Origin of the sequence: Chryseobacterium sp. MYb7 (assembly GCF_002979455.1) — a bacterium.
GTDB lineage: Bacteria > Bacteroidota > Bacteroidia > Flavobacteriales > Weeksellaceae > Chryseobacterium.
Genome location: NZ_PCOU01000011.1, coordinates 1 through 115,343, shown reverse-complemented (window position 1 = coordinate 115,343; position 115,343 = coordinate 1). Strand labels below are relative to the sequence as shown.

The 115,343-nt window shown below is 35.3% G+C and carries 107 protein-coding genes and 4 tRNA genes (1 of these 111 running past the window's edge); 53 read left to right on the top strand and 58 right to left on the bottom strand.

What is annotated here, in order from left to right:
* From CQ046_RS11075 to CQ046_RS11040, 8 genes are all read left to right on the top strand, one after another.
* On the top strand, positions 1 to 618 hold the 3' portion of the coding sequence (locus CQ046_RS11075; protein ID WP_105702331.1) for a GLPGLI family protein. Its footprint begins 279 nt before the window's first position; only the last 618 of its 897 coding nucleotides appear in the window; its start codon lies off the left edge, out of view; the stop codon is at positions 616 to 618.
* Between the two features lie 132 nt (positions 619 to 750).
* The gene (locus CQ046_RS11070; RefSeq protein WP_034693968.1) at positions 751 to 1,005 is read left to right on the top strand and encodes a ferrous iron transport protein A; all 255 of its coding nucleotides are present in this window, start codon (positions 751 to 753) and stop codon (positions 1,003 to 1,005) included.
* On the top strand, positions 1,005 to 3,038 hold the full coding sequence (feoB, locus tag CQ046_RS11065) for a ferrous iron transport protein B (RefSeq protein ID WP_105702295.1): 2,034 nt from the start codon (positions 1,005 to 1,007) through the stop codon (positions 3,036 to 3,038). The genes CQ046_RS11070 and feoB overlap by 1 nt, the downstream gene beginning before the upstream one ends.
* A 218-nt stretch (positions 3,039 to 3,256) precedes the next feature.
* Positions 3,257 to 4,273: a DUF4421 family protein gene (locus tag CQ046_RS11060; RefSeq protein WP_105702294.1), complete on the top strand. Its 1,017-nt coding sequence runs from the start codon at positions 3,257 to 3,259 to the stop codon at positions 4,271 to 4,273.
* A gap of 64 nt (positions 4,274 to 4,337) precedes the next feature.
* Positions 4,338 to 5,720: a phosphoglucosamine mutase gene (gene glmM / locus CQ046_RS11055; protein WP_105702293.1), complete on the top strand. Its 1,383-nt coding sequence runs from the start codon at positions 4,338 to 4,340 to the stop codon at positions 5,718 to 5,720.
* A gap of 47 nt (positions 5,721 to 5,767) precedes the next feature.
* The gene (locus tag CQ046_RS11050) at positions 5,768 to 6,346 is read left to right on the top strand and encodes a Crp/Fnr family transcriptional regulator (RefSeq protein WP_105702292.1); all 579 of its coding nucleotides are present in this window, start codon (positions 5,768 to 5,770) and stop codon (positions 6,344 to 6,346) included.
* Between the two features lie 103 nt (positions 6,347 to 6,449).
* Complete coding sequence (locus CQ046_RS11045) at positions 6,450 to 7,418, top strand: zinc-binding alcohol dehydrogenase family protein (protein WP_105702291.1); 969 nt, start codon at positions 6,450 to 6,452, stop codon at positions 7,416 to 7,418.
* Between the two features lie 207 nt (positions 7,419 to 7,625).
* Positions 7,626 to 9,008 carry a tetratricopeptide repeat protein gene (locus CQ046_RS11040; protein WP_105702290.1) on the top strand — a complete coding sequence of 461 codons (1,383 nt, stop codon included), beginning with the start codon at positions 7,626 to 7,628 and terminating at the stop codon, positions 9,006 to 9,008.
* A 45-nt stretch (positions 9,009 to 9,053) separates the two neighbouring features.
* Here CQ046_RS11040 and CQ046_RS11035 read toward each other — a convergent pair whose 3' ends face one another.
* Genes CQ046_RS11035 through CQ046_RS11020 form a run of 4 tightly spaced genes read right to left on the bottom strand, consistent with a single transcriptional unit; the run spans position 9,054 to position 11,921 of the window.
* A complete protein-coding gene (locus tag CQ046_RS11035) occupies positions 9,054 to 9,917 on the bottom strand; it encodes a hypothetical protein (RefSeq protein ID WP_105702289.1) in 864 nt (287 codons plus the stop codon).
* A gap of 47 nt (positions 9,918 to 9,964) precedes the next feature.
* Positions 9,965 to 10,843 (bottom strand): DMT family transporter, encoded by an 879-nt coding sequence (locus CQ046_RS11030; protein WP_105702288.1) that lies wholly within the window; start codon positions 10,841 to 10,843, stop codon positions 9,965 to 9,967.
* The gene (gene aat / locus CQ046_RS11025; RefSeq protein ID WP_105702287.1) at positions 10,830 to 11,483 is read right to left on the bottom strand and encodes a leucyl/phenylalanyl-tRNA--protein transferase; all 654 of its coding nucleotides are present in this window, start codon (positions 11,481 to 11,483) and stop codon (positions 10,830 to 10,832) included. Before aat ends, CQ046_RS11030 begins: the two co-directional genes overlap by 14 nt.
* A gap of 60 nt (positions 11,484 to 11,543) precedes the next feature.
* A complete protein-coding gene (locus tag CQ046_RS11020) occupies positions 11,544 to 11,921 on the bottom strand; it encodes a DUF3127 domain-containing protein (protein ID WP_105702330.1) in 378 nt (125 codons plus the stop codon).
* A gap of 179 nt (positions 11,922 to 12,100) precedes the next feature.
* On the opposite strand from CQ046_RS11020, the gene CQ046_RS11015 reads away from it, so the two are divergent.
* From CQ046_RS11015 to CQ046_RS10980, 8 genes are all read left to right on the top strand, one after another.
* Positions 12,101 to 12,182, top strand: a tRNA-Leu gene (locus CQ046_RS11015).
* Between the two features lie 77 nt (positions 12,183 to 12,259).
* Positions 12,260 to 12,343: transfer RNA gene (locus CQ046_RS11010), tRNA-Leu, on the top strand.
* Positions 12,344 to 12,464: 121 nt separating this feature from the next.
* A tRNA-Leu gene (locus tag CQ046_RS11005) sits at positions 12,465 to 12,546 on the top strand.
* A gap of 77 nt (positions 12,547 to 12,623) precedes the next feature.
* A tRNA-Leu gene (locus CQ046_RS11000) sits at positions 12,624 to 12,707 on the top strand.
* Positions 12,708 to 13,081: 374 nt separating this feature from the next.
* Positions 13,082 to 15,583 (top strand): hypothetical protein, encoded by a 2,502-nt coding sequence (locus tag CQ046_RS10995; RefSeq protein ID WP_105702286.1) that lies wholly within the window; start codon positions 13,082 to 13,084, stop codon positions 15,581 to 15,583.
* Between the two features lie 6 nt (positions 15,584 to 15,589).
* Positions 15,590 to 15,934: a YrhB domain-containing protein gene (locus tag CQ046_RS10990; protein WP_105702285.1), complete on the top strand. Its 345-nt coding sequence runs from the start codon at positions 15,590 to 15,592 to the stop codon at positions 15,932 to 15,934.
* A 78-nt stretch (positions 15,935 to 16,012) separates the two neighbouring features.
* On the top strand, positions 16,013 to 16,516 hold the full coding sequence (locus CQ046_RS10985; RefSeq protein ID WP_105702284.1) for a hypothetical protein: 504 nt from the start codon (positions 16,013 to 16,015) through the stop codon (positions 16,514 to 16,516).
* A gap of 100 nt (positions 16,517 to 16,616) precedes the next feature.
* Positions 16,617 to 16,961, top strand: a complete 345-nt coding sequence (locus CQ046_RS10980) for a YrhB domain-containing protein (RefSeq protein ID WP_105702283.1) — start codon at positions 16,617 to 16,619, stop codon at positions 16,959 to 16,961.
* Positions 16,962 to 17,605: 644 nt separating this feature from the next.
* Here the strand turns inward: CQ046_RS10980 and CQ046_RS10975 are convergent.
* On the bottom strand, positions 17,606 to 18,232 hold the full coding sequence (locus tag CQ046_RS10975) for a helix-turn-helix transcriptional regulator (RefSeq protein ID WP_105702282.1): 627 nt from the start codon (positions 18,230 to 18,232) through the stop codon (positions 17,606 to 17,608).
* Positions 18,233 to 18,293: 61 nt separating this feature from the next.
* Between CQ046_RS10975 and CQ046_RS10970 the strand changes: the two genes are divergently transcribed.
* The 10 genes from CQ046_RS10970 to CQ046_RS10925 all read left to right on the top strand — a co-directional run bounded on the left by CQ046_RS10970 (position 18,294) and on the right by CQ046_RS10925 (position 25,788).
* Positions 18,294 to 18,497 carry a hypothetical protein gene (locus CQ046_RS10970; RefSeq protein ID WP_105702281.1) on the top strand — a complete coding sequence of 68 codons (204 nt, stop codon included), beginning with the start codon at positions 18,294 to 18,296 and terminating at the stop codon, positions 18,495 to 18,497.
* Between the two features lie 153 nt (positions 18,498 to 18,650).
* Positions 18,651 to 20,723 (top strand): hypothetical protein, encoded by a 2,073-nt coding sequence (locus tag CQ046_RS10965; protein WP_105702280.1) that lies wholly within the window; start codon positions 18,651 to 18,653, stop codon positions 20,721 to 20,723.
* A gap of 67 nt (positions 20,724 to 20,790) precedes the next feature.
* Positions 20,791 to 21,669: an ATP-binding protein gene (locus tag CQ046_RS10960; protein WP_105702279.1), complete on the top strand. Its 879-nt coding sequence runs from the start codon at positions 20,791 to 20,793 to the stop codon at positions 21,667 to 21,669.
* A 35-nt stretch (positions 21,670 to 21,704) separates the two neighbouring features.
* Complete coding sequence (locus CQ046_RS10955) at positions 21,705 to 21,953, top strand: hypothetical protein (protein ID WP_105702278.1); 249 nt, start codon at positions 21,705 to 21,707, stop codon at positions 21,951 to 21,953.
* Complete coding sequence (locus tag CQ046_RS10950; RefSeq protein ID WP_105702277.1) at positions 21,946 to 22,296, top strand: hypothetical protein; 351 nt, start codon at positions 21,946 to 21,948, stop codon at positions 22,294 to 22,296. Before CQ046_RS10955 ends, CQ046_RS10950 begins: the two co-directional genes overlap by 8 nt.
* A 73-nt stretch (positions 22,297 to 22,369) precedes the next feature.
* Positions 22,370 to 22,984 (top strand): hypothetical protein, encoded by a 615-nt coding sequence (locus CQ046_RS10945; protein ID WP_123906607.1) that lies wholly within the window; start codon positions 22,370 to 22,372, stop codon positions 22,982 to 22,984.
* A gap of 93 nt (positions 22,985 to 23,077) precedes the next feature.
* Complete coding sequence (locus CQ046_RS10940; RefSeq protein WP_105702275.1) at positions 23,078 to 23,350, top strand: terminase gpP N-terminus-related DNA-binding protein; 273 nt, start codon at positions 23,078 to 23,080, stop codon at positions 23,348 to 23,350.
* A 21-nt stretch (positions 23,351 to 23,371) separates the two neighbouring features.
* Entirely contained in the window at positions 23,372 to 24,526 is a 1,155-nt protein-coding gene (locus CQ046_RS10935; protein WP_123906606.1) for a hypothetical protein, read from the top strand.
* Positions 24,523 to 25,098: a hypothetical protein gene (locus tag CQ046_RS10930; protein ID WP_105702273.1), complete on the top strand. Its 576-nt coding sequence runs from the start codon at positions 24,523 to 24,525 to the stop codon at positions 25,096 to 25,098. The genes CQ046_RS10935 and CQ046_RS10930 overlap by 4 nt, the downstream gene beginning before the upstream one ends.
* A gap of 105 nt (positions 25,099 to 25,203) precedes the next feature.
* Positions 25,204 to 25,788: a superinfection exclusion B family protein gene (locus CQ046_RS10925; RefSeq protein WP_105702272.1), complete on the top strand. Its 585-nt coding sequence runs from the start codon at positions 25,204 to 25,206 to the stop codon at positions 25,786 to 25,788.
* A 58-nt stretch (positions 25,789 to 25,846) separates the two neighbouring features.
* Here CQ046_RS10925 and CQ046_RS10920 read toward each other — a convergent pair whose 3' ends face one another.
* The 5 genes from CQ046_RS10920 to CQ046_RS10895 form a co-directional block, all read right to left on the bottom strand.
* Positions 25,847 to 26,077 carry a hypothetical protein gene (locus CQ046_RS10920; protein WP_105702271.1) on the bottom strand — a complete coding sequence of 77 codons (231 nt, stop codon included), beginning with the start codon at positions 26,075 to 26,077 and terminating at the stop codon, positions 25,847 to 25,849.
* Between the two features lie 368 nt (positions 26,078 to 26,445).
* Complete coding sequence (locus CQ046_RS10910; protein WP_105702269.1) at positions 26,446 to 27,216, bottom strand: DUF2971 domain-containing protein; 771 nt, start codon at positions 27,214 to 27,216, stop codon at positions 26,446 to 26,448.
* Positions 27,203 to 27,793 (bottom strand): NINE protein, encoded by a 591-nt coding sequence (locus tag CQ046_RS10905; RefSeq protein WP_105702329.1) that lies wholly within the window; start codon positions 27,791 to 27,793, stop codon positions 27,203 to 27,205. The genes CQ046_RS10910 and CQ046_RS10905 overlap by 14 nt, the downstream gene beginning before the upstream one ends.
* 87 nt (positions 27,794 to 27,880) lie before the next feature.
* On the bottom strand, positions 27,881 to 28,660 hold the full coding sequence (locus CQ046_RS10900) for a GLPGLI family protein (protein ID WP_105702268.1): 780 nt from the start codon (positions 28,658 to 28,660) through the stop codon (positions 27,881 to 27,883).
* A gap of 65 nt (positions 28,661 to 28,725) precedes the next feature.
* Positions 28,726 to 28,941, bottom strand: a complete 216-nt coding sequence (locus tag CQ046_RS10895; protein WP_047422716.1) for a hypothetical protein — start codon at positions 28,939 to 28,941, stop codon at positions 28,726 to 28,728.
* Positions 28,942 to 29,176: 235 nt separating this feature from the next.
* Between CQ046_RS10895 and CQ046_RS10890 the strand changes: the two genes are divergently transcribed.
* The 5 genes from CQ046_RS10890 (at position 29,177) to CQ046_RS10870 (ending at position 33,215) form a co-directional block, all read left to right on the top strand.
* Complete coding sequence (locus CQ046_RS10890) at positions 29,177 to 29,674, top strand: hypothetical protein (protein ID WP_105702267.1); 498 nt, start codon at positions 29,177 to 29,179, stop codon at positions 29,672 to 29,674.
* 299 nt (positions 29,675 to 29,973) lie between these two features.
* The gene (locus CQ046_RS10885) at positions 29,974 to 30,678 is read left to right on the top strand and encodes a hypothetical protein (protein WP_105702266.1); all 705 of its coding nucleotides are present in this window, start codon (positions 29,974 to 29,976) and stop codon (positions 30,676 to 30,678) included.
* Positions 30,679 to 30,889: 211 nt separating this feature from the next.
* A complete protein-coding gene (locus tag CQ046_RS10880) occupies positions 30,890 to 31,258 on the top strand; it encodes a hypothetical protein (RefSeq protein ID WP_105702265.1) in 369 nt (122 codons plus the stop codon).
* Positions 31,259 to 31,299: 41 nt separating this feature from the next.
* A complete protein-coding gene (locus tag CQ046_RS10875) occupies positions 31,300 to 32,715 on the top strand; it encodes a PLP-dependent aminotransferase family protein (RefSeq protein WP_105702264.1) in 1,416 nt (471 codons plus the stop codon).
* A gap of 14 nt (positions 32,716 to 32,729) precedes the next feature.
* Entirely contained in the window at positions 32,730 to 33,215 is a 486-nt protein-coding gene (locus CQ046_RS10870) for a GNAT family N-acetyltransferase (RefSeq protein ID WP_105702263.1), read from the top strand.
* A 74-nt stretch (positions 33,216 to 33,289) separates the two neighbouring features.
* Here CQ046_RS10870 and CQ046_RS10865 read toward each other — a convergent pair whose 3' ends face one another.
* The 6 genes from CQ046_RS10865 to CQ046_RS10840 all read right to left on the bottom strand — a co-directional run bounded on the left by CQ046_RS10865 (position 33,290) and on the right by CQ046_RS10840 (position 42,690).
* Complete coding sequence (locus tag CQ046_RS10865; protein WP_105702262.1) at positions 33,290 to 35,143, bottom strand: LamG-like jellyroll fold domain-containing protein; 1,854 nt, start codon at positions 35,141 to 35,143, stop codon at positions 33,290 to 33,292.
* Positions 35,144 to 35,555: 412 nt separating this feature from the next.
* Positions 35,556 to 36,224 (bottom strand): HAD-IA family hydrolase, encoded by a 669-nt coding sequence (locus tag CQ046_RS10860; protein WP_105702261.1) that lies wholly within the window; start codon positions 36,222 to 36,224, stop codon positions 35,556 to 35,558.
* Positions 36,225 to 36,230: 6 nt separating this feature from the next.
* Positions 36,231 to 37,385, bottom strand: a complete 1,155-nt coding sequence (locus tag CQ046_RS10855) for a TIGR03364 family FAD-dependent oxidoreductase (RefSeq protein ID WP_105702260.1) — start codon at positions 37,383 to 37,385, stop codon at positions 36,231 to 36,233.
* Between the two features lie 11 nt (positions 37,386 to 37,396).
* Complete coding sequence (locus CQ046_RS10850; protein ID WP_105702259.1) at positions 37,397 to 38,701, bottom strand: DUF5690 family protein; 1,305 nt, start codon at positions 38,699 to 38,701, stop codon at positions 37,397 to 37,399.
* A gap of 9 nt (positions 38,702 to 38,710) precedes the next feature.
* Entirely contained in the window at positions 38,711 to 41,536 is a 2,826-nt protein-coding gene (locus CQ046_RS10845; RefSeq protein WP_105702258.1) for a TonB-dependent receptor, read from the bottom strand.
* A 584-nt stretch (positions 41,537 to 42,120) separates the two neighbouring features.
* A complete protein-coding gene (locus CQ046_RS10840; RefSeq protein WP_105702257.1) occupies positions 42,121 to 42,690 on the bottom strand; it encodes a helix-turn-helix domain-containing protein in 570 nt (189 codons plus the stop codon).
* Between the two features lie 194 nt (positions 42,691 to 42,884).
* On the opposite strand from CQ046_RS10840, the gene CQ046_RS10835 reads away from it, so the two are divergent.
* The 10 genes from CQ046_RS10835 to CQ046_RS10790 all read left to right on the top strand — a co-directional run bounded on the left by CQ046_RS10835 (position 42,885) and on the right by CQ046_RS10790 (position 52,348).
* A complete protein-coding gene (locus CQ046_RS10835) occupies positions 42,885 to 43,592 on the top strand; it encodes a response regulator transcription factor (RefSeq protein ID WP_105702256.1) in 708 nt (235 codons plus the stop codon).
* 3 nt (positions 43,593 to 43,595) lie between these two features.
* Positions 43,596 to 45,008 (top strand): sensor histidine kinase, encoded by a 1,413-nt coding sequence (locus CQ046_RS10830; RefSeq protein ID WP_105702255.1) that lies wholly within the window; start codon positions 43,596 to 43,598, stop codon positions 45,006 to 45,008.
* Positions 45,009 to 45,257: 249 nt separating this feature from the next.
* Positions 45,258 to 45,752, top strand: coding sequence for a hypothetical protein (locus tag CQ046_RS10825; RefSeq protein ID WP_105702254.1), 495 nt, complete (start codon positions 45,258 to 45,260; stop codon positions 45,750 to 45,752).
* A 30-nt stretch (positions 45,753 to 45,782) separates the two neighbouring features.
* A complete protein-coding gene (locus CQ046_RS10820; protein WP_105702253.1) occupies positions 45,783 to 46,610 on the top strand; it encodes a YoaK family protein in 828 nt (275 codons plus the stop codon).
* Positions 46,611 to 46,926: 316 nt separating this feature from the next.
* Entirely contained in the window at positions 46,927 to 48,723 is a 1,797-nt protein-coding gene (gene mutL / locus CQ046_RS10815) for a DNA mismatch repair endonuclease MutL (protein ID WP_105702252.1), read from the top strand.
* Between the two features lie 5 nt (positions 48,724 to 48,728).
* Positions 48,729 to 49,484, top strand: a complete 756-nt coding sequence (locus CQ046_RS10810; RefSeq protein WP_105702251.1) for a rhomboid family intramembrane serine protease — start codon at positions 48,729 to 48,731, stop codon at positions 49,482 to 49,484.
* Between the two features lie 9 nt (positions 49,485 to 49,493).
* Entirely contained in the window at positions 49,494 to 50,486 is a 993-nt protein-coding gene (locus CQ046_RS10805; RefSeq protein WP_228406930.1) for an endonuclease/exonuclease/phosphatase family protein, read from the top strand.
* Positions 50,487 to 50,559: 73 nt separating this feature from the next.
* A complete protein-coding gene (locus tag CQ046_RS10800) occupies positions 50,560 to 51,531 on the top strand; it encodes an endonuclease/exonuclease/phosphatase family protein (RefSeq protein WP_165790505.1) in 972 nt (323 codons plus the stop codon).
* A 4-nt stretch (positions 51,532 to 51,535) separates the two neighbouring features.
* A complete protein-coding gene (locus CQ046_RS10795) occupies positions 51,536 to 51,898 on the top strand; it encodes a hypothetical protein (RefSeq protein WP_105702249.1) in 363 nt (120 codons plus the stop codon).
* Between the two features lie 27 nt (positions 51,899 to 51,925).
* The gene (locus tag CQ046_RS10790) at positions 51,926 to 52,348 is read left to right on the top strand and encodes a hypothetical protein (RefSeq protein WP_105702248.1); all 423 of its coding nucleotides are present in this window, start codon (positions 51,926 to 51,928) and stop codon (positions 52,346 to 52,348) included.
* Positions 52,349 to 52,584: 236 nt separating this feature from the next.
* Here the strand turns inward: CQ046_RS10790 and CQ046_RS10785 are convergent, their stop codons facing one another.
* The 16 genes from CQ046_RS10785 to mraZ form a co-directional block, all read right to left on the bottom strand.
* A complete protein-coding gene (locus CQ046_RS10785) occupies positions 52,585 to 54,099 on the bottom strand; it encodes a GH3 auxin-responsive promoter family protein (protein WP_105702247.1) in 1,515 nt (504 codons plus the stop codon).
* Between the two features lie 105 nt (positions 54,100 to 54,204).
* Positions 54,205 to 54,615 (bottom strand): BrxA/BrxB family bacilliredoxin, encoded by a 411-nt coding sequence (locus CQ046_RS10780; protein ID WP_105702246.1) that lies wholly within the window; start codon positions 54,613 to 54,615, stop codon positions 54,205 to 54,207.
* A 458-nt stretch (positions 54,616 to 55,073) separates the two neighbouring features.
* Positions 55,074 to 55,520 carry a GatB/YqeY domain-containing protein gene (locus CQ046_RS10775; protein WP_105702245.1) on the bottom strand — a complete coding sequence of 149 codons (447 nt, stop codon included), beginning with the start codon at positions 55,518 to 55,520 and terminating at the stop codon, positions 55,074 to 55,076.
* A 90-nt stretch (positions 55,521 to 55,610) separates the two neighbouring features.
* Positions 55,611 to 57,521, bottom strand: coding sequence for a cell division protein FtsZ (gene ftsZ / locus CQ046_RS10770; RefSeq protein WP_105702244.1), 1,911 nt, complete (start codon positions 57,519 to 57,521; stop codon positions 55,611 to 55,613).
* Between the two features lie 91 nt (positions 57,522 to 57,612).
* Positions 57,613 to 58,998, bottom strand: a complete 1,386-nt coding sequence (gene ftsA, locus CQ046_RS10765; protein WP_105702243.1) for a cell division protein FtsA — start codon at positions 58,996 to 58,998, stop codon at positions 57,613 to 57,615.
* 85 nt (positions 58,999 to 59,083) lie between these two features.
* Positions 59,084 to 60,049 carry a cell division protein FtsQ/DivIB gene (locus CQ046_RS10760; protein ID WP_105702242.1) on the bottom strand — a complete coding sequence of 322 codons (966 nt, stop codon included), beginning with the start codon at positions 60,047 to 60,049 and terminating at the stop codon, positions 59,084 to 59,086.
* 30 nt (positions 60,050 to 60,079) lie between these two features.
* A complete protein-coding gene (murC, locus tag CQ046_RS10755) occupies positions 60,080 to 61,438 on the bottom strand; it encodes a UDP-N-acetylmuramate--L-alanine ligase (RefSeq protein WP_105702241.1) in 1,359 nt (452 codons plus the stop codon).
* A gap of 4 nt (positions 61,439 to 61,442) precedes the next feature.
* On the bottom strand, positions 61,443 to 62,543 hold the full coding sequence (gene murG / locus CQ046_RS10750) for an undecaprenyldiphospho-muramoylpentapeptide beta-N-acetylglucosaminyltransferase (RefSeq protein WP_105702240.1): 1,101 nt from the start codon (positions 62,541 to 62,543) through the stop codon (positions 61,443 to 61,445).
* A 1-nt stretch (position 62,544) separates the two neighbouring features.
* Positions 62,545 to 63,783 carry an FtsW/RodA/SpoVE family cell cycle protein gene (locus CQ046_RS10745; protein WP_105702239.1) on the bottom strand — a complete coding sequence of 413 codons (1,239 nt, stop codon included), beginning with the start codon at positions 63,781 to 63,783 and terminating at the stop codon, positions 62,545 to 62,547.
* A gap of 8 nt (positions 63,784 to 63,791) precedes the next feature.
* Positions 63,792 to 65,138 carry a UDP-N-acetylmuramoyl-L-alanine--D-glutamate ligase gene (murD, locus tag CQ046_RS10740; RefSeq protein WP_105702238.1) on the bottom strand — a complete coding sequence of 449 codons (1,347 nt, stop codon included), beginning with the start codon at positions 65,136 to 65,138 and terminating at the stop codon, positions 63,792 to 63,794.
* Between the two features lie 62 nt (positions 65,139 to 65,200).
* Positions 65,201 to 66,442 carry a phospho-N-acetylmuramoyl-pentapeptide-transferase gene (gene mraY, locus CQ046_RS10735; RefSeq protein ID WP_105702237.1) on the bottom strand — a complete coding sequence of 414 codons (1,242 nt, stop codon included), beginning with the start codon at positions 66,440 to 66,442 and terminating at the stop codon, positions 65,201 to 65,203.
* 54 nt (positions 66,443 to 66,496) lie between these two features.
* Positions 66,497 to 67,957, bottom strand: coding sequence for a UDP-N-acetylmuramoyl-L-alanyl-D-glutamate--2,6-diaminopimelate ligase (locus tag CQ046_RS10730; protein WP_105702236.1), 1,461 nt, complete (start codon positions 67,955 to 67,957; stop codon positions 66,497 to 66,499).
* 57 nt (positions 67,958 to 68,014) lie between these two features.
* The gene (locus CQ046_RS10725; protein WP_105702235.1) at positions 68,015 to 70,006 is read right to left on the bottom strand and encodes a penicillin-binding transpeptidase domain-containing protein; all 1,992 of its coding nucleotides are present in this window, start codon (positions 70,004 to 70,006) and stop codon (positions 68,015 to 68,017) included.
* Positions 69,990 to 70,355: an FtsL-like putative cell division protein gene (locus CQ046_RS10720; RefSeq protein ID WP_105682842.1), complete on the bottom strand. Its 366-nt coding sequence runs from the start codon at positions 70,353 to 70,355 to the stop codon at positions 69,990 to 69,992. Before CQ046_RS10720 ends, CQ046_RS10725 begins: the two co-directional genes overlap by 17 nt.
* A 96-nt stretch (positions 70,356 to 70,451) precedes the next feature.
* Entirely contained in the window at positions 70,452 to 71,345 is an 894-nt protein-coding gene (gene rsmH, locus CQ046_RS10715; protein WP_105702234.1) for a 16S rRNA (cytosine(1402)-N(4))-methyltransferase RsmH, read from the bottom strand.
* Between the two features lie 49 nt (positions 71,346 to 71,394).
* Positions 71,395 to 71,853 carry a division/cell wall cluster transcriptional repressor MraZ gene (gene mraZ, locus CQ046_RS10710; protein WP_105702233.1) on the bottom strand — a complete coding sequence of 153 codons (459 nt, stop codon included), beginning with the start codon at positions 71,851 to 71,853 and terminating at the stop codon, positions 71,395 to 71,397.
* Between the two features lie 272 nt (positions 71,854 to 72,125).
* On the opposite strand from mraZ, the gene CQ046_RS10705 reads away from it, so the two are divergent.
* The 3 genes from CQ046_RS10705 (at position 72,126) to CQ046_RS10695 (ending at position 74,016) form a co-directional block, all read left to right on the top strand.
* Complete coding sequence (locus CQ046_RS10705) at positions 72,126 to 72,887, top strand: alpha/beta fold hydrolase (protein ID WP_105702232.1); 762 nt, start codon at positions 72,126 to 72,128, stop codon at positions 72,885 to 72,887.
* 63 nt (positions 72,888 to 72,950) lie between these two features.
* The gene (yihA, locus tag CQ046_RS10700) at positions 72,951 to 73,574 is read left to right on the top strand and encodes a ribosome biogenesis GTP-binding protein YihA/YsxC (protein ID WP_105702231.1); all 624 of its coding nucleotides are present in this window, start codon (positions 72,951 to 72,953) and stop codon (positions 73,572 to 73,574) included.
* Entirely contained in the window at positions 73,567 to 74,016 is a 450-nt protein-coding gene (locus CQ046_RS10695; protein ID WP_105702230.1) for a GNAT family N-acetyltransferase, read from the top strand. Before yihA ends, CQ046_RS10695 begins: the two co-directional genes overlap by 8 nt.
* A gap of 61 nt (positions 74,017 to 74,077) precedes the next feature.
* Here CQ046_RS10695 and CQ046_RS10690 read toward each other — a convergent pair whose 3' ends face one another.
* The 14 genes from CQ046_RS10690 to CQ046_RS10625 all read right to left on the bottom strand — a co-directional run bounded on the left by CQ046_RS10690 (position 74,078) and on the right by CQ046_RS10625 (position 83,660).
* On the bottom strand, positions 74,078 to 74,977 hold the full coding sequence (locus CQ046_RS10690; RefSeq protein ID WP_105702229.1) for a hypothetical protein: 900 nt from the start codon (positions 74,975 to 74,977) through the stop codon (positions 74,078 to 74,080).
* A 10-nt stretch (positions 74,978 to 74,987) separates the two neighbouring features.
* Positions 74,988 to 76,328: a beta-carotene 15,15'-monooxygenase gene (locus tag CQ046_RS10685; protein ID WP_105702228.1), complete on the bottom strand. Its 1,341-nt coding sequence runs from the start codon at positions 76,326 to 76,328 to the stop codon at positions 74,988 to 74,990.
* Between the two features lie 6 nt (positions 76,329 to 76,334).
* Entirely contained in the window at positions 76,335 to 76,742 is a 408-nt protein-coding gene (locus CQ046_RS10680) for a hypothetical protein (protein ID WP_105702227.1), read from the bottom strand.
* A 5-nt stretch (positions 76,743 to 76,747) separates the two neighbouring features.
* Complete coding sequence (locus CQ046_RS10675; protein WP_105702226.1) at positions 76,748 to 77,149, bottom strand: DUF6804 family protein; 402 nt, start codon at positions 77,147 to 77,149, stop codon at positions 76,748 to 76,750.
* 9 nt (positions 77,150 to 77,158) lie between these two features.
* Positions 77,159 to 77,374, bottom strand: coding sequence for a TM2 domain-containing protein (locus CQ046_RS10670; RefSeq protein WP_105702225.1), 216 nt, complete (start codon positions 77,372 to 77,374; stop codon positions 77,159 to 77,161).
* 3 nt (positions 77,375 to 77,377) lie between these two features.
* Complete coding sequence (locus CQ046_RS10665; protein ID WP_105702224.1) at positions 77,378 to 78,004, bottom strand: PH domain-containing protein; 627 nt, start codon at positions 78,002 to 78,004, stop codon at positions 77,378 to 77,380.
* A gap of 15 nt (positions 78,005 to 78,019) precedes the next feature.
* A complete protein-coding gene (locus tag CQ046_RS10660) occupies positions 78,020 to 78,547 on the bottom strand; it encodes an SH3 domain-containing protein (RefSeq protein ID WP_165790504.1) in 528 nt (175 codons plus the stop codon).
* Position 78,548: 1 nt separating this feature from the next.
* On the bottom strand, positions 78,549 to 79,619 hold the full coding sequence (locus CQ046_RS10655) for a type I restriction endonuclease (RefSeq protein WP_105702222.1): 1,071 nt from the start codon (positions 79,617 to 79,619) through the stop codon (positions 78,549 to 78,551).
* Between the two features lie 4 nt (positions 79,620 to 79,623).
* On the bottom strand, positions 79,624 to 79,962 hold the full coding sequence (locus CQ046_RS10650) for a YegP family protein (RefSeq protein ID WP_105702221.1): 339 nt from the start codon (positions 79,960 to 79,962) through the stop codon (positions 79,624 to 79,626).
* 10 nt (positions 79,963 to 79,972) lie between these two features.
* Positions 79,973 to 80,179 carry a hypothetical protein gene (locus CQ046_RS10645; protein ID WP_047426254.1) on the bottom strand — a complete coding sequence of 69 codons (207 nt, stop codon included), beginning with the start codon at positions 80,177 to 80,179 and terminating at the stop codon, positions 79,973 to 79,975.
* Between the two features lie 137 nt (positions 80,180 to 80,316).
* Positions 80,317 to 80,982 (bottom strand): response regulator, encoded by a 666-nt coding sequence (locus CQ046_RS10640; protein WP_105702220.1) that lies wholly within the window; start codon positions 80,980 to 80,982, stop codon positions 80,317 to 80,319.
* Between the two features lie 116 nt (positions 80,983 to 81,098).
* Positions 81,099 to 81,761 carry a response regulator gene (locus CQ046_RS10635; RefSeq protein WP_105702219.1) on the bottom strand — a complete coding sequence of 221 codons (663 nt, stop codon included), beginning with the start codon at positions 81,759 to 81,761 and terminating at the stop codon, positions 81,099 to 81,101.
* A 10-nt stretch (positions 81,762 to 81,771) separates the two neighbouring features.
* Positions 81,772 to 83,406, bottom strand: a complete 1,635-nt coding sequence (locus CQ046_RS10630) for a tetratricopeptide repeat-containing sensor histidine kinase (RefSeq protein WP_105702218.1) — start codon at positions 83,404 to 83,406, stop codon at positions 81,772 to 81,774.
* Between the two features lie 56 nt (positions 83,407 to 83,462).
* Entirely contained in the window at positions 83,463 to 83,660 is a 198-nt protein-coding gene (locus CQ046_RS10625) for a hypothetical protein (RefSeq protein WP_123906605.1), read from the bottom strand.
* A gap of 346 nt (positions 83,661 to 84,006) precedes the next feature.
* Here CQ046_RS10625 and CQ046_RS10620 point away from each other — a divergent pair, with 346 nt between their 5' ends.
* Complete coding sequence (locus CQ046_RS10620; protein ID WP_228406929.1) at positions 84,007 to 84,846, top strand: hypothetical protein; 840 nt, start codon at positions 84,007 to 84,009, stop codon at positions 84,844 to 84,846.
* 74 nt (positions 84,847 to 84,920) lie between these two features.
* Complete coding sequence (locus CQ046_RS10615; protein WP_105702215.1) at positions 84,921 to 86,711, top strand: metallophosphoesterase family protein; 1,791 nt, start codon at positions 84,921 to 84,923, stop codon at positions 86,709 to 86,711.
* A gap of 143 nt (positions 86,712 to 86,854) precedes the next feature.
* Here CQ046_RS10615 and CQ046_RS10610 read toward each other — a convergent pair whose 3' ends face one another.
* Positions 86,855 to 87,931, bottom strand: a complete 1,077-nt coding sequence (locus CQ046_RS10610; RefSeq protein WP_105702214.1) for a phosphatidylinositol-specific phospholipase C1-like protein — start codon at positions 87,929 to 87,931, stop codon at positions 86,855 to 86,857.
* Positions 87,932 to 88,324: 393 nt separating this feature from the next.
* On the opposite strand from CQ046_RS10610, the gene CQ046_RS23865 reads away from it, so the two are divergent.
* From CQ046_RS23865 to CQ046_RS10600, 3 genes are read left to right on the top strand one after another with little or no spacing between them, the layout of a single operon-like run.
* Positions 88,325 to 89,104 (top strand): TonB-dependent receptor plug domain-containing protein, encoded by a 780-nt coding sequence (locus tag CQ046_RS23865; RefSeq protein WP_228406928.1) that lies wholly within the window; start codon positions 88,325 to 88,327, stop codon positions 89,102 to 89,104.
* Positions 89,105 to 89,137: 33 nt separating this feature from the next.
* Positions 89,138 to 91,306, top strand: coding sequence for a SusC/RagA family TonB-linked outer membrane protein (locus CQ046_RS10605; protein WP_228406927.1), 2,169 nt, complete (start codon positions 89,138 to 89,140; stop codon positions 91,304 to 91,306).
* Positions 91,307 to 91,319: 13 nt separating this feature from the next.
* Positions 91,320 to 93,080 (top strand): RagB/SusD family nutrient uptake outer membrane protein, encoded by a 1,761-nt coding sequence (locus CQ046_RS10600; protein WP_105702213.1) that lies wholly within the window; start codon positions 91,320 to 91,322, stop codon positions 93,078 to 93,080.
* 251 nt (positions 93,081 to 93,331) lie between these two features.
* On the opposite strand, the gene msrA is transcribed toward CQ046_RS10600, so the two are convergent.
* The 10 genes from msrA to CQ046_RS10550 all read right to left on the bottom strand — a co-directional run bounded on the left by msrA (position 93,332) and on the right by CQ046_RS10550 (position 109,118).
* Positions 93,332 to 93,886 (bottom strand): peptide-methionine (S)-S-oxide reductase MsrA, encoded by a 555-nt coding sequence (msrA, locus tag CQ046_RS10595; RefSeq protein ID WP_105702212.1) that lies wholly within the window; start codon positions 93,884 to 93,886, stop codon positions 93,332 to 93,334.
* A gap of 399 nt (positions 93,887 to 94,285) precedes the next feature.
* Positions 94,286 to 95,254, bottom strand: coding sequence for an ROK family protein (locus CQ046_RS10590; RefSeq protein ID WP_105702211.1), 969 nt, complete (start codon positions 95,252 to 95,254; stop codon positions 94,286 to 94,288).
* A 79-nt stretch (positions 95,255 to 95,333) separates the two neighbouring features.
* Positions 95,334 to 96,542: a PepSY-associated TM helix domain-containing protein gene (locus CQ046_RS10585; protein WP_105702210.1), complete on the bottom strand. Its 1,209-nt coding sequence runs from the start codon at positions 96,540 to 96,542 to the stop codon at positions 95,334 to 95,336.
* A gap of 51 nt (positions 96,543 to 96,593) precedes the next feature.
* Complete coding sequence (locus tag CQ046_RS10580) at positions 96,594 to 98,708, bottom strand: TonB-dependent receptor (protein WP_105702327.1); 2,115 nt, start codon at positions 98,706 to 98,708, stop codon at positions 96,594 to 96,596.
* Entirely contained in the window at positions 98,708 to 99,907 is a 1,200-nt protein-coding gene (locus CQ046_RS10575) for a PepSY-associated TM helix domain-containing protein (protein WP_105702209.1), read from the bottom strand. The genes CQ046_RS10580 and CQ046_RS10575 overlap by 1 nt, the downstream gene beginning before the upstream one ends.
* A gap of 41 nt (positions 99,908 to 99,948) precedes the next feature.
* Entirely contained in the window at positions 99,949 to 102,159 is a 2,211-nt protein-coding gene (locus CQ046_RS10570; RefSeq protein ID WP_105702208.1) for a TonB-dependent siderophore receptor, read from the bottom strand.
* Positions 102,160 to 102,193: 34 nt separating this feature from the next.
* Positions 102,194 to 104,380: a TonB-dependent siderophore receptor gene (locus tag CQ046_RS10565; protein WP_105702207.1), complete on the bottom strand. Its 2,187-nt coding sequence runs from the start codon at positions 104,378 to 104,380 to the stop codon at positions 102,194 to 102,196.
* A gap of 150 nt (positions 104,381 to 104,530) precedes the next feature.
* Positions 104,531 to 107,605 carry a preprotein translocase subunit SecA gene (gene secA, locus CQ046_RS10560; protein ID WP_105702206.1) on the bottom strand — a complete coding sequence of 1,025 codons (3,075 nt, stop codon included), beginning with the start codon at positions 107,603 to 107,605 and terminating at the stop codon, positions 104,531 to 104,533.
* 126 nt (positions 107,606 to 107,731) lie between these two features.
* Entirely contained in the window at positions 107,732 to 107,953 is a 222-nt protein-coding gene (locus CQ046_RS10555; RefSeq protein WP_002662059.1) for a DUF2795 domain-containing protein, read from the bottom strand.
* 136 nt (positions 107,954 to 108,089) lie between these two features.
* The gene (locus CQ046_RS10550) at positions 108,090 to 109,118 is read right to left on the bottom strand and encodes a GDP-mannose 4,6-dehydratase (protein ID WP_105702205.1); all 1,029 of its coding nucleotides are present in this window, start codon (positions 109,116 to 109,118) and stop codon (positions 108,090 to 108,092) included.
* Positions 109,119 to 109,207: 89 nt separating this feature from the next.
* Here CQ046_RS10550 and CQ046_RS10545 point away from each other — a divergent pair, with 89 nt between their 5' ends.
* Together CQ046_RS10545 and CQ046_RS10540 are read left to right on the top strand one after the other, a co-directional pair.
* Entirely contained in the window at positions 109,208 to 110,005 is a 798-nt protein-coding gene (locus tag CQ046_RS10545; RefSeq protein ID WP_105702204.1) for a DUF2797 domain-containing protein, read from the top strand.
* A 31-nt stretch (positions 110,006 to 110,036) separates the two neighbouring features.
* Entirely contained in the window at positions 110,037 to 112,688 is a 2,652-nt protein-coding gene (locus tag CQ046_RS10540; RefSeq protein WP_105702203.1) for a hypothetical protein, read from the top strand.
* 97 nt (positions 112,689 to 112,785) lie between these two features.
* Here CQ046_RS10540 and CQ046_RS10535 read toward each other — a convergent pair whose 3' ends face one another.
* Positions 112,786 to 113,136, bottom strand: coding sequence for a hypothetical protein (locus CQ046_RS10535; protein ID WP_105702202.1), 351 nt, complete (start codon positions 113,134 to 113,136; stop codon positions 112,786 to 112,788).
* A 175-nt stretch (positions 113,137 to 113,311) separates the two neighbouring features.
* Here CQ046_RS10535 and CQ046_RS10530 point away from each other — a divergent pair, with 175 nt between their 5' ends.
* Both CQ046_RS10530 and CQ046_RS10525 read left to right on the top strand, forming a co-directional pair.
* Positions 113,312 to 113,506, top strand: a complete 195-nt coding sequence (locus CQ046_RS10530) for a hypothetical protein (protein ID WP_089693543.1) — start codon at positions 113,312 to 113,314, stop codon at positions 113,504 to 113,506.
* Positions 113,507 to 113,629: 123 nt separating this feature from the next.
* Complete coding sequence (locus CQ046_RS10525) at positions 113,630 to 114,676, top strand: PA0069 family radical SAM protein (RefSeq protein WP_105702201.1); 1,047 nt, start codon at positions 113,630 to 113,632, stop codon at positions 114,674 to 114,676.
* The last annotated feature ends 667 nt before the right edge of the window (positions 114,677 to 115,343 follow it).

Genomic DNA, 115,343 nt, shown 5'->3' with positions numbered 1-115,343 from the left:
CCTAAATTTTCATATAAGATTATTAAAACTTATCCTGAAATGAAGGAAAAGTATGTTGATAGAGTGAGTATGAATTTATTTGGTTATGATGATGATATTAAATTCAATTGGAACATTTTATCAGAAAAAGAAAAAGTAGGAGAATATAATACGCAAAAAGCAACTACAGAATTTGGAGGAAGAAAATGGATAGCATGGTTTAGTACAGATATTCCTTTTCAAGATGGGCCATACAAATTTTATGGACTTCCTGGGTTAATTGTTAAAATTGAAGACTCTGAGAAAAACTACTCTTGGAAACTAAGTGGAAATAAAAAGATTGAAAACTATGAAGAAATGTCCAATTCAGATAAGATCAATGCAAAATATGGAGTTCCTCAAACCGTAACTCCTACAACAAAAGATAAGTTTGAAAAGGCTTATGCTAGCTTTAAACAAGACCCTATGGCTGAATTTCGTCAAAAGATTACTCCGGAAATGATGAACATGAAAATGCCAGGATCTGATATAACAATTGGAGAAATGGCAAAAAAGCAAGAAAAAATGGCTAAAGATTTTTTTAATGCTAATGACAATCCAATAGAAAAAGAACAAGCTTCTGAAAAGAAGAAAAAATAAGCATTCATATCAACTAAATTATATTTTGAATCAACCCAGATACAGCAATGTATTTGGGTTGATTTCTTTTATTCCAAACGTTATTTAGATTAAATTTAAATAGCGTATATTTGCAGGACTAAAAATTAGGCTTTGAAAGAGAAAGGATTACATAAATTAAGTGGATTCCCTAAAAACAAAATGGGGAAGATATTGGGGTATGATAACGACCATCTTAAAATGCCCAATAAAATCATTGAAATGGGGCTTCTTCCGGAAACCACTTTCAGAATTTTGTATCAGGCGCCGTTCAATGGGCCTATGTATGTGGAGTTTGGAGCAGAAAAAAGCCGGATTGCTCTTCGTGAGGAAGAAGGAGATTACATCATTGTTGAAGAATTGAATTAATGCAGGAAAACAAGAAAAAACAGATACTTTTAGTCGGAAATCCTAATGTAGGAAAGTCAACGGTTTTTAATACGCTTTGCAACAAAAAGCAGAAGACCGGAAACTATGCCGGCGTTACCGTTGCAAGCCATTCGGGGAATTATTCTTATAAAAACGAAGAAGTGGAAGTAATTGACCTTCCAGGCTCTTACAGTGTATACCCGAGTTCAGAAGATGAGGCTATTTTTTCCAAATATCTTATCGATGAACAGAAAAACTACGCGGGAGTTGTTTACATTCTTGAAGCATTAAGTTTAAAAAGAGGACTGCTTTTGTTTCAGCAGATTCAGGATCTTGGTATTCCGATGATTCTGATTGTCAATCAGATTGATCAGGCAGAAAGAAGAGGAATCACCATAGATATTCAAAAGTTTTCTGAAGCATTAGGGATTAAAATTATTCAGACCAACGCCAAAGAACATATAGGAATTGACGAAGTAAGAGAAGCGGTTTACAATAACGAGTTTGTAAAAACAAATACCCTTTCTTTTGAAACGCCTAACGAACATAGAGATTTTATTCAAAAACTGGCGGCACACAAAGGTTTCGACAATGAATATAAAGCCTGGATGAGCCTTTCATTGGGCGGAGATCTGGGAAGGATAAGTTCTGTAATGGAACAGCTGAATGAACCGGATTCTAAAAGCTTGGTTCCAAAAAGATTACAGGTTCAGGAAACCGTTAGAAGATATCAGAACGTAGACAAAATACTGGCTGATGTCATTTCTAAAAAAGCTCAGTTCAAAGAATTGTTAACCGAAAAACTCGATAAAGTTTTAGTTCATAAATTCTGGGGATATATAGTCTTTTTACTTATCCTGCTGGTAATTTTCCAAAGTGTGTTCTTCCTTGCAGAATATCCAATGAATTGGATTGAAAGTTCCTTCTCATGGCTGGCAGCATTCACCAGCGAACACCTTCCCGAAGGACCAATTAATTCTTTGATTTCAAACGGAATCGTTCCCGGAATTGGAGGAATTGTAGTTTTCGCCCCTCAAATCGGAATCCTGTTGTATTTCCTTTATCTGTTGGAAGATTCAGGATATATGGCAAGGGTTGTATTTTTGATGGACAGATTGCTTCGTCCGTTCGGACTTAACGGGAAAAGTATTGTTCCGCTGGTATCAGGAACTGCCTGTGCTATCCCCGCAGTAATCTCTACAAGAAATATTGAAAACGTAAAAGAAAGACTGCTGACCATATTAGTAACACCTTTTATGACATGTTCTGCGAGACTTCCGGTATACAGTATTATCATCGGATTGATTATCTCAGAAGGAACATTTTTGGGAATAAAATATAAAGCACTGGTTTTGATGGGAATGTATCTCCTTGGCTTCCTTGTCGCTTTATTCTCAGCAGCTATCCTTAAAAGATTTATTAAAAGTAAAGGAAAAACATATCTGGTGATGGATCTCCCTGCCTATAAAAAACCACTTTTCGGATATGACCTTAAAATGGTTTTAGGAAAAGTCTGGGACTTCATTACCGGAGCCGGAAAAATAATTTTCATTGTAAGTATCATCATCTGGTTCCTGAGCTATTTCGGGCCAAGCCAGAAAACAAACGAATTTGTGGCTGCAGATGTTCACCTGGATCATTCTTACCTTGCTAAAATGGGTAAAGGAATAGAACCTGTAATCGCTCCCCTTGGTTACGACTGGAAAATGGGCGTAGGAATTCTTACAAGTTTCGTAGCGAGAGAAGTTTTTGTAGGTACAATGTCTACCCTTTACAGTTTGGAAGATGATGCTCCGGAAGTAAAAGTAATTGATAAAATGAGAAGAGATGTAAAACCCAACGGAGAAAAAGTCTTCAGTTTTGCAACAGGAATTTCTGTTCTTCTTTTCTATGCATTTGCAATGCAGTGTGTTTCTACACTTGCAGTAGTCTACAGAGAAACCAAAAGCTGGAAATGGACCGGCTTTCAGGTAGTCATGATGACAGGTTTGGCATATTTTGTGTCGATGATAGTATACCAGATTTTAAAGTAATGGACTCATCATTAATTATTCAGTACGTACTTATTGCATTAATTGTAGCATTCGCCTGTTACTCATTATTTAAAGTACTTAAAAAGAATTTCGCACCCAAGAAATTCAGCTCCAAAAGAACCAACTGCGACAAAGACTGCGGTTGTTCTTAATATTGTATTCATCGGATAATTGAAAAAAATGTAGTAATTTCATTTTTCTAATGTAAATTATTCGGTTTGAATTTTTTTAAAGCAGGATTAGCTGTATTATTTTCTTTATTTGTCTTTCAGGTAAAAGCACAGTCGGATACCATAAATACCAAGTCTTATGCAGACCAGGTAATGATTCGTGTGAATCTTGATACCAATATCGAGAGCTATGTCTTTACAGAGGGAGAAGGAAAGAATGCAAATCAAACCATCCTGTCCATCAACAATAAAACAAAAACATCCCTTTCGGTCGATTATAGAATCATAAGTGCAACACTGTCATTTGCTCCCAGGTTTTTAGAAGGAAATAATGATGACAATATGAAAGGGAAAAGTTCCTATACCGATTTCAGTTTCAGGTTTTTTCCTGGTAGAATCATCCAGAATCTATATTATAAAAATGTAAGAGGCTTTTATGTGGAAAATATGAAAGACCTTTTCCCGCAATGGGAGGAAGGAAGAGATCCGTACCTTCAGTTTCCTGATCTTAGAGTACAAAGTTTTGGAGGTTCTACCTCTTATATTCTTAACAAAAATTTTTCAGCAAGAACAGTCTACACTCAGGGTGAATGGCAAAAGAAAAGCAATGGCAGCTGGGTTCCTTTTGTAGATTATGATCTCACCATTTTCAGAAATACCATTGACGGAGTAAAAGACAAAGAAACCCAATACAATATTGGAGGTAATATCGGATATTTCTACAATTGGGTACTTGGGACAAAAGTAAATATCTCTCCCTACCTGGCTGTTGGAATTGGAGGAAAATTCTCCAGTTACAGGGATTTTGAAAATGGAGGAGTAAAAGAAAATGCGCAGTACGCTACTATAAGAATGCAGGGAGGTCTGCACGTAGGTTATAATACAGATCGCTTTTTATTCGGAGGAAAAATGAATTTTAATGCCAATTCCTACGATCAGAAAAACAACCAGACCGTAGAGAATAATAACCTCTATGGCCTTTTATACATAGGATATCGTTTTGCACCACCGAAAGTTGTGAAAAATACCTATGATAAAATCCAAAAAAAGATTCCCATTCTATAAGTTGAAAGGTCTTTTAAGTATCTTTGCTCTGGAAAACTTAGAAAAACTATAAATTAAAAACATAATGTCGTTAATAAAATCTATTTCCGGAATTCGCGGAACCATCGGTGGAAAAGTAAATGATAACTTAACACCACTGGATGTGGTAAAATTCGCATCCGCATTCGGAACCTGGCTTCAGAATAATAAAAATAAAAAAGACCTTACCCTTGTCATCGGAAGAGATGCCAGAATTTCTGGACAAATGGTTTCTTCCCTGGTAACAGCTACTTTACAGGGATTGGGAATCAATGTGGTAGACCTAGGGCTTTCTACAACACCAACAGTTGAAGTAATGGTTCCTGAGCTGAATGCAGACGGAGGAATCATCCTTACCGCTTCCCACAACCCAAAACAATGGAATGCCCTTAAGTTATTAAACGAAAAAGGAGAATTTATCACTGGTGAAAACGGTGCAGAGGTACTGGCTTTGGCAGAAAGTGAAGATTTCAACTATGCAGAAGTAGATGATCTTGGAAAATACGAAACAAGAGATGATGCTTTTGATATCCATATTCAGCAGATTCTGGATTTACCAATGGTAGATGTGGAAGCTATCAAAGCGAAAAACTTTAAAATCGTTCTTGATGCGGTAAATTCTACCGGAGGAATTGCGATTCCTATGCTTTTGGATAAATTAGGCTGTGAAACCATTAAATTATACTGTGAACCAACCGGTCACTTCCCACACAATCCTGAACCATTAAAAGAACATTTGGGAGATATCTGTGAATTGGTGAAGAAAGAAAACGCTGATTTAGGAGTTGTAGTAGATCCGGATGTGGACAGATTAGCTCTGATTGATGAAAAAGGGGAAATGTTTGGTGAAGAATACACACTTGTAGCCGTGGCTGATTACCTGTTGAAAAATAAAAAAGGAGCTGCAATTTCCAATCTGTCTTCAAGCCGAGCATTGAGAGATGTAGCAAATGCCCACGATTCAGAATACTTTGCAAGTGCTGTAGGAGAAGTAAACGTTGTTACTTTGATGAAAGAGAAAAATGCAGTGATCGGAGGAGAAGGAAACGGAGGAATTATCTATCCTGAATTGCATTACGGAAGAGACTCTTTAGTAGGAGTAGCCTTATTCTTAACTCATTTAGCCAAAGAAAACAAAACGGTTTCCGAATTAAGAGCAGGATATCCAAGCTATTTCATGGGTAAAAAGAAGATAGAACTTACACCGGAAATTGATGTAGATGCTATCTTAAGCAAAATGGAGCAGGAATATCAGAATGAAGAGGTTTCTACCGTAGACGGTGTTAAAATAGACTTTGAAAACAATTGGGTTCACCTTAGAAAATCCAATACAGAGCCGATTATCAGAATTTATACTGAAGCGAAATCTCAGGAAGAAGCAGATCAGTTAGGAGATGACATCATTGCTAAAATCAAGAGTTTAATCTAAAAATAGACGAAGAACGGACAATGTGTCCGTTCTTTTTTTTATCAGGAATGTTTGAACATATCAAAAAAAGATTTCCTTTCCCCAAAGAAAAATGGAGAAAATTTCTTGGCAGCTTCGAGCGCATGGAAGTTCCTGCCAAAACTTTACTTTTAAAAGAAGATGAGGTTTCCTATAATGCCTATTATATTGAAAAGGGCATCGTCAGAGCATGGTATAATAACGACGGAAAAGACGTAACCTTCCAGTTTTTTCTTGAAAATACAATGTTCTCTTCCCTTGAAAGTTTTAAAAAAGGATTGCCGAGTATGGTATCGTTTGAAACCATAGAACCATGTATCTTATACAAAATCAATAAACCTGATGTGGAAGCTTTCCTGGAAGAAGTTTATGAAAATCCGGAGCTCAGAAACCTTTTTATGGATGCTCTCTTCGAAAGGGTCTTCGACTATATGAAACACTTCTTTTCATTCATTAAAGACACGCCGCAGCAGCGATATCTGAATCTGGTTAAACAAAAACCGGAGATCATCAGAAGGGTTCCTCAGCATTATATTGCTTCCTATCTCGGGATTACTACAGTACATCTCAGCAGAATCAAAAGCAAAATATTGAAAGAAGGACTTTAATAACTCCCAGCCTCCCTCTTCCAGCTCCCCTTTCCAAAACTGATAACAAATGTTATCGCTCCAAATCCTTAATCCCTCATAATTTTGTATAAAAATTAAAAGAATGAAAGCAGCAATAGTATTTGAAAAAGGAAGTATTCCTCAATATGTAGATTTTCCGGATCCTGAAGTACAGGAAAATGAAGTTTTGGTTTCCGTAAAAGCAGCCTCAATTAAAAACCTGGATAGAGCCAGAGCCGGAGGAAACCATTATTCCACAGAAAATCAGGAACATCAGCCGACAATTATCGGAACAGATGGAGCAGGATATCTGGAAAATGGAGATAAAGTCTATTTTTTCAGTAAAAAAGGAACCGTATCCGAAAAAGCTGCAGCAGATAAGAAAATGATCATTCCAATCCCTGAAGAACTGGATTTTTCCTTAGCTGCTGCACTGCCCAATGCCGTTATGGGATCAGCAATGGCATTAAAATTCAAGGCAGGAATACAAAAAGGGAATACAGTTCTGATCAATGGAGCAACAGGAATTACAGGGAGAATTGCCGTTCAGGTAGCCAGATTATACGGAGCCCAAAAGATTATCGTTACCGGAAGAAATGAAGAATCTTTACAGTCTTTACTTGAGCTGGGGGCTGATGAGGCTGTTTCTCTAAAGATGACCGATCATGATTTTAAGCAAAAAATAAAAGATATTCATAAAGAACCCCCTATAGATATTGTTTTGGATTATATCTGGGGACATTCTGTAGAAATGATCTTGTCTGCTTTTAAAGGGGATGGTTCCTTTTCTCATAAAGCCAAACTGGTAAACATAGGAGGAATGAGCGGAGATACTATTCAGTTGTCTTCACAGATTCTCAGAGGTACGGATATTCAGATTTCAGGATCTGGGCTGGGAAGCTGGACGAAAGAAGAATTTGCACTTCTTTTTTCAGAAATCATTCCGGAAATGTTTCAGGCAGCCGTAGACGGAAAAATAAAAATGGAAACTCAGGACATTGATATAAAAAATATCGAAGCTGCGTGGAATAATGAGATACAAAGCGGAAAACGTCTTGTGATAAGAATTTAACCCCAATTTCCATTTTTTTATCCACAATCCTTTTATCGGGTTTCTTTTTTTACTATTTTTATAATAGAAATTAATGAAATGGAAAATTCAAAAAAAAGTTGCAACTTTGCATAAATATTTGAATATCAGTTTCAGATGTATTATTAACTAAACGTTTGCCGAGGTTTGTAAGTAAATTCAAGCGTTGGGCCGACAAAGAGGACACTATTGGAAGAGTATTTTGGAAATGAACTTGTAAAAAAGTTCGAGGAAATGATGGAAAACAATGACGAATTCTACTTCGATACCGAAGAGTTAGAAGACATCATCGTTTATTATTTGGAGCTGGGTGACTTTAATTACGCTGATATGGCGGTAAGTTATGGTCTGAAGCTTCATCCCAATTCGTTGGATATCAAGATCAAAAAACTTGAAATCCTTTTGGAGTGGGAAGAGTATAATACGGCGAAAGAACTTATTGACGAACTGAAAGGTGCTTCTATGGAGCATACAGACTTTTTGGTTTGCTATGCCAAGTATTATTCGAACTTAGGAAATCCCAGAAAATCCATTGAAATCTGCAAAAAGGCTTTGACATTAGAGGAAGAAGAAAACTTTCTCCACAACTTTATTGCGGATGAATATGTGAATCTCGGAGATCCTTTTAACGCTCTTAAACATTACAGAAAAGCACTGAAGGAAGATCCTACGGATGAATATTCGCTGGAAAACGCTATGGTGTGTTTCAGTGACCTGAATAAGAGTGAGGAGGCGATTGCCTTTCTTAATGAATATTTAGACGAATTCCCTTATTCTGAAACCGCTTGGTTTGAATACGGACAATTCTATTTCAACAGAAAAAATTATGATGAAGCCATAAGAGGGTACGATTATCTGTTAGCAATCAACTCAAACTCTGTGGGAGTATATGCTAATAAATCGGCTTGTTATGAAGCTTTGGGACAATACCAGAAGGCCATTGAGACTTATGAGGAAATGCTGGAGCTGGAATATACAAAAGCATTTACTTTTTATAAGATAGGATTGTGCAACAAGGCATTGAAACAGCCTATTTTAGCTTTAAATGCATTCCAGAAATCATTGAGAGAAGACCCTCAGTTTTATCTTGCCATGATGGAGCAGTCTTATCTTTACGAAGAAATGGGCGGAATGTCTGAAGCATTGCATTATGCCAAAGAAGCTACCCAGCTGAATGAAAACAACCTTGACTATCAGAAAAGGCTTGCGTTTTTATTCATTGATTCAGGGAAGTTTGAAGAAAGCCTTGCCTGTCTTAAAAAACTGGTAGATGCAGAGCCTTCAAGGTTCTACAACTGGTATGCCTATTCAGAAGTTTTGATGTTGGTAGGAGAGTACGAAGATGCGGTCACTGTTTTGAATAGTGCCCTGAAAAAACATCACCGAGCTGAGCTTTTTTATCAGTTGAGTAATTGTTTTTACAACCTGAAAGATCAGGATAAAGGAATGGAATCACTTCAAAAGGCATTAGAACTTGATCCGTCTTTAGCTAAGGATATGCAGAAAAAATATCCTTTCATTAAAGATGAGGTGAAAAAAGTAAAAGCCAGTAAAGTGAGGAAAAAGAACTAGAATCATCTAAAATAAAAGAAAAACCTGCTGAAACGCAGGTTTTTTTTATTGAAAATTGTATTCATAAACAAATTTATCCGGAGCGCTACTGGTTGGGTTCCCATTGATATCCAGCGTTTGTCTGTCCTCTACAGATGGGTAGCCGGCACTATTAAATGTGGTTGTGTATTTATGGGCACTCGTTCCGCTTCCGGTTCCTCCTCCGGCCGTAGTATTGGTGAACTCTCCCTTATAGGTGCTTAAGCTGTTCTTTATATTCGAAAATAACATGCTTACCCCATCACTTTCATTGCCATTGAATATGATTTTGTCAAAGCCTTTTACATTTTTAAAAGGATAGTTTTTATCCGTGTAAGTATAGGTTTCTTTTTCAGTGTAATTAACAGTATTTCCATTTACCGTTCCTGTTCCTGAACCTACATTGCTTACCATATTTCCATTGTTGTAGGTAAATACACTATTGATGGTAGATGTCCCTGCAGTTCCCGAATTCGTTAGTCTTTTTACACTGATCTCAGTCGTACTTGTGTAAGTATAGGTAAATGTAACTGTATTCTCTATTGCTCCGGTAGTAGAATATTCTTTCGTAACAGCTGTTGCCATACGGCCATTGTTATATCCGTATTCAACGGCGCTTTCAAGAACATTATTTTCGTAATTTTTAATACCGGTCACATAATCATCGGTATAAGTGAATTCAATTCTCTGCCCATGATTAATGTTGTTAATCATGCTGATGATTTTGGTTCCGTTATAATTGATCTTCATGACAATACCATCCTTTGTCATTTTTGTAGGAAGAATAACGTTTTGAGCAGATGGGTCACTGTTATCAAAAGGAGTGTCATCAGAACTGTAGCACGAAACTGCACATAAGGCTAAAATACCAAAAAGTAAAGTTTTTTTCATAGTTATAAGTTAAATCACCCAAATATAATTTAATTTATAATATGATTTTATTTTTTTGGATTTGTTCTTAAAAAGATAAGGCCTCCAATAATAATTCCTGCTCCTATAAATTGTAAATAAGTCAGCTTTTCACCATCTAAAATTCCCCAGATAATAGCTACTATAGGCATTATTAAAGTAACTGTGGAAGCGAAAAGAGGAGAGGAAACCTTCAGCAGACGATAATTCATTGTCATTGCCAGGCCGGTTCCGAAAACAGATAGGAGACTCACAAACATAAGCCCCATCAGGTTATCTTTTGAAAAGCTGAATTCCGAAAAGAATCCTGTACTTGTCAATGCTATAACGGACGGAAATAATAAAACAAATGAGAATACAAAAGCAGATAAGACTGTGGAGGAAACTTCCATAAGTTTTGATTTTACAGTGGTTGTGCTCATTGCGTAACATAGAGTAGCCAATAACAGCAGCAATATGGGAATCATTTTCAATTCTCCACTGTCACCATCACCAAAAGCCAGAATGCAGACTCCTGTGAAGCTTATTAACGTTCCTATAATCTGTTTTTTGGTCGTTTCGAATTTCCATACCAATCCACCTACAATAATCACGAAAATAGGCATCATTGAATTGATAATCCCTGCAATACTGCTGCTCACCTCAGTTTCCGCAATCGGGAACAGGAACATTGGGATAAAACTCCCTGTAAAAGCAGCCAAAATGAGCCACTTCAGATGTTTTTTAGGGAAAAGCTTATAATTGGAAATCGCAACCGGAAGTAAAATAATCCCGGCAATAAGAACCCTTAAAGAGCCTACCTGATACGGATTAAAATGCTCCAGGGATTTTTTAATCAGAATAAAAGATGATCCCCAGATAATACTCAGGATAATCAGAAGAACCCATTTTTCTTTATCTGCGTTCATTATTTTCGTGTAAGATTTTTAGAAACTCTTTTTTAGGAATCATTTTTGCACCCAGGCTTTCAAGATGCTCGGTATGTGATTGGCAGTCAATGAGTTCGAATTTGTCTTTGTTGCTTTCTACAAAATGAATAAATCCTGCTTTGGAAGCATTGCTTACCTTAGCAAACATACTTTCTCCACAAAAAACATTCCCGATTTGTAACCCATAAAAGCCACCTACAAGCTCTCCTTCTTTCCACACTTCAATGCTTTTGGCCAGACCATATTCATGAAGCTGGATAAAAGAATCCATCAGTTCATCAGAAAGCCATGTACCTGACTGTCCTTTTCTTGTTGCCTGCTGACAGTTTCTGATTACTTCCCTGAAATTTTGATTTTCTGAGAAAGTAAAAACATTTTTGTTCAGTATCTTTCTCATAGATTTTGAAACCTTTAATTCTTCCGGAATCAAAACAAACCTTGGATCCGGGCACCACCAGAGAATTTCTTCTCCAGGATTGTACCAGGGAAAAATACCCAATTGGTAGGCAAACCAAATACGTTCTACAGACAGGTCGCCCCCAAAAGCAACTACTCCCTCATGCCCCTCATGCAGCTCAGGGTCGGGAAATGAAATCTCGTTTTCGTCTAATCGAACCATTTTTTAGAAAAAAAATCCCACTTCAAAAAGCAGGATTTATATTTGATCTTTATTCTTTAATTAGAAAGGTAAATCATCATCATCGTCTCCGGCAAACGGATTTTCGTTAGAAACGGGAGATGCGGACTGCTGAGGCATAGCCTGAGTAGGTTCTGAAGCATTTTCAGAAACTTTCTCTACTCTCCATCCTGTAATAGAGTTAAAGTATTTCGTCTCACCCTGAGGAGAAACCCATTCTCTACCTCTGATATTGATTCCTACCTTTACGTTTTCTCCTTCTCTAAGGTTATCTAATAAACTGATTTTATCAGATAAAAATTCTATGTTTATCGGCTGTGGATACTGTTCTTGAGTTAAAATAACCATTTCTCTTTTTTGAAACCCGCTCGCAAATGTTTGAGCATCAAAAAGTTTCTTTACCGTTCCTTGTAATTCCATATCGTAAATATTAACGATGTAAAAGTAAGAAAATGAAATGTAATAAAAGGTGCCGTGAAAAAAAAATGTAGAAATTTTAATATTTTTTTCTGAAAAGTTTGGTGCTAAAGGAAATTGTCCTATATTTGCACTCACAAAAACGAAGCAAGCTCTTTAAAACTTACAGTATAAAAAAACCAGCGGATGTGGTGTAATTGGTAGCCACGCCAGACTTAGGATCTGGTGCCGTGAGGCGTGGGGGTTCGAGTCCCTTCATCCGCACTATTCTAAAAGAGTCTTTTAGAATCATTGAGAAGGTTGGAACCTCTGGTTCGAATCTTTTTTTTTACCCACACCATGCCCTGGTGGTGGAACTGGTAGACACGCAGGACTTAAAATCCTGTGTCCGCAAGGACGTACGGGTTCAAGTCCCGTCTGGGGTACAAGACCCTCTGTAATATCTTACGGAGGGTTTTTTGTTTTAATAGAGAGTGTTCTTTAAATAAAATATTTTATATTTGTAAGAAATATAGCCGGAATCTGTAAAAAGAGAATGGTAAATCTGCGGATGTGGTGTAATTGGTAGCCACGCCAGACTTAGGATCTGGTGCCGTGAGGCGTGGGGGTTCGAGTCCCTTCATCCGCACTATTCTAAAAGAGTCTTTTAGAATCATTGAGAAGGTTGGAACCTCTGGTTCGAATCTTTTTTTTTACCCACACCATGCCCTGGTGGTGGAACTGGTAGACACGCAGGACTTAAAATCCTGTGTCCGCAAGGACGTACGGGTTCAAGTCCCGTCTGGGGTACAAATCCCTCTGTAATCTGATTACGGAGGGATTTTTCGTTTCTAATAATCACAACTATATATTCAGACTTATTTATAAGATGTGTTTCAACCATAGCCACTTTGATTGATCTGTTTATAATATTAACTAAGATTTCAAAAATTAAGTAACGCTTGCCTTTAAATTTTAATACGTCAAGTTCTGTCGCTTTCCGCATTGATATTTGTAACAATAAAATACAAATATGAAATTCAATACCAAAGTAAGGAATATTCTGTGCCGGATGTTATATAGAATTTAAAATTAAAGATAATCCTGATCCGATATTTGAATTTTTTCCCTAAACTTTGTTTCGATTTTCATGCTGAATTTTTATTAACCTAAAATTTTAAGCAATGAACTATGACAATTATTTTAACGATTTTGACGACTTCGATGAAACGAGTAAAAGAACCCTGCAGTCTTTATCAAATCATTTGCTGTCCAGTGAATCTTTTTTTAGCAAAACATTAAAACAACCCACAGATTTACAAAAAGAAACCTCTTTACCACCAGCTTCGTCTTCGGTTTCAGATATTACAGACTGGCAGACGGATGAATATATTAACCTTGAACTTCTGGTTTCAAAAATTAAATATGCAAACAGCGGGATGCGGGATTATATGTTGGAATACAATCCGAATGAGTACCAATCCAATACTCAAAATAAAAGCATATCTCTTCCAGGCAAAAATTTCATCAGGCTGAAAGCTTATCTGAATTCAAAAGCAGAAAATGTATCTGTGAAATGGAATAAGACACAAATAACTCAGGAGATCGCTGTGAACAAGAAAAAAATCTATTACAGGATCAATTTTTTGTATGGTCAAAGCGCCGAAAAAGCAATTATTTTGGAAACCTGTTCTTATCAGGAATTCAGAGATTTAAATATAGTATTAGGCTATGGTGATATTGATAACTATGATGATGATTATAAATACTTTCTGAAAAACTTCGCAGATGCGCTCAAAAAGCATGAAAATTCTGAATCTCTGAAATTCATCTACGAAAACATTCCTGAAACTATTTTGTCTGGACTTTCTGAGCATATTGACAATCTGAGGCTTTTTAATCATCTTGAAATCCTTTCAAATGGTGATGATTCGGATATTTTCAAAGACAGCAGTTCGGCAGTGATACAGGTTTTCAAAGCCATTGGAGATCCGGTTCCTGTGCTCGCCTATTTCCGCGAAAATCCGGATAAACTGAACAGGATCTATTACAATTTAGACGGGAGCACGGAGTATGATGGTAAGATGCAAACCAACCGGATGATTCTGGCCAATATCATGATGCTGTTTTCAATGTTTGCCAATAATGACAAGCGGAAAAAAGAAGCAAAATCTTTTACCATTGGAAAAGGCTATACAATAAACAGTGATATTCTGGAAAGGGGCATTTTCCAGGGCAGTAATGATCAGTACAGGGATACTTTTTTCTTGCAGCAACAAAAAGAGGTACAGCGAAATGTGAAAATTGTCCCAAAAGAAGGTGATCCCAATGCAACGGAGAACGTTACAGAAGATCTGGATGAAGGGACACAGTTTCACCCTCTGGATATGGTGTATCTTACAGATATCAGCGGAGAGAAAGAAGAAACCTATCTGGTGCCTGCTATTTATCTGAAAGCACTGGCAGATGCAGAAGAATGGGCGGTTGTGCAGCAGAATATCCGTATTGCAGCTAATCTTGTGGCTATTGTAATTGGTGTTGCTACATTGGCCGCGACCGGAAACCCTTATTTTATTTTACTGGCTGCCGCCGATATTTCTTTGGCAGGAGCTGACCTTACCGTACAGGCATTTAAAGAAGAAATTGCTACATATGAAGGAGGAGCAGAATTTCTGGCAGTCTGGGAAGAGATTTATAGGGTGGGAGGTATTGCATTGGCAGGTTTAACTGTTGTAGGCGGTTTTTATAGCGGAGCAGCCAAACTGATCGCAAAAATGGCAGACGGAAGTGCTAAGAATTATCTTAAGACTTTGGTGTTAAAAGCTGTGCTGGAAACCAATATTTCTAACTTCCAAAGGAATACGATAAAAGTGTTGGAACCCAAGGAAATTTTTCTTGGTGCGGAATACAGAGCACTTGGTAACACCATGGCAGAAAATGGAGTCATTTTTTTATATGGACAAAGGGAAGGGAAATTTTTAAATGCTTATGCTCTTGTGTACAAAGGTGAAGTGATAGAAGAGTTTACCAAGGCAGAAATGCATATGTTCTACAAAAAATGGCGTAATTTACAGGGAGAAAAATTAGTAGAAGAGCTGGAGCATTTGGGTGGGCATGTGCCACCAGGTTTTTCTATTGTAGAAACAACCGTTGAAGCAGAGGTAAAAGCATTTATAGTAGGAAAAAAACAATTTTCAAATACCATAATTAAAAACCCTTTTGAAAAAATGAAAGAAGCAATGCCTTACTTTAACCATGAATTGGTAAATAATGTAATAAAGCAGGTTGGTTATGAGAATTGTGCTAATGTGGTAGAAGTTATAATAGGATTTCTTAAAACAGGTGAATTGCGGGTGGCTGAACCTTCAGGATTTCAACCGTTTGAAGACATAATAGCAAAATGTGGAGGAGGTCGCTTTGGTGAAACAACAATTCCTAGCTTAGCAAAAGAAGGTATATTAGTAGAAAATGAAATTGCTATCATTTATGGTGCTAAAAAATATTATCCAAGTGGAAAAGTTGATGGCCATTATTTTGTAGCAGTGAAAAAGGAAAAAAGGTTACATTTATTTGACGGTCAAACAGGAGAATATGTAATATTTGCTCAAACAAGAGAATATGGTAATTTTATCCAAAGGAATTATAAAAAGTTTATGTACACAAAAGCAGGTCAAATAAAACAATAGAATATTATGCTAACAGACAAAGAGACTCTAGTAATAGCAGAACGTTATTTACAAAGATTAAGCAAACGAGGTAAGGATATTGAGGTTATGATATACATAGATGAAATTATTAAAAAGCCTTATGGCAATATTTATTTTTATAATTCAAAAGAATATATATTAACCGGAAATTTTAATAAATCATTGGTAGGGAATGCTCCATTTTTAGTAGAAAAAAAAACGGGGAGAGTGGTTGGTTTCGGCACTGCAGGAAGGTTAGAAGATTATATAACATCTTATGAAAATGGAACATTACCAACAGCTTTAGACACATATTGGTATCCCGATGAAGATCGGTTTGATTACAAGTAAAATGAAAATAGAAACAGCAGTGAAATTACTGCTGTTTTTTATTATTTTTAATACTTCAAAATCACAAAACTGAAAAAAATGATGTTACCAATAAAATTATTAGAACTAAAAGATAAGGAGATTGTAGGATTTAATAAATATCCTGAATTTGTAAAAGCATTAAACAATATCTTATGTGAAACTGTCGAAGTCGTTTATGAACAAGATGAATCGTTTGATGGGTTTTATTTGCTTCCAATAGGAGCAATTTCATGTAGTAATTTTAGAAAGTCAATGATAAATGAAAAAACATTTTTATTAAGTGTCATTAATTCTAGCATATCCCAATATATCGTTAATTTTAAACCAGCAGGTATAACTAATTGGATGCTTTTTAGAAATGCAAGTACAGCGGTAATAGGTAAAACGAAAGTAATTGATAAAATACGTACTCAAAATGAAGTTGCTGACGAAATGTATGAAGATTATGGCTATGATGAATATGTACCTATTCCTTTTGATGGAACTTATGAAACCGTTGCCAAATCTATTTTAAGTTATTTAGAAACTTATGACAAATATTTGAAGAATAAAATCTTATAAATAAATTATATCCAATATGAAAATGAGAACAGCAGTAATTTTATTGCTGTTTTTATTATTTTCAACAACTTAAAAACAACAACACAAAATTGAAAAAATTATGTTAACAGACAAAGAATTACTACAAATAGCAGAGCGTTATTTAAAAAAAAGAGGAGGGGATGGTGATATTGAAGTAATAATATATCCAGAAAGTATTATCAAAAAACCATACGGTAATATTTACCGTTATAATTCAAAAGAATATATTTTAACAGGAGATTTTAATAAATCCTTAGTGGGTAATGCTCCATTTTTAGTAGAAAAAAAATCAGGAAGGGTAGTGTCTTTTGGTACTTCCGGTAATCTAGATGATTATATAAAATCTTATGAAAATGATACTCTAGGATTATGTTTGACTACTTATTGGTATCCAGACGAAGATCGGTTTGTATTAAGGGGATAGCTAATTGTAAAAAAATGTAATTGATATAAAAAAGCCCGAAAAAGCCCTGTAAATAAAGGATTCCTGTTGAAAAAAGCCTAAAAATTGGATTAATCAAAATGTGAAAATTATTACTGTTTAGTACAATTTTAGTACAATAAATGGACTTTCAAAAACTTCAAATAATTTGATACAGTAAGTATAGAACCTTGATGCACCATAATACTACAATAAACAGCCTGAAATCAGCCATTTCAGGCTTATTTTTTACAAAATCACAGACAATAAATTAGAAAAATTATAGCAAAAAATTTGCTTTAGTTTTCAATTTGTTTTTAGTTGGATTATCATTTGGATTGACAATTGCATTAACATTTGGATTAGCAGGACACAGCAAATATATACCTTCAAAAGTGATGCTAAATGCGAAAACAACCCTTAAATAGCAATAAAAAGCATCATAGAAATGTCTTAATTTAATTTTAGCAAAATTATTAAAGCGTTGTATTTATTTGATATTATGCATCTTACAGGTTTGTTTGTTTAGATGCTGATTTAAAAAGATATGTGAGATGCTATTTTGACATTTACATATTGTTTTTATACACGTAACAATAACAGTAACAATTGTTAGCAAATGCTATAAACAATAATAAAGAATTGTTTTAATTAGGCTTTAAAATTTCGTCAAAATCAAATGAGGTATTCATTTCCAATAATTCTTCGGCTCTGAACATCATTCCATTAATGAAACTGAATAAACTACTTTTTATAATTCTACTTAAATGTTCAAACTCATCATGTGTTATTTTTTCTTTTCCAGTTCTTATATTCATTAAAAGTCCATCTAAGCCTTCATAGAATTTTAATTCTCTTTTTTCCTTATTTGTAAATTTATAATTATACTTTTTCAAAATACTTGATATAAAATATAGCATTTTCATATTATCATCAAGTAACATCCCTAAATCTGCAAGTTTAAACGCATATTTATTTACGTTAAGATAATTATCAGCTATCTCAGTATCTTGATTTTTTAAAACTTCATTATTTTCATTGTTTGGATTATACAAAGTGTTACTTGTTTTGTTATTTAAATAACCATCTCTAAGCTCTAACTCTTCCAAATTTACATGGAAGACTTTTTTTATTTTGTATAGTAAATCGGTACTTAAATTATTGTTTCCAACCTCTATTTGAGCTATTGTAGCACGACTTACCCCAAGTTTGTCCGCAAAATCTTTTTGTGTTAACCCTATGTGTTTTCTAAAATTTTTTAAAATTTCATTCATAACATTTTGTTATTTAAATAACATTTTATAATATTGCAATGTTATTAAAGTATACAAATATATGAAAACAAAGGAAAACATTATTCAATTAGGTAGTAGTTTACCATTAGGATCAAAAAAGCTAATAGCCGAATCGTTAGGTATGAATTATAGAACTGTAGATAATATTTTAAAAGGTAAAGAAGCAAGAGTTACTAATGTTATGAAAGTTCTTAAAGAAGCAAAGAGAATTTTAAAAGAATATGAAGACATAACTAATTCTTAGCATACTTATTATGAAACCATTTTACACAAATTATACAAGAACCTATTTCAGGTTGTACAGCGATTATATTGAAGAAAGAACAAAACATTGTCTGTTTTGGGGATTAATGTCTTTTACAACAAAAAGAATTTACAGTAATAAAATTGTGTAACGATGCCAAAATTTTGGAATAATACAAATAAGATCGCTGTAATGGTAGATGAACTGGTTCCAAGATTTTGGAGTAGTCAAAACGTCCTTTCTACAGAGATTAGCAGAAACCGTAATAATCAATACGGAATAAAATCATTACAAAGGGGTTGTAGAAATAGAAAATTGTTAATTGATTTCGATTCATTGCCTGAAAACATTCAGGATGCTTTGGGAGATCCTCGTAAAGTTGAACATGAATTACAAAACTATTATAGAACTGATTCTGTCGCTGTAGATTTTTACACTATGTTCAGACGTCCGGACGGAAACGCATTGATACCTATAGAACAGAAGCGATATATTACAAATGCAAGTATATTAATTGCTTTAATACATCTTAGAGAACAATACATATCCGAAAGGATGAGTTTAGGAATGTCTTTAAAAGGAATAAATGGGATTTTATGTAATAGCAGTAATAGTTTTAATACTTACCTAGAAAGAAAAAAAATGCCTATTCATAACCTCCCAACACATCCTACTCGTTTTAAAGAGACTTTAAATCAGTTTGAAACAGAGTTTAAATACAATGGGAAAACTTTTGATTACAATTATCTATCAATAATAAAAGATGTCGAAGGTAAACGTAAAATCAATTCGTTAAAAGTTGATGAAAAGGTATTAAGCATTTTAACAGGTCTTTTTGCTACTCAACGACATAAACCTACAGCAACAGAAATACATCGGGCTTATGATGCTTTTTTAAAGGGATCTGCACAAGTCTACAACGAAATCACTGGTGAAATTTATGAACCTAAAGAATATCCAAGCCTTTCGGAAAGTACAGTAAAGATTTATTTAACAAAATGGGAAAATAAATCCGCAACATATAAATTGAGATCCGGTGACAGGCAAAAGTATATTAATAATTTCATTCCTCCTCACCAACTTGAAAGACCAAAATTTGCAGGTTCCTTGATTTCTATTGATGATAGAAATCCGCCTTTTAAAGATTTATCAGGTAAAAGAATTTGGTTTTATAATGGGATAGATCTTGGTAGTGAATGTTTTACAGTCTTCGTTTACGGCAAATCAAAAGAAGGAATTATCTTGGATTTTTATAGACAAATGATTAGGAATTATACAGAATGGGGCATCAATATTCCTGATGGATTAGAAGCGGAAAGCGCTTTAAACAGTAGTTTTACAAATACTTTTTTACAAGAGGGCTATATGTTCCAAAATGTGAGAATTGAGGCCAATAACGCAAGAGGTAAAAGGATTGAAAGGTATTTCAGATCATTACGATATGAATCCGAAAAACAACGTGAAGGATGGTTGGCAAGACCGTACTCATTAAGTGAATCAAACCAAAAAAGTACTAAAGAAGCTCCATTGTTACCATATGAAAGAATTGTTGAAGAGTGTATAAATGATATTTACGACTGGAATAATTCCCCGCACTCCGTTGATCCTTCAAAAACAAGATGGGAATATTTTTTAGAAATGCAGCACCCGGAATTAAAGCCGACAAACTGGAAAGCAATTTTACCACATTTAGGCTATCATCAAAAGACATCTTGTAACAGAGGATATATACAATTGCAAGGCAAAGCAAGGGCAATTGCAGAGAATGGAAAAATTAGTTTAGGCGAACATCTTATTAATGTAATGAAAATTATAGAAGGAAAAGAAATAGATGTGTATTGGCTCGATGATAACCGGGGAAATGTTTTAAAAGCTTTAGCTTATTATCAAGGACGTTTTATTTGTGAAGTACAGGAAATGCCAAAATACAACCGGGCTACTATAGAACAAACAGAAGAATGCAGAAAGTCAAGAGAACTACAAAGTTCATATGTTGCAAGTGTTGAAGGATTTATACGACGTCAGGAAAAAGCACTGCAAAGAATTAATATCATTCAACAACCAAAACCGCAACCTAAAAACCGATTTTTTATTCCTGGAATAGAACGCAGAACATTTGTTCCAGCAAATCCTATAATTACACAGACAATTGATATCCCTGATGATGATATCTATAATGTTCCGGCAGTAAGTACGGTTAATTGGCAGAACTCATTTTTTAAATAATCTTATTGATAGATAAGATTAAAACCAGCAAATACAGAATAAAATAACCAACACAAAACCAACAGCTATGCATTTAACAACAGAATACAAAAACGATGTTAGAAAGGCGCTTTTAAATCGTCGTCCAAACTTTGGTGGTACGAATGCACAATTTGCAAAGATTTACGGACTATCGGGCGCGATATACAGCCGTTTAGCCAATGGGGAAATAGATAGAATCATTTCAGATAGCCAATGGCTTCAAATAGGGCGTGAACTTGATATAAATATCCGTAAATCTAATTGGAAAATCGTAAAGACAAAAGTTTACGAAAACATTGAAAGTAGTATTAATTTCTGTAAACAATACAGCACTTCTATGATTTTGGTAGATGATTGTGGTATAGGAAAAACCTTCTGTGCAAGAAACATTATTAAATCACTAAAAAATGCCTTTTATATTGACTGTTCACAAGCAAAAAGCAAACAACAATTTATAAAGTTGTTTGCAAAAACACTTGGAATAGACAATAAAGGCAAGTATGTAGATGTAAAAGAAAATTTGAAGTATTATTTAAATCAGATGGATCATCCTGTAATAATTTTGGATGAAGCTGGCGACCTTGAATATACGGCATTTCTGGAACTAAAAGAGCTATGGAACGCAACAGATGGTTTTTGTGGATGGTTTATGATGGGGGCTGATGGTTTGAGATCTAAAATCGAAAAAGGTATCAATTCTAAAAAGGTTGGATTTGCTGAAATATTTAGCCGTTTCTCTGATGAATATATAAAACTTACACCTATAGGTGTAGCCGATAAAAAAGCATTTAAATACGAACTTCTATATCAAGTCGCTAAAATAAATCATACAGGTTCTATACCTGTAGAAACATTAGTGAAACAATGCCTTGATAAAGAGACCACTTTACGACATTTAGACACTTTAATAAAAATCAGCGCTTAATATTATCATAACAATAAAAATCAAAACTCTTAAATATGAAATCACACGCATTAAAATCTTTCAGCCCCGAAGCCATGCAAGAAATAAAAGATATGGCAGAATTTTGTGACAAAGGATTAATATTTTATTCTGATTCAATCATCAATTTATTTTACATGTATATCGCTAAAAGCTTACTTCATAAAGATGAGATAAGCCTTGAAAACAGTGATATATTCAGCTTTATGCAGGTCAAACGATTATTAGAATTACTACAAAACGAATTAAATAAAAATAATGGATAAAGAAAAACTCTTTTTTAATGCAAAAATTAATTTAAAAAATTCAACAATGAACAAAACAAATGCAACAGTAAGTAAAGCAAGGGATCTTTTTCAAAAGCTTCCTATTGAGACTCAAAAAAAAATAAAAAATGATGCACCTGAAACGTATCAAGCTATTTTTGGAAAAGAACTGATAATAGAAACTTCAATATTAGAAAATTTCTTTGATGAATACGAGCCACTAAATGAGAAAATTAAAACCTTTCAGGATTTGGAAAAACTACCATTAGAAAAACAGCTTTCATTTAAGGAAAATTTCCCAAAAGAATATGCAGAAATAATGAATACAGAATCTAAAAAATAAAGATCTCACCCAAATTAAAATATTGTAATCAATTGAAACCCCTTCAATGGGGTTTCTTTTAAAATTAATCAAAATGGAAAAACAATTATTATACACAGATCAGTCAAAAATAAACCAATCAAAAACAAAGATCACAAATGCAATTAATGCTTTTAAGCCTTTTTTTGAAGAATATAAACAGTTAAATATTGGTGATTTAAAAACAGAAGATCTAAAAACGTTTTTTATAAAGCCTAAAGAATTTTTTATGATGCTGTTAACCAAAGGTGAAAACTTAAAGGTTGGAGATCTAATGTTAGATCCTGAAAAACTTTACGAATTACTCCAAAAACCGGAAGGTGTAGAGGATTTAGTTAACAACATAGAAAAAACAATCCGTTTAGATGAATTTAGGCTAAACCATATCGGATATATTGATCACATAATAGTTTCAGAAGGTCAAATGCTTATAAATCCTGAATATATTAGAGAATTGACAGATAAATATACCTTCTATACTGAAACTTCTGATCAGTTAAAAGCCTTCGAGCTGGTAAAAAGAATAGCAGAAGATTTTTCAGAACTCAAAAATCTACTTAAAGAACCTGAATACGCTTATTATGATGATTTTAGAACCTTCATGATAAAAGAATCGAATGATGCCAAAAAGTATGATTCAAATATAGAAGCAATAGCGCGTTATTTTTAAATTTTGTTAAGTCTTATTGCTAGTCAATGACTTTAAAGTTTGTTTCATGGTAGTAGCTCCGTCAAAACGGAGTTACTTTTTAAATAAAGTCTAATGAAAAAAAAGTCATATACCGAATCTGAAAGGGATGCAGCTCGAAAATATTATATAATGGGTTTAAATTTATGTGAAGTTAGTAAACTTATTGATATTCCTAGAAGAACCCTTGAAAAATGGCATCAAAAAGAAAGTTGGAAAAAACAAAAAGAATCCGGCAATTTGAGAGCAAAAGCAATTGAACTTAGACAAAAAGGATACACAATAGAAAGTATATCCGAAATGCTAAAAATAAGCCGGACAACAATTTGGAGATATTGTAAAAAATAAATAGAGATTATTATGTTTCAAATGAATTTCATTGTAGAAGTTACCGACAGCAAGGGTAATTATGTTCCCAGTCCGCTAATAACAGACATTGTTATAGAAAAAAGTATTAAAAATCTTTCTGATAAAGCATCTTTAAGATGTGCTATATTTAATTTAAATAAACATATACTATTCTTAGAAAATTTTGATGATGAAGGGAACCCGGAAAATAAAATTTATAAACTCTATCAAAGAGGGCAAAAAATTAAAATCCATTTAGGATATAATGACGATTTAAAACTCGAATTTGTGGGATATATAAAGGAAGTAAAAACAGATGAAGAAGGGATGATCTTAGAATGTGAGGATGAATTATTCCAGTTCAGAAAAAAAGTTAAAAATAAATCATTTTCTGCCACATCGGTAAAAGAAATACTAAACTATGTAGTGAATGCAATCAATCCAAAAATAAAGATTATTTGTGATTATGACATGGCATACGAAAAATTCACAGTTTTTAAAGCTGATGCAATTGATGTTTTGCAACAATTACAGCAGGATACCGGAGCTGATGTTTATTTTAAATCTTATGACTCTTCAAATCTTGGCAAAAGTACTGATTTTACAACACTATACAACGGTAGTCTTATGGATACTATAATAGGTGTAAATGGTATTCCATCATTATATACTGATCTGTATAAAAAATCAACAGATAAAATGGTTACCGAGTTGCATTTTAAAATGCCATATATTGAAAAGAAAAATATAGATTCTAATTGTGATTATTCAATGCAACATAATATAGAAAGTTCAAATTTAGCTTATATAAACACTACAGATAGGAAAGTAAAAGTTAAAATTGTTACGACTTCTAAAAATGGAACTACAAATGAAGTGGAATATGGTAACACAGGAGGTGAAGAGTTTGAATTTAAAGTAAATAGAATTAGCAATGCAGAAATGAAAAAGAGAGCTAAATTAGAATTTGATCGTAAAATGGCTCCGGGTTATGAAGGCTCTTTTACAGCATGGCTTATTCCGTATGTCGAGCCAAATTATAGTATTGGAATATATGACGAAGATTTTCCCGAAAAGGATGGGATTTATAATGTTGAGAGTGTGACAACTAATTTCAATGAAAACGGAGGAGTAAGAACCATTACACCAGGAATAAAATTAAGTGCAAACAAATGAGTTATTATAAAACAAAAATTCCGGGAATAAGTATCAGTAAAACCGGATCCGTTAAAAATACAAAAAGAGATGAAATTCTAAAGGTAAGCAAACGTGGTTATTTTACCTTTAAAAATACGTCAATAAGTCTTCCTAAATTAATGATAGAGACATTTAAGAAGATCCCAATGAAAACAGGACAAATAAAATATATAGACGGAAATAATCAGAATTTCAATATTGAAAATTTAGAGTATAAGACCAAATTAGACAAAATAGATCCTCCATTAGAAAATGATATTATTGAAATTCTAAAATATTATTATGGATCCAAAGAAACTTTTAATTTAAAAGATGTCTTCAAATATCGTATGCACCTTAAAATTGTTTTAGATCAAAGAAATTTTTTTATTAAATATAAACATCTGCCAAATATTTCGATTTTTAGAGCTTATTTTTCTTTTAATATGCCGGGTTATCGAAATTTATCAATCCTTCATAATATTACGGTAAGAGACGCTCAAAGAACGGTTTATTTTTATCTAAATAAGTTAATAGAGGATTGTAAAGCCGATAGAATATTAAAGCAGTGATCAAAGTTGATCACTGCTTTTTTTATTCGTAATAACCCCAAAGTTATCTACAGAAATTTTATATTATTTCGTAAATTACATTTTTAAAAAAACGTATAAATAAACATGGAAAATTTAATAGGGAAGCTTTTTGATTGGGACAAAATACCAATGAAACTTATTTTTTTATTGTTCATTATTTCAGCTATTTTATTGTTTACACCCGAACAATATATACAGCATTTGAAACTTGAATCATTTATTTCAGAATACGGAAAATTTATTGGAATAACCTTTATTACATCAATAGGTTTCTTATTAGTGTCGTTAATATCATATATCATAAGAATTATTAGAGACAAAATCACTAATAAAAAAGTGAAAAAAGCAGTAATCAAAAACCTTCAAAGGTTAACAAATCATGAAATATTTGTATTAAGAGAGTTTTTTATTAATGGAAAATCAACACTTCAATTACCATTTTTAAATGAAACTGTTGTGAGCTTAGAAAATAAGATGATAATATATAAAGCTTCTAACACTGGAACCGCAACTATTACTGGTCAGTATTGGCCGTATTCTATATCAGAATATGCCCTACCTCTCATAAACGATCAATTACTAAAAATACCTACTGAACTTACAGAAGAAAACAGAACCAAAATTCAAAGTGAGAGACCGGAGTGGGCAAATTATGGATATAGAGGTTAAATTTTCACTAAACTACAATAAAAACACCATCAAAGTGATACTGTTTCTATTTTTATCATTAAAAAATATCTGGGTAGACCTTTTTATATATAGTGGCTAATTTACTTTGCAGATCACCAATATTATAATTTTCTGCAAATACTAACAATTCTAAAACTCTTAATTTATCACCTTTAATATTTTCGTCGGTAGAAATTAAAAGAGGGTTTAAGGTCGGATAAATTTTACTTAGGTCGTTTTGGGTTATTTTTGAAAGATCCCTACCATTGAATAATACTTCTTTTTTCATAAAACTGAATATACTAAATTTATAATTACATAAAGTATTTTATAAAATGGCTTCCAATATTCAAAAAAACACTTTAATACGCTATAAAAACATAAGGGATCTATATTTGAAATATAAGACCGAAGATATCCCCGATACCGTTATTTTAAGGAAATACATTTACCCAGTATATCCAATAAGTCGAACTACATTAAATACAATTTTGAACACCCCAATAGATAGAGAATTAAATAGAATTTATCCTAATGTAGAATGACAAAAATATTAAAAACGATAACAGTTGAGATAATTTAACAACAAAATTTTGACAGCTTAAAATAAATTATTTTAATTATTGGGTAATGGTGAAACACAAATTTTTGAACTGTTTAATTAAAAAGACTTTCAACGAATTTTTGACAATTGATTTTTCTATTTAAAGATTCAAGATCATAAGGAAGAAAGTAGAGTTCAAACTTATCTGAAAAAAGTTTTGCCTTATAAACCTTTGCTCCCTTAACAAAAGCTATAGAGCAAAGTAAAATTTCATCTATAAAATCACATTCAGATCCTAAATATATTGTTTTTAGACATCCATCATTATGAGTGTACAGTCCGGAATTATTACTTATAAAACGGTATTCTTTTTCGTAATTCCAACACTTACTTTTAAATCCAAAAATCATTTTATGATCACTATTTAAAATAGAAGTTTTAGGATAAGTATTTGAATAACTAACTTTTTTAAAGTTTACGTTTTTGGAGTTTATTTTTTTATTGTTGTAGCCTATAAAGTTTCCAGGTTCTAAATCAAATTCAAGGCAATAACCTTTTTGATTATTTGTGTAATGAGACCACATTAATAAATTTTGGTTGTCGGTGGTTAGTGATAAAATACCACATGTATCCTGCATCATTTTTATAACATCAATTTTAAGTTTCTCTACCTTTTTGATGTTAATATTTTTCTTAAACAATTTTATTGCTGAACTTGCGTAATTGTCTATTTGAAATACACCTTCAAAAGGATCATTCAAATATTTCAAAGATGAAAACCATAGCTGATTATTTAATAAACATCTACAATCTCTTAAAAATGATGTTGAATAGGTTTTATCTTCAGGAGCAAACTCGATTGATTTATATTTAAAAAGAATCATCGTCCGGTAAATAAGTATTAAAAAAATTAAAGTAGTTGATTTTAGGATCACCTAAAGAAATATTGATCTTATTAATTTCATCTTGTAATTTGTGAAAATCATTTCGGTAAAGATAAATTTGTGCAGGAGGTACATTGATCATCTTATCGTAGATATCCATCAGTTCTTTTATTAAACCATTGTAAGAACCTTCTTTAAAATCACCATTTTTAATTGCAATCAAATCAATATTTTTAATGTATCGGTAATATGTATCAATTTCATTTTGAATTTCTTTAAAATAGGTATTTCCATTATATCCATTATACTTATCATCGAATTTATCATCAGTGATTATAAGAAAATAAAAAAAGTCGAATACTATAATGCTAAACAATATTGCAAGTAAACTATAGTTCAGAATTAATGTAAATTTGGTATCGATATCAAAAAAATATCTTATTAAATATAATCCGATAATTGATATAGACAGGTATAGATATTTATATCCCTTTCTATCTTGATTTAAATAAAATCTATGCGCACCAATGCAACCAAAAAATAGAGCCAGTAAGGCTGTTGATAGTTTATTTTTCAATGTTTTAGAATTAGCTTTAAAATTAGTATTTAAAATAAAATTTAACAATACTCTTTAAATAAAAAAAAACATCTTTTAAAGATGTTTTTAGTATATACTTAATTCGATTGGATTTAAATTTTTTTCGGCTTCTATTGCATTCCGCCTGATCATTTCTAAATCATCTTTATTCTCTATAAACTCTTCATGAACCTGCATTCTGCCAGCAATCTTATTTTTTAGAAGCTCCCAAATTTTTTCTTTTGTTGTTTTCTTTGCATTAGTAGCAATATTAGCCGATTTACAAGTATATTTTCTTTTTCTAAAGGAATATATGGTGTAATGATAATCGTCTTTACTGTCATATAATTCAGTAATTAAGCCCGGAAGACCATTAAATTTATATGGTCCATATTGAAATGGTATATCAGTTGTAAACCAAGCCGTCCAGGTTCGTCCATATTTCGTTGTTTCAGCTTTTTGACATTTAAAACCTAATATAGTTTTAAATTCATTTTTTACTTTCCAGTTTATATTATTAGGTTCTTCATATGAATAATCAATATAATTTATCTCTGTTGTAATATATAATTTTGCAGATGTAGTACCAATTGTTTCTCGAAAATCCGTAACATACTTCATTGATTCATTTAAAGGTACGTCTACTTTTTCCACTTCTAAAGAATCTGCTATATACTTATTCATGTTTTTAAAAAAAGAAGCATCCTGATTTATCAAAAGGGCGAATGTTGTAGTTTTTTTATAATTACTAGCTTTATTAAGTTTGTAGTTTAATTTATAATCGGCTTCAAAAACTACATCAAATTTTTTCTGACAATAAAATAAGGTTACGATTAACAAATTTAGTAATAGTATAATCTTTTTCATTTTTGCTCATTATTAAAAAAAGACCGCCACACTTATGACGGTCTTATTAGTAATTTTTTTAATTATTAGTGGCTATAAATCACTGTTACTACAGTTGAGCCTGCATGTTGAGGGCATGTTTCACCGTTTAAGTCTGTAAGATAGCCAGCTAATTGATTTTGTGACATGTGATCAGCGATAGTTTGACTAACTTGAAGTACTTTTCCGCATGAGGTTCTAAAAGGAAATGCACTTACTACACCAGCGATTAATAAAGCGCCTAATAAAACTGTTTTTTTCATAATCGTTTTTTTAATGATTAGTTATTAATTTAAAAATGTATCTCAAAAATATAAAATAAATCAAATCAAGTGAGAATTATTTTTTTTATGTTAAATAGCTCTGATACTTGCTTTTGCATAGATAAAAAAAATTGCATTAAAAAAAATACGGTTTTCCGTAACAAGTGTAAAATATAATTTTTACTGCAACTATGTAAGAGAATAAATTATAAATTTGGAATATAAATAAATTTAAATGGCGGAATATACTAATCAGGAAATAATGGAAATTATGTCCTCTAATGCAGAAAAAATCAATTCAAATGTTCTTAAAGAAGAAAGAATAGCCAATGAGATTGAACAAGTTATAACACAACTTGAATATAAAATTGTAGAACTCAAAACCATGCAAATAGAGCCTGATTTAAGCTATCTAAATTCTTTTTACAAGGAAAGAACAGAAGAAAACATAGAACGTCTTAATTCGCGTTTAAAAGTGCCGAAACTAAGCCTTTATATTTGGTTATCTTCTTTTGCAATGTTAATTATTAGTTTCGGAGTTTTATTTTTTGTCTATTCCAAAGCTTCTGAAACCAAAGCCCTTACCCAAAAAGAATATAAAGAACAGCTTTTAAAAAATAATGTGATCATGTCTAAAGAAAATGCCGAACTTTTAAAAGATATGGATCTTTGGTTTAAAAGCGATCCACAATCAACACAAAAATTTATTCATTGGCGACATAATCAAAAATAAGAACTAATTAAATTTAATACGGACTGAAAGTATAAACTATAGACATATTAATTTTGAAAACAATAAAAGATCATTTTATAAATATTGGGGCTTTTAAATTTGTTTTAAAGCTTAATTAAAACACGTTTAAAAAACAGTAAATATTAAGTATTGATGCATAATACGTGTTTTTTTCCTTTACATTTAGTTCTGCGATTATTTACGGTTAGTTTTGCCGATTATATTTGATTACAAATAATTTTAAATTATTTAAAAATTGAAATGTCTTTTGCTACATTTGTTCCAGAAAAAATAAAACCATGAAATTATTCAATACCATTGTAGTCGTTAGCATGATAGCTGCGTCCAACCCATTATTCTCACAGACATCCAGCGAAAGCAAAGCCAAAGAAATTATAGAAAAAGCCATTCAGGCAGAAGGAGGGAAACAGCTTTTAAGCAGTATAAAAACACTTTATTCCAAATCAGAAACGGTAATGGACGGCCGGAATGTGCATTGGATTACCAAAGAAATGGTTCCTAATAAAGGCAGTTTTGAAATTGAATATCAGGGAAGGATTGTATACAGATCATGGTTTGATGGGAAAACTGGTTATGAGTTGGTCAATGGAGAGAGAAAATTGGCTGATCCTGCTGAGTTTAAAGATAAAGCTGACAGAAAGTACATTATTAATGAACTTGCCTATATAGATCCGAAATTATACAAAATTGAACTTATTGAAGAAAATCCAGATAAGATTTATTATAAAATAAAGGCGACCTATGTAACTGGCAAAGTGACTTATCTGTATTATGATGTAAAATCATTCTTTTTAAGTAAAGAAGAAACGGTGGAAAATGGAGAAAAGAATACTTTTTCGACGGTGTTACAAAGTGATTACAAGAAGTTCGGAGATCTTTGGTATGCTACTAAATCAACTTTTCTTTCTGAAAATGAAAGTCAGGAAGCAACCCTTGTAGATTTGTATTATAATAAAAACATTGAGGATAAAGATTTTAAATAAAATCGAAATTATAAAGCCTTTTAGCTAGTAAAAATCCCTGTGTATTTGATTACATAGGGATTTTTATGTACCAAATAATCTGCGAAAGCTGTTTAATCCGAGAGAGATAAAATTAATTAGATAAAAAATTCTGTACCCATAATATTCTAGAGTTCTGTATCTGTATCCAAAATTAAATAGTCCATAATTTTGTTTAGCTAAAGAAGAAAATATGGAAACAATAACTCAACATCAGAAACAGTTTCAATATGCTGAGGCTTATGTATCAGACATGTTGGTGCTGAAGAACATATTTCTGGAAACACAGAATCTGAAGAAAGCAGACCAAAACTTTGGTCTACCTTTTCTTTTGGCTAAAAATGGAAGGGAAACTATAGCTTTTGCAAGTCTTATCGTGAATGAAAATGATGAAATCTCTTTTAAAATTTATGATAAAAACAAAATGACAGAAGCCGAAAAGAGAAATTTCTTTTCCCGTGCTGAAAGATATTTTAAAAATAATAATACACCCAATTTCAAAGATCAAGAACAATTAAAAAGCAGTATCAGCAGTATGATCAGCTGGCTGAATCCTGAATAAAGAGAGGATAAAATTGTACATTTACGTAAAACACTGATTCTATGTCTAAAGATGTTCTGTACCTTAAAATAGCCAATTCTGTCACAGAGCAGATTAAAAGTGAAACCCTGCAGTTTGGAGAAAGGCTGCCTTCATTGAGAAGCGCCCAAAAGTTATATAATGTGAGTCTGAATACCATAAAACAGGCTTATATGGAACTGGAAAGCCGTTCTCTGGTAGAATCACGCCCTAAATATGGATACTATGTAAGCCAGACTTCAAAGCGAAAACTAGCGCTGCCTTCCGTAGCTCAGATGAAGGTTTCAGAAAAAAAGAATACACCGCAAGACCTTATTGATAAAGTATTTGGAGTGATTAGTGGAACAGATATTACACAGTTTGGATTGGGAATTCCGGGGAAAAGCCTTCTTCCGGTGGCCAAGATGAAGAAATGTATGATTGATGTGATCAAGAGAAAAAATGACAGTGGAACCAATTATGAGCCTGTACAGGGAAGTGAGGAACTTCGCCGGGAAATTGCCAAATGGTCGATGGTTATGGAAGGAAGGATTACAGAAGATGATCTGGTTATTACTTCCGGAGCGATGAATGCCGTTTACAATTGCTTAATGGCTGTGACACAACCGGGAGATTCCGTGGCGGTGGAAAGTCCTGTGTATTTTGGAATTCTTCAGGCGATTCAGTTATTGGGATTAAAGGCGGTAGAAATTCCTACCCATCCCATTACGGGAGTGGATCTGGATGCTTTAAAAAAGGTTCTCCCAAAGCTTTCTGCATGTTGTTTTGTGGTGAACTATAACAACCCCCTTGGGTTTCAGATGCCAGACGAAAACAAAAAAGAGCTGGTGAAAATGCTTACTGAGTATAACGTTCCTTTGGTTGAAGATGATGTGTATGGAAATATCTATTTCGGAGCAGGAAGACCAAAACCATGTAAGTTTTATGATGAAGCAGGAATTGTGATGTGGGTAGGTTCTGTTTCCAAAACATTGGCTCCGGGTTTTAGAGTAGGATGGGTGGCTCCGGGGAAATTTAAAGAAAAAATCATCCGCCAAAAATTGGTTCAGACGGTAAGTGGTCCTTCTTTGTTTTCAGATGTGATTACAGATTTCCTTGCTCACGGGCGCTATGATCATCATTTGAGAATGTTCAGAAAAAAATTGTACGCCAACTACCTTCAGATCCAAAAATCGGTGATTGAATATTTTCCGGATAATACCAAAATTTCGGAACCCAAAGGAGGTTTTATGCTCTGGCTGGAGCTGGATAAGAGAGTCTGTACAGAAGATCTTTATGATGCTGCCGTAAGCCAGAAAGTAAACTTTGCCCCCGGAAGAATGTTTTCACAATATAATCGGTATCAGAACTGTATGCGTCTGAATTATGCATTAGAATGGACAGACAGAGTGGAAAGTGACCTGGAAAAGTTGGGAAAAATGATAAAAAATAGAATTTAATAAACCTTATAGTGATGAATGATACTAAGAATGAAGTAAAAATTGTAGCCTACGAATCTCAGTATAAAGAAGCTTTCAAAGCTTTGAATGAAGAATGGATCAAAGCATTTTTTGTGATGGAAGCAGGGGATTATAAGCTGCTGGATAATCCTGAAGAACATATTTTAAATAAAGATGGACATATTGTCTTTGCTTTATTGGATGGAGAAGTCGTAGGAACCTGTGCATTAGTAAAAACGGAGGATAATCCTCTTACTTTTGAGCTATCAAAGATGGCGGTAAGCCCTAAAGCGCAAGGTAAAAAATTGGGCTATCTGCTGGGAAATGCATTGGTTGAAAAAGCTAAAGAACTCAATGCAGGAAAAGTCTTTTTAGTGACCAATTCAATACTGGTTCCTGCTATTAAACTTTATGAAAAGCTGGGCTTTATTCATACTCCTATCGGCCAGGCAGAGTATGACCGCGCGGATGTTCGAATGGAGTTGATATTTAACAAATAAGCAAAAAAATATTAGAACTCGGATAAGAATATCCTTGTTCTAATATTAAAATTAAATCTAATTGCTTTACTGTTTTATTTCTTGATAAAAGTCTTGGTCAGTGACTTTTTACTTCCGTTGATTTTAATGTAATATACGCCTGCCGGAAGATTTCCGATATTGATTTTTTCATCGTAATATCCTCTTGAAGACTGTAAATGTGACGTTGAAACAAGAGCTCCTTTACTGTCGATGATTTCTATTTTAATTTCCTTATCCTCAGACTTGTACTGAATTCCAATGAATGTTGAAACAGGATTTGGATATATTTTAAAATCATCAGAAATTACTTTCGTTTCTTTTGTGCCTAATGCTCCCTTTGAACATTCCGGAATTCTGTTGACACCATCAATTCCCCATGAAGATTGCACAGGAATACAAAGCCAGTTCAATACCGTTGGGAAGTGATCAGTTTCTCTTGTTGTAGAAGTATAATCATACACTTTAAAATTATTCACTGTACCAGCATTATAAGTCGGAGAACCTGTTACTGTCATATTATTAGCATTCGGACTGGAATCTGTCAAAATATTTCCTGAAATTTCGTTACATCTCCAATTAGCCAGTAATTGAGAATAATAGGGATGGGAAGATGTAATATCCTGATTAGCCCAATTCACGATGACATCATTTGGAAGAGCCGATTTCCAGATTCTTACATCTTTATAAGAAGCCGCCAGATTGATGCCGTAAGTATTCGTTCCATCCTGATTTAAGGTCAAAGGAAGTCCGGAGTCAATATTTCCGATGGTATTCATTTTAGCAAAAGTTACCGGAACGCCATCTTCATACAATGTTACAAGGCCATCTCTGTCGAAGCTTGCTGCAATATGTTTCCACTTATTGGTTTCCACTTTTCCGCCAACAAGGTCAATTCTGTTCGTTCCATCGCCAATATTCATCTTAAAAGTCTGCCCGGAATATCCTGAGAAAACAAATCCTTTATTTTTTCCGTTGGCCCAATTTTTATTACTGATCATCACCGGATCACTGGAATAGGATGCGTTAGGTTTTACCCAAAATTCAATGGTAAAATCCTGATTGGCTCCAAAGTTAAAAGGAGCCTGGTTAGCCGGCTTTGCATAAGTTCCTGCCGGAAAATTCAATTGATTAAATGTTTTATTGGATTCCAAAACCGTTTTGCTGATTTGCTGAGGGGTAAATCCGGGATTAGAATAGACCGTGAAAATATTTCTCTCCGTAAGATTTCCTCCTCCATGAGAGCTTTCGATTGCTCCGTGATCGGTCGTCAGAACTACTAACCAGTCTTCATTGTTATAAGAAGGTCTGTTTTTCATGGCTGTTACAATTTCTCCAATATAAGAATCCGTAGTCTGAATAGAAGAAACATACTGAGGAACCGTTGAGGCAAAGCCATAAGAATGTCCTGCATGGTCTACATCATCAAAATCTACAAAAAGAATATCAGGATTGTCGTTCTGTAAAGCATTTACAGCTGCATTTTTTACAGCAAGATCCGTCGCGAGATTCGTTTTTACATCTGCATTGTTCACAATTTTATCATTGATAGGCGCCCAGTGTGCAAGCGAAATTGTTCTCAGGTTTGGATTGTAAGTTTCGGCTCTTGTTAAAAAGTCAGGATAATTAACATAGTTCGGACTGGTAAAGTTATTGTCCTGAACATTATGCTTGGTATGCCATACACCGGTAAGCATGGTGCTCCATCCGTTTCCGCTCCAGGTGGTGGCGGCACAAAGTCCGTCCATAGAGTAAATCGACTGATTGATAAGGTTTTGGATGTTAGGAGTAGGGGTAGACATCATTACATCTGCACGACATCCGTCGATACCGATAAAAAGAACTTTTTTAGTCTGAGCTCCAAGGAAACAGCTCATGACAACAGCCATTGAGAATAGTTTTGTTTTCATAGGGAAAAAGAGTTTTTTGAAAGTAAAAAAATTACAAATAGTAATTTATTTTTAATTATTGTAAAATTAGTTTACTATTTGTAAACATTCGTGAACTGAAAGTTAATTAATTGATAATTAAAAAGTTCACTCAAAAAGCTTTTTAAAGTCTTCAAATGGATGCATTACATCGAGGCTGTTTCACAAGTGTCATTCTGAACGAAATGAAATGTAGTGAAGAATCTCATGTATTTGAAGATCAAGAAGATTTTTCCTTCGTCAGAATGACAAAAGCCAAATCATTTGACTTTTGTGAAAACCTCTGTCAAATTGAAAATTTGACGGGGTGGTAAAAACACAAACATTTCCAATGGATTACCATGAAAACATTTGTGTCAAGAAGTATTAAAAAAATATGATGAAAAAGAAGTGTTTAAAGGATACTTTCAGCTTCAGAAATCGTATTCAGAATATAATCTGGGGACGCTTTTTCAAGCTCTGATTGGGTCTGAGCTCCGGAAAGAACCGCTACTGTCAGTCCGCAGCCTGCATTTTTGCCCTCTTCAATATCAATCACAGAATCGCCTGCTTTTAAAACCTTGTTGGCTTCCGTAATATTGAATTTCTTCATCGCAAGATGGATCATTTCAGGGCTTGGACGGCTTTCCGAAACATCGTCTGCGGTAATCAAAGCATCAAAATGAATATTTTCTTTCCAGTTGAGTTTATCTAAAAGCTGTTGAGCGATTTCCGATGTATACCCTGTATTTAAAACAATTTTTTTATTTTGAGACTTCATGCTGAGCAGGAAATTTTCAGTTCCGTTGATGGGTTTTACGTCAAGGTTTTTATAGGATTCCTTTAGTTGGTCCGAAAAATTCTCAAAAATAGCAGGAGCGTCCTCTTCATTTCCATTAATTTCTTTTAAAAGACTTGTGATGGCTTCCAGTTTTTCCATTCCGGCACAGCTGGATAATACTTTTTCCAGGCTTACTTTGTAGCCATAATCATTCACGGCATTAGTAAGTGTTTTGTAGACTACATTATCCTCATCAATTGTTGTTCCGGCCATATCCAGAACTAGTAATTCTATATTTTTCATTTCAATTTATGCGTAAATTTTTTCAATATTAAATTTGGAAAAGCCACCGCTTCCCGTCATTCCTTTTCCTCCGATACCCGTTACAATATGAATATTGGCAGATGGGCTATGCTCAAAAATATCTTTTGTTTTGCACTGGGAATAGATCCCAAACCACCTTCTCTGAATTTCATACGTAGGAAGATCAATAATTTTTTTAGCCTCATGAATCATGAATTCATCAATCTCCATATTAAGATCATACCCCAAATCATCGGCATTTTTGGCATCCGCGTATTCATGGGAATCTCCTATGATTATAGAACCGTCAAGAGCCTGTTTGAATAAAATATGAACTCCATATTTCTTCTCAAACGAGTTAGGATCTTCTAAAGCTTTGATTTTCTGAAAAGAAGGACACTCACTAAAGGATTCATATCTTCTCACAGAAAGTCCTGTAAGAATATTTCCCTGAAGTGAATAGATTCCTTGCGGCTTGGTCTGAAGCATCTGAAGCTTGCTCACTTCCAGATCACTGTCATTGAATACTTTAGGATATAAAGTTTTGAATTCGTGCCCGCCACAGATAATGATTTTGGAAGCATTGAATTCCGTTCCGTCCGCAGCTACAGCTGTACATTTCTGATCATTTTCATGGGTTTCAAGAATCATTGTATTGTAAAAAATCTGCAATCCCATTTTTTCTTGAAGCAGCTTGTGAAGCTTTATAATCATCTCTGCAGAATCTACCGAAAGCTCTTGTGGGAAAAACAAACCACCTTTGCAATACTCGGAACGAAGACCGTCAAATTTCTTGATGCAGTCATTTTTTGATAATAACACAGATTCATAATCATTATTTCTGTTGATTTCATATAGCTCTTCAATCAATTGAAGTTCTTCATCATTAGAAGCAATATAGATGGAACCATTTTGTCTGATGGTAAGGTCTGCCTGATCATGAAGTTCATTGTATATGGCAAGGCTTTCTCTTCCGAAATTCTGCCATTTAAGATCCATTCCGGAAGGCACTACCTGTCCGAAATTCCTTACCGTGGCACCCTGAGGAACAGAATTTCTTTCCAGTAAAGCCACCTTAAGATTTTTCTTCAGCGCATGATAAGCATGGAATGTTCCTAAGATTCCACCTCCTACAACGAGTAAATCAAATTTTGTTGTCATTGTACTATAATTTATAAAATTTTCGACGTATCGAAATTGATGAATTGATTTGAATTTGAGTTTGATTTCGGCTTTGATTTCTTTCTGAAAGCCAGAAAAGCAATCACCGAAAGAATTAAAACCGTTATGGTGATGATATAATTTAAGTGGATATAAAAGTTTAACCACGAGGTTTGAGCTGAGCCAAAGTTTTTATACAATAGGATCAGAACACTTCCCAGATAACCAAAGGAATCCACAATGTAGATCAGAAAGCCTACATTTCCTTTGATTTCAAAAGCGGCAATCATCCGGTCAAAATAAATTCCGTTGAAAGGAATATAGCAGATGTACATTCCAAAGCCTGAAATGGTCATCCATAAAAAAGGAGAGAGAGAACCCTGCTGAAACAGATACGTAGAAAGTCCTACCGTAAGAATTCCCGCAAAAAGAATGTAATGATAATACGAAAATGCCTTTTTGTTGTTTTTTACTTTTACCATAAAGCTTAAAATCACGAGAACCATTACAGCAATAGGAATTTCAGTTAGGGTGAAAATAGAACTGTCAAAAGTAAAATGCAATCCGTCCCAGATTTCACGGTTAAAATTATCTCTGAAATCCCTTAAAACTGTTAAGCTGATATATAAAAAGATGATACAAACGATGGGTACAAAAAACTGTTGAATCAAAGCTTTTCTTTCTACACCATTCAACGGCTGTCTCTTGTTTTTAAGTAAAATATCTTCTTCCGAAGGTTTGGGAATTCTTTCAAGAAGCAGCCCGAAAAGAAGTAAAGGAATCACAAAAAGAAGTCCGGCTGAAAACGGCATCCAGGACTCGGAAATCGAGAACGTATCCATTAAAAATTTTCCTACCGACTTTGTAAACCCTGAAGAAACGACAAAGCTTGAACATAGAAAAAGGCCGATGATTTCTGTCGTTTTGCGTCCTTCAATATAGGAGAAAACAATTCCCCAGATCATTCCCAACGGAATCCCATTGATAAACATAAATAGAATATTGTAAGGAGCGGGAACAGCTGCAAATCCTAACAGGGCAAGCTCTGCAATAGCAATAAAAACAAACAGATAAGTAAGTCTTTTTTGTGGTTTCAGTTCAGAAATAAATTTGATCCCGATAAATTTTGAAATAAAATAGCCTACTGCGTGTGCAATAATAATCAGAATCTTATAATCTACTCCGAAATAGGAGAGTCCCTCGAAAGAAGCAACAGTAAAAGGTTTTCTGAAGCCGTACATGCAGAAGTAAACACCAAAAGCAGCGAAAGCAGCTTTTAGTGTTACCAGTGTTTTTTTGTTGATGGTTCTGGCCATAATAATGGGTTAGAAGTTCAGTTTTACTCCAAGATTAAATCGTACTCCATAGTATTCCACCTGCTCCGGACGGTCTTCATTTTTACCGAAATGATAGATCAGAGGTTTGTTCAGAATATTGTTTACATCCGCATACAAAGTCAGATATTTTGTAAATTGATAAGAACCTCCGAAGTCCAGATTGCTGTATTTGCCATAATAAGAATCATTGATATCCTCTTCGGCATATTCTACGGCATATTTTCCTTTGTAGTTGTAAGCCAATCTGGCATTGAATCCTTTTTTCTCAAAGAAAAGTTGTGCGTTATACAGTTCCTTTGCCTGGTAGGGCAGAGCTACCGTTCTTCCGCTTGGCTTTTCCATTTCGGAAGTCATGAATGTGGCGTTCAACTGTACTCCGAAATATTGAAGAAACCCTGGAAGGAAGTCAAATCTTTTGTTAATTCCCAACTCAATTCCTCCAAGCCATGCTGCTTTTCCATTATTAGGAGCTGTAAACTGCACACCTGTAATTCCATTATAGTTTCCGATAAATGAGTCCTGGAAAATAGGATCTGTAATGGATTTATAGAAAACTCCGCCACTAAGAATCCCTACATTGGAAAAATAATATTCTCCCATCAGATCAAAATTCAAAGAATACGTAGGATTAAGATTAGGGTTTCCTCCTTTGAACTCGTTGTCTGCTTCAATATAGGTTCCTCCTGGAGTTAAATCTCCAAAATTTGGTCTTGAGAACGTTCTTGTAGCAGCAAAACGAAGATTGGTTTTATCATTCAAAGTATATTTTAAATGGATCATCGGAAGGACAGCCAGATAGTTTTTTGTGTTTTCTACAGGCGTCAGCACATCATCGTTCACACTGTACCCCTTCACTTTTGTATTGGTATTCGATAATCTGATTCCTCCTAAAATGGTCATCTTATCATTCAGTTTATACGTTGCCATTCCATAAGCATCTGCATGTTTTTCAAATACATCAAAGTTTCTTCCTAATGCTTTATTATATTCAAGGGCCTCAGAATCAGTAGTATTTATTTTTAAATTTCCCTGGTTGTCATACCAAAACTGGTTCATTCCTTTGGTAGAAAGTACAGAACCAAATGTGTTGCCGATGTGGGCATTCATTTCACTTAAATATTTCGGACCGTTGGGCTGTGTCGTGATATATTGAGAAAAATCAGACAGAATAGGCGCTGTTCCGCTGCTCCAGTTGTAGAAAATATCAGAGAATCTTGCATTACGTTCCTTATCTCTGTATTTAAAACCATACTTTAAAGTCAGTTTATCAGAAGCATTAATTTCGTGGTTGAATGCTGCTACAATCTTATCCTTTTCCTCTACAAATACCTTATAGAATTCAAGATCTGTAAACCTCATCTGAGAAGCATCCATTTTAAAATTCGGATCACTGTAAAAACCGAATAAAGCATCTGGATTTTTATAATCTAACTTCCCGCCATCAGCTTTCCAGTAGGCTCTAGGACCATTTCCATGATTTGAAATATAATCAGGATTGATGCCTACGCCAGATTGAGTGTACTTGATGACATAATAAGAATTGTTCTGTTTATCAGGAATATTTCCATACTTGAATTTGTTGTCATAATACGATAAATCCCAGTCGATTTTTCCTTTGTTTAATTGATGAACAGCTCCCAGGGAAACAGAAGTAAGTTCCGTAATCAGTAAGTTGTGGATATTCTGAAGCTCTACTCTTGCTGTATTGTTGGCACTGCTGAATTTATCAAAACGTATTCTGTGTTTATAATGGGTCTCGTCATCTGATAATGTACCATACATTCCTTTTAAATAGAAGGTTGTTTTTGGAGACAATACATATTCAATAGCGGTATTGATTCCCGTTGTTTTTCTTACCCCGTTATAATCACGCAGTTCCAACCTGAAAACCCCTTCATCACCACTTCTTCTCGCCTCGAAATTATCTGTAGACCAGTTTCTTATGAAGTGGGCAAAATTGAATAAATATCCAAATTTTTTATCCTTCGTTCTTCCTCCATACAAGAATCCAAGGTTGTAAACTCCCTTATCAGACTTTGCATTATAACCGCTTCCTACAGTGGCTTTGAACTCTGTTTTCATCGGTGGCGTTTTGGTGATAAAATTGACACCACCACCTATTCCATCTGCTTCCATATCTGGGGTAAAAGACTTGTTTACATGTACATAGGAGATCAGTTCCGTAGGAAAGAAGTCGAATGCAGTAGCTCTGGAAGTTGTTTCTTCCTCGGCAGTGGGAAGTCTGTTTCCGTTGATGGTTGTGGATGCCCAGAACGGAGGAAGTCCTCTCAGAGAAACAAATCTTCCTTCTCCCTGGTCTCTTTCAATAGAAACTCCCTGTACTCGCTGTACCGTTTCTGCGGCATTTCTATCCGGTAGTTTCCCAATCCCATCCGAGGCGATTACATTGGTAATATTGATTGCATTTTTCTGAAGATTTAAAGCTCTTGCTTCCGTATTTTTCAGTGTTCCGGTAACCACGACTTCATCAATGTTTTTTCGTGGCTGTGAAAGTTTGATGATTCCTAAATCAACGGTTTGTTCTGTTTTCAGATCAACATTGATCTCTGAAGGTTCATATCCTATATAGTTTATTTGTAAAGTGTATTGGCCTTCTTTGATATCATTGATGGTGAATTTTCCTTCAATATCAGTCGTTACATTCTTAGATAAGCCTTTTATTTTGACTGTGGCTCCGGGGAGAGGCTGGCTGTCGTCAAGAACAGTTCCTATAATTAACTGCTTTTGTGCTGAAACAAAGACAATGAAACAGACAAAAACAAGGGTAAGTAATTTCTCTAAATTTGTTTTCATTTTTACATATATTAAATTTTTTATGCAAATCACGCTAATAATTTTAATATATATAAATATTTTGTATTAAGTATTGATTAACAAATGAGTCTGATTTGTTACGTCATTTTTACTTTAAAAAGAATAAAACCTGTTCTTTGAAAATTTGACAAAATGGGATTTGAAGTACCTGTTTCAACGTTTTTTGTAAATATTTCAAGGAAATAAAAGGAATAGAAACCTGCCGAAAATAGCTGTGTTTTTGTTCATATTTCGTTCATTTAGAAAGAAAATGGAAAAACAAAAGTTGCATATTTGTAAACTTTCGTGTGTGCTAGAATATCAAAAATTGAAGAATGATATAAAAATTGGAATATGATTTAAACGCAAAGTTTAATATTTATAACGCTAAATAATAAGTGTGCGATATTGTCGCTGATGAAGCGTGATTATTATAGGTATATTTATAGTGAATCTACACTACAATTGTTATTCTGAATGAAATGTAATGAAGAATCTCAAGTTATTGAATGCAAATAAGAGATTTTTCCTTCATCAGAATGACAAAAGTAAAATAGTAAAAAACTTTGCGTTAAAAAAAGTATTTAAGCCGTATAAAAATAAAGAACAAGCATGACGCAACTCTCATCACTAATGCTTACCGGAACGTGAGGAAACTTCCCATTGAAATAAAGTGAATCACCTTCTTTTAAGATGATTTCTTCATTATCAATTACATATTTCACTTCTCCTTTCAGTATATATTTGAATTCCCAGGCATCCGTAATAACCTTTTCCCTTTTAGAATTAGGTTCGAGAGTCAGCAATACAGCTTCAAAACCCAAAGAATGAAGACTTTTGCTGAAGATATGCACATACTTGAATCCTTCAGCTTCTACTTCCTTTTCGATGACTTGCTGGCTTTCTTTCGGAACATAGATAAATTTGGCATTGGATTTTTTCTCAACCCCTTCAAAGAAATAGCTGGCATCAATCTCAAGAGACTGAATCAGATCTAATAAAACGGGAAGCGAAGGAATCGTTCTTCCATTTTCAATCCTGGAAACAAGACCGTTGCTCACATTGGCTTTGAAAGCCAGTTCATTAATGGTTAAATTATTCTTTTTTCTAATATCCTTTAATCTCTTGCCGATACCTATTAAAAAGTCATTCATACTGTGTGTAATTTAACCTGAATTATTTTATCATCATTATATTGAAACAAAGGTAATATTATTCTATAGAGTTTGGATACAGGAGGGAATCAATTCATTGAAAATTATTATTTGCCTTCTTTGCTTTCTCAGATTCTTTCGCCTTTTCTCCCCAAGAAAATTTCCCTATTTTTGTAAAACTCCTTATTTCATCTATGAAAAAAATTATTCTTATCGAAGACGAAACCAGTGTAGTTTCCTTTATTAAAAAAGGACTTCAGGAAAATGGATATGAAATTTCTGTTGCTTTTGACGGACGTACAGGAGTGCAGCTGGTGCAGGCTAACGATTTCGATCTCGTAATTTTAGATATTATGCTTCCGGAAATGAATGGGCTGGATGTATGTAAAGAAATAAGAAAAACCAATCAGAGTGTTCCGATTTTATTTCTTACCGCTTTGGGAACTTCTGAAAATATCGTTCTCGGATTGGAAAGCGGTGGAGATGACTATCTGGTGAAACCTTTTAAATTCATTGAACTGGTAGCCCGTGTGAAGTCTTTGCTAAGAAGAAGCAATAATAACGGTCCCCAGGAAATCGCTGAACCGGAGCCGGATAATGAGCATGTATTTCAGTTTTCGGATCTGATGGTGAATGATTATACCAAGAAAGTAACCCGCGCCGGAGAAGATATTTCCCTCACATCAACAGAATATAAATTGCTGCTGTATTTTCTGAATAACCCGGAAAAAGTAATTTCAAGAGCAGAAATTCTGGATGCAGTCTGGGGCGTAAACTACGAGCTGGGAACCAATGTGGTAGATGTGTATGTAAATTATTTAAGGAAAAAACTGGACAATCACGACGATAATAAGCTGATTCATACCGTGATAGGAATGGGGTATGTATTGAAAAAGACATAACGAATGTTTAATAAAGTCATTACAAATCAGACCAAAGCGATGGTGCTTTTGATGTTGGTTTTTACCGCCATCATTTTGTTGTTCAGTGGTTTGGTATACTTTTCTATCGTTAATTTTTCACACCAGAGGTTTTATGAGCTATTGAAGATCAGAACGGCAACTATTGTTCAGATCGAAAAAAGCAAAGACCATCTCGACCTTCCGGAAAATTATGTTCTCAGCAGTTTAAATGACGAGGAGCTTCCGATGGAAAAAGATTATGTTTTTGCTGTTCCTACAGATTCCAATTTCAAAAAGATATCTCAGGAGGTTCATATCCCTTCATATTTCTTCAAAAACATTATCAAAGAAGGAGAATCTAATTATAATGACGAAGAATTCTATTATATAGGGCAGAGTTTCAGATATGATGATAAAGATTATATAGCCATTGCTTCTGCTAAAAACCACTATGTTGTTTATTATCTGGGCTTTTTAAAAAGAACACTGCTTACGTGTATTGTACTATCGCTTTTCTTTAGTATGATTTTCTCTTTTTATTTGTCTAAAACTTTATTCAGGCCCATCTTAAAAATTACCGGAAAAGTAAAGGAAATCAGTTCTGAAAATCTTCACTTAAGACTGGAATCTCAGCCTGATAATAAGGAACTTAATGAGCTGGTAGATACCTTTAATGATATGCTCAACCGCATTGAAACATCTTTCGAAACCCAGAATCACCTGATTGGAAATGTTTCCCACGAATTGAGAACTCCTCTTACCTCTATTATGGGGGAAGCTGATGTAGCGCTTTCTATCGGCAGAACGGCAGACGAATATAAAGAAACTCTTGGTATCATTCTGGATGAAGCCGAAAAGCTGGATAAAAAAATCAAAGCCTTGCTTATGATTGCCCAAACTGGATTCGATGGGAAGATCCAGAAAATGGATAAGGTAAGAATTGATCAGTTGCTTTGGGATGTTATTGAAACCCTCAGAAGAATAGATTCCCGAAACAATATCTATCTGGATATCAGTATGCTTCCCGATAACCCGGAAAAGCTCAAAGTACAAGGGAATGAGCAGTTACTGCATCTTGCAGTGGCCAATATCATCAGCAATGGCTGTAAATATTCTAATTTCCAACAGGTTAAAGTTTCTCTTGGTGCTACGAATACAGACGTTTATATCATTGTAAAAGATAATGGTATCGGAATTCCGGAAGTAGAAATGAATAAAATCTATGATCCGTTCTTCAGAGCCTCCAATACCAATAATTATGAAGGTTACGGAATAGGGCTTCCGCTGGCAAGAAACATCGTAAGAATGCATCACGGTGAACTGATCGTAAGCTCGCACGAGAACCAGGGAACAACCGTACAGATGCGCTTTCCTAATTTCTATAGTACGCAGAAAAATGAAGAGATAAATAAGTAAGAAACACTATTTTATCTTTATTTACTTGCCTTTTTTAGTCTGTTTTATTTTGACAGATAAGGGTGTTGTGTCATTAATTTCGATCCCTTTCGATTGGGCTTTATTCCCATATTAACTCCCCTTAACAATTTTCTAATCTCATTTTAATCTCTTTAATCACATTTTAATTCCATTCCAAAGATCTTCTAATTTGGTCGTTCTAGTTTTGTATCATCAAAAAAGATAAACACAATACAAAATAATAAGAACATGGCTAAAACAATTTTAATTGCAACAGATTACTCTCTTGAGTCATTGAATATATTGAAAAAAGTACTTAAAGAGAAAGATGCGGCAGAAGATCAGAACCAATATAATATCCTTCTGACTTCCGGGTATGATTCCGGAGATTCTATCAGAGATCTTTTGTTCAGTACCAAAACTTCTGTTTTTAATAAAATCAGACCAGCAGAATTCTGTGATGCCCTTGGAATTATCAGTAATAAATATCCTCATCTGGTTAATAAAACCATCTGCGACATTTTTACAGGAAGTTTCCAGAGAACATTCAACCAATATGTAAAAGCGGAAAATATTGAGGAGGCTTATTATTCTCCATCCATCAAAAGCAAAGGAAAAGGCAAATTCGATCTGATTCCTTTCATCAAAAAATGCAAAGAGTTGAAATCTCATGAAATTACAGTCGAAGTGAGAGAAAGACTTCCGGAAAGAGGAAGACTGGCAGAGATCTTTGTAGAGGTCTAAAAATTAAACACTATTTAAAAACGATTAAAAATGTTAAGAAATTATAGTAACAGCAGGACACTGGGAGACAATATCAGGTTGGGGACGCTGACTGCCTTTACGGCAGGTACTATAAACATTGCTTCCCTATTGATATTTCTCTCTTTTACGTCGAACGTAACGGGACACTATGCTATTTTAGCGGCTGAGATCAGTAAAGGAAACTGGACGCAGGTAGGAGTCGTAGGAGGATGGATCTTTTTATTCTTCTTCGGAAGCTTCCTATCCAACTTTATTGTCATCAATTTTAATAAGAAAAGTAAATATTTTGCCCATTCCATGCCCATTGTGCTGGAAATTATATGTCTGCTTTTTGTAGGAGTATACGGGCAGTTTTATTACCAGAAAACATTAGAAGAAACAGAATATTTGGTTGCATTGATGCTTTTTGCTACCGGACTTCAAAACGGATTAACGGCAAGTATCTCCAACTTCTCTGTGAAAACCACCCACCTTACCGGAACAACCACCGATTTAGGAATCCTGGCATCGATGTTTACACAGAAAAAATACAGAAGAAATGGAGAGTTGATTGGTAGAGCCAAACTTCTTATGAGTATTATGCTTGCATATGTAATGGGAGCAGTATTTTCTGGATTGACGTATTATTATCTGGAGTTCAGAGTGTTCTATGTGATCAGTATATGTTTGCTGATTGTCATCGGGTACGATGCTTATAAAATTCATATCCGTCACTTCAACACAAACTATAGATATAACAGGATTTACAGAAAGGCCAATATTTTTGCTTACCTGTATGAGAAAATCCATGGAACTCCTAAAAGAGAGAAGAAAAGAAAACTTGTCTTTGAGGATTAAAAATATAAAACACACTATTAATTTTTTGTATAAACTAGCTGTAAATGCCCTTATTTCATTATAGAATAGGGGTGTTTTTATTAAAAATTAAACTAAAATCTATAAATCTCTTATTTTTTATCTTGTTATTAATGGTTGTTAAAATGAAAATTTCCTGATCGAATCAATAAACTTGCTAAAGCCCTTCATTACAAACATTAAAAAAAACAGTTGGGGATAAATAAGCAAAAATGTTGATAATTAAATATTAAATCACGGTTTTGGTATTTTAATTCCCGTTTCCATTGACTATTTTTGTAAGTTGATTTACGTTTTTATGTCAGATATTATTCAGCTTTTACCGGATCATGTAGCCAACCAAATTGCAGCAGGAGAGGTGGTGCAGCGGCCTGCATCCATCGTGAAAGAACTTTTGGAAAATGCTATAGATGCCGATGCAACGAAGATTGAATTGATCATCAGGGATGCCGGAAAGAATCTTATTCAGGTAGTAGACGACGGGAAAGGAATGTCCGAAACAGATGCCCGCATGGCGTTTGAAAGGCATGCTACCTCCAAAATCAAAGGAACAGAAGATATCTTTAAGATTGCCACAAAAGGGTTCCGTGGTGAAGCTCTGGCTTCTATTGCTGCGGTTTCTCAGGTAGAATTGAGAACGAAACAAAATGATACCTCCATCGGCACCAATATTTATATAGAAGGCGGAGTTTTTCAGTTTCAGGACCCGATTCAAACTGCAGACGGATCAAATTTTTTAGTGAAAAATCTTTTCTATAACGTTCCTGCAAGAAGGAAGTTTTTGAAAAATAATAATGTTGAATTCAGACACGTTATTGATGAATTTCAGCGTGTTGCACTGGCTCATGAGAATCTGGAGTTTTCCCTGTTTCATGATGATGAAGCTGTTTTCAGACTGAGAAAAGGAAGTCAGATGCAGCGTATTGTTGATGTTTTTGGCAGAAAACTTCAGCCGCTTTTGATTCCCATTAAAGAAGATATTATCTGGTGTAAGCTTCATGGTTTCGTTGCCAAGCCGGAAGGGGCTAAAAAAGCAAGAGGAGAGCAGTTTCTTTTTGTGAACGGAAGATATTTCAGAAGTCCATACTTCAATAAGGCAGTACAGGAAGCTTTTGAAGGACTGCTTCAGCCGGGATATGTGCCTTCGTTTTTCCTTTTTCTGGAACTTGATCCGGAAAAGATAGATGTGAATATCCATCCGCAGAAAACAGAGGTGAAATTTGAGGACGAACACCTTATTTTTGCTTTGCTTCGTTCAACCATAAAAAGATCTTTAGGAATTTATAATGTTTCCCCAAGCCTGGATTTTGACAGAGATCCCGAATTGGATGAAATGATGAATAAGCCCATTCCAAGCAAAGGAAACGGAGGGGGAAGAAACGGAGGAATTATCAAAATGCCTGAGATCATTGTAGATAAAGACTATAATCCGTTTCTGGAAGAGAAAAATGTAGTACATCCGGAGGAAATTCAGAACCTTACGGAAATGTATCATCAGAATATTACAGCAGAACCATCAAAGATTAATTTATTTGAAGACGAAGACTTTGATGAAGATTTGATGAGACTCCCAAACGGCTACTGGCTTTTCAATAAAGGAGATGTTACATTAATGCTGGATCTTGGAAGGATGCACAGATTATTGGTTTCTGAAGGGAACAAATCTACCAGAAAATCAAGTACAAACAGCCATGCTCTTCTTTTCTCTCTGGAGTATCATATGAATGAAATCGAAAAGACAAAATACAATTCGATTAAAAAATATCTTCCGGAATTAGGGTTTGACATGAAAATTGCTCATGAAAGTGTACTTCGAATAGATTCTCTTCCCGAAGGACTGAAAGAAACACAGGCAATGAAGTTTCTGGAAAACCTTTTTGAGATCCTTGACTACAAGACAGAGGAAGAATTTTTGCAGTATTACCATAACCAATGGAACAAAATGCAGTCGAAGTCAAGATTTGACTTTATTTATAAAAAAGATGCGGAACAGCTTATCAAAGACTTTACAGCATTAGGCTTCCCGGAATTTTTACCGGACGGCAAAAGATGTTTTTATGAAGTTCCGTTTAATGACTTTAAAAACAAATTTTAAAAAATATGTTTAACAATATACCGCCGATTACAAGGAACATAATCATTATAAATGTTATAGTATACCTAATATCTAATTTTATTTTTAAAGGATTGTATGATTCTTTGGTAGGTTATTATCCTTTTTCTCCACTCTTCAAATCATGGCAAGTAATTACACACATGTTTATGCATGCTCCTCTTGATGAACCTGGAGGGATAATGCATATTTTATTTAATATGTTTACTTTGTTTAGTTTTGGACCTATTTTGGAGCAGACACTTGGGGATAAAAAGTATCTAATATTATACTTTGCAAGTGGTCTTGGTTCATTTTTCTTGTTCAATCTGTGGAATTTTGTTGAAATTCAACAGATTGTTTCTGGTTTGGAAAGCTTAGGAGTAAATGCTTCTGAAATTTATTCAAGGGTATCTCTTAATACTGCTGAATATTTAACATTCCATGCATCTAGCCAAGAAGCCCAGAATTTAGCAGATCAGCTTTATAGAGATTTAAGATCGCCAATGTTAGGTGCTTCCGGAGCAATTTTCGGAGTGGTAGCTGCTTTTGCAACTTTATATCCTGATTCTAAAATTGGTATTATGTTTATTCCGGTTCCGATTAAAGTAAAATACTTGTTGCCAATCATTGTGGTGATTTCTGTATATCTTGGCGTTTCTGGAAACGGAGGAGGTATTGCCCACCTTGCCCACGTAGGTGGAGCTTTAGTGGGATGGCTGCTGGCACGAATTTGGAAAAAGCATTTGTACAGATTCAATTAAAATAATTTTGTGAAGATTTTCCGACTCATACTATTCGTCCTGCATCTTGGAATTCTGTTTCTGCTGCTGGGTACATTACTGAATGCCTATATTCCACCTAAAATTTTTCCGTGGTTTAATTTACTTTCTCTAGGGTTTCCGGTGCTGATGATCTCTTATATCATTCTAACAATATTCTGGGTATTCAGCTGGAAAAAAAGAGCTTTTGTATTCATGTTTATAGGGCTGGCTTTTATCAACCCGGTAAAAAGATGGATCAATTATTCTTCACCGAAAAATCAGGATTTTGATATAAAAGTGGTTTCCTTCAATACCAGAGCAGGAGCAAGGGGAAATGAGGGTGTTGAGCCTTTTCTAAAATCTCAGAATGCGGATGTACTTCTTTTGCAGGAGGATGATGGTACGAGATATGAATTTGAAGGTTATCAGAAAGTAAACCCCGGAGCAGGATTAACGATTTTGACAAAACATAAAATCATTAGCCATAAAATCATAGATCCTCAGGATGAAAATATAAGAATTCCTGGTTTACAAGCTGATATAGAGATTAATGGGAGAGTATATAGGTTTATTGATACATACCTTAACCCGTTCCGTTTTGATAAGGATATGGTAAGGCTTAACGGAAATACCGATGCCAACGAACAAAAAATAAAAGATGTTGTCAAAAGACTGATTCCTACCTTTAAAAAGCATCAGGAACAAATTGGTTTGATTCGACAGGCTGTTGAAAATTCACCGTATCCTGTTATCCTTGCCGGAGATTTCAATTCTGTTCCTAATTCTTATGAATATTATCATTTGTCTGAAGGTCTTGAAGATGCATTTTCAACGGCAGGAAGAGGGAGTGCAACCAGTTTTCACGATTATAAATTTCCCATTAGAATCGATTATATTTTTTCTTCACCCGCACTAAAGGCAATATCTTATAAAGTTGACCGTTCTGTAAGTATTTCAGATCATTTTCCTGTCACTGCAAAGTTTTCTACGGAAAACAAATAATCATAAAAAGAGTTAAAATTATCTGCTTGGTAGGATTTTTGTTGAAAGAAATTCGTACCAAGACCGTTTTTTCATGAAGTCGAATCAGATATTGCTATTTATACATATCGTTGTTGCCGTTTTGTTGCTATGCACATTGGGGAATGCGTGGATTCCGCCTAATATTTTGGGCAATCTTAACCTTCTTTCCCTGGGGTTCCCATATCTGATATTGTCTCATATTATTCTGACGGTAATCTGGATCATTAAAAAACAAAAAATAGCAATCGCTTTTGCACTGGGTACACTTATTTTCTATAATCCCATCAGACGATGGATCAATTTTTCCCCCAAAACAGAAAATGGAAAAACAATACGGGATATTAAAGTATTGACATTTAATGTAAAATATGGAGAGTATGGTTGGGATAAAGTGAAAAATTATATCAAAGAACAGGATGCTGATATTATTCTTGTACAGGAAAAAGATACTAACCGCGCTATAAAGAGGGATCTTATAAAGTATCCTTCCGTTATACTGAAAACAAAACATAAAATTGTAAGACAGGCAGAACTGATTGATGAGAAAGCAAGAGGAAATTCATTCTACGCTGATATTGATATCAATGGAAAAGTAATCAGAATCATTAATGTTTATCTTGAACCTTTCAGGCTTCATAAATCTATGTTTACCAAACTGGACGGGTTGGGCTTGGGAAACGTTTCTACACTGCTGTCTCATATGACTCCAACATTTCAGGCGCATGAAGATCAGGTAAAAAGAATCAGAAAAATGGTAGATTTATCCCCATACCCGGTTATCCTGGCGGGAGATTTTAATTCTGTTCCTAATTCTTATGAATATTATAATCTTGGTAAGGATCTTCAGGATGCCTTTCTGGTAGCGGGAAAAGGAAGTGCAAGCAGTTTTCATGACTATAAAGTTCCTCTGAGAATTGATTATATCTTCAGTTCAAAATCCATTATTCCTCTTAGCTATAAAGTAGATCAGTCTGTGAAATTATCGGATCATTATCCCGTAATTGCAGAATTTCTGCTAAATTAGTTCCATGAAAAATATATTGTCTGCGATTTTCGTCTTTACACTCCTCTTTACTGCCTGCTCGAAGAAAGAATCTCCGGGATTTGGTGCAGAACAGGAAGTGATGATCAAGTATGATACAGCAGCTGTTGATTCCTTTTCCACAGGAGCTGTTTCAGTAGATATTGCCCGAAAGATAAGAATGTCTTCCCCTCAATATCTTGATTCAGTAAAGCAGGCTAAAAAGCTTCAGGAAGAAGAGAATAAGATAAAAGCAGAGCTGGAAAAAGAAAATAAAGCAAAACAGGAAGAGGAAAAGAAAAAGGCTGAGGCCGAAAAGAAACAGAAGGCTTCTGAAACCCCTTCAGCATCAGACACTAAAACACAATAAACCCGACATCATTAAACAATATACAATATGAAAAAACAAATCCTTGCAGCTGTAGTGATCTCAGTTTTCACTGTAGCATGCACAAAATCAACAACAAAAACAGAGCAGGTAGAAAATTCTGACGGATCCGTTACCACTACTACAACTACCGTTACAGAAACTCCAAACACAGTGGATACAGCAAAAATCAACGATGCCAAAGAAGATGTAAAGGCTAAAGTAGACGCAGCTGGTAATAAAATTGATGCTGCTGCTCAGAAGGCTAAAGATAAAATTGATGCAACTGCAGATAAAACGAAACAAGATCTTCATAAAGCCGGACAAGATATCAAAACTGAAGCTAATAAAGTAGGAAAAGATATTAAAACCGGAGCACAGGAAGCTGGAAAAGATGCTAAGGAAGCGGCCAAAAAAGGAGCTTCAAAAGTAAAAGAAGACTTAAGTAAATAAAGCAAAAGCCGTAATTCAATCAGAATTACGGCTTTTTTATTTTTCTTGCAAGATTATATTTTAAACGCAAAGTTTCTATTTTGATATCGTAATATTTTGAGGGAGCAAAGGTTGAATCTATAGATTGATTTTTATGAAGTGTGCGCACAGGCATTGCGCTTAATTAGCAGCCCTATTCTTAGCCTCCTAAAATAAAACATTCGAATTACTAATTTTTTGCGTTTAAGAAATACTCTTTATTTATTCATTTCCAGCAATGGGTCGATGTATTCTCTGTCATTGCTTAATCTAGGGACTTTATTTTGCCCGCCAAGCTTTCCTTTGCCTTCCAGCCAATGATAGAACAGATTGCTTTTAGCAATATGTACAATAGGTCTCTTAAGTGTTATATTATTGTATCTCTTTGCTTCGTAGTCTGAGTTGATGGTCTTTAAATGCTTATCAAAAGCATCAATAAAGCTGTCCAGGTTATCCGGATGCTGGCTGAATTCAAAGATCCATTCATGGGCACCGCCTTCATTTCCTTTCATGAAAACTGGGGCTCCTGTGAAATCCGTGATCTGTGCTCCTGTTAATTCGCAGGCTTTTGAAAGGGCTGATTCCACATTGGTAATCATCAGTTCTTCCCCAAAGGCATTGATATAATGTTTTGTTCTTCCTGTTATTTTTATTCTGAACGGGTTGGTAGATGTAAAGACAACGGTATCGCCAATCAGGTATCTCCAAAGGCCTCCATTGGTGGTAATCACCATCGCATAGTTTTTTCCAACTTCCACGTCTTCCAGGCTTACCACCTTTGGATTTGAAAAATGGAACTGATCCATAGGAATGAATTCGTAAAAAATACCATAATCCAGCATCAGAAGCATTTCATCACTATCTGATCTATCCTGTATGCCGAAGAAACCTTCAGAAGCATTGTAAATTTCGTAGTAATTGATGTTTTTTCCGATGATCTGTCTGAATTGTTCCTTGTAGGGCTTAAAACTAATTCCGCCGTGGAAAAATACCTCCAGATTAGGCCACAGCTCCGAAATACTTTCAATATTAGATTCCTTTACTACTCTTTGCAGAAGAACCATCATCCAGCTTGGTACCCCAAGGATACTTCCCACATCTTCATTTTTTACTTCAGAGGTGATTGCTTTCAGTTTGCTTTCCCATTCTCCCATTAAAGAAACCTTCTTGCTGGGAGTAGTGGTAATTTCTACCCAAAATGGAAGATTGTCAATTAAAATGGCCGATAAATCTCCAAATTTTGTATTGAAATCTGCATATAATTCTGAACTTCCCCCGAGGCGTAAATTTTTATAATTAAAAAGCTGATTTTCGGGGTGATTATTGGCATAAATGGAAACCATATCCTTTCCTGCCTTCATGTGGCAGTATTCAAGGCTTTCCGCAGAGATAGGGATAAATTTGCTCTTGGCATTGGTGGTTCCCGATGATTTGGCAAAATGTTTAATAAGTCCGGGCCAGCTTACATCCTTCTGCCCCTGTCTTGCTTTTTCAATATAGGGCTCCATTTCTTCATAGGTAACAATAGGAACCTTGTTTTTAAAATCCTGATAACTTGATATAGAATTGAATCCGTACAGCCTACCATATTCTGTGTCCTCCGCATGAAACAATTGAGAAAAGAGTATACCTTTCTGAGTTTCAATGGGATGATCCATGAAATTCTGTATCTGGTCTATCCTTTGTCGGATGAACCAGTTGACTACGGTGTTGAAAAGTGCTTTGGTTGCCATTCCAACAAATATAATGATATTTGAATTTTCAGAAAATTTTTTAAGTGATTAAATAAAAAAACCGTTACAAAATCTGTAACGGTTTGATATTTAGTTTATTGTTTACTAGCAATACTCATCGTATGCAGCCTGAAGGTTTGCTGCGATAGCTCCTGCAGGGTTTCCTTCGATGTGGTGTCTTTCCAGCATGTGAACCAATTCGCCATCTTTGAAAAGGGCTACACATGGAGAACTTGGAGGGAATGGAGCAAGGTGTTTTCTTGCTTCTACTACAGCCTCAGTATCAAATCCTGCAAATACAGTTGTTAAGTGATCAGGTTTCTTATCTCCTGTCAAAGAGTATACTACTCCTGGTCTTGCAGCTCCTGCAGCACAGCCACATACGGAATTGATGACCAATAAAGTAGTTCCTGACTGCTTCAAAGCTTCTTCTACCTGAGTTGGAGTTGTTAAATCCTGGAAACCTTTATCTGTAAGCTCTGCCTTCATAGGCATTACCAAATCTGTTGGATACATATATTATTGTTTTTTATCTCTACAAAGTTAAGCAATTCTTTGCTTTTCTTCAATATATAAAAACTATCAATCGTTTAGTCATAAAAAATTAATCAAATATTAATATTGTAATAATATTCTAAAAAACATGAATTAAAATTAGGAATAATAAAATATTATTGTTAAATTTGAAATGATTCTGAAAAACAAACGACCGTGAAAAAACATTTAAAAGCTTTCCCTCAAGCAATCAATCACTTAAATACTTTCTGAAATATGGTAGTATCTTAATTCTTTTTTTCAGTTTAGAATCAAACTGATTAACAAACTTTAATATCCAAACAAAGTGAAGCCCGGAACTGAAGAGTTCCGGGCTTCTAATCAAATCGATATGCAAAGGTTGTATATCCTTAGTTATGGAATGAGATGCATGTTTCCGGAATTTGAGATCAATCCCCAAAACCCGAAACCGGATCACATTATGAAAGGAGCTTTTTAGCCATCTCGGAAATGCTTTTTCCGTCTGATTTTCCGGCTAAAGCTTTTGAGGCAGCTCCCATTACCTTCCCTAAATCTTTGATAGATTCAGCTCCGGTTTCAGAAATAATATTTTTAATTTCTGTTTCTAATTCTTCAGAAGAAAGCTGTTGAGGTAAAAACTTTTCAATGACTTTACTTTGAGCTTCTTCTACTTCTGCAAGATCCTGTCTGCCCTGAGCGGTGAACTGCTCAAAAGAATCTTTACGCTGCTTGATCATTCTCTGCAGAATGGCAATTTCCTGCTCAGCAGAAACTTCAGCGCCTCTTGCTTCTGTTTTTAAAAGAAGAATTTGAGATTTTACAGCACGAAGAGAATCCAGAGCTACTCTGTCTTTTTCTCTCATGGCTGTTTTTATAGCTTCGCTTATTATATTTTCTAAACTCATGTTTATATGCTTTAGGCTTTAGGCAATAAGCAGTAAGCTTTTTGATCCGGCTGGGATAGCCTATGGCTTACTGCGTACTGCTTATAGCATTTAATCAACGTCTTTATTTAAAAATCTGTTTTCTCTGATCTGCATAGATCCATTGTTGTCAGACAGATACGTATTGATGTTCTGATCTGAGGCATTGTTTCCGTCAATCGAGATATTTTTTCTTTTGAAAGCAGGAATAGATTCAAACTCACTTGTGCTGTCAAAACTTTGGTAGCGTGAGTTGAATTCTTTTAATTTATTTCTTCTTTCAATGACTCTTTCCTGATCCATCGTTTTATTCACAAACGTGAATTCTGATTCTTCAGTTTTTGGAGTTTCAATTTCTGTTTTGTTTTCAAATGCAGGTTTTGTTTCTGCTTTTGGCTCTTCCTGCTTTTGGTAGAATGTTTCAATCTTTTGAGCAGGCTCTGCTACCGCAGCATTGGTAGGCGTATTAAACTCCGCTTTTGGCTGTCCGAAATCAGTATTAGGCTCATTTCTTACAGGCTCGTTTACAAAGAAACTGAATTCAACAGGTTTTTCCTCAGAAAAAGAGTTGTTGAAGGTAGTCCCGGATTGTGGCTCATCTTTTTTATCTTCAAAATCAAATGAAAAAGACTGGATTTCAAGATCATTTGGATCTTCATTCTCTTCATCAATTGAAAGCAAGCTGTATTCCTGTTCTTCTTCTTCATTTCTCCAGTTTTGTTCAGGAGTATTTACGGTATCTTCCTCTTTATCAAAGAATTTTATTTCAGTTCTTGGCTGCTCTTCTTCAATAATCATTTTTTTTTCCGTAGATGCTGTATTGAAGGGAGTGTTATGGTCCTCGTCATCTAGTCTGAAAAGGTTTTTACCGCCAAAATCATGTGTTGTTTCAGGAGCTGATTCTCTTTCCTCTCTTGTTTTGAAAGGAGAGTTTTTTTGAGCTTCAAAACTATCGTTAAGGCTGATTCTGATTTTTTCTGTGGGTCCTGCAAATTTCTTATTCTCGTTTGAGAATCCTGTAGCAATAACAAGAACGCTTACTGCATCCCCTAATTCTTCATCTGCACCTACCCCGAAGATAATATCTGCAGTGTTTCCTGCTTCTTTCTGGATGTGGTCCATAATGATACCGATTTCGTCCATCGTAACTTCTTCAGCACCACTTCTGATCAACAATAAAACGTTTTTAGCACCTGTAATCTTATTATCATTCAATAATGGGGAATCAAGGGCTTTTCTTACTGCTTCTTCAGCTTTATTTTCACCTGAAGCTGTTCCCGTAGACATCAATGCTGTACCAGAATTCTGAAGCACAGATTTAGCATCTCTAAAGTCAATGTTTACATCAAAGTATCCTGTAATAACTTCTGCCATACCTTTTGCCGCATTGGCTAGAACTTCATCAGCTTTTGAGAATCCCTGTTTGAATCCAAGGTTTCCAAATTGTTGTCTTAATTTATCATTATTGATAACAATTAATGAATCAACATTATTTTTTAGCTTGTCAAGACCATTTTCGGCCTGATCTAATCTTCTTTTACCTTCAAAGCTAAAAGGAACGGTAACAATACCTACCGTTAAAATTCCCATGTCTTTTGCTACTTTAGCAATGACTGGAGCAGCTCCGGTACCTGTACCACCACCCATTCCGGCAGTGATGAACACCATTTTGGTGTTTTGGCCCATAGCAGCCTTGATGTCTTCAATACTTTCTATTGCTGATTTTTCTCCCACTTCAGGATCAGCTCCAGCTCCTAGACCTTCGGTAATGGTAGTCCCCAATTGTACTTTATTGGCAACAGGGTTATTATCTAGAGTTTGAGCATCCGTATTACAGATCACGAAGTCTACTCCGTGAATTCCTTTCTCGTACATGTGCTTCAGAGCGTTGTTTCCACCGCCCCCTACACCGATTACTTTTATAATGGATGAATTTCCTTTTGGCAAATCAAATGAAAATCCTTGTGTACCTATATTTTCCATAACTATACTTTTAATAATTATAATTGATAATTGATCAATGATAATTGATAAGGAAAAGATCGTTTATCGCTTATCATTCATCATTTATAATTTACTCTACTTCTTCAAAGAATTTTTTTACTTTTTCCATAAGCGACTGCCCGAAGGTCAATTTCGCCTTTCTGTTCTCCTGTCTTTCATTTTCAAAAGACTGCTGCTCCTGAACAGGTGCTGCCTGCTGAACCGGTTGAACCGTTTCTGTCTGTACCGAAGTGGTTTCCGGCTTTGGCTGTTCTGCAACAACTTCTATGATTTCATCAGCATTCTGCTTTTTGTCTCTGATCTTTAAACTCTCCATCAGTAACCCGATAGACGTAGCAAATTCAGGGCCTTTCAGGTACTGATTTTTATCGTTGGCAATATATTCATTCGCAAAACCGATTCTGCTGTCAAAACCTGTAGTATAATTGGCCAGCTGACGAAGGTGTTTAAGGTTTGAACCACCACCGGTAAGGACGATTCCGGCAATCAATTTTTTCTTTTGTTCAAAAGCACCGTAAGCTTTCAGTTCTGTATTGACCATTTCCAAAACTTCTTCTACTCTCGCATTGATGATCTGTGCTAAAGTTTTTAAAGAAATCTCTTTGTCAGGTCTTCCGTGAAGCCCCGGAATAGTTACAAAAGTACTGTCTTTTTCTAATTCGGGAACAGCCGAACCGAATTTTACTTTCAGTTGTTCTGCATGTTTCTCGATAATAGAGCATCCTTCTTTGATATCTTCGGTAATAATTCCGCCTCCGTATGGGATCACACAGGTATGACGGATGATATTATCTTTAAATATAGCAATATCTGTAGTTCCACCACCAATGTCCACAATGGCTACACCAGCTTCTTTCTCTTCTTTTGTAAGAACAGCTTCTGAAGAGGCTAATGGCTCTAAAGTAAGAGCTTCCATTTCTAAACCGGCTTCACGAACGCATCTTGCAATATTTCTGATGCTGCCCATTTGGCCTACTACAACGTGGAAGTTAGCTTCTAAACGCTTTCCATGCATCCCAACGGGTTCTTGAATTTCCCCCTCGGAATCCACTTTATATTCTTGAGGAAGTACGTGGATAATTTCTTCTCCAGGAAGCATGACCAGCTTTTTTACCTGATCTTTTAATGCTTCGATGTCATCGTCTGTAATAAATTTATCAGGATGTTCACGCATAATATAATCGGAGTGCTGCAGAGAACGTATGTGTTTTCCTGCAATACCTACCGTGACTTTGCGGATAGGAACGCCAGCACTGGACTGTGCTTCGGATACTGCAGCCTTGATTGAATTGATGGTTTGTGAAATATTATTCACAATCCCTTTATGAACACCAAGACTTTTAGCTTTTCCTACACCGAGAACTTCTATCTTCCCGTGTGCATTCCTTCTTCCGACAATCGCGACTATCTTCGTTGTCCCGATGTCCAGACCTACTGAATACTCTTGATTTTCCATTTTTATATCGATTTGATTTTTTCTACTTATTTCCTTTTTTCTGTAAGGATATTATCCTATTTGTGTATTAAATGTCCTGAAGGACTTATTCTATTTTTACTTTTGCCTTGGGCTTGGGTTTTGCCGAGGCAGTGGATTTTTTCTCTGTTTTTTTCGTTTCCTTTGTATGTGTTTTTGTCTTTGTAGCCTCTTTCGGTTTGGCCGGTGTGGAACTTGCTTTTTTCGCTTCCGCTATTTTTGGTTTAGTTTCTGTTTTTTTAGCCGCTATTGTAGGGGCTTTTGCCAATTCCATTTTTCCTGCTTTTAAAATACTGTCATTTTCTTTAAAATATGGATTTAAAGTAGTGACAATCTGGTTCTGATATTTTACAGAAACCATGCTGTATTTCTGAGGGTCCTGATAGACCAGGTATTTTTCTACGAAAGTTTTAAATCCTTTTACTTTAAAATCAATATTGTCAAGATCTCCGATCTCTACTCTGTAGTTTCCTTCGCTTGTCAGAAGGCTGTAACTCTCTTTATTTTTTGAGATTCCGATAAAATATTTTTTACTGAAATCATCTTTATCAATTTTTTCTACCAGTTCTGCCAGTTTTTCATATTCATCCGGCTTTACATTTCCGGTTACCAGCATACACGGATGTGAATACGTTCTGGAGATAGGGAATTCAATTCCTTTTTCATCTACATAAAAGTCTTTTCCCTCTTTATTCAGCCTGAATATAGGAACTCTCTGCTTGATATCCAGATTCAGCTTTCCGTTCAGATTCAAGTAGACATTGGCACTGTCAACAGCCGGAAGAGAATTTATTCTTTTTTCTAAAGAAGGGATATTAAGGTCTCCTACTTTTCCTGATGGATTTTCTTTTTTTACTAGGTCCCTGATGTCTTTTTCATCCACGAAATAGACCGGAGTTTTCTCACTCATTTTTACAGAAATCTTATTGTCCGTAATCTGTTGGTGGCTGAATCTCTTCAATGAGAAACTCAGTAACAATCCAAGGATGATTACAGTGACAGCAATTTTTAATATTCTGTATTTATTTTTCATATTTTTTCTTCGCGAGCATTGCGTTTATACTCAAATTTTCTCAATCCATTCACAAATAGGATCATACAGGGTATCTATATTTCCTGCGCCTACTGTTAGAAGGATATCAAAATCTTTTTCTTTTATTTTTTCAAAAGCATCGGATAATGCTGATACTTCTTTTTTATCTAATGTTACTTTATCCAGCAGCCAGCTTGAAGTAATTCCTTCAAAATTCTCCTGAAGTTCTCTTGCAGGGTAAATATCTAGAAGGATAAGCTCATCTGCTTTGCTTAAACTTTCTGCAAATCCGTCTGCAAAATCTCTTGTTCTGCTGAAAAGGTGTGGCTGGAAGGCTACCAATAGTTTTTTATCAGGATAAAATGTTTTGATTGAGCCCATTACAGCATTGATTTCCGTAGGATGATGGGCGTAATCATCAATATAAATTTTACCGTTTTGATAAATATGTTTAGTATATCTTCTTTTAATTCCTTTAAAATTGGCAATTGCCTTTTTCAGCGTATCAAAATCTGCGCCTAAATTATGCAGAATAGCCAGTGCTACAGTGGCATTCTCGACATTATGGATCCCCGGAATTTCCCAGACAAAATCTTTAATCTTTTCAGTAGGGGTATGGAAGTCAAAATAAATTTTATCATGCTCCATTCTCAGATTGTCCGAATAATAATCTGCTGGTTCATTCACCGCATAAGTTTGATGGTTTCTGCCGATTTCCAGTCCTTTTCTTACAAAAAGCTGCTGATCATTGGGAACCAAAGCCGCAAACTGCCTGAATCCTTCTTCAATGTGGCTTTTATCTCCATAGATATCCAGATGGTCTGCATCGGTAGAAGTTACCACTGCCCAGTCCGGAGAGAGGTTCAGGAAGCTTCTGTCATATTCATCTGCCTCTACTACAGAATAAGTGGAACCATTGTACAGGAAGTTAGATTTAAAGTTTTCCGAAATTCCACCCAAAAAGCATGAGAAAGGAAGATCTGCTTCTTTGCATAAATGAGCCACAAGGGTAGACGTGGTGGTTTTTCCATGAGTTCCTGCAACAGCGATACAGTCTGTATTTTCAGTAATTAAGCCTAAAACTTTAGCACGTTTTAGTACTTCAAACTGATTTTGGTTGAAATAATCAAGGATTCCAAGCGTTTTGATCGCTGGAGTATAAATTACGAGAGTATCTTCTTTCTGAAGGGAGGTGATCCTTTCATCAACAAGGTCTTCAAAAACAATATCAATACCTTCATTCATTAGGTTCCGTGTCAATTTTGTATTGGTTTTATCGTAGCCCAATACTTTTTTCCCGGATGCATTGAAATAGCGTGCTAATGCACTCATTCCGATACCTCCGATTCCGACGAAGTAAAAAGTTTGATATGTTTGTAAATTACTCATTGATTTATTTTATTACTTTAAAAATCTCATCTACAATCTCTTTTGCAGCGTTTGGCTTGGCAAAATAGGTGAGATTGTCCGACATTTCTTTTCTTATGTTTTCATTTTCGCAGATTTCTGATAATGTGTTCCAGAATTTTTCCTGCATTTCAGAGTCTTTTACCATTCTGGCTGCATTTTTTTCAACCAGATTCATGGCATTTTTGGTTTGATGATCTTCCGCTGCAAAAGGGAAAGGTACCAAAAGCACTGGTTTTTGTGCTACAGCCAACTCTGAAATGGCAATAGCTCCGGCTCTGGAAACAATGATATCTGCTGCAGAATAAGCCAGTTCCATATCTTTGATAAATTCAAGGATCTGAATATTTCGGGTATCTGTATCTTTTGTTTCTTCTAAAATATCTTTATAATCAAGCTTTCCTGTCTGCCAGATCAGCTGATAATCTTTATCTACAATTTGTTTTAAATGAGATTTCCAGGCATTATTCAATGTTCTGGATCCTAAAGAGCCTCCTACAGACAGAATCGTAAGTTTGTCTTTATTTAATCCCATTTTTTCTTTTGCCTTAGCGGTATCCTGCATTCCTGAAACTATATTTTCACGAATCGGATTTCCCAGGAATTTTATTTTCTCTGCCGGAAAACCTTCTACCTTTGGATAGGCCGTGAAAACAGCTTTAGCTTTCTTACTTAAAATTTTATTCGTTACTCCTGCATGGGCATTCTGTTCCTGTATGAAAATCGGAATTCCCATTTTGCTTGCTTCATAAAGAGCAGGGCCACTAGCAAATCCTCCTGTTCCTACGGCAAAATCCGGAGCAAAGTTTTTGATAATCCTTTTAGATTTTGATAAACTTTTCAGGATCTTGAAAGGAAGTCCCAGGTTGGATAACAGATTCCCTCTGTCGATTCCTGCAATATCAATTCCTTCAATTTTATAGCCTGCCTGCGGAACTTTTTCCATTTCCATCTTTCCATTGGCACCAATGAACAAAAATTCTGCATCAGGAAATCTTTTTCTGATTTCATCAGCAATGGCAATGGCCGGGAAGATATGACCTCCTGTTCCGCCGCCTGATAATAATATTTTCAATTTTTTGTCCATTTTAAGCGATATCGTTTATTTCTGCTATACTTTGTTTTTTGCCCATTCCTTCTTCATCATAAATCTGGATTCTTGAGCTTATATTTAAAATAATGCCTAACTGCAAATAGGTAACCAGCATTGAGGTTCCTCCATAACTGATCAAAGGAAGTGGCTGCCCTGTTACCGGGATAAGATTCACGGCAACGGCTATGTTGACCGAAAGCTGGATGAAGATCATTACCCCGAGACTGAGCACGAGCAACGATCCGAAAAATGCCGGCATTTTACTGGCGATCATTACAATCCTTATCATCATGATCAGGTATAAACTGATCAGAAAAGCAGCTCCTATTACTCCGTATTCTTCTACAATAACCGCAAAAATAAAGTCGGAGGCAGATTGTGGCAGCATTTGTTTCAATGCACTTTTTCCTGGTCCCATTCCGGTAATTCCGCCATGTACAATAGCTGCTTTGGCCTGCATTACCTGATAGTTTTTTGCTTTTATACTTTCATCATCTACATCGGCTGATTTTGCTTTGCTCGAGGTAAATGTTTCTACACGGCTCATCCATGTATGCACACGGTTTCCACCAATCATGTTCGTATTCAGGGCTATTAATAAAAATAACACAATGGCTACAAATGAAGCAGAAATAAATCCTGCAATGTATTTCCAGTGAAGCTGTCCAATGATAAGAACCACTACGGAAACCATTAAAATCATTAATGCTGTAGACCCGTTATCTTTGGCTACCAATACAAAAACAAGCAGGATTGGCCCGAAAATGTACATGATATTCTCTATCGGAAGCCTTTCTCTGGTGATCTTTTTGGTCAAATATCTGCACAGATAGATGATAAGCATTAAAAAAGCAAATGATGAAGGCTGGAAGGAGATGGGTGTTCCCGGGATTTTCAGCCATCTGGAAGCACTGGCTCCATCAATGGTTTGTCCGGTAAACATGGTAACAATCAACAGAACAATCATAAGGCCGAGCAGGATGCTGCTGAGCTTTCCGATGTATTCATATTTTATGGTTCCTACCAGTCTCATAATTGCTAATCCCAAGACTACAAAGAACATATGTTTGATAACGTGACCTGTTGTGGTCCCGTTATTAACAATGTATTCGAGATTTGAACTGGCAGAGTATACAGGGAAAATAGAGAAAATGGAGATCACAAGGATGACCATCCAAAGTACTTTATCGCCCTTTAGAAATTCAAATCTGCTTTCTGTGTTCTGTTCGTCCATATTTAATGCTATTCTGGCTGATGGCCATTGGCTTTTAATACCTGTTTTTTAAACTGGCGTCCTCTGTCTTCATAGCTTTTGAATAAATCAAAGCTTGCGCAGCATGGAGATAATAAGACGGTATCACCTTTTTTAGCCAGTGATTTTGAAACTCTCACGGCTTCTTCCATGCTTGAAGTATCATAGATAAGTTCTTTTTTATCTTTAAAGAAATCGATGATCTTCTTGTTATCTACTCCAAGGCAAACAATTGCCTTTACTTTTCTTTTGACTAAATCTTCAATTTCGGTATAGTCATTTCCTTTATCTAATCCACCAACAATCCATACGGTGGGTGTTTTCATACTTTCTAAAGCATAGTAAGTAGCATTTACATTGGTTGCTTTACTGTCGTTGATGTATTTTACGTTATCAATTTCAGTCACAAATTCCAATCTGTGCTCTACTGCCTGGAAGGTCATCAATGAATGTCTGATGCTTTCATTGTTGATTTTTAATATCTTACCGGCAATGGATGCCGCCAGGCTGTTGGCTACATTGTGATTTCCCAATAGAGACAATTCATCCACTTTCATCGCGAATTGGTCTTTCATTTTTACCACAATTTCATCTTCATTGATGAAACCTCCTTCAGGTAGCTTCTCTTTTATTGAGAAAGGAATCATTTTAGCCTTTATTTCAAGCTTTTCAAGAAGACTTTTACTCATTTCATCATCTTTGTTGTAGATGAAGAAGTTGTCATTCTCCTGATTTTCAGTGATTCTGAATTTTGCCAACGCATATTCTTCATAGTTGTAGTTGTATTGATCCAGATGGTCCTGAGACAGATTCAACAATAAAGAAATATAAGGTCTGAAATTCTGAATATCATCCAGCTGGAAAGAGCTTACTTCCAGTACATAATATTCATGGTTTTCATCTGCAACCTGCTTGGCAAAGCTGTATCCGATATTTCCTCCCAAGCCTACATTCAATCCGTCATTTTTCAGGATATAATAGATCAGGGAAGTGGTGGTGGTTTTTCCGTTGCTTCCGGTAATGGCAATGATCTTGGCGTCTGTAAACTCAGAAGCAAATTCAATTTCAGAGGAAAGTCTGATTCCTTTTTGATGAATTTTATTAATAATGTCTGCCTTTTTCGGAATTCCCGGACTTTTTACAATCCAGTCAGCATTTAAAATCCTTTCTTCATTGTGGTTTCCTTCTTCAAATTCAATCTCATTATCGGTAAGAAACTGCTTATAGTTATCTTTAATGGCTCCTTTATCTGAAAGAAAAACTTCCAGACCTTTCTTTTTAGCCAAATAAGCAGCTCCGCATCCGCTTTCTCCACCTCCTAAAACAACTATTTTCATATTATAAAAGCTTTATGCTGTAGGCTTTAAGCTTTACGCTTATTGCTTACAGCTTTTAATTTTTATCTCATTTTTAATGTGATCAGACATACAATAGCCAGTATTACCCCGATGATGATCATTCTGTTTACGATTTTACTTTCGTGAAATCCTTCTTTCTGATAATGGTGGTGTAATGGTGACATTTTGAATAGTCTATTGTTTTGGGCGTATTCCAACCCGAATTTTCTTTTTCTGTATTTGAAAACTACGACCTGAAGCATTACAGATACGTTTTCAATCAAGAAGATTCCGCATAATACAGGAATCAGCAATTCTTTTCTTAAAATAATGGCTAAAACGGCAATCACCCCTCCAAGCATCAAACTTCCGGTATCACCCATGAAAACTTGTGCAGGATAGGTATTGTACCAGAAGAATCCGATCACGGCACCTACCATTGCCACGGCAAAAATGGTGGTTTCTCCCATATTTGGAAGGAACATGATATTGAGATAATCTGCAAAGATGATATTCCCTGAAAGATAAGCGAAAAGAGCCAGCGTGAGGAGTATAATGGCACTCGTTCCTGCTGCCAGACCGTCAATTCCGTCTGTGATATTGGCTCCGTTTGAAACGGCAGTTACAATGAAGATCACAATAGGAATAAATACAATCCATGCCCACTCATGGGCATCTTTATCATTCATCCAAAATAAAATTCCGCTATAATCAAACTCGTTATTCTTTGCAAAAGGAACGGTAGAAACAGTAATTTTTTCTGTGGGCATAAAGTTTTGCTCTACATTGTTTCTGTTCACTACTTTAGCATCTGCATATTTTCTTTTAACCGTAATGTCCGGGTGGAAATACATTGTAATTCCGACAATTAGTCCTAATCCGACCTGCCCTACAATTTTGAATTTACCACTTAAACCATCTTTATTTTTTTTGATTTTCTTTAAATAATCGTCAAGGAAACCAATAGCACCCATCCAAAACATAGAAACCAACAGCAGCACAATGTACACATTGGTGATTCTTGTAAACAGCAATACCGGAATAATGGTTGCCAAAATAATGATAAGTCCTCCCATAGTAGGAGTTCCTTCTTTTTGTTTTTGGCCATCCAATCCAAGATCACGTACCAATTCACCCATTTGTTTTGTTCTCAGGTAATTGATTACTCTTTTTCCGTAGACAAGAGCAATAATGAGAGAGAATAATACAGCCATTCCGGCACGGAAGGAGATGTATTTCAACATTCCTAATCCCGGAACGTGAATTCCATGGTCGGTTAGATATTCGTATAGATAGTATAGCATAGTTTCAATTGTTAATAAATAATCATTGATAATTGATCAATTATCGTTTGTAATTTACTTGCTCATTAATTTCCAAAGCTCATTAATTACTTCTTTGTCATCAAAATGATGTTTTACACCATTTATATCCTGATAGGTCTCGTGGCCTTTTCCGGCAACTAAGACAATATCTTTAGGTTCTGCAAACTTTATGGCCATTTTTATGGCTTCTTTTCTGTCCGGAATTGAAGTGTATTTGCTGAAGTTTTGAGGTTCAACACCTGCTTCAATTTCTTTGATGATCTGTGCAGGATCTTCTGTTCTAGGATTATCTGAAGTGATGATTGCCAGCGTTGATTTTTTAGTGGCAATATTTCCCATTTCAGGCCTTTTGGAGTGATCTCTGTCTCCTCCGCAGCCAAATACGGTAATTAATCTTTCGTTTTTGGTTCTGATATCGTTAATACTGTCCAGAATGTTTTCCAAAGCATCCGGAGTATGTGCATAGTCTACGATAAAGAAAATTCCACCATCGGATTTGAAGGTTTCAAATCTTCCGGAAACTCTTTTTAATTTGCTGATGGCCTGAAGAATTTCATCCTGCCCGAAACCTAGTTCTTCAGCAATCCCGAATACAAGCAACAGATTGTATACGTTAAATTTTCCGGTTAATGTCGTCCAGAATTCTTTTCCGTTGAAGTTCAACAGCATTCCGTTGAAATCCACTTCCAATAATTTTCCGTGGTAATCTGCCATGGTTTTCAGGGCGTAAGACTTTTTGGTAGCCTTCGTGTTCTGAAGCATGACGTTGCCATTTTTGTCATCCACATTGGTGATGGCAATGGCTGTATCTTCTAATTGATCGAAGAATCTTTTCTTTGTTTTTAAATATTCTTCGAATGTTTTATGATAATCTAAATGATCATGAGTAAGGTTCGTAAAGCCTGCTATTTTGAAATGTAATCCTTCAATTCTGTTTTGGGCAATTCCATGTGAGCTTACTTCCATGAAGGCAAATTCACATCCTTTTTCTAAGGCTTCCGCTAAAATCCTGTTGATCGTAATCACATCAGGAGTGGTGTGGGTTGCTGGAATAATCTCTTCACCAATTCTGATTTCAACAGTAGAAAGTAGAGCTGCTGGGTATCCCAGATTTTTGAAGACGTCAAAAAGAAGGGTAGAAACAGATGTTTTTCCGTTGGTTCCTGTAACTCCTATCAGTTTCAGCTTCTGTGAAGGATTTCCATAGAAATTAGAGGCAAGGTGACCTAAGGCTTTAGATGAATCTTTTACCTGAACATAAGTTACATTTTCAGCCAATGTTTCAGGGAATTCTTCGCAAACGATTGCGGCAGCTCCTTTTTCAATAGCAGATGCAATGAATGAATGACCATCCACTACGGTTCCCCTCATAGCAATGTAAAGAGAGTTTTCTGTAACCTTTCTGCTGTCGATCACCAATTCAGTAACCTCACGGCTGCTATCACCGTGAATTTCCAAGACTGGGATTCTGTTTACTAATTCTGTTATAATCATCTTTATCAATAAGGCTTTGCCCTATTTGGGTTTAAATGGTCCTTTTGAAACCTTGTTTTAATTTTGCAGAGATAAATAAATTCTCTGGTTTTTACTGATCGTTGTGCCTTCCAGAGGGAATTGTTCTTTAATTCTTCCTACTCCTTTATAATCGACACGGTAGCCTAAGTTTTCCAACTGTGGAATTACGTTTTTCCCGATTAATCCCACTACATTAGGCATCTGCTTATCATTTACTGCTACTTTAACGTTAGGTTCCACCATTTTGCTCAGGTTTACCTTTTTGTCTACGAGCATTTCTTTTTCAATATTCTGAGGTGTTTTTAGGAATGTCTTTCCTGCAATTTCTTTAAACACCGGTGCTGAAACGGAACCTCCATAAAATCCTTTTGCTGTGTTAGGCTCACTAATCATTACATAACAAGTATATTTTGGAGCGTCAGCCGGATAAAATCCTGCAAAGGATGCACGGTACTTCATTGGACCTGGCAGCCAGTATTCAAATCTTGCGGTTCCTGTTTTTCCTGCCATTTTCAGGTTAGGAGTAAAGATGCTTCGTCCTGTTCCTTTTTCTACGGCTTTGGTTAAAGCGCTGGTCATCATTTTAATGGCTTTTTCAGAGGCCATTTTGTTCACCATTACTTCGGGTTTGGCATTGTACATTACTTTACCGTCTTTCATGATTTTATCAATGAATAAAGGCTTAAGCATTTTTCCTCCATTAGCAACTCCGTTGTAGAAAGTTGTCAATTGCAGCAGGTTGATATTGGAAGAATATCCGTAAGAAATAGAGGCTAGTGTTGCAGCATTCCATCTTTTATTCTGTGGAGTTACGATCTTCGGTTTTGTAATTCCTGGAAGCTCTATATCCATTTTGTCGAATAATTTCCAACGTCTCAGGTGGTCAAGGAAAATCTGCGGTTTCTCTGCATAATATTTTGTAATCAGCTTTGAAGTTCCTACGTTACTGGACTTTGCCAATACATCACTGATATCATATGTTCCTCCTCCGTGGCCGTCAGAGATTCTCTGTTTTGCATATACCCAGACTCCGTTTCCTACGTTTACCGTTGTGTTTTCATCGATGAATCCATCATCCATTGCGGCCAGAAGCGAAATGGTTTTAAAAGTTGATCCGGGCTCAATATTATCTTTCAGAGCGTAGTTGTAAGAGTCTTCGTATTCTCCTTCTTCTGTTCTTCTTAAATTAACAAGGGCACGTACTTTTCCGGTTTCTACTTCCATGACGATTACAGTACCGTGTTTAGCTTCGAAATTAATCAGCTGCTTCTCAAGAGCGGAGTGTGCAATGTCTTGAATTCTAAGGTCTAAGGTAGTATAAACATCTTCTCCGTCTACCGGCTCCTGAACTTTCCAGAAGTCAATAGGTTTCCATTGAGATGAATTGATTCTCTGTTCTAATCTTTTTCCGTCTGTTCCGGTTAAATATTTTGAGAAAGCTCCTTCCAATCCTGATCTAAGCTCTCCGTTATCCATACCGATGGTTCCGGCTCCGATTTCTGAAGTGGCCAATTCTCTTTTATAGTTTCTGTCAACAATAAATCCTCCTTTGTTTTTTCCTCTTTTGAAGATAGGAAACTTTCGGATTCTGTCGTATTGATCGAAATCCAGTCCTTTTACCAGAGTATAGTATTGGTTTTTCTTTTTCTTCTGCTCATCAAACTTCTGTCTGAATTCTCCTCTGGATTTTCCGAACATTTTGCTCAGGGAATCAGTTAATGCTCCGATGTTATTGGAGTACACCGTATCTTTCATTGTTTTGAAATCAAGATAGATGTCATATCGCATCACAGTTGTGGCGAGAATAGAACCGTCGGAAGCAAAAAGATTACCGCGGGCAGCTTTTAAAGTAGCTTCACGATAGTTTTTATTAATGTAATCATCTTTTATTTCCTGGACATTGGTGTTCTGTAGGATGACAATTCGTGCCAGGAACATGACAAACACGCACAAAGCTACCACTGCAAAGAGGTAGCCCCATCGTAACGTTTTCTTACGTTTATTGTCGTATTCATTTTGCTTTTGCATCTGTACTGTCCAGTTTTATTAGCAATTTGTGAGGGTGGTTTTCCAGGGTCATTAATGAATCCCGGGCGACCTCTTTCCCCAGCTCTGATTCCATTTTTACTTTGATCAGCTTACTCTGGGCGTAAGCATTTCTCGATTTATATTCTTCTGTTTCTTCCTTTAAGGCGTTTACAATTTTTATTTTTTTATTGACGAGATGGTTCGTATAAATCATGGCCATCATCAGGATAAACAACAAGAGAAAATACCTGTAATGTATTTTGATCTCATCACGATTCAGAAAGTTTCCTTTTATAATATCTATAAAAGTGAGTCTTTTCTGGGGGCGATTTGTTGTTCTTTTTGCCAATTTATAATGTCAATTTGCTTCGCAGTGAATTCACTTTGTTTGTCAATTGTCAATTTTATTTTAAAAATTCACTATTGACGATTCACTCATTCATTATTATACTTTAATTCCTGTTCTCATCTTGGCACTTCTTGCTCTTGAGTTTTCTTCGATCTCCTGATCGTCAGGAATGATTGCTTTACTCTTTATCAATTCGAATGCCTTTTTATAATTTCCGTAGATATCTCTTTCCGGTTCTCCTTCGAACATTCCGTTTTTCAGGAATCTTTTTACCAAACGGTCTTCCAGAGAGTGGTAAGAAATAACGACTAATCTTCCTTCCGGTTTTAAAACATTGTAAGCCTGAACCAGCATTTCTTTTAATACTTCAAGTTCCTGGTTTACTTCAATTCTTATCGCCTGAAAAAGCTGGGCATAGAACTTATTCACTTTGTGAGGCGGAATGTAACTGAATAATTTTTTCAGATCTTCCGTAGTATCTATACTTTTAGTTTTTCTGTGGTGAACGATTTCTCTTGCCAGTTTTCTTGCTTCTCTTAATTCTCCGTAATGGTAGAAAAGATCAGCAAGTTCACTTTCTTCATATTCATTAATTACTCTTTTGGCGTCCAGATTCTGCATTACATTCATTCTCATATCCAAAGGAGCATTGCTTCTTGTGGAAAAACCTCTGTCTGCTTCATCAAACTGATGTGAAGAAACGCCCAGGTCAGCCAAAACACCATCCACCTGAGGAACTCCGTACATCAGCAATGAGTTTTCCAGAAACCTGAAATTCTGATTAACCAATGTAAATCTGGGGTCATCAATTGTATTTTTAAGTGCATCCAGGTCCTGATCAAAACTGAACAATCTCCCTTTGTCGGAAAGTCTGCTCAAGATTTCTCTTGAATGGCCTCCGCCTCCAAAGGTGCAGTCCACATATATTCCGTCAGGATTCGTCACCAAATCATCAACACTCTGCTTCAACAAAACGGGGTTATGATACATGCTTAATTGTGTTTTTTATTTAATACTATAATCAATTAATAACCTACAGTTATTCTTCATCGAAAGAGCCCATCACATCTTCGGCAAGGCTTGCAAAATCAGCTTCATTGGTGGAAATTACCTTTTCATAGGCATCTTTATCCCAAATTTCGAAGAGCTCTCCCGCGCTGGTAATCACAATATCTTTTTGAAGATTTGCAAAAATCGTCAGGTCTTTTGAGATCTGTAATCTTCCTGCATTATCCAATTCTACTGTCTTTACTCCTGCCGTAAACATTCGTATGAAATCAGCATTCTTTTTTATGAATCTGTTCAGTTTATTAATTTTGCCCATCAGTTTGTCCCATGCATTCATAGGATAGACTTCCAGACAAGGTTGGAACACAGATCTTTTGACTACAAACGCCTTGTCGTCGAAGTTTTCCATCTGTTTGATTAAAGATGAAGGAACTTTCAAGCGGCCTTTGTCGTCAATTTTGCACTCATATGTCCCAATGAAATTTTTCATTTGGGACAAATTTATATAATAATTTCCAAAATTTCCCACTTTTTCCCACTTTTTGACTCAATGTTAATAAGTTTTATTAAAGATTGAATTTCAATAATGTAAAATACTGATATGAAGAGACTTGCTAAAAGTGTTATTTAGGCCATAATAAAGCGGTTTTGAAAAAAAAGGTTAAAAAGGAGAATATTATATTATTTTTATCTTAAATTAGGATAATCAAAATTTTTTTGAGGTTTAATTTGTATTTTTGCAGGGCTTTATTAAGGCGTTTTATGATATTTAGTACAAAAAAAGAAAAGAAATATTCCTATGTAGAAGCGGGAGAAGGACATCCATTAGTGCTGTTGCACGGGTTAATGGGTGGTTTGAGTAATTTCGATAAAATGGTAGATTTTTTTTCGGATAGAGGCTTCAAAGTATATGTTCCTCAGTTGCCGATCTATGATCTGCCGGTACTCAATACCAATCTTACCACTATTGCAAAATATATCATTAAGTTTATAGAAAGTCATATTTCCGGTCCTGTAAGCATTGTAGGAAACTCAATGGGAGGGCATGTAGGGCTTATTATGACTTTGGCAAGACCTGATCTCGTAAAGAATCTTGTTCTTACTGGAAGTTCCGGATTGTATGAAAGAACTTTCGGGGACAGTTTTCCGAGAAAAAATGACCGATCTTATATCAGAAAGAAGACTGAAGAAGTTTTCTATGATCCAAAGATTGCAACAGAGGATCTTGTAGATGAAGTTTTCGGAGTGGTAAACGATAGAATGAAAGGAATAAAAACAGTAATGCTGGCAAGAAGTGCCATCAAACACAATATGTTGAATGATCTTCCGAAGATTGTGACCCCTACGTGTCTGATCTGGGGTAAGCAGGATAATGTAACTCCTCCGGAAGTGGCAGAAGATATGCATAAGTTTATTCCTAATTCAGATTTATTCTGGATTGATAAATGTGGTCATGCTGCCATGATGGAAAAACCAGATGAATTCAATGAGATCCTGTATAACTGGATAAAAGATAAAGTTTAAAAACATATAAATGACCATTAAGAGCTTTTCTTAGTGGTTTATTTTTCTAAAATATATTCAAAAATGATTATCAAGACAGCAGAGTTTGTAAAGAGTAGTGGAAAATGGCAGGAATGCCCTGAACCAAGTATTCCCGAATATGCTTTTATCGGAAGGTCGAACGTAGGAAAGTCATCACTGATTAATGCCATGATGAATCATAAAGATTTGGCTAAAACTTCGGGAACTCCGGGGAAAACCCAGCTGATCAATCATTTTTTGGTAAATGAAAACTGGTACCTTACCGATTTACCAGGATATGGGTATGCAAAAGTTTCAAAAGTTCAGCGAAAGGATTTTGAAAAACTGATCACCAATTATATTCTAAACAGAAGAAATCTGGTGAATCTATTTGTATTGGTAGATTCGAGACATAATCCGCAGAAAATCGATCTGGAATTTATCCAATGGTGCGGAGAGAGTGGAATTCCTTTTTCAATTGTCTTCACAAAAGCGGATAAGCTAAAGCCAAATGTTGTGATCAAAAATGTTGAAGACTATAAAACCGAGCTTCATAAAAGCTGGGAAGATCTTCCTGAACTCTATATTACTTCAGCGGAAAAGAAAGAGGGTGGAGACAAGATCCTTGATTTTATCCAAAAGACCAATGAGTTTTTAACCAATAATAATATAAGTTTCGATGAGTAATATGGTCTGGAAAATTAAAACATTTGATGAGTTTACGGTTCCTGAATTATATGCAGTACTGAAGGCGCGTATTGATGTTTTTGTTATTGAACAGAACTGTCCTTATCCTGATCTGGATAATTATGACCAGAAAGGAATTCATATCTGGGCGGAAGAAAATGGACAGGTACTGGCCTACTGCCGTGTATTTGACAAGGGGATAAAATATGATGAAACTTCTTTCGGAAGAGTTCTGACCACAGAACAGGCGAGAGGAAAAAGCCTTGGGAAACAGTTAATACAATACGCTATAGAAACTATAGAAAACCGTTTTCATACTTCTGAAATTAAAATATCCGCACAGGATTATCTGTTAAGATTTTACAGTGGTTTCGGATTTGAAGATACGGGGAATAAATATCTTGAAGATGATATTCCGCATACGGAAATGATAAGAAAATAAATAAAAGCGAAGAAATTTATTCTTCGCTTTTTTGATAGTTAAATATATATTTGAGGTGTTTTTACTTTCCTGAAATTGTTTTTAAGATAATGGGTTCCAGGTTGGAAGGAAGATCGGCAGATTTGATTTGGTATTTTTTGATTTTCATTTCTTTAAACCAATTTTCCCAATATTCTTTAATAACTGCTTCTTCAAAAGGATTTCCCTTTTCGGGATTGATTCCTAAAACGATGACATCGAGATTATTAAGATTTTCATTTGCTTTTACAAATCCATAGCCGTTTTTTTCAATGGCATCTTTGAAGCTTGAGGTAGTTAGGTTGTTAGCTTTTACAAGTTTAGTTGTTAGATAAGACGTTTTGTGTGAGTTTTCCTTGTTTTCGTCAAACTTGGTGTTTTGATGATACATATATCCGTCTGTCAGAATGAACAGAATATTCCTTTTATCTTGTTTTATACAATAATCGTTGACCTTGTTTTTAAAGAATTCCCAAATATCTGAGCCTACAAATTTTCCGTCTTTTATAGCTGACTGATAAATGTTTAAAGGTAATTCAGCATATTTTTTATCTACGGAATCAAAATAACTTCTTGGAATGTCTTTATTGAAAGAAACTTTCAGCTCTTTTGTGAAATCATTTATCTTAGGGTCAGAAGGTTCCGGATTGAAGAAAACCTGCATCTGATCATCGTATGTGATGATTTTCTTGGATTTAATATGATTGATGAATCCTTTTTCAATGGCTTTAATGTATTCCACATCTCGTAGGTAATATTCCATTGTTGGGTTCGGATTTGTTTTAGGATCAATTCTATCAGAAAGGTCAATTAAAATACTGAGATTGATGTTGTTTGAGTCAACAACAATAGAATCTTTCTTTTCTGTATTTGTTCCGTCATTCTTGCCTTTGCAACAAGAAGCCAAAGAAATAATGAATAATAAATAGAATATCTTTTTCATAATTTTTCAGTTATAAAGATGATAAATACACTAAATTCTGATTATCGGAATTAGAACCTACGGTTTCCAAATTCGTATTGTAGGTGGCAATACAGTCATCAATCAACGTTTGTTTTTCAGTTCTTGATACTGCTATTTTTTCACCGATAAAAGTGATCCAACCCTGAACATATTCTGAAGCATACAATTTGTAATCTTTGGTTGGAATAATGACCCCGTCAATAATATTCTGAAGCTCTTCGATTCTTCCTCGTGTTTTGATAACGGTTTCTTTTATTGTTCCGATACTGGCAAGGATTTCTTCGATTTCTTTTTTCAAAATATTGATCTTTTCCTGAAAAAATTCAACTCTTTTTTGTCTGATTTCCTGTTCGTTTTTGATTTTATCTTTTTCACGAAGTTCTTTCATGACAAAATCGAAAACTACGCCCCAAATAATGTATACAATGAATCCGGCAAAAATAATTCCCCAAAACTGAATTTTCGTGAAAGCTATTTTGAGATCAAAAGGAGGAGAATCAAACGTTTTATTGAGTTCATATAATTTTGATTCAATTTCATAGGCTAGAATAGAATCAAAAACAAAGGTTACAATAAATAATAAACCTAATTTGATGTAATTGGCTCTCGTTTTATTTTCATTAAACATGTGAATCAAAAATCCCAATCCTAGAAACACAAATGGAATTAAAGTAACAAAAGCCCCTTCAATAGCTCCTTCATTCCAGGCTTTGCTGAAAGCTTGTGCATCTAAAACACTTTGAATAACTGTACTTTTTGCATCAAAGCTTTTAAAAAATGCGGAATACGAAGTTGAAATATAGAATGTTAATAAATATAAGCTTATAGGAATCAGAAGAATAAAACCTATCCAAAACTTTGCAGAGGCTCCTTTTGAAGCTTTTACATTATACTTTTCAGGATTTCTGGGAAGATCAAGCATTTCAGCTTTTAAAATTTCAATCGTATGCTGATGATTTTCAACTTCTTTGTTTTTATTTTTTAACTGTTCCTCTTTGGTCTCCTGTGAAACAAATAAAGCTTTGACCTCAGTTTCCCGATTTTTCTGTTCGTTAATGTATGCTTCTTTGAGCTTTTGCTGCTTTTCTACCATTTCCTTTTCTTCATTCTGAAATTTGGAATAAACGGCATCAAGGCATATGGATAGGGTAGAATGATTTCCGTTGGTTCGCGAGCTGTCTCTGTATCCCGATTCATGATAGGTTCTTTTTCGGGTTTCTTCCAGAGATTCATCATTCGGATTGTCATTATTTTGGGGAAGCGGCTCCGGTTTAGGTTCTATCGGAACAGATTTGAGTTTGAATAAATTTTTTATACTGGTAGTGTCCATGATAGGTTAGTTTTTTAGTTCATATAAAATTTCACTTTTGTTCTTTCCGATTCTTACGGCATCAATGAGATAGTCTACAATGGCCGTTACATTTTCTTCCAAAAAACCAAACATTAAAACATATTTTTGCATCGCGGCATATTCGTTTGGAGAAACAATTCCGTCTGCCCAGATCATAACAGTGAGATCATACAGATAATCTATTTTTTCTTCAATAGTTTGGGGTACTAATGATTTTAGATTGATCGGGTTTAAAAGGATTTCATCCAAGTTTTTTGAGGATATTCCTCTTTCCTCAGAGCACCTGTAAAGCATTTTGAGCTCTAATGCACTGAAGTCGTCATCACAGATTGCCATTTGATACAATCTTAAGAAATGAGCTTTGAGATTTTCAGTTATTTGATTGTTTTCCATGATGGTTATTCTTCTTTTGGTTTTTTAGGATTAATAATTCTGTCTCTTGAAACAGTTCTTTGGTGAATGGGCATTGAAGGTTCTGTTGTTTCTTCGGTAACTCCTTCATCCTTTTTTTGTTCTTTTCTTTCTATGAAATTGATCAATAAGAACAGAATCCCCGTTATGGTATCGATAGGGATCCAAATACTTTTTCGATACAGATAAATGGGAAAAACAGGATTGAAAAGAATGAGAATGATCAGAAAAATTATACTGAAATAATGTTGTTTAAAGCTTAAAGTATTGTATAAAACCAATAAAGCTCCAATGGAAATAAGAATTCTGAGGAAAGTATAATATTCTATAGGAAGTCTGAAAATACCGATGAAACAACATAACGCACAGAAGGTGAGAAATGGTTTCATAGTACTGGTTTAAAATCCGGTTTTAAGATTATATTTATAATTGAAACGATTTTCAGACATAAAAATAAATACAAAGAAATCGAAAAATGCAATTAATGCAGGAATGAATGTCCAACAAAATACCAGATAAAGTATTCCCATACCATTTTGACCTAAGTAAAATCTGTGAATGCCTAATCCTCCCAGAAAAAAAGCAAGTAATGCGGCGGTAGATTTTGATTTCATAATTTAAACTCTTGATAAAACTTCGTTCTTTTTTGTTTCAAACTCTTCAGGAGAAATTATTCCGTTTTCCTTTAGGTCTTTTAACTTCTGTAATAAAGCAAAAGGATCTTCATTTTCTATTAACAATGGTTTTTTTTCCTCCTGAAATTGTTGTGGTTGTGTGATAATAGGAGTAGCATTGTTCACAGTAACTCCACCAGCTGAAGCTCTCAAAGTTTCAAGATTTTTTTCTCTTCTCAGACCGCGCATTCTTTCTTCTACTTCCTGTGCAAACTGGTATAGTTTTCTGGCTTGGTTTTTAGGGAGATAATCCATCATATTGGTGAAGTTGTTTGTTGTTTTCATGATAAACGTAGCACCAACAATCCCTTCTTTGATGTGGCAATCGGCTATATCTACCCAGCTGTAGTCCTGAAAATCCATTGATAAGCCAAAGTTTTTCGGTCTGCAGAAAATGATCCTTCTGTTCGTTAGGGCAATACAATCTGGAGATAAATTGATTACAGGTTTTTTCTGAACAGCTATGTATTCTACAACTTCTTGTGAGGTAAGAAGACTGTTTATCCTTCCTAAAAGCTTTTCAACAGCCTGAGGATCCTGTTCTTCATTTAAAAAATTCTTTAAGTTCATATTATTTTGTTTTGATTATTTTACATCTTTATAATAAACATATCCTTGCTTCCCACTTGATTTAACTTGTACTTTGTACCACGAGCCCTCTTTGGAAAGTTGAATGAGCTTGGCTTTTTTAGGCACCGTTGCTATTATTTTAGATTTTAGAGATGGTTTCTCGTAAATATTTGTTGCTTCTATTCCTGCAATGTATCTGTTGTTGGAATTAATATTGAAATTAACTTCATCAATAAATACTTTTGGTGGTTTACTTGATTTTGTTTTGGAAGATTTATAAGAATCAGAAGGTTTGTATTTCCCAGACTTACTTTTCTTATTGGAACTGCCCGATGATGAGCTTCTTCCGGAAGAGCCTCCTCCACAAACTCCACAGGTTCCACCGCCACTACAGTGCCCACATCTTGAGCAGTTGGAGCAAGCCGTGCAATAGGAAGAACCTGTACATCTTCCGCCGTGTTCTACATTGTCATTGGCTTTCAGACAAGAATTTAAAAGAAATAAGCTGAACGTCAATATAATGAAAGGTATTAGCTTTTTCATGTTAATGGTAATTTTCCAAGGTCTGATGAAGCTGATTCCTGTAATTATAGATTTCATCCAGAGTAGTCAATAAAATCTTTTCTCCTGCTTCTTTACCATTGTGAAAAGTCTCCAGATATTTATTTGCTGTATTAAAGTGTAGTCTGCAAATCGGTTTTCTATTGTTATCATCCAATAAGACTCCGAAATATGAAAGCGTATCCCTGTAAGCAATTCTGGAAGAAGGAATTTTCTCTCTCAGAATAGCTTTTACAATTTGAAATCCTTCCAATTCTTCTTCCGTTGTTACAATTTTAGAATCATTATTCTCATCGATGGGTTGCGATGTTTTCACATCATCTTCTCTTTTTTCTATTTGTTCATTGATGCTCAATGCAGATTTTAACCGGAAGCTGATGGATTCGTTGATAGAAGTTGTTAGAGCTTTTTTAGCATATTCTTTGAAAGAAACCATTCTATTGGCTGTTAAAGGCTTTTCAAAGAAACGGTTCACCAATAGTTTTACCAATTCATCAGATGGGTTTTCGATCTCTTTTTCGAATTCTTTTCTGATGGCCTTGATGTATTTTAATGCTTCTGCAGAATCGAGAATGTTTTCCAGATTATAATCCTTCTTCGTGAAGCTTTCCAGAATTTTAATGGAACTGTCTTTTAAATCCTCAATATTAATAGTGAAGAAAGGTTTTTCATCCATAATATTGGGCTTTTCCAGATCTGTATAAAAGTTATATACTATACCATTGGTCAAAATACCAAATCTCGTTTTCGAAACATGATAATATCTGTGAAGTTGCGAATTGTGAGCATCTGCACTTTCTTTCCAATGTTTACATTCGATAATGAAGATGGGCTCATCATTATTTTTGATAACATAATCCACTTTTTCACCTTTTTTCGTTCCAATGTCGCAAATGTATTCCGGAACAACTTCCGTTGGGTTGAAGATATCATAACCCAGAATTTGTATAAAAGGCATTACAAAAGCATTTTTTGTAGCTTCTTCCGTTCCTATCTGTTCTTTCAGACCGATTACTTTCTGATGTAACTGATCAAGTTTAATTTTGAGATCCATAGTATTATTTTTTTAAAGTTTCATCAACGATTTCTGCTGTTGGAGCATTTGCTTTTACGGATGCAATGCCATTCTCCAGTCCGGACTTTGAGCTGTACATTTGACTGTTCCCGATGATTTCTCCGTTTCTTGCTTTTAAAACGAAATAATCTTTTCCGTTTTTCGCAACCCTTTTGTCGTATCTCGAAAGGTCTTGTGAATTAACTTTTACAGATTCAATTCCTTTTTGGCAAGATGCTTTCTGGACATATCCTTCGCTCGTTAAAATAATTTCGCCATTTCCGGCCTTCAGATTAAACTGATATTCGTTGTTGATTCTTTGTGTGATGATAAATTTTCCCATGATTACTATTTTAGCTTGTGTGACATTCGTTAGAACACGTTTTGCAGCCATTCGCTTTCGAATAATCTCTTTTTGCTTCTCTTACTGCGTCTTTACAAGACGAAAACTGACCTAAATATTTTCTGTTATCAATGCTCGGGAGATATATACAGTTTTCATGATGTACTTCATGGTCTCCATTTGCTTGAGCTTTTTTGTTTACATAGTACTTTTTCATAATAAAAATTGTTTATTGTTTTAACACTCCAAAAATATGAGCATTAAATTTTGGTTCATTACGGAAAACCGTAAAACGAGCAAAAAATAAAAAACCTTTCAAAAAATTTGAAAGGTTGTAAGTGAGATGAATTGTTTTTATATAATCCCAATATCCTTGCAGAAGGCCACCAGCTGCTCATTACTTTTTACTTCAAGATCTTCTTTCAGGCTGTTTAGCCTTTTTTCCACGCTGCTGAGGCTGGCGGGTCTAATATTTCTTTCCTCAAGATGTACAGGTATATTTTTTTGTAAAATTCCTTTAGAAAGGAGAGAAACAAGTGTAATATCATAGGTAGAAAATTCATAGCTATTGAATTTTTTCATATCCTGCTTGAGATCAAAAGATAAATATTCTTCACCAATGTATACGGAGGTAATTGATTTTTTTAAATCTTTTGAATCATTTCTGGCTTTACGAACATAACCGTTAATGTGATAATCTGAAAAAAGATTTTCTATTACCCCTGTTTTATGTTCCGCTGAAAATACAATGACTTTAAGGTTGGGCTGTATCTCTTTTGCTTTTCTGATGAGGTCTTTTCCGTCTTTAAGATTCTGTTCATGATGATCTTCCTCATAATAAAGATCTGTAATCAACAAGTCGTATGGGTGTTCTTCCCTTAAAGCTTTCTGTATTTTTCCTACGGCATCATCACAATAGTATACATAATCTACGTTGGGAATATTTAGATCCTCAAGGGTTTTCTGAACGGAAATATTGATGCTTTCATGGTCTTCGGCAATTAAAACTTTTTTGAACATGGTTATACGATTTAATTAAAAAATAGGTTAAGACCTCAAAAGTATATTCATTTATTTTTTCATCATTACGTGATCCCGTAAATAAAGCGAAAAAATAACCTTTTCATCAGATTTGATCAGATGAGGCCAATATCTTTACAGGTTACGATCATCTCAATATTGTTTTTTGCGCCAAGACTGTCACGGAGTTCGTTCAATCTTTTTTCAATAGATCTAATACCATAAGGCGTCATTCGATGCTCTTTCAGATAGGTGCTTATTTCATTTTGTTTAAGACCTTTGGCAAGCAGTTCAATTAATTTCATATCATACACATCAAATTCAGAAGAAATATGGCGCATTGTATTGATAACTTCCTGAGGAATTACAATCTCTCCATTAAAGATTTTCCGTATTGTGCTTTTCAGGTCTTGCCCATCACGTCTCGCCTTACTCACAAATCCGTCAACTTTATATTTTTTGTAAAGATCATCAATTGTTTTAGCTTTCTTTTCTACAGAAAACACAACTGTTTTTAGCTCAGGCTGAACCTTTTTTACCTCAGAAATAAGCTCCTGACCGGAACGAATCTGCTGAGGAATATGATCTTTTTCAAACGACAGATCAGCGATAAGAAGATCGTAAGGACTTTTCTTTTCTAAAGCTGTTTTGATCCTGCTTAAAGCTTCATCACAATACATTACATAATCAAAGTCAGGGATATTTAATTCTTTTATCGTGTTCAGGATTCCCTGGTTCATTATTTCCTGGTCTTCAACGATTAAAACTTTTTTGAACATGGCTATATGATTAGGAAGCAGGGAATGAAAGATTTACCTTCAGTCCTTTTTCAATTTTGGTGTCAAAAGTAATGGTTCCGTTTATCGCTTCTATACGGGATGCCGTATTACGCAGCCCATTTTTATAAATAAGATCTCCGGAAATTCCTATTCCATTGTCTTTGTATTGAATATCAACAAGATTGTTTATTTTTTCAAACTTCACGGCCACATGACTGGCATGGCTGTGTTTTTTCATATTCACCATCAGTTCGCGGATCATTTGATAAACTTCCTCTTTAGCTGTAGCAGAAATAGATTCCCAAATTGAAGGACTGTTTCCTGCTGTGAAGGTTTTTACGGTTTCACTATTGAAAGAAGCAATAAGCTCTGAAATTACTTTACTAAACTCTTTTTCTTCGCCAATTTTATCATAGGAAATATCCCTTGATTTTTCATACACAAATTCCAGTTCATCAAGGGCTTTATCCCGGTCAAAGTCTTCCTGGTTCTCAATCTTTGTCATCACCTGATAAATCCCATTGGCAACTACATCATGAACCTTTTTAGACATCTTAAGCTGGGTGTTTTTTATTTCGATTTCTTTTTCTTGCTTTAATTTTAATTGTCTTCTTCTGTAACCAATTACAATAAATATAATTGCAACAATTAATATAACCACTCCAATTAAAAGTTTTAAAATATTATTATCCTTTTCTATATTTTCTCTTTTCAGTTTTTCAGAATCGTATCTTTCTAAAGCAAATTGATTTTTAGACTTATTTCTAGCTGTTTCTAAGCTATCCTTCAGATTTTGATATTGCTTGAAAGTTGTTTTTATATTTTCAGGTTTTTCTAATTGTATTATTTTTTGGAGGGCTTCTAATTTGTCATCAGGACTTTTATTAACTGAGGCAGTCTGGAACATTTTTTTTGCATAAAAAAGAGCTTTTATAACATCACGATTCTCAAAATATTCTGTTAAGTGAGAAAAACTTGCATTTAGTCCATCATTATCTTTCAACTTCTCTCGAATTTGAAAAGCCTCGTTCAGCTCATATTCTGCATTATATTGAACGTTTTGTTTAAATTTTGCAAAAGCTAAATTGTCATAAGCTTTAGAGAAAATAACAGAATTTTTTTCAATATTGGAGGATAAAATGCTTTTGTAAATATTAATTGCTCTATTGTATTCTCTCAAATATACATATGAAACGGCCATATTGTTAAGAAGAGTGAATCGCTTAATTGAATCTTGAGCATATATTGAAGCCTGATTGTAAAATTCTGCTGCTCTTTTATAGTCTTTTAATTTTTGGCAAGAAATACCAAGATTATTGTAATTGGAAACAATTTCTACCGAATCCTTTTTTTTATCTAGAAATTTGATAGCTGATAGAGCTGTTTCTTGTGCTCCATAGTAATCTCCAGCTTCACACTGGATGATTCCCATAAGTACTAAACAATTGCCTGCATAAGAAGGATATCCTTTTTGAATAAAATCATCTTTTGCCTTATTAAAATATTTAAATGCAGCGTCTTTTTTTGCTGCCTCTAAATAATCATAACCTTTATCGTAATTTATTCGATCGGCTACTGAAGGCTTCTTCTTTGAACAAGAAAGTAGAGCAGATAAGGTTAATAGAAGAGTTATATAAGCTTTCAATGGTTTTTTTTCAAATTTAATAAAAAAAGCGAAAGATAATTCTTTCGCTTTCTTTGTTATTTTCTTGGAGGTATTATTTGTCCTGTTTCTCCTCCCGTATCGCTTTCTCCTGTGCCCCCAGTTTCACCAGTATCTGAAGATTCTCCCTGAGATTGTGTGGTTACAGTTGTTGGGTTATTATCATTTGCTGTTGTTGCATTGGCAGTATTGTTTGAGAATGCTAAACCGAATAGCATCAATATAATTTCGATCATTTTTTCAAAAAATTTATTGTTAAAGCATTCGTATTCTTCCCTGCGAAGCAGATCGCAGACAGTGTTATACGGTTAAAAAAATTGAAGCGCTTCTAAATTTTTTGGGAAGTGAACCTTCAAAAACGGAGGAGAAACATCTGCTTCCCAACCCGGAGTTTTCCTCCGTTTTATCTGGTGATTTTTGAAATCAGAGTTTTGATTTTCTGTTTATTTTTTGTCCCTGATTTCTTTTACAAATATCCGATAGTACGTTGTCTTATATAAGACAGCGAGTGGACAAGCAAAGCCTTGTAAAATGCTGTTATTTACGGGAAACCGCAATTATAATGTCTAAAATGTGTCTAATTTGGACAGCATATTAATCCATTATCGAAATTGTATGTTTGAGAAAAGAAAATTGCTCATAAAAGCAGCATATGAAACCGCAAAAAAAGAACTTAAACTTGAAACAGATGTTTATAGTACTGTATTCGATTTTTTAAGCCAGAAACTAGAGGAAAAGTTTGGTTCTTCTAAGGATGGAAGAACTTTTGTGCGATACTATAAAAGATTGGTAAAGAAAAATGAAGACTATCCTATTGATGCAATTACTTTAGACCAATTAAGTTGGTATGTTGGTTATGATAATTTTGAAGATTTTTCTGAAAATTATACAATTAAAAAAGATCATGGAGAGACTCAGATAGAAATGAGAATTGGAAATGATGAAGATTCTTTGTCAGAAAAGCTTTCTAAAATAATTATAAACATTACCAATGCACCTGTTTTCAATATTCCACAGATGGCAAAAAACGGGATGGGAATAGGAGCAATGGTTTTAATTTTATTTGCAAGTTTTTCTTCAGGAAAAGGAGGTTTAAAAATATTTGAAGAAGAGAATCAATGTATGTATTGGGATGGAGATGAATATAAATTAACTTCTTGTAATGATAAGAACCCTAAACATCAGTTATTGCCCGTTGACACTGTTAGATTAAAATATTTTAAGAAAATTACCAGGCCAGATACTTTGACAATAGAAAACGGATTAGGTAACTCCTGGTATACAAAGTATGATAATGCAGTAGATTTTTTTACAATGGATGGAATCAATCCGGACAACGGTAAAAGTCTAAGAGATGCGAGCAGGCATATGATCACAAAATATGCAGGAAAAAATGCCGGGGCTTTATTAATAGAAGAATAACTTTCCTTCACAATTATTTAAAATTCAATTAAAATAATTCCTTATCTATTCCTGTAATTTCGTCTTATTTTAAGATGAATAAAATAATATTCTCCTGTTTCATTTTTATAGCTCCGTTTTTATCCGCACAGAAACCGGTACAGATTGCATTTCTTTCTGATGTGCATTTTCAGGATTTGTACGGGAGTTTTTCAGATCAGAATTTTAAAGGAATTATGAATCGTGGAACAGGAAAACCTACTATTCTGAGAACAATGGATTCTCAATTGCACTCTACCAGAATTTTCAATGAGAACTATTTTGCTTTTCTCAAAGCACTGAATGATATTGCCACAAAAGGAATTAAAATTGTAGCCATGCCCGGCGATTTTTCAGATGATGGACAAGCTTATAACCTTCGTGGGCTGCATGCTATTTTAGAAAAGTATCATCAGAAATATGGAATTCGTTTTTATTTAACAACAGGGAACCATGATCCGGTAGGACCTTTCAGAAATGAAGGAGGAAAAGATGATTTCCTTGGGCAGGATGGAAAGCCATTGGGGATTTACAGCAAAGAGAATATCGGAAAAACAACGGATAAAGTGATCACAAAAGATATTGCCGAATCAGGGTATCTTGAAATTTTGAATGAATTAAAAGATTTTGGATTCTATCCCAAAGAAGAAGATTTGTACTGGGGTACACCATTTGATCATAATCCTTTTAAAAATTATAATTATAAAAAAGGAATCCAGGCTGCAGATTATTCCAAAAGAATGTATGAAGTAACAAAAGGTTTTTCTGTTCCTGATTTAAGTTATGTTGTTGAACCTGTGAAAGATGTATGGATGATTGCTATAGATGGGAATACTTATGTTCCGAAAAACATCAATGAACACCCTGAAAATACGTCCAACTATAAAGGAGCAAGTATCGGCTATAATAATGTACTGACCAACAAACAGCATTTAATCCCATGGGTAAAAAAATTGTCTGTTGAAGCAAAGAAAAACAATAAAACCCTGATTGCATTTACCCATTACCCTATGATTGATTTCAATGATGGAGCAACGCAGGAGATTAAAAGTTTGTTAGGTGAGAAAAAGTGGCAATTGGAACGTGTTCCTCAGGAAGAAGTCGCAAAAGTTTTTGCTGAAGCTGGTTTACAGATTCATTTTGCAGGTCATATGCACATTAATGATACAGGAATCGGAAGGGAAGGAGATAACATTTTAGTAAATGTTCAGGTACCATCACTGGCAGCTTATCTTCCTGCATATAAAATTCTGACCATCCAATCTCCCGATAAGATGGAAGTGCAAACAGAGGTTTTAAGTGAAGTTCCTCGCTTCGATGAATTGTTTCCATTATATGAAAAGGAATATGAAGCTTTACAAAACAGCACAGGTAAAATACTATGGAATAAAGATATTTTAAAGACAAAATCCTATCATGATTTCATGCTCTTTCATTTAAAAGAACTGGTTCGCCTACGGATGATTCCGGATGACTGGCCGAAAGATTTTATTGAAAAAACTAAAAATTTAAATGGTGAAGACCTTCTCTTACTCATTCAAAATAAAGATCAACTAAAAGAAAAAAGAATCACTTCTGAAGACTTTAAAAAATGGTCTTTTGATGATCTGTTGCTGGATCTATATAAATTTCAATCCGCTGATGAGCTCGCAAAAAAGGACATTCCCGAAGAGAGACTGAAGCAGTATCAGTTATTGGAGAAATTGTACAAGGATCAAGACTCGAAAGATGACCCATTTGTTCAGCAGTTAAAATCTGTTTTCAAAATTCTTTCATTACTTTCCAATGGAGATCCGTCAGATCATTTTGAAATAGATTTAAAAAGAAAAGAAATAAAAAGATTGTAAATTGTAATGCTTTATAAGCATGCAATTTATGCTTAAACATTTGTGTCTATTTGTGAAAAATATTAGCGCCGTTAGTGTTTAAAAAACAGAAAGGCTGCCCATTCAGGCAGCCCCTCAATTATAAATCTAATAGCAAAACAGGACTATTTTCCTGTTACAGGGTTCATTCTTTCATAAGTGTTATTGTCAAAACTTACCTTATAATTGGATTTGAATAGCTTGCTCGGATAATAGTAATCTGTTGTAATGATTTGCGCACCGCTTTGCTTGGCTTTCTCAAATCTTGAATAGTCTTCATTTCGTGCCTCCATGGTATCGGCATCGGCTCTGGTACGGATGATGTATCCTTTTTTAACCAGATCTTTAATCACATTATCGTCTTTCTTGGGTTCATTCATAAATAAAACAGCAGATTCAGGAGTTCCCGGAGTGGAATTCGTGAAAAACATTCTGCCTTTCAGAGATGGATGATCTTTACTATACAAATCCCTGTTTTCTCCATTGTTATCCATTACAAAAAGAAATTTTCCTTTTACGTCTTTTACTTTAGGCCAGTTTTTCTTTACAACAGCTTCATTAAGTGTTGTATAAGAACCACGGATATCATCCGGAATAATTATTTTATCTTTTCCCAGATACTTTTTTAATTCATTATCAAGATCGTCAAAAAGCTGTGCTGTATAATGCTCCGATTCTGTTCCGAACTGATTAGCTTTTCCATCTTTGGGTTCAAGGGTTATAAATACAGGATCATGATCAGGATGTTTGTCTGACCATTTTTTCAGGTCCTTCAGGCAGTCTTCTAATGTATAATACCAGGTTTGATAATCAATATCTGTAATATGGATCATCTTGTAACCCGGCTTTTTCATTTTACCTTCCGGATCAAAAGGTTCGGAGGTATTTACAAGATCCAGAATTTTTGGATGAGCATATTTTCCTCCTTTGCTGTCTGCATACACATCTATTTCCAGGTTTCTAAGCCCCAGGTCCAGTTGCTGAGGAATAGGGATGTGCTCATACTGAATCCTTGGTAAAAGTTTCAGCGTATCTTTTTGAGCCAAATAACTGTACACCTCGGGAAGAATTGCTTTTTTATATGAATTATGAGATCCGATAATCTGAACTTCATTAATCTTTAAATCACCAAGAGGATGAGATTGTGACCAATATAGGTGGAATGAAGATAAAAACATGCTAAGAAGAACAGCCTTTTTCATTTCGATACATTTTACATGCGAAATTAATCACTCTTTACAAGGAACGATTTATATATTATGTTAAGTAATTTTTAAAATTTTGTGAATGTTAAAAAAATAAAGAGGTATAAAACTTTGATATTTAGTCTGTTTATATTATCCCAAATTGAGATATTTATATTTTGTTGACTTTAAGATAATATTATGTTAAAATAGAATTGTGGTAGATCCTTTTACTTTGTATGCCGAAATAAAAACTAACCGTTGCCTGAAAAGAAAACCACTGTTGCGGGAACAACAGCGGCTTTTTGATAAGCAATGTAACGTCTTGCAATTACTTTACTTATTGATATGTACCACAAAATTAATTTTTTTAAGTTTAAAAAGCTAATTCCGATTGCATTAATTTTTTTGGTGGCGAGCCAAGCTGATGCGAAAGGATTTACTTCAAACTATCCTGTGTTTTCGCAGGTAAACGAAACCATTTCCGGAACCATAACGGATCAGAAAGGAGCGGCTATTGAAGGCGCCAAAATCACAGTGGTAGAAACCGGAGATACTGCTTCTACCGATGCTTCAGGAAAATTTGCCATTTCGGCCAATATCGGGCAGACCTTATCTATTTCTTATGAAGGATATGGAACCCAAATGGTGAAAATCTCCAGTACTTCAGTTGCTGTAAAACTAGAACCCCAAAAAGCATCCACTTCCATTGAAGAAGTTACATTGGTAGGGTATGGTTCTCAGAAGAAGTCAGACTTAACGGGAGCAGTGAGCCAGCTGAAAGCAGAAAACTTCAAAGAAGGGATGAACATTTCCGTTGACAACCTGATGCAGGGGAAAATCGCAGGTGTCCGTATCGTTCAGTCTAGTGGAGAACCGGGAGCGGGAGTGAATGTTTCCATCAGAGGGATCGGTTCTATCCGAAGCGGAAGTACGCCTTTATTCGTTGTAGATGGAGTGCCTTTGAGTAACGATGCCGTAAGTGCTACAGGCCCAAATATTGGTTTAGGAAATGCTCAGGCAAAAAACCCGTTAAACTTCTTAAATACGAGTGATATTGAATCTATCACCGTTTTAAAAGATGCTTCTGCAGCAGCGATCTACGGAGCGAGAGGATCCAACGGTGTTGTTTTGGTAACGACAAAAAGAGGAAGAAAAGGAGAGCCTTTGTTTACGTATGACACGTATTAAGGTTTTTCTTCAGTCATTAAAAAACTAGACCTGATGAGCGCTGATGAATACAGGTCGGCAGGAATCAACAAATTGTATGATCATGGTGGAAATACAGACTGGCAGGATGAAATTTTCAGAAATGCAGTGTCTTCTAACCATTCCGTTTCATTTTCAAAATCTACGGAAACCGGAAATTACTTTGCGTCTATCTCTCATATGGATCAGGACGGGATTATTCTGAATAGTGGTTTCAAAAGAACGACAGCCCGTTTGAATGCAGAAGAATCTTTCTTTGATAATAAAAGATTAAAGATTAAGCTCAACCTTACGGCAAGTGACATCAAAGAAACCGGAATCCCGAACGGAGCCAACGCAGGTTCTGATGGTCAGGTGATTATCCATGCTTTGATGGCGAATCCTACACGTTCCGTATATGACCAGAACGGAAGCTTTACCAATTTCAATATGAACGCTCATTACAATCCATTGTATCTATTGAGCGTTTACAATGATAAAACCAATACTTTCAGAGTGTTGGGGAATACAGAAGCCACATTGAGAATTTTACCGGGGTTGAATTATAAGTTTAACCTGGGGATTGATAAAACAATGTCCGAGAGAAATACAACCATGTATCCTAATATTACAGATAGAACTCCGAAAGGAATGTACGTTCAGGCTAATCTTGATTCTTATAATGTGCTTTTGGAACATTACTTAACTTATGACCTTAATTTAAACAAGCACAATTTCAGCTTATTAGGTGGTTTCTCTTATCAGAAATTTAAAACTACAGGAACGTATTTCGGAGTAAAAAACATTGCGAATCAGGGAGCAGGAATTTCTCCGGAAATTAACCCGGGATATTCTGGGGAAGCATTTATTCCGGCTGCGGGATATGCTCAGGAGAATGAGCTACAGTCCTATTTCGGAAGAGTAAATTATAATTTTGATAAAAAATATTTATTAACGGCTTCATTGAGAGCTGACGGTTCCACCCGTTTCGGTCAGAATAACAAATACGGGTATTTCCCTTCTGCTGCTGTGGGCTGGACGGTTTCGAATGAAAATTTCCTGAAGGATTCTCAAATCATCAATGAATTAAAATTAAGAGGAAGCTGGGGGCAAACCGGTAACCAGGAAGTTCCGAACAAGATTACTCAGGCGAGCTCTTCACTGTCGCCATCCGGAGGATATTATTTATATGATAATTTAAATCTGATCAATGGAGTAGTAATTAACAGAACCCCTAATCCCGATCTGAAGTGGGAAGTGGTGGAACAGACCAATATTGGAGCAGACTTCAGCTTATGGAGAAACAAATTGTATGGATCACTAGAATACTACAACAAAGTAACAAAAGACCCGATTCTGAATATCCCTTCCAGACCATTAAGTCCTACAAGCACGGTGTGGAAAAATGTTGATGCCAAGATTGTCAATAAAGGTTTTGAATTCTCTTTAGGTTCAGAAATCATTAAAACTGAAAATTTCACATGGAACTTTGATGTCAATGGAGCAACGGTTAATAACGTAGTAAAAGACCTTCCGGTTTCGGCTATTTATTCAGGGGAGGTTTCAGGACCTGGGCTTTCCGGAGTGACTGCCAATATTTACAAAAATGGCTACGAAGTTGGATCTTTTTATATGTTGAACTATCTGGGAGTAGATGCCAACGGAAAATATATCTATGAAGATGTAAACAATGATGGAAGAATTGATCAGAATGACAGAAAGATCTTTGAAGGAGCTATTCCGAATTTCACTTTCGGGATCAATTCTTATATGAAATACAAGAAGTTTGATTTCTCATTCTCTTTCATCGGACAAACGGGTGGCTACCTTGTGAATAATACTGCATTGGATTTAAATATCAATAACTTAGCTTCAGATAGAAATGTTTTGAAAAACTTCTACGAATCAGGAGCCAATTTCACCAATCAGCCTCAGCTATCATCCCTTTATCTTGAAAAGTCAGACTTTATCAGATTAAATAACGTGAAATTAGGATACACTTTCGATACCAGCCAACTGAAGTTTTTGAGAAGTATCAATTTGTATGTAAGTGCACAAAACCTGCTTACCCTTACAAGCTACTCTGGGTATGATCCATTAGTGGATACCAACAAACAGGTGAGTGGAAACCAGTCTCTGGGAATTGATTATACTACTTATCCGTCTGCAAAGACTTTCATTTTGGGAGCTACTGTTAAATTTTAATTGAAAAAAAATCATGAAATCTAAATTTTTAAATATCAATAAAATTGTATTATCCATTGCTGTATTTTCTTTAATGGGATGTACCAATCTGGATGAAAAAGTGATCGATGAGGTATTGGGTTCTGAAACGGCAGATCCTGAAGCTGCTCTTGCCGCTGCTTACAGCCAGCTGGGAGACGGAACTTTTGTAGACCACGGAAACGTTTTTGCCTTGCAGGAATATTCTACTGATGAAGCGTTATTACCAACAAGAGGAAGCGACTGGGGTGATGGCGGAAAATGGAGAGCGATGCATGAATTCTCATGGGATGCAGGCAGTGATGTAGTAAAAACAACCTGGAATTCCCTGAATTTTGGAATTACAAAGTCTTTGACAGCCATTTCAAGTATTGAAAAAAGCAACAGCACAAACCGGGCTTTATTTTTAGCTGAAGCAAAAGGACTATTGGCCTATTATACGTATACAACGATTGATCTTTTCGGGCAGGCTCCTTACAGAGATCCCAATAATATTAATGCTCCTATTCAGATTAAAAAGGCAGAAACTACCATTGATGCTCTGATTACTGAAGTAGAAGGGCTTATTCCCAATCTGGCAGATATTAAAACACAGAACACGCACGCCGGAAGATTTACAAAGCAGGCAGCTTATGCATTTCTTGCAGATATGTATCTTAATAGAGCTGTTTTGAAGAATAAAACGGCAGGATCTTTCAACTTTTTGGAACAGGCGGTGAATGGCTCGGGAACGGATATGGATAAAGTAATTGAATATTCGAATTTGTTGATCAACAATCCACACTTCAGTCTGGAGTCTAACTATTTCCACAATTTTGATATCAATAATGACACAAGTAAGGAAATGATTTTTTCGATCGTTCAGAAGAAAAATACAGACAAGACTTCAGATAACGACCTTGCGTATATGTCTATGGAAAGAATCCAGAAGCCATCGCCTGATAACAGAGGAACCAATGCATCATGCATTACCCCGGAATTCTATTATTCATGGAACGGAAATCATGATGATCCGCGTTTTCAGAGATCTTATCAGTATGCAGACGGAACATGGTTCAGAAATGACGGAACAGATGTAAGTGTGCCCTCATCCAGCAAAGTAGAAGGAACAGGAAAACCATGGTTTCATTTCAACAGAGGCCTGCAGGTAGGGCAGCAATACGGGCCTAAACTTCTTGCTGACGGAAACTTTGATATGACAGCAGATGGAAGAATTAAGGTCTATAAATTATTTACCGAAAAAAATACAACACTTGCCGCAGATTTTACTCCTGAATTGAATTTTGACAACCCTTCAGAATCTGTATTTACACAAGCTCAGATCAACAGAGGGGTAAGAAACTTTAAATTTGAATTCGATCCGGGATATGGAAACAACGGAACAAGCGGAATGGATGTGCCTTTGTACAGACTAGGAACCATCTATATGATGAGAGCAGAAGCTTATTTAAGAAGCGGAAATATGTCGGGTGCGTTGGCAGATGTGAATAAACTGAGAACAAGCAGAACGAATAATGCTTTAAAGAACAATACTCCGGGAGTTGCTCTTGCTTCTTTAGATCAGAATACCCTTTTTAAAGAATCAGGATATGAATTGTATTGGGAAATGTACAGAAGAAAGGCGATGATCCGATTTGGGAAATTTGATTTGCCGGGAACAGCAAAACCAGCTTCTCAGCCTTACAGAAGAATTTTTCCTATTCCTCAGGCAACTATTGATGCCTCAAAAGATTTTACCCAGAATCCAGGATATTAGTTTCTTTTTATAAACAATTATTTTTTGCGTCAAACAAGAAGCGAAGAGATTTCCTCTTCGCTTCTGTTATTTTATATCGGTTTGTAAATATTCTGCTAAAATTGTGATAATGATAGTAAACATCAATAGGAACGGAACATTATCCTGAGCATAATCTGGCAGATTACGAACGCCAGTTCACGAAGGGAGTCCGTTTAACAAAATATCGAACATCCATCTGGCTTTAGCCAAAACTTAAAATTTACAAAATTTTATTCTACATTCAACATTCCCAGTTCTCCGAAATGTTTTTTAAACTTCTGAATTTTAGGGCCTACTACAGCGCTGCAATAAGGCTGTGTCGGGTTTTCGTTGTAATATCCCTGATGATATTGTTCTGCCGCCCAGAATTTATCGAATTTCGTTAATTCTGTAACGTAAGTTCCAGCCCATCTTCCTGATTTCTGAGACACTTTGATAGCTTCTTCAGCTTTTGCTTTTTCAGCTTCGTCTTTATAATAAATTACAGAGCGGTATTGAGTTCCGATATCATTTCCTTGCCTGTTTAATTGAGTAGGATCATGAAGGAAGAAAAATACATCCATTAATTGTTCGTAAGAAATAACTGCAGGATCATAAGTGATCTGTACCACTTCTGCATGTCCTGTTTCTCCAGTACAGACTTCCTGATATGTCGGATTATCTTTATGTCCTCCAGAATATCCTGAAATAGCAGATTGTACCCCTTTCAGCATATTGAAACAGCTTTCTACACACCAGAAGCATCCGCCACCGAAAGTAATCTGGTCTAAATTATTGTTGTCCATTTTTGGTAATTATATTGTTGTGTTATCTTTTCCAGATCCGGAAAAAGCTGATCAAAAGTATGAAAAACTTTTTCATTTGAACATGATTTTATGTCTTAAACTCAAATTATAATGATAGATGTGACAAATGATTTTAAACACAATTACAAGCTGTTTTTATAGATATGGGGTAGAATGTAAAATAACAGATATAATACCTAAGTTTTTTAACAGTTAGTATTAGCAATGTCATGCTGAGCGGAGTCGAAGCACTTTAATTTTAAACACCAATAACACTAATGTTTTCAGGAATAAACACAAGAAAAATGCAACCCGATCATCTGTGAAAATCTGTGCAATCTGCGGAAAAAAGAAAGCACCCTAAAAAGGATGCTTTGTATCATTTAAAAAAGGTATTATTTATTTTTCCCAAACCAAAGCACTTGCTCCAAGAATAGCAGCATCTGCTTCGTCTAGTTCACTGAATACCAGCTTTACTTTATTTCTGAAAATGGGAAGAAGGTTTCTTTCCATATGAAGCTTAGCAGGTTTTAAAATAAAATCTCCAGCTTTGATTACTCCTCCGAAAAGAAGAATAGCTTCAGGTGAAGAGAACATTACAAAATTAGCTAATGCTTCACCCAGCTTCTGTCCTGTATATCTGAAAACTTCAATAGCAATTGGGTCTTCTTTGATAGCACACTCGTATACTGTTTTAGAATTAATTTCGTCTTCAGGATATTGGTTCAGCATAGATTCCGGGAACTCAGCTCTCATTTTCTTTGCTGTAATGGTAATTCCTGTAGCAGAAGCATAAGCCTCGAGACTTCCTTCAGAACCTGTGCTCCAGTGTTTTCTACCCCCTGGTTTTACAATTGTATGTCCTAATTCTCCGGCAAACCCGTCGTGTCCATAGATTAAGCTTCCGTTAGCGATAATTCCACTTCCTACTCCTGTTCCCAGGGTAATCATAATGAAATCCTTCATTCCTCTAGCTGCTCCGAAAAGCATTTCTCCAAGGGCTGCAGCATTGGCGTCATTGGTTACTGTACAAGGAAGATTAAACTTTGCAGTCATCAGCTCTGCAAATGGAATGACTCCTTTCCAGGGTAGGTTGGGGGCAAGTTCTATGGTTCCTTTGTAGTAGTTTGCGTTGGGAGCACCTACTCCGATTCCGTCAAAGTGTGCTTCAGTACCATATTTTTCCATCATTGGACGAACATGTTCATATAAAGCATCAATGAAATCTTCTACTTTATCATAAGCATCAGTTCTAAGATTTCCTTTATCCAGAACTTCTCCACGGTGGTTTACGATTCCGAATTTAGTATTGGTTCCGCCGATGTCAACTCCAAGGGCAACTTGTTTTGATAAATCTATTAATGACATTTCTATTATTAAATTCTAGGGGCTAAAATTATAAAAAAGATTGTATTAATGGATTATTAACTCCGTTTTATTTAATATGTTAAACCGTTTTTACTGTTTTTTTCTTTTTTCTTCCCCACCAGATCATAAATCCAGTTACCGGAAGAGAGGCACAGATAATACTTACAATAAAAGCAATGATCTTGGTCGGAAGTCCTAAAATAGCTCCTACGTGGATATCATAATTAGCACTTACTACTTTTTCCCCGAAGTTTTTGTCCTTGGGATCATGAGTATGAAGCAATTCTCCGGAATTTTCATCAAAGATTAAGCTGCTGCTTTTATGATAAGAATAAGAAAGGTGTTTTACATATACCTCAAAGTTAGGATGTTCATGATCATCCATATGTGGATGGCCTAAGTCTATGGCAAAACCATAGGAATCCGGATATTTTGTTTGTACTGTATTGATGATTTTATCCAGTGTTCCTTCTGTTCTCAGCTCAATAGGAGCTTTTGTCTTGATATGTGAAAAATCAGGGTACTTGGTTTCACCACCGGAAAATATCACATAAATCATGGCCTGAACTACAAAAAACGCATAGAAAAGTCCTGTAATAGATAAGATTAAAGCAAAAATCGAGGCGTAAAATCCTAAGACATTATGAAGGTCATAGTTTTTTCGTTTCCAGCTTTTAATATTTTTCCATTTGAAAGCAAAACGCTGTTTTCTTGCGGCTTTGTTTTTAGGCCACCAAAGAATAATACCCGATATCAGCATAATGATAAAAATGATAACAGGAATTCCCACTACATAAGTTCCCCAGTCCTGCTTCAAAAGGTAGCTCCAGTGGATCATTTTTACAATATTGAAGAAGCCGTTTTTCTCATCATAGACTCTCAGTACCTTCCCTGTGTATGGGTTTACATAAGCCTGTTTGTAGATGGGAAATTCATCAAAATAGTTCCAGGCATCCGTATTATGCTCATACCAGAAGAACATATAAGACTGCGTCTTGTCAATAGGAACATTTACCCAGTGGATGGGGTATTTCTCTTTTACCTGCTCTGCAACAACCTTTTCCATTACTCTGATAGGAAGAACCTGCTTCTGTTCAATATTTTGCTCATGATGGTAAATGACATCTTTTCGGGTGATGTTTTCCACTTCATCCTTAAAAACGTATAATGCGCCAGTAATAGAGATAATAAAGATTAGAAAGCCTATTCCCAACCCGAACCAAAGGTGCAGCTTGGCAGACCATTTCTTAAAGAATCCAGGTTTCTTTTTATGATGATTTTTCTTCATATAACAGTAAAAAGTAAAGCAAAGATATGCTTTACTTTTTATTTAGTTTAATTAAAATTTGTATTCAATCATGAATGTTCCTCTCAATCCAAGAGCATTCGTGAAATCACTGTCTCTTGCTGTCCACCAAGAAATAGCAGGTTGATACACTTTGTTAAATAGGTTTTCAATACCTAACGAAAGTCTCCAGTTGTTGCTAACCTCATAACTCGATTTGAAGTTAAAAACAGTATATTCAGGAACAAACCCCTCACCATAGGCATACTGTCCTGTTTTAGCATTAGGTTCAAATCTGTTTTGCTGGAAAGAATGAAGCATATCAAGACCAACGGATAAAGCAGGAACAGGTCTTGCCTGAACATAAGCCAATACTTTAGGGGCAGAGATTCTGCTGTTGTTGATCTTTGCAGAATAATCACCGTCATCTTTTACAGAGGTAATTCCTTCCATCCAGCTATAGCTTCCACCAAACTGAATCCATTTTGTAGGAGTAAAATGCAAAAATCCTTCAACACCGTAGACAATTTCCGGCGATCTTTGAATCATTAATGCTCTGTCCGGGCTCTGTACGAATGATGCTCCTAATTTAGATGTACTCACATAAGAAGTTACTTCATAATTTAACCAACTTGACAGCTGTCCTGTGGCTCCCAATTCATAATTGTTAACGATAATGGGTTTTGTTTCTAAGCTATTGATGGTTTCAGACGTTGAGGTTCTTAAGATTCTTCCTAACTCATTGATAGAGTAGGCTTGTGAGAAGCTTCCAAAAAGGTTGATATAAGGCTCAATATTATAACGGATACCAATATTTCCAACCAATGCATTATAGTTCAGTTTTCCACCTGCAACAGGAATACTCGTAGTAAATGTTCCATCACTTTTAAGTGAGGAAAGTGTATTGAAGTCATCTACATTCACTTTGATATTTTCGTAGCGGAAACCTCCTTTGATGGTAAACTTTTTGAACAGATCAATTTTTGCCAATACAAAGGGAGCTATATTGGTCATATTCATATTAGGAGTCCAGAAACGGCCGTCTTCCAGCTTTTGTACGGTCTGATCATTTAGAATATCAGCTCCATAGATGATTTCTCCCTGAGAATTTGGAGAATTCCATAGTTGGGTGTCCAAATTGATTCTTGCTCCTTTTTTCTGGGAAATAACATTGGATTGACCACCATTGAAGAAAGTATCACTGTATCCGTAAACGGTTTTAAAGTCCTGATAATAAAGATTAATGTTTAAAGAAGTTCCTGCAAACAGGTTCTTATTATCATAGCTCACTCTGATGTTGTGGTTTTTCGGGGTTCCCTGAGGGGTTGTTTCCAATCCTTTTCCTACTCCTTCACCAATGGTAGGAGTGATACCGTATTTTCCTGTTTTTAATCCTACATTCAGCCCTGATCTTGAAGAATAGCCAATATAAGAAGCCTCGATCCTCTGGTTTTCATTGATATCATATCCTATTTTAAGCAATCCGTTGTAGTTGACCATCTTGGCAATGCTGTAAGTAGGGCTTATTAAAATACCGTCTCCGTCTTTTGTATATCCGGTTCTTTCGTAAGCCAGTGAAAGGGTATAATCAAATTTGTTGATCTTTCCGGTTAAAAGCTGGCTTGCTCTTACTCCTAAAGTCCCTCCGTAAGACTGTCCTGTAAGACCAACTTGTGAAATTCCAGAGATTTTTTTATCTGTTTTGCTTCTTTTAGTAATATAATTGATGATACCACCATCTGCACCGTTTCCATAGATGGAAGAAGCACCCTTGATCACCTCAATTCTTTCGATAGCTGAAGGGTCTATAGTCCTTAGGTCTCTTGCTCCGTTACGAAGTGGAGTAGACTGTGGAATCCCATCAATCAAAACCAAAACCTGGCGTCCTCTTAAAGTCTGTCCCGAATTGGAAGTCTGTCCTGAGTTGGTTCCTAAACTGGGAACGGTATACTGCAGGATGCTCGTAATATCAGAGTTAACAGTCAGCTGAGATTGAATCTGTTTTTCTCCGACAATAGTGATAGAGCTTGGAACCTCTTTTATATTTTCTTTTTTTCTTGAGGCAGTCATAACAACCTCATCCACATTTTTGGTTTGTAATGTATCTTTTACCTGGGCAAAAACGGTAGTAGTTCCTAAACAGGCAGCTGATAAAAGCGCTTTTTTCATTATATTTTCTTTCCTTGTTTCTTTCTTTTTCCCCACCAGACCAGAAATCCGGTTACAGGAAGTGATGTACACATGAGGCCGGCAATAAACCAGATGATTTTTCCAAACAGTCCAAAGTAGGATCCTGTGTGGATATCATAGTTAGCATTGGCATATTTTTCGGCGTTGCTCAGTTTTTGATGAGGTTTGTTGGCGAGTAGCTTTCCTGAGTATTTATCGAATGTCAGCAGATTTCTTTCGCTGAATCTTCCGTCCTGTCCATAGATGGTAACGGGAAGGTTCTTCAGTTCTTTTCCTTTTTTATTTTTTCCGTTTAAATTGATTCTGAAGCTGGATGAGCCTGCATACAATTTTTCTGTCTGTGCGGCGGCCAGATCAAAAACAGCTTTATTTTTTACCATCAATGAATCCGGAGACTTGATTTCTTTTTCTTTTGGAGCTTCCCAATAACCGGATATAGCGAGGTTAAAAGTATTTTTTACATACGGATAGGCAAAATAAATCCCTGTAACACTCATCAATAAGGCAATGAATGAGGCATAGAACCCTAAAATATTGTGAAGGTCATAGTTTTTACGTTTCCAGGTTTTTATATTTTTCCAATTGAACCAGAAACGTCCTTTTCTTGCATTTTTATTTTTAGGCCACCATAGAATAATTCCTGTAATCAGCATGATGATAAAAAGAACGGTCGGGATTCCTACAGTAAATGGCCCCCATTCGGAATTGAGCAGAAGCCCCCAATGGATATACTTCAGAATATTAAATACATCATATTTTTCATCATACACCGCAATGATTTCTCCGGTGTACTGATTTACATATACCTGCTTGTTGATGAGAACCTGTTGAAAATAATTCCAGCCTTTTTTACTTTTATCATAATAAAGGAAACGATAGGATTTGCTTTTGTCTAAAGGGATTTCTACCGAGCTTAGCGGATGTTTTTCATTAAGTTCCAGTGAAACTTTCTCACGAAGTAAATTAAGGGATAACGCCTTTTTCCCGAGATCTTCTTTTTTTACATAAATAGCTTCTTTACGCAGACTGTTTTGTACTTCATCCTTAAAAATATATAAAGTCCCCGAAAGAGAGACTATAAATATAATGATGCCAACAGACAGACCAAACCACAGATGCAGCTTGGCAGACCATTTTTTTGTTGAAGAAACCTTCTTTTTATGGTGATGCTTTTTCATAGCAAAAAGTTAACCCCGTGAGGGGCTAACCTTTTATTTTTTTAAAATTTATATCCTATAGTGATTCTAAAGTTTCTTGGTGCATCTGCCTGGTAATAGTAGTAACCGGCATATGGTGACCCTGAATACAGATACCTGTTGAAGATATTGAATACATTGAAATTAACTCTGAATTTTGAATTTTCCCATGACGCTCCTGCATCAAATTTTACATAATCAGCCATTTGCAAGGTATTGGTGCTTCCCCAGTCCCAGCTGCTGCGGTCTGCCATATATGTTCCACCAAAGCTCAGTCCGAAACCTTCAAGAATATTATTGCTGAAAGTATAGTTTAACCAACCGTTTGCAGTATGCTTGGCATATCCAGGAACTCTGTCACCTTCTTTTCTTGTTGCTGTTGTTTCAGTAAATTTATTCTCTGTAAAAGCATAGTTGAAAATAGCATTGAATCCTTTTACAATTTCTCCTTTAAGATCAAATTCTACTCCCTGTACTCTTGTTTTTCCAAGAAGAATAGAATATTTCCCATTCGGATTATTAGTTAGATCCGGATCTCCTGTAATTTCATTATTCTTGTTGATATTATATAATGAAAGAGTGGTATTCCATTTACCGGAAAACCAGTCTTTCTTAAATCCAACTTCAATATTGTTTCCTGTTAAAGGAGAAGCAGTTGTTCCGTCTCTGAACAGACCTACCTGAGGTACGAATGACTGATCATATAATGCATATGCAGACATATTTTCATCAATGGAATAGCTTAATCCGATACGCGGAGTAATTCTGTTGGCTTCAGACTTTACTCCATAGTTAACCTCTTTTACATTGGTATAGCGTGCTGCCAGTGTAAGCCTTAATGCATCATTGAAGAAACCTAGCTCATCCTGCAAGTATAGACCTGTATATCTTTGATCAATAGTACTGCCTGCCCCTGCTCTAACAGAAAGTGGAGTAGACTTGTTGAATGGCTTGTAAGCAGCCGTATTGTTCGGCCCATAATATGCACCTTCGCCGTTAATATCATAGTTGCTGGTGTCTGTATTATACCAATAGTTATGATCAGCTACATTATTAGTGACAGGATCAAAATCTCCGTTAGCATTATATTTATCCAGATTATATCCCTGAGACCAGTCTGCCATATACTTTTTGCTTCCCAGATCAAGCCCGGCTAAAATTTTGTGATTAACTGGCCCTGTTTTTACAAGCCCGTTTAAAAAGACCTGCCCGAATTTCATGGTGTTATCAGCTTCCCAATAATTCAGACGACGGATCATGTGATTTCCTTCAAACATAGCTGGCCAAAGGTCGCTTCCCATTGTATATTCATTTACATACGTTAATTGGGATGTTAATTTCCAGTTTTCATTAAATTTATGCTGTAAATTAATATTGATAGTATTGTTATCAACCTTTGTTGGATCAATACCTGGATCTGTAAGAGTATATCCTACAGGTTTTGCTTTATATCCCTGAAAACTGAATACATAGGCAGATCCTACTTCAGACATTTTTGCTTTTTGGTATATATATTCCGCTGTCAAAGTAGTTTTATCACTAAGGTCTACTTTTAACGAAGGATTAATGATATATCTGTCATTAAACTCATAGTCTCTGAAGCTGTTTTTGTTCTGAGCCATTAAATTCAATCTGAAAGCTACTTTACTGGTGATTTTAGTATCTATATCAGCTTCCCCTCTGTACATGTTGAAGCTTCCCAGAGTAAGTCTTGCCGTTCCATTTAAAGGGTTTCCCGTAGGTTTTTTAGTAACAATATTGTAAATACCACTTGGTTCTCCGTTTGACATTAAAAATCCTGATGGTCCCTTGATAAACTCAATATGGTCAACATAACTCATATCTTCACTCAAAGGTCCCCAGTTTGAAGTTACATTCACTCCATTCATAAAAGCTGAAGCTCTGGAACCTCTCATATTGACTCTTGTGTACATATCTCCCCAGTGTTCCAACCTTTGAGCACCGGCAACGTTTCTTAGAACACCATCACTCAAAGTAGTAACCTGCTGATCTTCTAAAGCCTTGTTGGTAATGATTGAAATGTTTTGAGGAATTTTAATAAGTGCTTCATCCAGACGAAGAGAAGATGAACCTTGTTTTTCTACGTATTTCTTATAATACCTTCCGTTAACAATTACTTCTTCAATATCGTTGGATTTGATGGTGTCTTTTTTTTCCTGTGCAAAATTGAACATAGATGTTAATAATGCAGCTCCTATTGTTATTCTTTTCATTGTTTATAAGGGGAGTAATTTATTCTTTAACAGTTTAAAATTTATAAGTAAGAGTTCCTACAGCATTGATCAGCCTTTGTGGGTTTGCTGTGGTATATCCGATCCAGTAATGCTGATTGGTAAAGTTGTCTACCTTAATACCAATTCTGAATTTTTTAGCATCATAATAAGCGCTGGCATTCAAAACAACATACGATGGTAAAGAAAACACTCCATCTGCAGAGTTATAGATTTTATTTTCGCTGGCATAGTTTCCTCCAAGTCCAAATCCTAATCCTTTTAGCCTTCCGTCAAGGAATTGGTAGCTCGCATACAGGTTAGCCAGATAAGGTGAACCTGATGTATTCGGTCTTCTGTCTGCTACAGAAGGATCCGCTTTTGTATATTTTGAATCATTGTAACTAAATCCGGCAATTGCTGTGAAACCTTTTACCAGATAAGCGTTAATCTCAAGTTCAACCCCTTTACTTACTATTGTGCCATCCTGAATCTGAGCCTGTGGGTTAGATGCAAGCTGTAAGTTTCTTAAAACATCTTTTACTTTAATATTGTAATAGCTGAACGTAGAAGATACTTTTCCGTTAAAAAGACTTGTTTTGATTCCTCCTTCCATCTGGTTAGCCTGTTCAGGAAGCGGTGTTCTTGTAATCCCTGACCCATCCACAAAGTATGAAAGGTTTTTAAAACTATTCTGATAGTTTCCAAATACAGAAACCTTGTCTTTAATAAGCTCATATACGATCCCTAATTTTGGAGAAAAGAAAGTCTGATTTAATTTTTTACTTTCTTCAGAGCTGGCAGCGCCTGTAATACCTGGTTTATTTGTAAAGTTGTCTACCCTTAATGCCATTAAAACATTAAGATTGTTCGTAATATTCAATACGTTGGAAATATATACGGCGTAGTTTTCCTGAATACCTTTTATAATATAAGGGTTTTCATTACCAGCCATAGCATTATATTTTTCCTGTAGTGCTGTACCATTGAAATTTGTATAGTCAAAGCCGGTCTGGTGTAAAGGAACAGGAATTGGGTTTCCTTGTGAATCTCTATCAAACCCATTCACATCATAGAAGTTTTGATTGTTATTGACTCTCAAATAATCAAAACCTAATACCACTCTGTTTCTCAGGTTTCCAATGCGGAAATCACCATTAAAGTTTTGTTGGAAATTAAGGGATTTTTTTCTGCTGTCCCTTGTGGACTGATCACTTCTGTACATACTGTCTGCACTGTCTCCCATAAAATAGAGATAAGGCATAAACCCGTTCGAGTAGCTGGAAGATGTACTGAAATTGGTAGAAGAAGTGATAGAATTTGAAATTTTATAATTTACCTGTCCGAAAAAGTTAATACTTCTTCCAGTATTGGTAAGATCTTTTCCCAAATATGAATTTTTATAATCGAGATTTAGATCCTTGATATTGTTTACTTTTTGCAGATAGCTTCCAGAATAAAAGAAAAAGGTTTGATCACTCATATTCTTCATTTGGAAAAGTTCCATATCCAAATTAATGCTTAAACGATCAGTAGGTTTATAACTTAAGCTAGGAGCAATTGCAAGGTTTCTTCTGAATCCTTCTGTCTGGAAAGTTCCCTCATTGGTATAAGCAGAATTTAAACGGAATAATAATTTTTTATCCTGCGTCAGAGGAGTATTGATGTCTACTGCTGCTCTGTATGTATCATAACTACCGCCTGCCAAAGTGACATTTCCTCCAAATGTTTCATACGGTTTTTTGGTTACCCTGTTAATTACACCACCATAACTTGACAATAAACTTCCGAATAGAGTTCCTGACGGCCCTTTCAGAACTTCCAATTTTTCAAGGTTTATGGCATCAATTGTTCCAGTTACAGCTCCAAGCACTCCGTTTCTTAAAGAATTTGAAGATACAAAACCTCTTAAACTTACATATGCACCTCCGTCTCCTGCTCTTCCGTTTGAAGTCCACATAGGCTGTAATCCGGTAATGTTTTTAAAGGCATCATCTACAGTATAAACTCCTTGGTTTTCTAAAATACCCTTATCAACACTTGAATAAACTTGTGGATTTTCAATAGCCTTTAAGGGCATTTTATTGGAAGATTCACTGTCTTTTTTAATGTAAGTGTTTATTAGTAATACTTCATCAATGCTTTTAGTATCAGCAGAATCCTTCTTTTGAGCAAAGGTCACTACGGATCCCAGCACAGAAGCACAGATTAGTACATTTTTCATGAAAGTCAAATTTTCTGCAAATATATTATTTTTAACTGTTCTAAATAAATAATGAGGTTGATATTTATCATAAATTAATATATTCCGAATAACAAAAAACCGCTTCGGCTGTTGCTGAAGCGGTTTTTATACAATATTGTTAATTTTTTCTTACGCTGGAATTTCTCCTTTGTATAAGAAAGAAATAATTTCTTTGTTCAATTTGTCGATCATTTCACTGAATAAGTGGAAAGATTCCTGCTTATAGATAACAAGCGGATCTTTTTGCTCGTAAACGGCTCCTTGTGAAGATCTTCTTAAGTCGTCCATCTCACGAAGGTGAAGCTTCCAGTTTTCATCAATGATTGATAACGTGATATTCTTTTCGAAATCATTCACCAAACTTTCACACTGCGTATCATAAGCTTCTTTAAGATCAGCTACGATAGTCATTGTTTTGTGCCCGTCTGTGAAAGGTACCTGGATCATTTTGAACATTGAACCTTGATTTTGGTATACATTCTCAATGATTGGGAATGATTTTTCTTTCAATAAGTTCAACTTCATTGCGTAATCTTCCTGAGCAGCCTTGAATAAAATATCCGTTAATTCCGGAACTTGCTTATTACTGAAATCACTTTCAGAAACAGGAGAAGCCATTGTGAAATGCTTGATTATTTCAAATTCAAAATCTTTATAATTTCCATTAGCTTTTCCTTTCGCAACGATAGAATTAGCAACATCAAAAATCATATTGGTGATATCATACTTCAGGTGGTCTCCGAACAGAGCATTCTTTCTTCTCTTATAGATTACGTCACGCTGTTTGTTCATTACGTCATCATACTCAAGAAGTCTCTTTCTTGTTCCGAAGTTATTCTCTTCTACTTTTTTCTGCGCTCTTTCGATAGACTTGCTGATCATAGAATGCTGAATAACTTCACCATCTTTATGACCCATTCTGTCCATCATTTTAGCGATTCTCTCAGAACCGAATAAACGCATCAGGTTATCTTCAAGAGATACATAGAACTGAGAACTTCCAGGATCTCCCTGACGTCCCGCTCTACCTCTCAGCTGTCTGTCAACACGTCTTGAATCATGTCTTTCAGTACCGATAATAGCTAAACCTCCTGCTTCTTTTACTTCTTTAGAAAGCTTGATATCCGTACCACGACCCGCCATGTTGGTTGCAATAGTTACCACTCCCGGCTGTCCTGCTCCTGCTACAATTTCTGCTTCTTTCTTGTGAAGTTTCGCGTTCAATACCTGGTGCGGAATTTTTCTTAATTGAAGTGCCTTTGATAATAATTGAGAGATTTCAACAGAAGTTGTACCCACCAAAACAGGTCTTCTTGCTGCGGTTAATTTTTCAATTTCTTCAATTACGGCATTGTATTTTTCTCTGTTAGTTTTGAAAACTAAATCTTGTTTATCATCTCTTAAAATAACACGGTTGGTAGGAATTACCACTACGTCTAATTTGTAGATCTCCCAAAGTTCTCCAGCCTCAGTTTCAGCCGTACCAGTCATCCCCGCAAGTTTGTTGTACATACGGAAATAGTTCTGAAGCGTAACTGTTGCAAAAGTTTGAGTAGCAGCCTCAATTTTTACATTCTCTTTCGCTTCAATTGCCTGGTGAAGACCGTCAGAATAACGACGTCCCTCCATAATACGACCTGTCTGCTCATCAACGATTTTTACTTCACCATCAATTACTACATACTCATCATCTTTTTCAAATAATGTGTATGCTTTCAATAGCTGGCTCATTGTGTGAACACGCTCAGATTTTTCAGCAAAGTCAGAGAAAAGTCTTTCTTTCGCTTCAAATTCTTCCTCTTTAGAAAGATTCTTAGCTTCTACTTCAGCAATTTCAGTCCCAATATCAGGAAGAACGAAGAAGTTAGCATCAGAATTTCCTTGAGACATGTATTCAACACCTTTGTCTGTAAGGTCTACCTGATTGTTTTTCTCCTCAATTACGAAGTAAAGATCTTTATCTACGATCGGCATATCACGGTTGTTGTCCTGCATATATTGCGATTCAACTTTCTGAAGCAATGCTCTGTTTCCGCTTTCCGATAAGAATTTGATTAATTGTCTGTTTTTTGGAAGACCTCTGTATGCCTGAAGCAATTTAAAACCACCTTCTTTTGTATTTCCTGCAGCGATTAATTTTTTCGCTTCGTTGAAAATAACAGAAACAGTTTTCTTTTGTACTTCAACAATTCTGTCGATAGAAGGTTTAAGAACATCAAACTCCTGTCTGTCTCCCTGAGGAACCGGACCGGAAATGATCAATGGTGTTCTTGCATCATCTACCAATACAGAGTCAACTTCATCCACGATAGCAAAGTTCAATTCTCTTTGTACCAATTCTGAAGGTGATGTCACCATATTATCTCTCAGGTAATCGAAACCAAATTCATTGTTGGTTCCGTAAGTAATATCTGAGTTGTATGCTTTTCTTCTTCCGTCTGAGTTCGGCTGGTGGTTATCGATACAATCGATAGACATTCCGTGGAACTGATAAAGAGGACCCATCCATGCGGAGTCTCTTTTTGCAAGGTAGTCATTCACAGTTACAACGTGTACTCCTCTTTCCGGAAGTGAATTTAAATAAATAGGTAATGTTCCTACCAAAGTTTTACCTTCACCGGTTGCCATCTCGGCAATTTTACCGCTGTGAAGAATAACCCCTCCGATAAACTGAACATCATAGTGGACCATATCCCAAACTACTGGAGTTCCGGCAGCGTCCCATGAGTTTTTCCAAACAGCTGTGTCTCCCTGAATGCTAACGAAATCTTTTCCTGCAGCAGCCAGTTCTCTGTCCCAGTCACTTGCCGTTACACGGATCTCTCCGTTCTGAGCCCATCTTCTTGCCGTTTCTTTGATCAATGCAAAAGCTTCGGGAAGAACCTGAATAAGAACTTTCTCTTCAATTTCGTATGATTCTTTCTTTAGAACCTCAATTTTTGAAAAAAGAGCTTCTTTTTCGTCAACGTTCGTTGAATTTTTTATCTGCTCTTTTGTCTGTTCTATTTGAGCTGTGATCTTGCTGGTTGCAGATTTTATATTCTCTTTAAACTCAGCCGTTTTTTGTCTCAGCCCATCATCCGTCAATTGTTGGATGTTAGGTTCTACAGCCTTGATTTTTGTTACAACTTTTTTTACTTCTTTTAGGTCCTGCGCTTTTTTGTCTCCCAAAAACCCTTTAAGAACTTTGTTTAAAAAACTCATAAATTTTTTGCTTTATGCTTAATGCAAGATGCTTTAAGCGTTTTAAATGACACGCTTATCGTGTGAATTAATATATAAAAAAGGGCAAAAAAGCTCTAAGCACGCAGCCTAAAGCTTATCGCTTTATTAATATTCGTCCTCGTTCCAAAGGAAATCCTCGTCAGTAGGATAGTCGCTCCATACTTCTTCGATAGATTCATAAATTTCTCCTTCGTCTTCGATTGCCTGAAGGTTTTCTACTACCTCCATAGGTGCACCAGTTCTGATCGCGTAGTCAATAAGCTCTGCTTTTGTCATTGGCCAAGGTGCGTCACTTAAATATGAAGCTAATTCTAATGTCCAGTACATAATTTTCTAATTTTTTGCAAAAGTATAAAAATAGGTTGTATAATAAACTTTTTTATACTTGATTTTCAATTCTTTTTATAATTTTTTCTTATAAACGACTGTCACAAACTGAATGGCAGTTGTGTCAGCAATTTACTTAATGTCGTTTTCTCAAAAACCATTCCACAAATTTTTTTATGCCATTTTGGAAGTCTGTGGCCGGTTTATACCCTATTAAATCCTTTGCTTTGGTAATATCTGCATTCGTTTTTGTGACATCTCCGGGCTGCATTGGCAGAATTTTTCTAGTGGTAGTTTTTCCCAATACACTTTCTATAGTGGCAACCATCTCAGATAAAGTGATCACCTGATTTTCTCCTAGGTTAAGCACTTCATAAACCCCGGAATTGGTTTCCAGATAAAGGATAGACTTGGTAATACCGTCAATAATATCATCTATATAAGTATAGTCTCTGGCAGTATTTCCGTCACCATAAAAAGGAATTTCCTGATCTTCTGAAATGAGCTTTACAAATTTATGTATTGCGAGGTCTGGTCTTTGTCTTGGCCCATATACCGTGAAGAACCTAAGCTGGATCATATCTATATGATATAGATTATGATAAACATGTCCTATGATTTCTCCGCTTTTTTTGGTAGCTGCATAAGGTGATATAGGATTGTCTACATTGTCTGTTTCCGCGAAAGGAACTTTTTCATTGTTTCCATAAACACTTGACGAGGAGGCGCAAATAAATTTTTTAATATTAAAATCCTTACACAGTTCCCAAAGATTCATTGTGCCTCTTACATTCACTTCTTCATATTCTAAAGGACGCTCAATGGAAGGGCGTACACCAGCAAGTGCAGCCAGATGAATCACCATATCAATATGGTGGTTTTTAAAGATGTTTTCAAGACCTTTTTGGTCTCGGATATCCTGCCAATAGAGGGAATATTGGTCAGAATGAGTAAGTGAAATCAATTGGCGGATATCAGTCTCTTTGTCTGAGTATTCAAAATCCGAAATTTTACCAATTGACTCTAAAGTATTTTTAATTTTTACTTGATAGTTATAGAAATCATCAAAATTGTCAATGTTTATGACAGAATGTCCATTTCTTAATAATCGTTCAATTAAATGAGATCCGATGAACCCACTACCGCCTGTTACAAGATAAACCATTTGTATTTTTTATGAGTACAAAAATATAAATTTTACTTTTTGAAAAATATAATCATTAAATTTACTTAAAAAAGCAATATAAATATAATATGCAGTTTCAAGGGCAAATTTTAAAGATGACAAGTTACGATGCAAAGCCAATCCAATACTATCTCAATCTTTCAGGGGATCTGATTCATATGAATGGGTTGATTGGAAAGGAGTTAAGTGTCAGGCATACCGGATTCCAGTGTGTAAACTGTGGGGAAAATAAACCTATTTACAGGATGGGATTCTGCAAAAGCTGTTTTTTTGAAAGTCCTTATGCAAGTGATACCATTATCCGTCCGGAGCTTTCTACGGCACATTTAGGAGTTGCAGAAAGAGATCTGGAGGTTGAAAAACAAATTCAGCTTCAGCCGCACACGGTGTATCTGGCTTATACAGGGGATGTAAAAGTTGGAGTTACGAGAAATACCCAGATTCCTACGAGATGGATTGATCAGGGTGCAACTTTTGCATTACCTATAGCAAGAACCGAAAACCGCTATGAAGCAGGAATGATAGAAGTGGCTTTAAAAGATCATTTATCAGACAAAACCAATTGGCGAAAAATGCTGCAGGATGATTTTGAAGGAGAAATAGACCTTGCGGACTTCAGACAGAAGATAAAAGAATATTTCCCCGAAGATTTTCAGAAATTCTATAGTGAGGGAGAGGAATTGTGGATGTTCGATTATCCTTTTGAAAAACCAACAAAGGTGACTTCATTTACATTAGATAAAAAACCTGAATTTACTGGAAAACTTACAGGAATCAAAGGGCAGTATCTTGGATTTGAAGGAGGAAATTTCATCAATGTAAGGGGACATGAAGGCTATGTGATTGACCTTGAAATAAGGAATTAATCAATGAAAAAATAAAACCAAATTACAAAATATGAGAAAATGGGTTAAAAGACTATTGATAAGTTTCGGAATCCTGGCAGGAATTCTTCTTGCTGCGAATTTCGGACTGAATATATGGCTTAAAACCCAGCTTCCGGAATACATAAAAAAGAATACCGATTATAAAGTTTCTTATAAAACTCTGGATGTAGATTTAGGAACCGGAAATATCTTTGCTTCCGGAATTTCTGTCAACAGTAAAGATCCTCAAAACACTGACGTTATTGGACTGCAGGGCACTATTGATACTCTTAAAATAAACCGTTTTGGGATCTACGATGCTATTTTTAATAAAAGAATAAGCTCTTCAGATCTCCTGCTGGCAAAACCCAATTTAAATATCATCCTTGCAAAACCGGTTGATAGGAAAACAGGAAAAAAAACAAGTCCGTTCTTATTTGAAAATATAAGAATCAATGGTGGTAAGATTGCCGTTTTTAAGCATACCAAACAGAAATTTTTATCTGTGGACCAACTGGATCTGTTTGTAGAAAATTTACAGATGACAGAAGAATCTGTTGAAGATAAACTTCCTGTAGTTTTTGACAGATACAGCATTAAAGGAGAGAAATTCTTTTTCCGTCCCGATGAAACGTATGCTATTACCATCAGTACTATAAACACACATGATGGGCAGATGTCAGTTGAAAATTTCAGGCTGACTCCGCTTCTTTCTTTCACTCAGTTTAAAAAGTTTTATCCTAAAAAGCCCCAGTTATTTGAATTCAGTGTTCCAAAGATGGAGTTCAAAGATGTGGTTTTGATTAAAAATAAGGTATCGCTTGCCAATGCAGAGTTTCAAAAACCTTCTTTTACAGTGTATAATACAGGGGTAAAAGCGATAAAAAATAATAAAAACTCCCGTTTTGAGGTTGATTTAAAAAATATAAAACTGAATAATGCCGTAGTTCAGATCAATAAACCGGATGGGAACAAACTTTTTTCTGTAGGAAATCTTAATCTGAATATCAATCAGCTGATGTTTAATAAAGAAAGCGCACAACAGGTAATTCCTATCGGATATAAAGATTTTTTGCTTTCCGGAAAAGATATCCAGTATTCCAATCATCAAAATATCTCTATAAGAAGTTTTGCATTGAGCCCTAAAAGCGGAGAAATCATGGATGTTCTGCTGACATCAGAAACTCCGTCAACAGGAAAAACAACGGCTGATATAAAGACAAACCACATTGCTTTTAATATTAATAAATTAGAATTTCTTAATAAAAAAGTGAATCTGGATCTCAAAGATATTCTTCTGGAGAATGTAAATGGAACGGTCAAAGCAGGGGAGAAGAAGCAAAATAAAACTCCGGAACCCGGCATCATACAATCTGTTGTTATAGGGAAAATGTCTTTGAAAAATTCAAATATTACCTATGATAACGGAAAGGAGCCCGTGGTTTTTCATGATTTGAATGCCACACTTAATGCTATTGAACTAGCGCCCAAGCCAAATCAACCAGGGTTATCCTTTAAGGTTAAAGATTATTATCTCACCACTCGGAATTTGGCTTACAAAACACAGTTCTACAACATGAGTTTAGGGCTTCTTAAGCTTAATAAAAATAAAGTTCAGATCAATAATTTTGCAATGAAACCTCTCGTTTCGAGAGCACAGTTTATCAAAATGATCCCCGTTGAAAGAGATTTGTATGATATAAAAGCCGGACAAATAATTGCAGAAGGAACGTGGGATTTGTTTTCTCATGACAAAATGGTGAACGCTTCCCATGTTACGATCCAGTCGGCAGATGCCAATATTTTTAGGAGTAAAATTCCGAAAGACGATCCAAAAATAAAAGCATTGTATTCCAAAATGCTGCGATCCATTAAAATTCCGATGACCATCAATAATCTTGATTTGAAAAATTCAGTATTAGTCTATGAAGAAGACACTCCGGAAAGTATGGGGCCTGGAAAACTGATATTCAGTAACTTTAATATGAATGTCAGAAACCTGAATTCTGCTAAAATAAAGGGAAACCCTACAAAAGTTGACATTAAAATCAATTGTTCATTCATGAATCTGTCACCCCTTTCCGTAAACTGGAGCTTCGATGTTGCCGATAAGAACGATAATTTTGCCATTTCAGGGAAAACTACAAATCTTCCCGCCAGTGGAATCAATCCGTTTATCAGACCTTATCTTCATGTGACGGCTACAGAAGGAACAATTCAGGAAATGCTTTTTAATTTTAAAGGCAATCCTGCAGGATTACACGGAACCTTTAATCTTAAACATAAAGATCTGAAAATTGCGGTACTCAATAAGAATAATCACGAGAAAAAAGGGTTTCTCACGGCCGTTGCCAATGTTTTTCTGAAATCAAATTCAGGAAGCTTTCCTGAAGCTGTTGCCGTAGAAAATGTAGAACGTGACCCGACAAAGTCTTTCTTTAATCTGTTCTGGAAAGGAATTGAGCAAGGATTGAAGAAAACGCTCATTGGTAAAAATGTAGAAAAGACAGAAAAAAAGGTAAAAGAGGCCGTTTCCTCCGTGAAAGATATGAAACAGTCTGTAAAAGAAATAAAGCAGGAGATCAAAAATAAAAAAGAGGCTCCGAAACCGGAAGTAGAAAAAAAGGAAAAGAAGGGTTTTCTGAACAATATATTCAAGAAAAAAGAAAATTCCGGAGAATAATTTCTTTAAACCATTAAGATGTAACGATCGTCTAGAAACAAACAGCCTTTTAAATTAAGCTTAATGGTTTAAAGAATTAATATAGAATAGGTTCAGTTTAAAAATTGAACTCATCACTTTCCAATATAGGGATATCTCTTAGAAACTTATCAAACTCTTCCCCGGGATAATTACTGTCTGCTCCGTATGAATCTATGATCATTCCACGGTTTCCGGCACCATCTTTTACTACATAAAGCACTGCGCTATCATCAGGATTGCTGTCTCCTTCAAAACGATATGTTTTTAAAATCACCAATTCTGCAGGCTGATAGACTTTCTCAGAATTTTCAAACTTCATTTCACAATTCTCATTCATCCTGAATTCTCTCTGTATTCCCCTTTCAGAAAGTGTTTTCATGACTTCGCTTAAGGTCGTCATTCTGTCGATGTTTTCTGGATTTTCCATAATAATATTTTTCTTGTTAAGTACAATAATTAAACCATTGCAATTTTTAAATATAAGAAAAATAGCAGATTATAATTTTCATAAAAATAAAGTTTAATGTTAACAAAATTTATAATTTTAAAAAAATAAATAGGTATACTTTTTGCAATGGTAACAATATTAAATCAAAGAAAATATGAAAAAAGAAGTTGGAGTTTTACTGGCAGGAGGAGTAGGTCTTTTGGCAGTATTAGGCTTAATTAGTATTAAAAAAATTTTGACAAAAAAAGATAAAAAATATAGTGATTCCTATTCGGATTATCACAGACACTTTGATGAAAAGAACCACGACGATGAAACACACGGAGTGGAATTTTACGCGCTGAAGTAGTAAAAAAATATATTTAATTATGTTTAAATCCAACGCTTTTGAAAGTGTTGGATTTTTTTTGTGGAAAACTTTAATGTTAAAACTCATTATTTTATAAAAATTCCACTCTAATTTTACATCAGAATGCAAAACGAAAATTTCATAAAAGGTCAGGGAGCTCAGCGGAACGTTGTCAATCGCTTCGACAGGTATACCTATGAGCCGGAAGATGAAGATTTCGAAATAGTAAAGACCTCTTTCACCGAAGTATTCCCCAAAACAATTGTTAATCAGGTCAAAAGCGAAGATCTTCCGATGGAATATTCCATGAATCCTTATCAGGGATGTGAACACGGATGTTCTTACTGTTTTGCAAGACCTACCCATGAATATTGGGGCTATAGTGCCGGAATTGATTTTGAAAGAAAAATCATGGTAAAAAAGAATGCTCCCGAACTCCTGGAAAAGTTTTTTCAAAAGAGAGGCTATAAAGCAGCCCCGATTCTTCTGTCTGGAAACACAGATTGCTATCAGCCGGCCGAAAGACAATTCGAAATTACCAGAAAATTGCTGCAGGTTTGTCTTGATTACAGACATCCTGTCAATATTCTGACAAAAAACGCACTGGTCTTAAGAGATCTGGATATTTTAAAACCCATGGCAGAACAAAATCTGGTGTCAGTCTCTCTAAGTATCCCAACAATCAATGAAGACCTGAGACGAAAGATGGAGCCTAGAACAAGTTCTGCAAAAAATAAATTAAAAGCTGTAGAAATCCTTTCAGAAAATAAAATTCCCGTACATGTCATGGTCGCTCCCATTATTCCCGGACTCAATAGTGATGAACCATTGAATATATTAAAAGCCATTTCCGATGCTGGAGCTTTAGGATTCGGATATACCCTGGTAAGATTAAATGATACCGTTGAGCCTGTTTTTGTGAATTGGATTGAATCCCATTTTCCGGACAGAGCGCAGAAAGTATTAAATCTCATCAGATCTATGCGTGGTGGAAAATTAGGTGATAAAAGATATTTTGAAAGACAGAGAGGAGAGGGTAATATTGCAGAAATGATTCACACCACATTTAAGATTGGCAAAAAGAAGTTTTTTGAAGGGAAAGAATTTCCAAAGCTTTCAACCTCCAACTTCACCGGAACCCGAGACCAGCAACTAAGATTGTTTGATTAATCCTAATTTATGAAGTGATTCTACATATATTATATATAGTATAAGCAAAATCCTTTTTCAACATTACTATATTAATGATCTTTGCTCGTGAGATTGCTCCCAACATTCATCATATATATAAAGAAATAGCTATAGCCTTTCCACACCCATACCTTCTTGTTCTCAAACCTAGCTACAGTCATGCTCGCCCCTCCAACCCTCTCACTCCCGAACATTCTCAGGAGCTTCATCCTGCTATTCATTCATACTCCTCGCGCCAGCGCACTCCTACACCCAAACCCTCTCACCCTCCAACCCATACTGCGGGGTAACCATTTCTATCAGGGCTAGGGAAGGGGAGTCAATTATGAATTATGAATTATAAATGATGAATGATGAATGATGGGTTTCGGGGTATAGTGATTCGGGTTATTATGTTGCGAGTTTCTGGTTACTGGGTTTCAGTAATCAGTCTGGAGTTTTTACATCTACAATTCCTATACAACAACCAGTGTACAGATATCCTGCTATTCCCATTGTGTCATTCCGTAGGAATCCGAGCTTATTTATAAAAGTTTTTAAAGGAAGTAAGCTGACAGTATAATGTCTAAGGTTTTTTAGCAGTAAGTATTAGCGGTGTCATGCTGAGCTTAGTCGAAGCATTTTACTTACGATGAATTATATTTCT

Excerpts from the sequence above, each read along its gene's own strand:
- feoB (WP_105702295.1), top strand. The coding sequence starts at position 1,005 with ATGCAGGAAAACAAGAAAAAACAGATACTTTTAGTCGGAAATCCTAAT.
- glmM (WP_105702293.1), top strand. The coding sequence starts at position 4,338 with ATGTCGTTAATAAAATCTATTTCCGGAATTCGCGGAACCATCGGTGGA.
- CQ046_RS11050 (WP_105702292.1), top strand. The coding sequence starts at position 5,768 with ATGTTTGAACATATCAAAAAAAGATTTCCTTTCCCCAAAGAAAAATGG.
- CQ046_RS11045 (WP_105702291.1), top strand. The coding sequence starts at position 6,450 with ATGAAAGCAGCAATAGTATTTGAAAAAGGAAGTATTCCTCAATATGTA.
- CQ046_RS11035 (WP_105702289.1), bottom strand. The coding sequence starts at position 9,917 with ATGAAAAAAACTTTACTTTTTGGTATTTTAGCCTTATGTGCAGTTTCG.
- CQ046_RS11030 (WP_105702288.1), bottom strand. The coding sequence starts at position 10,843 with ATGAACGCAGATAAAGAAAAATGGGTTCTTCTGATTATCCTGAGTATT.
- aat (WP_105702287.1), bottom strand. The coding sequence starts at position 11,483 with ATGGTTCGATTAGACGAAAACGAGATTTCATTTCCCGACCCTGAGCTG.
- CQ046_RS11020 (WP_105702330.1), bottom strand. The coding sequence starts at position 11,921 with ATGGAATTACAAGGAACGGTAAAGAAACTTTTTGATGCTCAAACATTT.
- CQ046_RS10995 (WP_105702286.1), top strand. The coding sequence starts at position 13,082 with ATGAACTATGACAATTATTTTAACGATTTTGACGACTTCGATGAAACG.
- CQ046_RS10990 (WP_105702285.1), top strand. The coding sequence starts at position 15,590 with ATGCTAACAGACAAAGAGACTCTAGTAATAGCAGAACGTTATTTACAA.
- CQ046_RS10985 (WP_105702284.1), top strand. The coding sequence starts at position 16,013 with ATGATGTTACCAATAAAATTATTAGAACTAAAAGATAAGGAGATTGTA.
- CQ046_RS10980 (WP_105702283.1), top strand. The coding sequence starts at position 16,617 with ATGTTAACAGACAAAGAATTACTACAAATAGCAGAGCGTTATTTAAAA.
- CQ046_RS10975 (WP_105702282.1), bottom strand. The coding sequence starts at position 18,232 with ATGAATGAAATTTTAAAAAATTTTAGAAAACACATAGGGTTAACACAA.
- CQ046_RS10970 (WP_105702281.1), top strand. The coding sequence starts at position 18,294 with ATGAAAACAAAGGAAAACATTATTCAATTAGGTAGTAGTTTACCATTA.
- CQ046_RS10965 (WP_105702280.1), top strand. The coding sequence starts at position 18,651 with ATGCCAAAATTTTGGAATAATACAAATAAGATCGCTGTAATGGTAGAT.
- CQ046_RS10960 (WP_105702279.1), top strand. The coding sequence starts at position 20,791 with ATGCATTTAACAACAGAATACAAAAACGATGTTAGAAAGGCGCTTTTA.
- CQ046_RS10955 (WP_105702278.1), top strand. The coding sequence starts at position 21,705 with ATGAAATCACACGCATTAAAATCTTTCAGCCCCGAAGCCATGCAAGAA.
- CQ046_RS10950 (WP_105702277.1), top strand. The coding sequence starts at position 21,946 with ATGGATAAAGAAAAACTCTTTTTTAATGCAAAAATTAATTTAAAAAAT.
- CQ046_RS10945 (WP_123906607.1), top strand. The coding sequence starts at position 22,370 with ATGGAAAAACAATTATTATACACAGATCAGTCAAAAATAAACCAATCA.
- CQ046_RS10940 (WP_105702275.1), top strand. The coding sequence starts at position 23,078 with ATGAAAAAAAAGTCATATACCGAATCTGAAAGGGATGCAGCTCGAAAA.
- CQ046_RS10935 (WP_123906606.1), top strand. The coding sequence starts at position 23,372 with ATGAATTTCATTGTAGAAGTTACCGACAGCAAGGGTAATTATGTTCCC.
- CQ046_RS10930 (WP_105702273.1), top strand. The coding sequence starts at position 24,523 with ATGAGTTATTATAAAACAAAAATTCCGGGAATAAGTATCAGTAAAACC.
- CQ046_RS10925 (WP_105702272.1), top strand. The coding sequence starts at position 25,204 with ATGGAAAATTTAATAGGGAAGCTTTTTGATTGGGACAAAATACCAATG.
- CQ046_RS10920 (WP_105702271.1), bottom strand. The coding sequence starts at position 26,077 with ATGAAAAAAGAAGTATTATTCAATGGTAGGGATCTTTCAAAAATAACC.
- CQ046_RS10910 (WP_105702269.1), bottom strand. The coding sequence starts at position 27,216 with ATGATTCTTTTTAAATATAAATCAATCGAGTTTGCTCCTGAAGATAAA.
- CQ046_RS10900 (WP_105702268.1), bottom strand. The coding sequence starts at position 28,660 with ATGAAAAAGATTATACTATTACTAAATTTGTTAATCGTAACCTTATTT.
- CQ046_RS10895 (WP_047422716.1), bottom strand. The coding sequence starts at position 28,941 with ATGAAAAAAACAGTTTTATTAGGCGCTTTATTAATCGCTGGTGTAGTA.
- CQ046_RS10890 (WP_105702267.1), top strand. The coding sequence starts at position 29,177 with ATGGCGGAATATACTAATCAGGAAATAATGGAAATTATGTCCTCTAAT.
- CQ046_RS10885 (WP_105702266.1), top strand. The coding sequence starts at position 29,974 with ATGAAATTATTCAATACCATTGTAGTCGTTAGCATGATAGCTGCGTCC.
- CQ046_RS10880 (WP_105702265.1), top strand. The coding sequence starts at position 30,890 with ATGGAAACAATAACTCAACATCAGAAACAGTTTCAATATGCTGAGGCT.
- CQ046_RS10875 (WP_105702264.1), top strand. The coding sequence starts at position 31,300 with ATGTCTAAAGATGTTCTGTACCTTAAAATAGCCAATTCTGTCACAGAG.
- CQ046_RS10870 (WP_105702263.1), top strand. The coding sequence starts at position 32,730 with ATGAATGATACTAAGAATGAAGTAAAAATTGTAGCCTACGAATCTCAG.
- CQ046_RS10865 (WP_105702262.1), bottom strand. The coding sequence starts at position 35,143 with ATGAAAACAAAACTATTCTCAATGGCTGTTGTCATGAGCTGTTTCCTT.
- CQ046_RS10860 (WP_105702261.1), bottom strand. The coding sequence starts at position 36,224 with ATGAAAAATATAGAATTACTAGTTCTGGATATGGCCGGAACAACAATT.
- CQ046_RS10855 (WP_105702260.1), bottom strand. The coding sequence starts at position 37,385 with ATGACAACAAAATTTGATTTACTCGTTGTAGGAGGTGGAATCTTAGGA.
- CQ046_RS10850 (WP_105702259.1), bottom strand. The coding sequence starts at position 38,701 with ATGGCCAGAACCATCAACAAAAAAACACTGGTAACACTAAAAGCTGCT.
- CQ046_RS10845 (WP_105702258.1), bottom strand. The coding sequence starts at position 41,536 with ATGAAAACAAATTTAGAGAAATTACTTACCCTTGTTTTTGTCTGTTTC.
- CQ046_RS10840 (WP_105702257.1), bottom strand. The coding sequence starts at position 42,690 with ATGAATGACTTTTTAATAGGTATCGGCAAGAGATTAAAGGATATTAGA.
- CQ046_RS10835 (WP_105702256.1), top strand. The coding sequence starts at position 42,885 with ATGAAAAAAATTATTCTTATCGAAGACGAAACCAGTGTAGTTTCCTTT.
- CQ046_RS10830 (WP_105702255.1), top strand. The coding sequence starts at position 43,596 with ATGTTTAATAAAGTCATTACAAATCAGACCAAAGCGATGGTGCTTTTG.
- CQ046_RS10825 (WP_105702254.1), top strand. The coding sequence starts at position 45,258 with ATGGCTAAAACAATTTTAATTGCAACAGATTACTCTCTTGAGTCATTG.
- CQ046_RS10820 (WP_105702253.1), top strand. The coding sequence starts at position 45,783 with ATGTTAAGAAATTATAGTAACAGCAGGACACTGGGAGACAATATCAGG.
- mutL (WP_105702252.1), top strand. The coding sequence starts at position 46,927 with ATGTCAGATATTATTCAGCTTTTACCGGATCATGTAGCCAACCAAATT.
- CQ046_RS10810 (WP_105702251.1), top strand. The coding sequence starts at position 48,729 with ATGTTTAACAATATACCGCCGATTACAAGGAACATAATCATTATAAAT.
- CQ046_RS10800 (WP_165790505.1), top strand. The coding sequence starts at position 50,560 with ATGAAGTCGAATCAGATATTGCTATTTATACATATCGTTGTTGCCGTT.
- CQ046_RS10795 (WP_105702249.1), top strand. The coding sequence starts at position 51,536 with ATGAAAAATATATTGTCTGCGATTTTCGTCTTTACACTCCTCTTTACT.
- CQ046_RS10790 (WP_105702248.1), top strand. The coding sequence starts at position 51,926 with ATGAAAAAACAAATCCTTGCAGCTGTAGTGATCTCAGTTTTCACTGTA.
- CQ046_RS10785 (WP_105702247.1), bottom strand. The coding sequence starts at position 54,099 with ATGGCAACCAAAGCACTTTTCAACACCGTAGTCAACTGGTTCATCCGA.
- CQ046_RS10780 (WP_105702246.1), bottom strand. The coding sequence starts at position 54,615 with ATGTATCCAACAGATTTGGTAATGCCTATGAAGGCAGAGCTTACAGAT.
- CQ046_RS10775 (WP_105702245.1), bottom strand. The coding sequence starts at position 55,520 with ATGAGTTTAGAAAATATAATAAGCGAAGCTATAAAAACAGCCATGAGA.
- ftsZ (WP_105702244.1), bottom strand. The coding sequence starts at position 57,521 with ATGGAAAATATAGGTACACAAGGATTTTCATTTGATTTGCCAAAAGGA.
- ftsA (WP_105702243.1), bottom strand. The coding sequence starts at position 58,998 with ATGGAAAATCAAGAGTATTCAGTAGGTCTGGACATCGGGACAACGAAG.
- CQ046_RS10760 (WP_105702242.1), bottom strand. The coding sequence starts at position 60,049 with ATGAAAAATAAATACAGAATATTAAAAATTGCTGTCACTGTAATCATC.
- murC (WP_105702241.1), bottom strand. The coding sequence starts at position 61,438 with ATGAGTAATTTACAAACATATCAAACTTTTTACTTCGTCGGAATCGGA.
- murG (WP_105702240.1), bottom strand. The coding sequence starts at position 62,543 with ATGGACAAAAAATTGAAAATATTATTATCAGGCGGCGGAACAGGAGGT.
- CQ046_RS10745 (WP_105702239.1), bottom strand. The coding sequence starts at position 63,783 with ATGGACGAACAGAACACAGAAAGCAGATTTGAATTTCTAAAGGGCGAT.
- murD (WP_105702238.1), bottom strand. The coding sequence starts at position 65,138 with ATGAAAATAGTTGTTTTAGGAGGTGGAGAAAGCGGATGCGGAGCTGCT.
- mraY (WP_105702237.1), bottom strand. The coding sequence starts at position 66,442 with ATGCTATACTATCTATACGAATATCTAACCGACCATGGAATTCACGTT.
- CQ046_RS10730 (WP_105702236.1), bottom strand. The coding sequence starts at position 67,957 with ATGATTATAACAGAATTAGTAAACAGAATCCCAGTCTTGGAAATTCAC.
- CQ046_RS10725 (WP_105702235.1), bottom strand. The coding sequence starts at position 70,006 with ATGCAAAAGCAAAATGAATACGACAATAAACGTAAGAAAACGTTACGA.
- rsmH (WP_105702234.1), bottom strand. The coding sequence starts at position 71,345 with ATGTATCATAACCCCGTTTTGTTGAAGCAGAGTGTTGATGATTTGGTG.
- mraZ (WP_105702233.1), bottom strand. The coding sequence starts at position 71,853 with ATGAAAAATTTCATTGGGACATATGAGTGCAAAATTGACGACAAAGGC.
- CQ046_RS10705 (WP_105702232.1), top strand. The coding sequence starts at position 72,126 with ATGATATTTAGTACAAAAAAAGAAAAGAAATATTCCTATGTAGAAGCG.
- yihA (WP_105702231.1), top strand. The coding sequence starts at position 72,951 with ATGATTATCAAGACAGCAGAGTTTGTAAAGAGTAGTGGAAAATGGCAG.
- CQ046_RS10695 (WP_105702230.1), top strand. The coding sequence starts at position 73,567 with ATGAGTAATATGGTCTGGAAAATTAAAACATTTGATGAGTTTACGGTT.
- CQ046_RS10690 (WP_105702229.1), bottom strand. The coding sequence starts at position 74,977 with ATGAAAAAGATATTCTATTTATTATTCATTATTTCTTTGGCTTCTTGT.
- CQ046_RS10685 (WP_105702228.1), bottom strand. The coding sequence starts at position 76,328 with ATGGACACTACCAGTATAAAAAATTTATTCAAACTCAAATCTGTTCCG.
- CQ046_RS10680 (WP_105702227.1), bottom strand. The coding sequence starts at position 76,742 with ATGGAAAACAATCAAATAACTGAAAATCTCAAAGCTCATTTCTTAAGA.
- CQ046_RS10675 (WP_105702226.1), bottom strand. The coding sequence starts at position 77,149 with ATGAAACCATTTCTCACCTTCTGTGCGTTATGTTGTTTCATCGGTATT.
- CQ046_RS10670 (WP_105702225.1), bottom strand. The coding sequence starts at position 77,374 with ATGAAATCAAAATCTACCGCCGCATTACTTGCTTTTTTTCTGGGAGGA.
- CQ046_RS10665 (WP_105702224.1), bottom strand. The coding sequence starts at position 78,004 with ATGAACTTAAAGAATTTTTTAAATGAAGAACAGGATCCTCAGGCTGTT.
- CQ046_RS10660 (WP_165790504.1), bottom strand. The coding sequence starts at position 78,547 with ATGAAAAAGCTAATACCTTTCATTATATTGACGTTCAGCTTATTTCTT.
- CQ046_RS10655 (WP_105702222.1), bottom strand. The coding sequence starts at position 79,619 with ATGGATCTCAAAATTAAACTTGATCAGTTACATCAGAAAGTAATCGGT.
- CQ046_RS10650 (WP_105702221.1), bottom strand. The coding sequence starts at position 79,962 with ATGGGAAAATTTATCATCACACAAAGAATCAACAACGAATATCAGTTT.
- CQ046_RS10645 (WP_047426254.1), bottom strand. The coding sequence starts at position 80,179 with ATGAAAAAGTACTATGTAAACAAAAAAGCTCAAGCAAATGGAGACCAT.
- CQ046_RS10640 (WP_105702220.1), bottom strand. The coding sequence starts at position 80,982 with ATGTTCAAAAAAGTTTTAATTGCCGAAGACCATGAAAGCATCAATATT.
- CQ046_RS10635 (WP_105702219.1), bottom strand. The coding sequence starts at position 81,761 with ATGTTCAAAAAAGTTTTAATCGTTGAAGACCAGGAAATAATGAACCAG.
- CQ046_RS10625 (WP_123906605.1), bottom strand. The coding sequence starts at position 83,660 with ATGATCGAAATTATATTGATGCTATTCGGTTTAGCATTCTCAAACAAT.
- CQ046_RS10615 (WP_105702215.1), top strand. The coding sequence starts at position 84,921 with ATGAATAAAATAATATTCTCCTGTTTCATTTTTATAGCTCCGTTTTTA.
- CQ046_RS10610 (WP_105702214.1), bottom strand. The coding sequence starts at position 87,931 with ATGAAAAAGGCTGTTCTTCTTAGCATGTTTTTATCTTCATTCCACCTA.
- CQ046_RS10605 (WP_228406927.1), top strand. The coding sequence starts at position 89,138 with ATGAGCGCTGATGAATACAGGTCGGCAGGAATCAACAAATTGTATGAT.
- CQ046_RS10600 (WP_105702213.1), top strand. The coding sequence starts at position 91,320 with ATGAAATCTAAATTTTTAAATATCAATAAAATTGTATTATCCATTGCT.
- msrA (WP_105702212.1), bottom strand. The coding sequence starts at position 93,886 with ATGGACAACAATAATTTAGACCAGATTACTTTCGGTGGCGGATGCTTC.
- CQ046_RS10590 (WP_105702211.1), bottom strand. The coding sequence starts at position 95,254 with ATGTCATTAATAGATTTATCAAAACAAGTTGCCCTTGGAGTTGACATC.
- CQ046_RS10585 (WP_105702210.1), bottom strand. The coding sequence starts at position 96,542 with ATGAAGAAAAATCATCATAAAAAGAAACCTGGATTCTTTAAGAAATGG.
- CQ046_RS10580 (WP_105702327.1), bottom strand. The coding sequence starts at position 98,708 with ATGAAAAAAGCGCTTTTATCAGCTGCCTGTTTAGGAACTACTACCGTT.
- CQ046_RS10575 (WP_105702209.1), bottom strand. The coding sequence starts at position 99,907 with ATGAAAAAGCATCACCATAAAAAGAAGGTTTCTTCAACAAAAAAATGG.
- CQ046_RS10570 (WP_105702208.1), bottom strand. The coding sequence starts at position 102,159 with ATGAAAAGAATAACAATAGGAGCTGCATTATTAACATCTATGTTCAAT.
- CQ046_RS10565 (WP_105702207.1), bottom strand. The coding sequence starts at position 104,380 with ATGAAAAATGTACTAATCTGTGCTTCTGTGCTGGGATCCGTAGTGACC.
- secA (WP_105702206.1), bottom strand. The coding sequence starts at position 107,605 with ATGAGTTTTTTAAACAAAGTTCTTAAAGGGTTTTTGGGAGACAAAAAA.
- CQ046_RS10555 (WP_002662059.1), bottom strand. The coding sequence starts at position 107,953 with ATGTACTGGACATTAGAATTAGCTTCATATTTAAGTGACGCACCTTGG.
- CQ046_RS10550 (WP_105702205.1), bottom strand. The coding sequence starts at position 109,118 with ATGGTTTATCTTGTAACAGGCGGTAGTGGGTTCATCGGATCTCATTTA.
- CQ046_RS10545 (WP_105702204.1), top strand. The coding sequence starts at position 109,208 with ATGCAGTTTCAAGGGCAAATTTTAAAGATGACAAGTTACGATGCAAAG.
- CQ046_RS10540 (WP_105702203.1), top strand. The coding sequence starts at position 110,037 with ATGAGAAAATGGGTTAAAAGACTATTGATAAGTTTCGGAATCCTGGCA.
- CQ046_RS10535 (WP_105702202.1), bottom strand. The coding sequence starts at position 113,136 with ATGGAAAATCCAGAAAACATCGACAGAATGACGACCTTAAGCGAAGTC.
- CQ046_RS10530 (WP_089693543.1), top strand. The coding sequence starts at position 113,312 with ATGAAAAAAGAAGTTGGAGTTTTACTGGCAGGAGGAGTAGGTCTTTTG.
- CQ046_RS10525 (WP_105702201.1), top strand. The coding sequence starts at position 113,630 with ATGCAAAACGAAAATTTCATAAAAGGTCAGGGAGCTCAGCGGAACGTT.